This window comes from Brevundimonas sp. (assembly GCF_035935935.1).
In the GTDB taxonomy this organism is placed as follows: Bacteria; Pseudomonadota; Alphaproteobacteria; order Caulobacterales; family Caulobacteraceae; genus Brevundimonas.
On sequence record NZ_DASYWO010000006.1, the window covers coordinates 1 to 107509 of the forward strand.

Annotated in this window: 119 protein-coding genes and 3 tRNA genes (1 of these 122 cut by a window edge); 46 read left to right on the forward strand and 76 right to left on the reverse strand. The window is 70.9% G+C overall.

Going from position 1 to position 107509, the window contains the following annotated elements:
• Positions 1–231 precede the first annotated feature (231 nt).
• From gshB to rdgB, 5 genes are read right to left on the reverse strand one after another with little or no spacing between them, the layout of a single operon-like run.
• Entirely contained in the window at positions 232–1164 is a 933-nt protein-coding gene (gene gshB, locus VGR32_RS06945) for a glutathione synthase (protein ID WP_327449451.1), read from the reverse strand.
• 60 nt (positions 1165–1224) lie between these two features.
• On the reverse strand, positions 1225–1608 hold the full coding sequence (locus VGR32_RS06950; RefSeq protein WP_327449453.1) for a YraN family protein: 384 nt from the start codon (positions 1606–1608) through the stop codon (positions 1225–1227).
• Positions 1605–2480: a 16S rRNA (cytidine(1402)-2'-O)-methyltransferase gene (gene rsmI / locus VGR32_RS06955; RefSeq protein ID WP_327449454.1), complete on the reverse strand. Its 876-nt coding sequence runs from the start codon at positions 2478–2480 to the stop codon at positions 1605–1607. The genes VGR32_RS06950 and rsmI overlap by 4 nt, the downstream gene beginning before the upstream one ends.
• A 32-nt stretch (positions 2481–2512) precedes the next feature.
• Positions 2513–3670, reverse strand: coding sequence for a radical SAM family heme chaperone HemW (gene hemW, locus VGR32_RS06960; RefSeq protein WP_327449455.1), 1158 nt, complete (start codon positions 3668–3670; stop codon positions 2513–2515).
• The gene (rdgB, locus tag VGR32_RS06965) at positions 3660–4265 is read right to left on the reverse strand and encodes an RdgB/HAM1 family non-canonical purine NTP pyrophosphatase (protein ID WP_327449456.1); all 606 of its coding nucleotides are present in this window, start codon (positions 4263–4265) and stop codon (positions 3660–3662) included. The genes hemW and rdgB overlap by 11 nt, the downstream gene beginning before the upstream one ends.
• Before the next feature lie 432 nt (positions 4266–4697).
• Between rdgB and VGR32_RS06970 the strand changes: the two genes are divergently transcribed.
• The 3 genes from VGR32_RS06970 to VGR32_RS06980 are packed head-to-tail and all read left to right on the forward strand — an operon-like array spanning position 4698 to position 6079.
• The gene (locus VGR32_RS06970) at positions 4698–5273 is read left to right on the forward strand and encodes a DUF2975 domain-containing protein (protein WP_327449457.1); all 576 of its coding nucleotides are present in this window, start codon (positions 4698–4700) and stop codon (positions 5271–5273) included.
• Positions 5274–5297: 24 nt separating this feature from the next.
• Positions 5298–5537, forward strand: a complete 240-nt coding sequence (locus VGR32_RS06975; RefSeq protein ID WP_327449458.1) for a helix-turn-helix transcriptional regulator — start codon at positions 5298–5300, stop codon at positions 5535–5537.
• Entirely contained in the window at positions 5534–6079 is a 546-nt protein-coding gene (locus tag VGR32_RS06980; protein ID WP_327449460.1) for a Smr/MutS family protein, read from the forward strand. Before VGR32_RS06975 ends, VGR32_RS06980 begins: the two co-directional genes overlap by 4 nt.
• Here the strand turns inward: VGR32_RS06980 and VGR32_RS06985 are convergent.
• Positions 6066–7091: an adenosine kinase gene (locus VGR32_RS06985; protein WP_327449462.1), complete on the reverse strand. Its 1026-nt coding sequence runs from the start codon at positions 7089–7091 to the stop codon at positions 6066–6068. The genes VGR32_RS06980 and VGR32_RS06985 overlap by 14 nt on opposite strands.
• 101 nt (positions 7092–7192) lie before the next feature.
• Here VGR32_RS06985 and def point away from each other — a divergent pair, with 101 nt between their 5' ends.
• The 4 genes from def to truA all read left to right on the forward strand — a co-directional run bounded on the left by def (position 7193) and on the right by truA (position 9743).
• Positions 7193–7759, forward strand: a complete 567-nt coding sequence (gene def / locus VGR32_RS06990) for a peptide deformylase (protein ID WP_327449464.1) — start codon at positions 7193–7195, stop codon at positions 7757–7759.
• On the forward strand, positions 7759–7986 hold the full coding sequence (locus VGR32_RS06995) for a hypothetical protein (RefSeq protein WP_327449466.1): 228 nt from the start codon (positions 7759–7761) through the stop codon (positions 7984–7986). The genes def and VGR32_RS06995 overlap by 1 nt, the downstream gene beginning before the upstream one ends.
• A gap of 75 nt (positions 7987–8061) precedes the next feature.
• Complete coding sequence (gene fmt, locus VGR32_RS07000; RefSeq protein WP_327449468.1) at positions 8062–9003, forward strand: methionyl-tRNA formyltransferase; 942 nt, start codon at positions 8062–8064, stop codon at positions 9001–9003.
• Entirely contained in the window at positions 9003–9743 is a 741-nt protein-coding gene (truA, locus tag VGR32_RS07005; RefSeq protein ID WP_327449470.1) for a tRNA pseudouridine(38-40) synthase TruA, read from the forward strand. The genes fmt and truA overlap by 1 nt, the downstream gene beginning before the upstream one ends.
• A 46-nt stretch (positions 9744–9789) precedes the next feature.
• Here the strand turns inward: truA and VGR32_RS07010 are convergent, their stop codons facing one another.
• The gene (locus VGR32_RS07010; protein ID WP_327449472.1) at positions 9790–9927 is read right to left on the reverse strand and encodes an entericidin A/B family lipoprotein; all 138 of its coding nucleotides are present in this window, start codon (positions 9925–9927) and stop codon (positions 9790–9792) included.
• Between the two features lie 102 nt (positions 9928–10029).
• Here VGR32_RS07010 and VGR32_RS07015 point away from each other — a divergent pair, with 102 nt between their 5' ends.
• From VGR32_RS07015 to VGR32_RS07035, 5 genes are all read left to right on the forward strand, one after another.
• Positions 10030–11703, forward strand: a complete 1674-nt coding sequence (locus VGR32_RS07015; RefSeq protein ID WP_327449475.1) for a thiamine pyrophosphate-binding protein — start codon at positions 10030–10032, stop codon at positions 11701–11703.
• Between the two features lie 9 nt (positions 11704–11712).
• Positions 11713–12165, forward strand: coding sequence for a hypothetical protein (locus tag VGR32_RS07020; RefSeq protein WP_327449477.1), 453 nt, complete (start codon positions 11713–11715; stop codon positions 12163–12165).
• Positions 12166–12168: 3 nt separating this feature from the next.
• Complete coding sequence (gene trmD, locus VGR32_RS07025; protein WP_327449479.1) at positions 12169–12894, forward strand: tRNA (guanosine(37)-N1)-methyltransferase TrmD; 726 nt, start codon at positions 12169–12171, stop codon at positions 12892–12894.
• 1 nt (position 12895) lies between these two features.
• Complete coding sequence (gene rplS / locus VGR32_RS07030; RefSeq protein WP_327449481.1) at positions 12896–13321, forward strand: 50S ribosomal protein L19; 426 nt, start codon at positions 12896–12898, stop codon at positions 13319–13321.
• Positions 13322–13481: 160 nt separating this feature from the next.
• Positions 13482–13964 carry a hypothetical protein gene (locus tag VGR32_RS07035; protein ID WP_327449483.1) on the forward strand — a complete coding sequence of 161 codons (483 nt, stop codon included), beginning with the start codon at positions 13482–13484 and terminating at the stop codon, positions 13962–13964.
• A 71-nt stretch (positions 13965–14035) separates the two neighbouring features.
• On the opposite strand, the gene VGR32_RS07040 is transcribed toward VGR32_RS07035, so the two are convergent.
• The 6 genes from VGR32_RS07040 to VGR32_RS07065 all read right to left on the reverse strand — a co-directional run bounded on the left by VGR32_RS07040 (position 14036) and on the right by VGR32_RS07065 (position 18672).
• Entirely contained in the window at positions 14036–14542 is a 507-nt protein-coding gene (locus VGR32_RS07040) for a PA2169 family four-helix-bundle protein (protein WP_327449485.1), read from the reverse strand.
• Positions 14543–14629: 87 nt separating this feature from the next.
• Positions 14630–15427 carry a tryptophan 2,3-dioxygenase gene (locus VGR32_RS07045; RefSeq protein WP_327449487.1) on the reverse strand — a complete coding sequence of 266 codons (798 nt, stop codon included), beginning with the start codon at positions 15425–15427 and terminating at the stop codon, positions 14630–14632.
• A gap of 37 nt (positions 15428–15464) precedes the next feature.
• Positions 15465–16430 (reverse strand): magnesium transporter CorA family protein, encoded by a 966-nt coding sequence (locus VGR32_RS07050; protein WP_327449489.1) that lies wholly within the window; start codon positions 16428–16430, stop codon positions 15465–15467.
• 10 nt (positions 16431–16440) lie between these two features.
• Positions 16441–16950 carry a CHAP domain-containing protein gene (locus VGR32_RS07055; RefSeq protein WP_327449491.1) on the reverse strand — a complete coding sequence of 170 codons (510 nt, stop codon included), beginning with the start codon at positions 16948–16950 and terminating at the stop codon, positions 16441–16443.
• A gap of 46 nt (positions 16951–16996) precedes the next feature.
• Positions 16997–18151 carry an acyltransferase gene (locus tag VGR32_RS07060; protein ID WP_327449493.1) on the reverse strand — a complete coding sequence of 385 codons (1155 nt, stop codon included), beginning with the start codon at positions 18149–18151 and terminating at the stop codon, positions 16997–16999.
• A gap of 35 nt (positions 18152–18186) precedes the next feature.
• Positions 18187–18672 carry a hypothetical protein gene (locus VGR32_RS07065; protein WP_327449495.1) on the reverse strand — a complete coding sequence of 162 codons (486 nt, stop codon included), beginning with the start codon at positions 18670–18672 and terminating at the stop codon, positions 18187–18189.
• 81 nt (positions 18673–18753) lie between these two features.
• Here VGR32_RS07065 and VGR32_RS07070 point away from each other — a divergent pair, with 81 nt between their 5' ends.
• On the forward strand, positions 18754–19887 hold the full coding sequence (locus tag VGR32_RS07070; protein ID WP_327449497.1) for a DNA cytosine methyltransferase: 1134 nt from the start codon (positions 18754–18756) through the stop codon (positions 19885–19887).
• On the opposite strand, the gene VGR32_RS07075 is transcribed toward VGR32_RS07070, so the two are convergent.
• The 4 genes from VGR32_RS07075 to VGR32_RS07090 all read right to left on the reverse strand — a co-directional run bounded on the left by VGR32_RS07075 (position 19884) and on the right by VGR32_RS07090 (position 24020).
• Positions 19884–20153, reverse strand: coding sequence for a hypothetical protein (locus tag VGR32_RS07075; RefSeq protein WP_327449499.1), 270 nt, complete (start codon positions 20151–20153; stop codon positions 19884–19886). The two genes, VGR32_RS07070 and VGR32_RS07075, sit on opposite strands and share 4 nt — an antisense overlap.
• A gap of 32 nt (positions 20154–20185) precedes the next feature.
• Positions 20186–20551 carry a DUF1318 domain-containing protein gene (locus tag VGR32_RS07080; protein WP_327449501.1) on the reverse strand — a complete coding sequence of 122 codons (366 nt, stop codon included), beginning with the start codon at positions 20549–20551 and terminating at the stop codon, positions 20186–20188.
• Between the two features lie 22 nt (positions 20552–20573).
• Positions 20574–20768, reverse strand: coding sequence for a YnbE family lipoprotein (locus tag VGR32_RS07085; protein WP_327449503.1), 195 nt, complete (start codon positions 20766–20768; stop codon positions 20574–20576).
• An 81-nt stretch (positions 20769–20849) separates the two neighbouring features.
• Positions 20850–24020 (reverse strand): intermembrane phospholipid transport protein YdbH family protein, encoded by a 3171-nt coding sequence (locus VGR32_RS07090; RefSeq protein ID WP_327449505.1) that lies wholly within the window; start codon positions 24018–24020, stop codon positions 20850–20852.
• 351 nt (positions 24021–24371) lie between these two features.
• Between VGR32_RS07090 and VGR32_RS07095 the strand changes: the two genes are divergently transcribed.
• On the forward strand, positions 24372–25715 hold the full coding sequence (locus tag VGR32_RS07095) for a M23 family metallopeptidase (RefSeq protein ID WP_327449506.1): 1344 nt from the start codon (positions 24372–24374) through the stop codon (positions 25713–25715).
• Here VGR32_RS07095 and VGR32_RS07100 read toward each other — a convergent pair.
• A complete protein-coding gene (locus VGR32_RS07100; RefSeq protein WP_327449508.1) occupies positions 25712–26458 on the reverse strand; it encodes an alpha/beta hydrolase in 747 nt (248 codons plus the stop codon). The two genes, VGR32_RS07095 and VGR32_RS07100, sit on opposite strands and share 4 nt — an antisense overlap.
• Positions 26459–26511: 53 nt before the next feature.
• Between VGR32_RS07100 and VGR32_RS07105 the strand changes: the two genes are divergently transcribed.
• From VGR32_RS07105 to VGR32_RS07145, 9 genes are all read left to right on the forward strand, one after another.
• Positions 26512–27459, forward strand: a complete 948-nt coding sequence (locus VGR32_RS07105) for a glycosyltransferase family 9 protein (RefSeq protein WP_327449510.1) — start codon at positions 26512–26514, stop codon at positions 27457–27459.
• A gap of 129 nt (positions 27460–27588) precedes the next feature.
• Positions 27589–28110, forward strand: coding sequence for a translation initiation factor IF-3 (infC, locus tag VGR32_RS07110; protein WP_327449512.1), 522 nt, complete (start codon positions 27589–27591; stop codon positions 28108–28110).
• A 215-nt stretch (positions 28111–28325) separates the two neighbouring features.
• Entirely contained in the window at positions 28326–28523 is a 198-nt protein-coding gene (gene rpmI / locus VGR32_RS07115; RefSeq protein ID WP_327449514.1) for a 50S ribosomal protein L35, read from the forward strand.
• A gap of 108 nt (positions 28524–28631) precedes the next feature.
• Positions 28632–29000 (forward strand): 50S ribosomal protein L20, encoded by a 369-nt coding sequence (rplT, locus tag VGR32_RS07120; protein WP_327449516.1) that lies wholly within the window; start codon positions 28632–28634, stop codon positions 28998–29000.
• Between the two features lie 89 nt (positions 29001–29089).
• Positions 29090–30166 carry a phenylalanine--tRNA ligase subunit alpha gene (pheS, locus tag VGR32_RS07125; protein ID WP_327449518.1) on the forward strand — a complete coding sequence of 359 codons (1077 nt, stop codon included), beginning with the start codon at positions 29090–29092 and terminating at the stop codon, positions 30164–30166.
• Positions 30163–30561 carry a hypothetical protein gene (locus VGR32_RS07130; RefSeq protein ID WP_327449520.1) on the forward strand — a complete coding sequence of 133 codons (399 nt, stop codon included), beginning with the start codon at positions 30163–30165 and terminating at the stop codon, positions 30559–30561. The genes pheS and VGR32_RS07130 overlap by 4 nt, the downstream gene beginning before the upstream one ends.
• Before the next feature lie 22 nt (positions 30562–30583).
• Entirely contained in the window at positions 30584–31000 is a 417-nt protein-coding gene (locus tag VGR32_RS07135; RefSeq protein ID WP_327449522.1) for a hypothetical protein, read from the forward strand.
• Positions 30997–33405: a phenylalanine--tRNA ligase subunit beta gene (gene pheT, locus VGR32_RS07140; protein WP_327449524.1), complete on the forward strand. Its 2409-nt coding sequence runs from the start codon at positions 30997–30999 to the stop codon at positions 33403–33405. Before VGR32_RS07135 ends, pheT begins: the two co-directional genes overlap by 4 nt.
• Before the next feature lie 108 nt (positions 33406–33513).
• On the forward strand, positions 33514–34125 hold the full coding sequence (locus tag VGR32_RS07145) for a DUF1134 domain-containing protein (RefSeq protein ID WP_327449525.1): 612 nt from the start codon (positions 33514–33516) through the stop codon (positions 34123–34125).
• 49 nt (positions 34126–34174) lie between these two features.
• Here the strand turns inward: VGR32_RS07145 and VGR32_RS07150 are convergent, their stop codons facing one another.
• Positions 34175–35059 (reverse strand): SDR family NAD(P)-dependent oxidoreductase, encoded by an 885-nt coding sequence (locus VGR32_RS07150; RefSeq protein WP_327449526.1) that lies wholly within the window; start codon positions 35057–35059, stop codon positions 34175–34177.
• Positions 35056–36285, reverse strand: a complete 1230-nt coding sequence (locus tag VGR32_RS07155; RefSeq protein WP_327449527.1) for an NAD-dependent epimerase/dehydratase family protein — start codon at positions 36283–36285, stop codon at positions 35056–35058. Before VGR32_RS07155 ends, VGR32_RS07150 begins: the two co-directional genes overlap by 4 nt.
• Positions 36286–36436: 151 nt before the next feature.
• On the opposite strand from VGR32_RS07155, the gene VGR32_RS07160 reads away from it, so the two are divergent.
• Positions 36437–36667: a hypothetical protein gene (locus tag VGR32_RS07160; RefSeq protein ID WP_327449528.1), complete on the forward strand. Its 231-nt coding sequence runs from the start codon at positions 36437–36439 to the stop codon at positions 36665–36667.
• A 20-nt stretch (positions 36668–36687) separates the two neighbouring features.
• On the opposite strand, the gene VGR32_RS07165 is transcribed toward VGR32_RS07160, so the two are convergent.
• Positions 36688–36764: transfer RNA gene (locus VGR32_RS07165), tRNA-Arg, on the reverse strand.
• 108 nt (positions 36765–36872) lie between these two features.
• On the opposite strand from VGR32_RS07165, the gene VGR32_RS07170 reads away from it, so the two are divergent.
• A complete protein-coding gene (locus tag VGR32_RS07170; protein ID WP_327449529.1) occupies positions 36873–38162 on the forward strand; it encodes a hypothetical protein in 1290 nt (429 codons plus the stop codon).
• 120 nt (positions 38163–38282) lie between these two features.
• Here the strand turns inward: VGR32_RS07170 and pnp are convergent, their stop codons facing one another.
• From pnp to rimP, 11 genes are all read right to left on the reverse strand, one after another.
• Positions 38283–40523, reverse strand: coding sequence for a polyribonucleotide nucleotidyltransferase (pnp, locus tag VGR32_RS07175; RefSeq protein ID WP_327449530.1), 2241 nt, complete (start codon positions 40521–40523; stop codon positions 38283–38285).
• Positions 40524–40777: 254 nt separating this feature from the next.
• Complete coding sequence (gene rpsO, locus VGR32_RS07180; RefSeq protein ID WP_327449531.1) at positions 40778–41047, reverse strand: 30S ribosomal protein S15; 270 nt, start codon at positions 41045–41047, stop codon at positions 40778–40780.
• 82 nt (positions 41048–41129) lie between these two features.
• On the reverse strand, positions 41130–42062 hold the full coding sequence (gene truB, locus VGR32_RS07185) for a tRNA pseudouridine(55) synthase TruB (RefSeq protein WP_327449532.1): 933 nt from the start codon (positions 42060–42062) through the stop codon (positions 41130–41132).
• A complete protein-coding gene (gene rbfA, locus VGR32_RS07190; RefSeq protein WP_327449533.1) occupies positions 42059–42514 on the reverse strand; it encodes a 30S ribosome-binding factor RbfA in 456 nt (151 codons plus the stop codon). Before rbfA ends, truB begins: the two co-directional genes overlap by 4 nt.
• A 63-nt stretch (positions 42515–42577) precedes the next feature.
• On the reverse strand, positions 42578–43267 hold the full coding sequence (locus tag VGR32_RS07195) for a DUF2459 domain-containing protein (protein WP_327449534.1): 690 nt from the start codon (positions 43265–43267) through the stop codon (positions 42578–42580).
• Positions 43264–43830 (reverse strand): hypothetical protein, encoded by a 567-nt coding sequence (locus VGR32_RS07200; RefSeq protein ID WP_327449535.1) that lies wholly within the window; start codon positions 43828–43830, stop codon positions 43264–43266. The genes VGR32_RS07195 and VGR32_RS07200 overlap by 4 nt, the downstream gene beginning before the upstream one ends.
• An 81-nt stretch (positions 43831–43911) precedes the next feature.
• Entirely contained in the window at positions 43912–44406 is a 495-nt protein-coding gene (locus tag VGR32_RS07205; RefSeq protein ID WP_327449536.1) for a hypothetical protein, read from the reverse strand.
• A 122-nt stretch (positions 44407–44528) separates the two neighbouring features.
• Positions 44529–47513, reverse strand: a complete 2985-nt coding sequence (gene infB, locus VGR32_RS07210) for a translation initiation factor IF-2 (RefSeq protein WP_327449537.1) — start codon at positions 47511–47513, stop codon at positions 44529–44531.
• Between the two features lie 72 nt (positions 47514–47585).
• The gene (locus tag VGR32_RS07215) at positions 47586–48254 is read right to left on the reverse strand and encodes an RNA-binding protein (RefSeq protein WP_327449538.1); all 669 of its coding nucleotides are present in this window, start codon (positions 48252–48254) and stop codon (positions 47586–47588) included.
• Between the two features lie 18 nt (positions 48255–48272).
• Positions 48273–49997, reverse strand: coding sequence for a transcription termination factor NusA (gene nusA / locus VGR32_RS07220; protein ID WP_327449539.1), 1725 nt, complete (start codon positions 49995–49997; stop codon positions 48273–48275).
• Between the two features lie 11 nt (positions 49998–50008).
• Positions 50009–50542 carry a ribosome maturation factor RimP gene (gene rimP, locus VGR32_RS07225; RefSeq protein ID WP_327449690.1) on the reverse strand — a complete coding sequence of 178 codons (534 nt, stop codon included), beginning with the start codon at positions 50540–50542 and terminating at the stop codon, positions 50009–50011.
• Positions 50543–50716: 174 nt separating this feature from the next.
• Here rimP and VGR32_RS07230 point away from each other — a divergent pair, with 174 nt between their 5' ends.
• A complete protein-coding gene (locus VGR32_RS07230; RefSeq protein ID WP_327449540.1) occupies positions 50717–51244 on the forward strand; it encodes a biotin transporter BioY in 528 nt (175 codons plus the stop codon).
• Here VGR32_RS07230 and trmB read toward each other — a convergent pair.
• The 3 genes from trmB to VGR32_RS07245 all read right to left on the reverse strand — a co-directional run bounded on the left by trmB (position 51229) and on the right by VGR32_RS07245 (position 53886).
• Positions 51229–51930: a tRNA (guanosine(46)-N7)-methyltransferase TrmB gene (gene trmB, locus VGR32_RS07235; RefSeq protein ID WP_327449541.1), complete on the reverse strand. Its 702-nt coding sequence runs from the start codon at positions 51928–51930 to the stop codon at positions 51229–51231. The two genes, VGR32_RS07230 and trmB, sit on opposite strands and share 16 nt — an antisense overlap.
• 47 nt (positions 51931–51977) lie before the next feature.
• A complete protein-coding gene (gene metK / locus VGR32_RS07240; protein ID WP_327449542.1) occupies positions 51978–53168 on the reverse strand; it encodes a methionine adenosyltransferase in 1191 nt (396 codons plus the stop codon).
• Between the two features lie 73 nt (positions 53169–53241).
• Positions 53242–53886: an SCO family protein gene (locus tag VGR32_RS07245; protein WP_327449543.1), complete on the reverse strand. Its 645-nt coding sequence runs from the start codon at positions 53884–53886 to the stop codon at positions 53242–53244.
• A 50-nt stretch (positions 53887–53936) separates the two neighbouring features.
• Here VGR32_RS07245 and VGR32_RS07250 point away from each other — a divergent pair, with 50 nt between their 5' ends.
• Together VGR32_RS07250 and VGR32_RS07255 are read left to right on the forward strand one after the other, a co-directional pair.
• Positions 53937–55400, forward strand: coding sequence for an ActS/PrrB/RegB family redox-sensitive histidine kinase (locus tag VGR32_RS07250; protein ID WP_327449544.1), 1464 nt, complete (start codon positions 53937–53939; stop codon positions 55398–55400).
• A 52-nt stretch (positions 55401–55452) separates the two neighbouring features.
• The gene (locus VGR32_RS07255; RefSeq protein ID WP_327449545.1) at positions 55453–56031 is read left to right on the forward strand and encodes an ActR/PrrA/RegA family redox response regulator transcription factor; all 579 of its coding nucleotides are present in this window, start codon (positions 55453–55455) and stop codon (positions 56029–56031) included.
• Here the strand turns inward: VGR32_RS07255 and mmcB are convergent.
• Genes mmcB through thpR form a run of 4 tightly spaced genes read right to left on the reverse strand, consistent with a single transcriptional unit; the run spans position 56028 to position 58176 of the window.
• A complete protein-coding gene (mmcB, locus tag VGR32_RS07260; protein ID WP_327449546.1) occupies positions 56028–56474 on the reverse strand; it encodes a DNA repair putative endonuclease MmcB in 447 nt (148 codons plus the stop codon). The two genes, VGR32_RS07255 and mmcB, sit on opposite strands and share 4 nt — an antisense overlap.
• A gap of 46 nt (positions 56475–56520) precedes the next feature.
• Positions 56521–57039: a lipocalin family protein gene (locus tag VGR32_RS07265; RefSeq protein ID WP_327449547.1), complete on the reverse strand. Its 519-nt coding sequence runs from the start codon at positions 57037–57039 to the stop codon at positions 56521–56523.
• 46 nt (positions 57040–57085) lie between these two features.
• Positions 57086–57640, reverse strand: coding sequence for a GNAT family N-acetyltransferase (locus tag VGR32_RS07270; RefSeq protein ID WP_327449548.1), 555 nt, complete (start codon positions 57638–57640; stop codon positions 57086–57088).
• The gene (thpR, locus tag VGR32_RS07275) at positions 57637–58176 is read right to left on the reverse strand and encodes an RNA 2',3'-cyclic phosphodiesterase (protein ID WP_327449549.1); all 540 of its coding nucleotides are present in this window, start codon (positions 58174–58176) and stop codon (positions 57637–57639) included. Before thpR ends, VGR32_RS07270 begins: the two co-directional genes overlap by 4 nt.
• A gap of 127 nt (positions 58177–58303) precedes the next feature.
• On the opposite strand from thpR, the gene VGR32_RS07280 reads away from it, so the two are divergent.
• The 3 genes from VGR32_RS07280 to VGR32_RS07290 all read left to right on the forward strand — a co-directional run bounded on the left by VGR32_RS07280 (position 58304) and on the right by VGR32_RS07290 (position 59953).
• Complete coding sequence (locus VGR32_RS07280) at positions 58304–59050, forward strand: Bax inhibitor-1/YccA family protein (protein WP_327449550.1); 747 nt, start codon at positions 58304–58306, stop codon at positions 59048–59050.
• Positions 59051–59114: 64 nt separating this feature from the next.
• A tRNA-Gly gene (locus VGR32_RS07285) sits at positions 59115–59189 on the forward strand.
• A gap of 92 nt (positions 59190–59281) precedes the next feature.
• Positions 59282–59953, forward strand: coding sequence for a TMEM175 family protein (locus VGR32_RS07290; protein ID WP_327449551.1), 672 nt, complete (start codon positions 59282–59284; stop codon positions 59951–59953).
• Here the strand turns inward: VGR32_RS07290 and VGR32_RS07295 are convergent.
• Positions 59950–61005, reverse strand: coding sequence for a phytase (locus VGR32_RS07295; protein ID WP_327449552.1), 1056 nt, complete (start codon positions 61003–61005; stop codon positions 59950–59952). The two genes, VGR32_RS07290 and VGR32_RS07295, sit on opposite strands and share 4 nt — an antisense overlap.
• A 212-nt stretch (positions 61006–61217) precedes the next feature.
• Between VGR32_RS07295 and VGR32_RS07300 the strand changes: the two genes are divergently transcribed.
• From VGR32_RS07300 to lpdA, 4 genes are all read left to right on the forward strand, one after another.
• Complete coding sequence (locus VGR32_RS07300; RefSeq protein ID WP_327449553.1) at positions 61218–63485, forward strand: TonB-dependent receptor; 2268 nt, start codon at positions 61218–61220, stop codon at positions 63483–63485.
• A 197-nt stretch (positions 63486–63682) separates the two neighbouring features.
• Positions 63683–65422, forward strand: a complete 1740-nt coding sequence (locus VGR32_RS07305; protein WP_327449554.1) for a PAS domain-containing sensor histidine kinase — start codon at positions 63683–63685, stop codon at positions 65420–65422.
• Positions 65423–65482: 60 nt separating this feature from the next.
• Complete coding sequence (locus tag VGR32_RS07310) at positions 65483–65983, forward strand: LPXTG cell wall anchor domain-containing protein (RefSeq protein ID WP_327449555.1); 501 nt, start codon at positions 65483–65485, stop codon at positions 65981–65983.
• A gap of 76 nt (positions 65984–66059) precedes the next feature.
• A complete protein-coding gene (lpdA, locus tag VGR32_RS07315; RefSeq protein WP_327449556.1) occupies positions 66060–67463 on the forward strand; it encodes a dihydrolipoyl dehydrogenase in 1404 nt (467 codons plus the stop codon).
• A gap of 19 nt (positions 67464–67482) precedes the next feature.
• On the opposite strand, the gene VGR32_RS07320 is transcribed toward lpdA, so the two are convergent.
• The 3 genes from VGR32_RS07320 to VGR32_RS07330 all read right to left on the reverse strand — a co-directional run bounded on the left by VGR32_RS07320 (position 67483) and on the right by VGR32_RS07330 (position 69323).
• The gene (locus VGR32_RS07320) at positions 67483–68043 is read right to left on the reverse strand and encodes a phthalate transporter (RefSeq protein ID WP_327449557.1); all 561 of its coding nucleotides are present in this window, start codon (positions 68041–68043) and stop codon (positions 67483–67485) included.
• Complete coding sequence (locus VGR32_RS07325; protein WP_327449558.1) at positions 68040–68918, reverse strand: 3-hydroxybutyryl-CoA dehydrogenase; 879 nt, start codon at positions 68916–68918, stop codon at positions 68040–68042. Before VGR32_RS07325 ends, VGR32_RS07320 begins: the two co-directional genes overlap by 4 nt.
• Before the next feature lie 81 nt (positions 68919–68999).
• Positions 69000–69323, reverse strand: a complete 324-nt coding sequence (locus VGR32_RS07330; protein ID WP_327449559.1) for a YggT family protein — start codon at positions 69321–69323, stop codon at positions 69000–69002.
• Between the two features lie 138 nt (positions 69324–69461).
• Between VGR32_RS07330 and VGR32_RS07335 the strand changes: the two genes are divergently transcribed.
• Together VGR32_RS07335 and VGR32_RS07340 are read left to right on the forward strand one after the other, a co-directional pair.
• Positions 69462–69537, forward strand: a tRNA-Ala gene (locus VGR32_RS07335).
• Between the two features lie 81 nt (positions 69538–69618).
• Complete coding sequence (locus VGR32_RS07340; protein WP_327449560.1) at positions 69619–70032, forward strand: BLUF domain-containing protein; 414 nt, start codon at positions 69619–69621, stop codon at positions 70030–70032.
• A gap of 6 nt (positions 70033–70038) precedes the next feature.
• Here VGR32_RS07340 and VGR32_RS07345 read toward each other — a convergent pair whose 3' ends face one another.
• The 5 genes from VGR32_RS07345 to VGR32_RS07365 form a co-directional block, all read right to left on the reverse strand.
• On the reverse strand, positions 70039–70323 hold the full coding sequence (locus VGR32_RS07345; RefSeq protein ID WP_327449561.1) for an HPr family phosphocarrier protein: 285 nt from the start codon (positions 70321–70323) through the stop codon (positions 70039–70041).
• Positions 70320–70724 carry a PTS sugar transporter subunit IIA gene (locus tag VGR32_RS07350; RefSeq protein WP_327449562.1) on the reverse strand — a complete coding sequence of 135 codons (405 nt, stop codon included), beginning with the start codon at positions 70722–70724 and terminating at the stop codon, positions 70320–70322. Before VGR32_RS07350 ends, VGR32_RS07345 begins: the two co-directional genes overlap by 4 nt.
• A gap of 73 nt (positions 70725–70797) precedes the next feature.
• On the reverse strand, positions 70798–71223 hold the full coding sequence (locus VGR32_RS07355) for an HPr kinase/phosphatase C-terminal domain-containing protein (RefSeq protein ID WP_327449563.1): 426 nt from the start codon (positions 71221–71223) through the stop codon (positions 70798–70800).
• Positions 71220–72827 carry an ATP-binding protein gene (locus VGR32_RS07360; protein WP_327449564.1) on the reverse strand — a complete coding sequence of 536 codons (1608 nt, stop codon included), beginning with the start codon at positions 72825–72827 and terminating at the stop codon, positions 71220–71222. Before VGR32_RS07360 ends, VGR32_RS07355 begins: the two co-directional genes overlap by 4 nt.
• Positions 72796–73500, reverse strand: a complete 705-nt coding sequence (locus VGR32_RS07365; RefSeq protein ID WP_327449565.1) for a response regulator transcription factor — start codon at positions 73498–73500, stop codon at positions 72796–72798. Before VGR32_RS07365 ends, VGR32_RS07360 begins: the two co-directional genes overlap by 32 nt.
• Positions 73501–73674: 174 nt before the next feature.
• Here VGR32_RS07365 and VGR32_RS07370 point away from each other — a divergent pair, with 174 nt between their 5' ends.
• Positions 73675–75387, forward strand: a complete 1713-nt coding sequence (locus VGR32_RS07370) for a hypothetical protein (protein ID WP_327449566.1) — start codon at positions 73675–73677, stop codon at positions 75385–75387.
• Positions 75388–75397: 10 nt separating this feature from the next.
• Here the strand turns inward: VGR32_RS07370 and VGR32_RS07375 are convergent, their stop codons facing one another.
• The 7 genes from VGR32_RS07375 to VGR32_RS07405 form a co-directional block, all read right to left on the reverse strand.
• Positions 75398–75739, reverse strand: coding sequence for a zf-TFIIB domain-containing protein (locus tag VGR32_RS07375; protein ID WP_327449567.1), 342 nt, complete (start codon positions 75737–75739; stop codon positions 75398–75400).
• A 196-nt stretch (positions 75740–75935) separates the two neighbouring features.
• Complete coding sequence (locus VGR32_RS07380; RefSeq protein ID WP_327449568.1) at positions 75936–77126, reverse strand: NAD(P)/FAD-dependent oxidoreductase; 1191 nt, start codon at positions 77124–77126, stop codon at positions 75936–75938.
• Positions 77116–77427 carry a GNAT family N-acetyltransferase gene (locus VGR32_RS07385; RefSeq protein ID WP_327449569.1) on the reverse strand — a complete coding sequence of 104 codons (312 nt, stop codon included), beginning with the start codon at positions 77425–77427 and terminating at the stop codon, positions 77116–77118. Before VGR32_RS07385 ends, VGR32_RS07380 begins: the two co-directional genes overlap by 11 nt.
• The gene (polA, locus tag VGR32_RS07390; RefSeq protein ID WP_327449570.1) at positions 77427–80342 is read right to left on the reverse strand and encodes a DNA polymerase I; all 2916 of its coding nucleotides are present in this window, start codon (positions 80340–80342) and stop codon (positions 77427–77429) included. The genes VGR32_RS07385 and polA overlap by 1 nt, the downstream gene beginning before the upstream one ends.
• 45 nt (positions 80343–80387) lie before the next feature.
• Positions 80388–80996: a DUF6655 family protein gene (locus VGR32_RS07395; RefSeq protein WP_327449571.1), complete on the reverse strand. Its 609-nt coding sequence runs from the start codon at positions 80994–80996 to the stop codon at positions 80388–80390.
• Positions 80993–81433, reverse strand: coding sequence for a VOC family protein (locus tag VGR32_RS07400; RefSeq protein ID WP_327449572.1), 441 nt, complete (start codon positions 81431–81433; stop codon positions 80993–80995). The genes VGR32_RS07395 and VGR32_RS07400 overlap by 4 nt, the downstream gene beginning before the upstream one ends.
• A gap of 72 nt (positions 81434–81505) precedes the next feature.
• A complete protein-coding gene (locus VGR32_RS07405; protein WP_327449573.1) occupies positions 81506–81769 on the reverse strand; it encodes a zinc-finger domain-containing protein in 264 nt (87 codons plus the stop codon).
• A 94-nt stretch (positions 81770–81863) separates the two neighbouring features.
• Between VGR32_RS07405 and VGR32_RS07410 the strand changes: the two genes are divergently transcribed.
• On the forward strand, positions 81864–82838 hold the full coding sequence (locus tag VGR32_RS07410) for an ABC transporter ATP-binding protein (RefSeq protein ID WP_327449574.1): 975 nt from the start codon (positions 81864–81866) through the stop codon (positions 82836–82838).
• Between the two features lie 46 nt (positions 82839–82884).
• On the opposite strand, the gene VGR32_RS07415 is transcribed toward VGR32_RS07410, so the two are convergent.
• Together VGR32_RS07415 and VGR32_RS07420 are read right to left on the reverse strand one after the other, a co-directional pair.
• Entirely contained in the window at positions 82885–83247 is a 363-nt protein-coding gene (locus VGR32_RS07415) for a Tat pathway signal protein (RefSeq protein ID WP_327449575.1), read from the reverse strand.
• 44 nt (positions 83248–83291) lie between these two features.
• Entirely contained in the window at positions 83292–84182 is an 891-nt protein-coding gene (locus VGR32_RS07420; protein WP_327449576.1) for a pepsin/retropepsin-like aspartic protease family protein, read from the reverse strand.
• Between the two features lie 166 nt (positions 84183–84348).
• On the opposite strand from VGR32_RS07420, the gene ahcY reads away from it, so the two are divergent.
• Positions 84349–85740, forward strand: a complete 1392-nt coding sequence (gene ahcY / locus VGR32_RS07425; protein WP_327449577.1) for an adenosylhomocysteinase — start codon at positions 84349–84351, stop codon at positions 85738–85740.
• Between the two features lie 22 nt (positions 85741–85762).
• On the opposite strand, the gene VGR32_RS07430 is transcribed toward ahcY, so the two are convergent.
• The 4 genes from VGR32_RS07430 to prmC all read right to left on the reverse strand — a co-directional run bounded on the left by VGR32_RS07430 (position 85763) and on the right by prmC (position 88969).
• Complete coding sequence (locus VGR32_RS07430) at positions 85763–86185, reverse strand: hypothetical protein (RefSeq protein ID WP_327449578.1); 423 nt, start codon at positions 86183–86185, stop codon at positions 85763–85765.
• A gap of 53 nt (positions 86186–86238) precedes the next feature.
• Positions 86239–86895 carry a DUF4893 domain-containing protein gene (locus VGR32_RS07435; protein ID WP_327449579.1) on the reverse strand — a complete coding sequence of 219 codons (657 nt, stop codon included), beginning with the start codon at positions 86893–86895 and terminating at the stop codon, positions 86239–86241.
• Positions 86896–86983: 88 nt separating this feature from the next.
• Positions 86984–87850: a DUF4167 domain-containing protein gene (locus VGR32_RS07440; RefSeq protein WP_327449580.1), complete on the reverse strand. Its 867-nt coding sequence runs from the start codon at positions 87848–87850 to the stop codon at positions 86984–86986.
• A 237-nt stretch (positions 87851–88087) separates the two neighbouring features.
• Positions 88088–88969: a peptide chain release factor N(5)-glutamine methyltransferase gene (prmC, locus tag VGR32_RS07445; RefSeq protein WP_327449581.1), complete on the reverse strand. Its 882-nt coding sequence runs from the start codon at positions 88967–88969 to the stop codon at positions 88088–88090.
• Between the two features lie 76 nt (positions 88970–89045).
• Here prmC and VGR32_RS07450 point away from each other — a divergent pair, with 76 nt between their 5' ends.
• Complete coding sequence (locus VGR32_RS07450) at positions 89046–90278, forward strand: YihY/virulence factor BrkB family protein (protein ID WP_327449582.1); 1233 nt, start codon at positions 89046–89048, stop codon at positions 90276–90278.
• A 36-nt stretch (positions 90279–90314) separates the two neighbouring features.
• Positions 90315–91595 carry an MFS transporter gene (locus VGR32_RS07455; protein ID WP_327449583.1) on the forward strand — a complete coding sequence of 427 codons (1281 nt, stop codon included), beginning with the start codon at positions 90315–90317 and terminating at the stop codon, positions 91593–91595.
• Here the strand turns inward: VGR32_RS07455 and prfA are convergent.
• Positions 91592–92659 carry a peptide chain release factor 1 gene (gene prfA, locus VGR32_RS07460; protein WP_327449584.1) on the reverse strand — a complete coding sequence of 356 codons (1068 nt, stop codon included), beginning with the start codon at positions 92657–92659 and terminating at the stop codon, positions 91592–91594. The two genes, VGR32_RS07455 and prfA, sit on opposite strands and share 4 nt — an antisense overlap.
• A gap of 161 nt (positions 92660–92820) precedes the next feature.
• Between prfA and VGR32_RS07465 the strand changes: the two genes are divergently transcribed.
• The gene (locus VGR32_RS07465; protein ID WP_327449585.1) at positions 92821–93603 is read left to right on the forward strand and encodes a sulfite exporter TauE/SafE family protein; all 783 of its coding nucleotides are present in this window, start codon (positions 92821–92823) and stop codon (positions 93601–93603) included.
• Here VGR32_RS07465 and VGR32_RS07470 read toward each other — a convergent pair.
• From VGR32_RS07470 to VGR32_RS07490, 5 genes are all read right to left on the reverse strand, one after another.
• The gene (locus VGR32_RS07470) at positions 93600–94205 is read right to left on the reverse strand and encodes a glutathione S-transferase N-terminal domain-containing protein (RefSeq protein WP_327449586.1); all 606 of its coding nucleotides are present in this window, start codon (positions 94203–94205) and stop codon (positions 93600–93602) included. The two genes, VGR32_RS07465 and VGR32_RS07470, sit on opposite strands and share 4 nt — an antisense overlap.
• Positions 94202–95341, reverse strand: a complete 1140-nt coding sequence (gene ispG / locus VGR32_RS07475; protein WP_327449587.1) for a flavodoxin-dependent (E)-4-hydroxy-3-methylbut-2-enyl-diphosphate synthase — start codon at positions 95339–95341, stop codon at positions 94202–94204. Before ispG ends, VGR32_RS07470 begins: the two co-directional genes overlap by 4 nt.
• 51 nt (positions 95342–95392) lie before the next feature.
• The gene (locus VGR32_RS07480) at positions 95393–96523 is read right to left on the reverse strand and encodes a helix-turn-helix transcriptional regulator (RefSeq protein WP_327449588.1); all 1131 of its coding nucleotides are present in this window, start codon (positions 96521–96523) and stop codon (positions 95393–95395) included.
• A 194-nt stretch (positions 96524–96717) separates the two neighbouring features.
• Positions 96718–98988: a phosphoenolpyruvate--protein phosphotransferase gene (ptsP, locus tag VGR32_RS07485; protein ID WP_414642898.1), complete on the reverse strand. Its 2271-nt coding sequence runs from the start codon at positions 98986–98988 to the stop codon at positions 96718–96720.
• A 40-nt stretch (positions 98989–99028) separates the two neighbouring features.
• Positions 99029–100288 carry an aspartate kinase gene (locus VGR32_RS07490; protein WP_327449589.1) on the reverse strand — a complete coding sequence of 420 codons (1260 nt, stop codon included), beginning with the start codon at positions 100286–100288 and terminating at the stop codon, positions 99029–99031.
• Positions 100289–100345: 57 nt separating this feature from the next.
• Here VGR32_RS07490 and ubiG point away from each other — a divergent pair, with 57 nt between their 5' ends.
• Both ubiG and VGR32_RS07500 read left to right on the forward strand, forming a co-directional pair.
• Complete coding sequence (gene ubiG, locus VGR32_RS07495) at positions 100346–101134, forward strand: bifunctional 2-polyprenyl-6-hydroxyphenol methylase/3-demethylubiquinol 3-O-methyltransferase UbiG (RefSeq protein WP_327449590.1); 789 nt, start codon at positions 100346–100348, stop codon at positions 101132–101134.
• A gap of 98 nt (positions 101135–101232) precedes the next feature.
• Positions 101233–101463: a hypothetical protein gene (locus VGR32_RS07500; protein ID WP_327449591.1), complete on the forward strand. Its 231-nt coding sequence runs from the start codon at positions 101233–101235 to the stop codon at positions 101461–101463.
• Positions 101464–101467: 4 nt separating this feature from the next.
• On the opposite strand, the gene VGR32_RS07505 is transcribed toward VGR32_RS07500, so the two are convergent.
• The 6 genes from VGR32_RS07505 to VGR32_RS07530 are packed head-to-tail and all read right to left on the reverse strand — an operon-like array spanning position 101468 to position 105150.
• A complete protein-coding gene (locus VGR32_RS07505) occupies positions 101468–101929 on the reverse strand; it encodes a DUF6265 family protein (RefSeq protein ID WP_327449592.1) in 462 nt (153 codons plus the stop codon).
• A 30-nt stretch (positions 101930–101959) separates the two neighbouring features.
• The gene (locus tag VGR32_RS07510) at positions 101960–102781 is read right to left on the reverse strand and encodes a helix-turn-helix domain-containing protein (RefSeq protein ID WP_327449593.1); all 822 of its coding nucleotides are present in this window, start codon (positions 102779–102781) and stop codon (positions 101960–101962) included.
• A 2-nt stretch (positions 102782–102783) separates the two neighbouring features.
• Entirely contained in the window at positions 102784–103203 is a 420-nt protein-coding gene (locus VGR32_RS07515) for a DUF1178 family protein (RefSeq protein ID WP_327449595.1), read from the reverse strand.
• A complete protein-coding gene (locus VGR32_RS07520; RefSeq protein ID WP_327449596.1) occupies positions 103200–104051 on the reverse strand; it encodes a carbon-nitrogen hydrolase family protein in 852 nt (283 codons plus the stop codon). The genes VGR32_RS07515 and VGR32_RS07520 overlap by 4 nt, the downstream gene beginning before the upstream one ends.
• Positions 104048–104305, reverse strand: a complete 258-nt coding sequence (grxC, locus tag VGR32_RS07525) for a glutaredoxin 3 (RefSeq protein ID WP_327449597.1) — start codon at positions 104303–104305, stop codon at positions 104048–104050. The genes VGR32_RS07520 and grxC overlap by 4 nt, the downstream gene beginning before the upstream one ends.
• Before the next feature lie 50 nt (positions 104306–104355).
• Positions 104356–105150 (reverse strand): ComF family protein, encoded by a 795-nt coding sequence (locus VGR32_RS07530; RefSeq protein ID WP_327449598.1) that lies wholly within the window; start codon positions 105148–105150, stop codon positions 104356–104358.
• Here VGR32_RS07530 and VGR32_RS07535 point away from each other — a divergent pair.
• Positions 105149–106018: a methyltransferase domain-containing protein gene (locus VGR32_RS07535; RefSeq protein ID WP_327449599.1), complete on the forward strand. Its 870-nt coding sequence runs from the start codon at positions 105149–105151 to the stop codon at positions 106016–106018. The genes VGR32_RS07530 and VGR32_RS07535 overlap by 2 nt on opposite strands.
• Here the strand turns inward: VGR32_RS07535 and VGR32_RS07540 are convergent.
• The 3 genes in view from VGR32_RS07540 to argJ are tightly spaced (at most 17 nt apart) and all read right to left on the reverse strand, a layout consistent with a single transcriptional unit that may run on beyond the window.
• Positions 106015–106191, reverse strand: a complete 177-nt coding sequence (locus VGR32_RS07540; protein WP_327449600.1) for a Flp family type IVb pilin — start codon at positions 106189–106191, stop codon at positions 106015–106017. The genes VGR32_RS07535 and VGR32_RS07540 overlap by 4 nt on opposite strands.
• Before the next feature lie 17 nt (positions 106192–106208).
• On the reverse strand, positions 106209–106613 hold the full coding sequence (locus VGR32_RS07545) for a (deoxy)nucleoside triphosphate pyrophosphohydrolase (RefSeq protein WP_327449601.1): 405 nt from the start codon (positions 106611–106613) through the stop codon (positions 106209–106211).
• Positions 106610–107509, reverse strand: the 3' portion of a protein-coding gene (gene argJ, locus VGR32_RS07550) for a bifunctional glutamate N-acetyltransferase/amino-acid acetyltransferase ArgJ (protein ID WP_327449602.1). The gene runs 480 nt beyond the window's last position; 900 of the gene's 1380 nt are visible here — the last part of the coding sequence; its start codon lies beyond the right edge, outside the window; its stop codon occupies positions 106610–106612. The genes VGR32_RS07545 and argJ overlap by 4 nt, the downstream gene beginning before the upstream one ends.

A 107509-nucleotide genomic window follows, 5' to 3' on the forward strand; every position in this document is an offset into this window, starting at 1 on the left:
GGTGAGACCCGTCGGCCCCGCCGCCCGAAGGCGGCGAGCCCCGCTCCACACGCTCCCGCCGCCGCAAGGTCGCAGGCCTCACGAGCCCTCCGGTGCGACGGGACGAAGGAAGGGTGGGTCAGGTCCGGAGCGACGTCGACGTGGAGGTCGAAACTTTCCTGCTCTCGTTGATCGCACGGAGAAATCCGGGAGCGATCATCGCAATCGCCGGCGCCCCGCCGACGCATCCGGTCATCCCAGACGCTTTTCGATCGCGTCCCACATCAGGGCGGTGGCGTCGACGCCGGTGAAGCGCTTCAGCTGCTGGGCGCCGGTGGGGGAGGTGACGTTGATCTCGGTCAGGAAGTCGCCGATCACGTCGATGCCGACGAAGACCAGGCCCCGCGCCTTCAATTCCGGCCCGATCAGGGCGCAGATCTCGCGGTCGCGGGCGGTCAGCTCGACGGCCTCGGCCGTGCCGCCGACGCGCAGGTTGGAGCGGACCTGACCCTTCAGCGGGACGCGGTTGATGGCCCCGACAGGCTCGCCCTCGATCAGGATGACGCGCTTGTCGCCGGCCGAGACCTGGGGAACGAATTTCTGGATCACCAGCGGGTCGCGGCTGCCGGTCGCGTGGATTTCGACCAGAGCCGCCAGATTGGGATCGCCCGCCTTCAGCCGCACCACGCCCGAGCCGGCGGCGCCGTGCAGGGGCTTCAACACCACGTCGCCCTCTCGCGCGTGGAAATCCTCCAGTGCCTCGACGTCCGAGCTGATCAGGGTCGGAGGCTGCAGCCGGGGCCAACGGGTGACCATCAGCTTCTCGGGCGCCGACCGCACCTCGGCCGGATCGTTCAGGACCAGGGTGTCGCCGCGCAGCGCCTCCAGCAGGTAGGTGGCGGTGACGTAGGCCATGTCGAAGGGCGGGTCCTGTCGCATCAGCACGACATCGACGTCGTCATGCAGATCCAGCTTCTGCATCTCGCCCAATTCGACGACGTCGCCCCTGAGGACGGTGCGGCGCGCGCGGCAGGACAGGCGGCCGTTCTCGAGCGCGAGGGTGCGGAAGTCATAGGTCCAGACGTCGAAGCCGCGATCCTGCGCCGACTGGATCATCAGCCAGGTGGTGTCCGACTGCGGGTTCACCTGTTCGATGGGGTCCATCTGGACGGCGACCCGGGTCATGCGCGGCTCCTGAAGCTGGGGTTCGAAGGGAATGGGCGCGCGGGCGCTGAACCGCAAGGCTCAGCCGTCGAAAGCCAGCCGCCGGAGGTGGCGCGGCAGGCGGCCCGGCGCCAGTGCGATCAGGTCGATGCGCAGGGCCTGGCCGCGCAACGCGGGGCGCGAGCGCCGCACCGCCTCGCCCGCGGCCAACAGGCGCTTCGCCTGTTGGGGCGTCAGGGCCAGTTCGGCGGCGTCGCGCAGCCGGCGGCGTTTCACCTCCACCACGATCAGCTCCCGGCCCTTGTGCGCCAACAGGTCGATCTCGCCTTGGGGCGTCTTCAGGCGGAAGGCGAGGATGCGGTGGCCGGTCAGCATCAGCCAGATGGCGGCCAGCCATTCCGCCGCATGGCCCTCGCGCCACGCCGCCCCGCCCCGCGCGCGGCGGTCGAGGCGGGGACCGGTCATCCGCCGGCCTTCAACTGGAGCGCGCGAGCGTACAGTGCCTTGCGGTTCGCGCCTGTTCGTTTCGCCACCTCGGCCGCGGCCGGGCCGGGCGCGAGGCGGGTCAGGGCCTCGGACAGGGCGGCGTCGACGTCTTCCGCGCTGGCGGCGACCGCTTCGCCGGGGCCGATCACGACGACGATCTCGCCCTTCGGCGCCTGCGTTCCGGGATGGGCCGCGAGTTCCGACAGGGATCCGCGCAGGCATTCCTCGTGCAGCTTGGTCAGCTCGCGGGTCACGGCCGCCGGGCGGTCGCCCAGCACCTCGGCCATGTCGGTCAGGCTGGCGGCGAGGCGGGGGCCGCTCTCGAAGACGACCAGCGTGCGGCCCGGCTCGGCCAGTTCAGCGAGAGCCGTCTTCCGCGCGGCGGACTTCGGCGGCAGGAAGCCGGCGAACAGCACGCGGTCGGCGGGCAGGCCGGCGAGGCACAGGGCGGCCAGCAGGCTGGACGCGCCCGGGATCGGATGCACCGGCAGCCCCGCGGCGACGACCTCGCGCGCGACGACGAAGCCGGGGTCCGAGATCATGGGCGTGCCGGCGTCGGAGACGAGGGCCACCACCTGCCCCCCGGCGATCCGCTCGACCGCGATCAGGGCAGCCCGTTCCGAGGCGTGGTCGTCGCAGCGTTCCAGCTTCGCCCTCAGGCCATAGGCGGCCAGCAGTTTGGCGGAGACCCGCGTGTCCTCGGCCAGCACCAGATCGGCCGCGGCCAGAACGTCCAGCGCCCGCAGCGTCACGTCGCGCAGGTTCCCGATGGGCGTGGCGACCAGATACAGCCCGGGCGTCACCGGCCGGGGCGGCGGCGCGGCGGGCGGGAAGGGGCTGGGATCCGGCATGGGCGCGACCGTGCCAGCGGCGGGCGCCGCGCTCAAGCGGTCAGCAGGCGCGCGGTCACGGCGTCCAGCAGCGGGCGGCCCGCGGGAGTGGCGATCAGGCGACCGTCGGCGACGGTCAGGAACCCCTCCTCGACCATTTCGGCCACGGGACGGGACGTCGCGGGCAGGGCGTCGAGGACGCACAGGGGCACGCCCTCGACGGTGCGCAGCCCCAGCAGGACGCGCTCCTCGGCGGCGTCCTGCGGCGACAGGTCGGCGCGCTCCTCCCACGGGGACCCGGCCGCGACGCCGGCGACGTAGGCGTCGACGCCGCGACGGGCCACGGTGGCCGTGCGGACGCCTGCGAGAGTCAGACGGCCGTGGGCGCCGGGACCGACGCCCAGGTAGTCGCCGCCGCGCCAGACATGGAGGTTGTGCGCCGAGCGCGCCGCGACGCCGCGGGCGTGGTTGGACACCTCATAGGCGTCGAAGCCCGCGGCCCCCAGCGTCTCCTGCGTGGTCTCATAGAGGGCGGCGGCGAGGTCTTCGTCGGGCGGGGACCAGTCGCCGCGGCCGACGGCGCGGGCGAAGGCGGTGCCCTGGGCGATGGTCAGCTGGTACGGCGAGACGTGCTCGAAGCCGAGGTCCAGCGCCTGGGTCAGGGCGGCGCGCCAGTCGGCGACGGACTGGCCGGGCAGGGCGTGGATCAGGTCGATCGACAGACGCGGGAAGACTCGCGCGGCGACGCCGACGGCGCGGCGCGCCTCCTCCGCCGAGTGGTTGCGGCCGAGGAAGGCCAGCCGGGCGTCGTCCAGCGCCTGCACGCCCATGGACAGGCGGTTCACCCCGGCGTCGGCGAAGGCGGCGAACCGGTCGGCCTCGGCGTCGGTCGGATTGGCCTCCAGCGTCACCTCCCCGGCGCCGCCGGGGAACAGGGCGCGGGCCGCCTCGACGATCGCGCCGACGTCGCAGGAGGACATCAGGGACGGCGTGCCGCCGCCGAAGAAGATCGACGCCAGCCGCCGCGGACCCACCCGCGCCGCCTGCGCCCGCAGGTCGTCGAGGATCGCCGCGGTCAGCCGCTCCGCCCGCGCCTCGTTCCCCCGCGCCCGCACGACGTTGAAGTCGCAGTAGGGGCAGATGCGCGCGCAGAAGGGCCAGTGGACGTAGAGGGCGACGTCCGTGCCGGGGTCGGGCGGCTCAGTCGTCAATCAGGGCCGCCCTGAGCCTGGCGAAGGCGACGGCCCGATGGCTCATGGCGTCCTTGGCCCCGGGGTCCATCTCGCCGAAGGTCTCGCTGAAGCCGTCCGGGCGGAAAATGGGATCGTATCCGAAGCCGCGGTCGCCGCGCGGGGGAAAGGTCACCGTGCCGTCGACGCGCCCCTCGACCGCCACCACCGGGCCGTCCGGCCACGCCACCGCCAGCGCCGAGGTGAACCAGGCGCTGCGGTCGTCGCCGCCGACCTCCTCCAGCCGGCGCTCGACCTGGGCCATGGCGTGGGCGAAGTCCTTGTCGGGTCCCGCCCACCGCGCGGAGTAGATGCCGGGCGCGCCGCCCAGGGCGGTGACCGACAGACCGGAGTCGTCGGCCAGCGCCGGCAGGCCCGACCGGTCGGCGGCGTGGCGCGCCTTCAGCACCGCGTTGCCGACGAACGTGCTCTCGGTCTCGTCGGGTTCGGGCAGATTCAGCTCACCGGCGGTGACGATCGTGTAATTTCCGTCCAGCAGCGCCGCGATCTCTCGCGCCTTGCCGGGATTATGCGTGGCGGCGACCAGCCGCATGCCCTTGATAAGTCTGGGTTTCATCGCGACTGATGCTCCGAGCCGGCAACCTTGCCTAAGTTTAATATCGTTAAACGATATGTAACGTGCATTCCCACGGCGCACGTCCTATCTATGATCTCAAGAACGACGGGCCGCATCGTTCCCCCGAAAAGACCCCAAGGGCATCGGAGTGCAGCGGCAGACAAAAAGAAGCAATGAACAACCTCACTCAGGATAAACGGAGAAAGACGATGCAAGCCCTGAACGCCACCATGTTCATCGAGAAAGTCGGCCACGCCGTGGTCAACGGCGCCCTGCTGGCCGCCCTGCCGACCGCCATGGTCGCCATCCTGCTGCAAGCCTTCTGAGCGGCGGGATTTTGACCCGGATGACAGTCGAAGCGATGCTGGAGCCGCGCGCGGTTCTTACGAACCCCGCGCGGTGATCCGGCCCCGACCGTCATAAGGACTTCGAATGCCCCTGTCGCCCCGACGCCTCGCCATGCCGCCCCTGAAGGGCCTGCGCGCGCTGGGGCCGGGGTCGGTGTCCAGCCTGCTGAAGACCGCGCTGGACGTCGCCTACGCCGTGCTGATCCTGCTGACCGTGCTGGGCGCGGTCCTGTTCGTCACGGTCGCCTTCATTCCCATGGATCAGCTGGCGCTGAACGTCACCGACGACGCCGGCGGCGCCCAGATCCCCCTGCCGCGACCCCATGCCCTGTTCGGGGTCGGCGCCTTCATCGGCTATTTCGCCGGCTTCGCCCTGATCCTGCGCAACCTGCGCCGGGTGTTCCGCACCCTGACGCTGGGCGACCCCTTTCAGCCCGAGAACGTGGCGCGGCTGCGCCAGATCGGGTGGATCCTGACCACCGTCACCGGCGGCGTCTGGGTCGGCCAGATGGCCGTGTCGCATCTGGCGCGCGGCATCATGGATCCGCCGAGCCTGTTCAACCTGGTCACGCCCGCCTTCTCCGTGCTGGTCGTCTTCGTGCTGGCGGAGGTGTTCCGCGAGGGCGCCCGGCTGCGCCGCGAATCCGAACTGACGATCTGAACGAGCCGGTGTAAGAGCGCGCCCATGGCCATCCGCGTCCAACTCGACAGACTGCTGGCGGAACGCCGCATGTCGCTGACGGAGCTCAGCGACCGCGTCGGCGTGACCGTCGCCAACCTGTCGATCCTGAAGACCGGCAAGGCGCGGGCCATGCGCTTCTCGACGCTGGACGCCCTCTGCCGCGAGCTGAACTGCACGCCGGGCGACCTGCTGGGCCACGAGCCCGGGCCGCAGCCGGGCGGCGAGGACGACCGCGAGGCATGAGCCGGCGCGACGACCTGTCGCCCGACGATCGCCGCATCTGGGCGCGGGTGGCGGGCTCCGCGACGCCGCATCGGCGCAGGAAGGCCCTGCTGGCCTCCACGGTCGACGAGCCGGCGCCGGCCCCCAAGGCTCCCTCGCCCGGCAGGGCAGCCGCCCGGCCCGTGCAGATCGCGCCCCCGGCCCCGCCGAAAGCCGCTCCGGCACGTGCGCGCGGCACGCCGGAGGAACTGGAACCCCGCCGCCAGCGCCGCCTGTCGCGCGAGCGCGATCCCATCGACGCGCGCATCGACCTGCACGGCTATGGGCGGTTTCAGGCCCAGGACGCCCTGACGGCATTTCTGGTGAGCGCACAGGCGCGCGGGCATGGGGCCGTGCTGGTCATCACCGGTCAGGGCCGGCGGGGCGGCACGGGCGTCATCAAGTCCAGCGTGCACGAATGGCTGACGGCGCCCGCCCTGCGCGGCGTCGTCTCCGGCTTCGCCCCGGCCGCCCGCAAGCACGGCGGCGACGGGGCCCTGTACGTGACGATCAGGCGAGCCTGAGCCCCGCGTCCCGGGCCAGGGCCTCCAGTGAAACCATCGGGCGCGGTCCCCAGTGGGCGATGACCTCGGCGGCGGCGAGGGAGCCAAGCTTGCCGGCGTCTTCCAGCGGCAGGCCGCGGGCGAGGCCGAGGAGGAAGCCGGCGGCGTACTGGTCGCCCGCGCCGGTGGTGTCGACGACCTTGTCGACGGGCACGGCGGCGACCTGAACCCGTCGGTCGCCCGCGATGATCACCGAGCCGTCCGGTCCGCGCGTGACCGCCGCCACCTCGACCATGGCCGCCAGACGGTCGGCGGCGGCGTTGAAGTCGTCAGTCTCGAACAGGGCCGTCAGTTCGGCCTCGTTGGCGAGGACGACGTCGGCGGAGGTCCGGAGGAAGTCCAGCAGGTCCGCGCGCCAGCGGTGGACCACGAAGCTGTCCGACAGGGTGATGGCGACCTTGCGTCCGGCCTTGTGGGCGGCCTCGGCCGCAGCCTCGAAGGCCGCGCGGCCGGGGGCCGGGTCGAACAGGTAGCCTTCCAGATAGACCACGGCGCTGTCGGCGATCAGGGCGGCGTCGACGTCGGCCGCCGTCAGCTGATTGGCGGCGCCCAGGAAGGTGCACATGGTGCGCTGGCCGTCCGCCGTCACGTTGATCAGGCAGCGACCGGTGCCGAGGCCCGCGGCCGCGCCGTCGACCAGCGGCGCGACGTCGAAATGCACGCCGGCGGCGCGGATGTCGTGGGCGAAGACCTGGCCCAGCTGGTCGTCGGCGATCTTGCCCAGATAGGCGGCGCGGCCGCCGAAGGAGCCGACGCCGGCCACCGTGTTGCCGGCCGAGCCGCCCGACGCCTCGACCCCCGCGGCCATGGCCTCGTACAGGGCCGCGCTCTGGTCCGCGTCGACCAGCTGCATGGAGCCGGCCGTCAGGCCCTGCGCCTCCAGAAAGGCCGGATCGCAGGGGGCCAGCACGTCGACGATGGCGTTGCCGACGGCGCAGACGTCGAAGCGGGCGGGAGCGGAGGCCTGGGTCATGGCGCGCCCTTAGCCGTCCGGGCGCGCTTTCGCCAGCGCCGCGGCCACCTGCGACGGCGGGAATTCTTGACCCGAAGGGCCGCGAAGCCTACCTCGACCGCATGACCGTGCGCCGCATCCTGACCGTCGACAACGCCGCCGACCTGGCCGTGCTGAAGCAGGTCTCGACCCCCGTCGGGACGGTGGACGACGGCGTGCGCGCCCTGATGGACGACATGCTGGAGACGATGTACGCGGCCCCCGGCATCGGCCTGGCCGCCGTGCAGATCGGGGAGCTGACGCGCGTCGTGGTCATGGACCTGGGCGACGGCGCGCCGGATCCGGACGCGGAGACGGCGGAGGGCGAGGAGCCCGCCCGCGTCCCCAACCCGCGCTTCTTCGTCAATCCCGAGGTCCTGTGGGCGTCGGACGAGACCCTGCCTTATGAGGAAGGCTGCCTGTCGATCCCGGAATATTTCGACAGCGTCGAGCGCCCCGCCCGTTGTCGCGTCCGCTATCTGGACCGTGAGGGCCGGACGGTGGAGGAAGAGATCGGGGGGCTGTACGCCGTCTGTTTCCAGCACGAGCTGGATCACCTGAACGGCGTGCTGTTCATCGACCACCTGTCCCGCCTGCGGCGCGACCGGGCCATGGCCAAGGTCAAGAAGGCCGCGAGGATGGCCGCCTGATGCCCCGTCTGAAGCGCAGCCCCGACCGCATCATCGACCCGCACGGCCGCCGCCGCCTGACGCGCAACGAGAAGGTCGGCGTGGCCGGGGTGGTGACCCTGGTCGGCGTGGCGCTGGCCGGCGTGGTGGCGGGCATGATCATCGACCGCCTGCTGAGCTTCGACGACGCCCTGGACGCGGGCGGCGAATGGGACGAGGGCGGCGGGGTCTTCACCCGCTGGGACTAGCTTTCCTTGCCCTGACGCGCGCGACGCGGTCGCTCGCGGCTTGAGGGCGGCTCCGCTCTCTGACAAGACCGCGCCATGCGCCTCGCCTTCATGGGAACTCCCGAATTCGCCGTGCCGTCGCTGGCCGAGCTGGTGGCGGCCGGGCATGAGGTCGTGGCCGTCTACAGCCAGCCGCCCCGGCCGCGCGGGCGGGGGCAGAAGTTGACCCCGTCGCCGGTGCAGGCCTTCGCCGAGACCATGGGCCTGCCGGTCTTCACCCCGGAGTCGATGAAGGCGCCGGAGGCGATCGAGACCTTCCACAGCCTGGACCTCGACGCCGCCTGCGTGGTCGCCTACGGCCAGATCCTGAAGCCGGAAGTGCTGGAGGCGCCGCGGCTGGGGTGTCTGAACCTGCATGGCTCACTGCTGCCGCGCTGGCGAGGCGCCGCGCCGATCCAGCGGGCGATCATGGCCGGCGACCGGCAGACGGGCGTGCAGATCATGCAGATGAGCGCGGGACTGGACGAAGGGCCGATCCTGCTGAGCGAGGTCATGGACATAGCCCAGGACGACACGGCCGGGTCGCTCGGGCAGCGCATGGCGCACGTCGGCGCCGCCCTTTGGCCCCGGGCGCTGGCGGCGCTGGAGCGCGGCGGGCTGGAGGCGGTGGAGCAGGTCGGCGAGGCCACCTATGCCCGCAAGATCACGCCGAGCGAGGCGCGCATCGACTGGACCCGCCCCGCGGCCGAGGTCGACGCCCATGTCCGCGGCCTGTCGCCCGCGCCCGGCGCCTGGTTCGAGGCGCCCGGCCCCGACGGACCGGTGCGGATCAAGGCGCTGATGTCGGTGGTGACCGCCAAGGGCTCAGGCGCCGGCGTCGTCGGCAGGCCTGGCGATGTCGTCAACGACCACCTGCTGATCGCCTGCGGGGAGGGTGTGGTGCGGCTGTCGCAGGTGCAACGCGCCGGCAAAGCGGCGCAATCCGCCGAGGATTTCCTCAAAGGATTCCGTATTCCTGACGGATCGCGAGTGTTCTGATGCCCCGCTATCGCCTGACGGTCGAGTACGACGGCTCGGCCTACAACGGCTTTCAGGTGCAGGCCGGACAGCCGACGGTGCAGGGGGCGATCGAGGCGGCGCTGACGGCCTTCTGCGGCGAACAGGTGCGGCTGTTCGCGGCGGGGCGGACCGACACGGGCGTGCACGCCACGGGGCAGGTGATCGGCTTCGACCTGGAGAAGGCCTGGCCGGCGCGGACGGTGATGAATGCGCTGAACGCCCACCTGGTCGAGGAGGCCGTGTCGGTGCTGGACTGCGTCGAGGCCGATCCGGAGTGGCACGCGCGCTTCTCCGCGATCGGAAGGCGCTACCTGTACCGCATCCTGAACCGCCCCGGCCGCCCCGCGCTGGATCTCGGGCGCGTGTGGCACATGAAGAAGCCGCTGGACGCCGGCGCCATGCACGCGGCGGCGCAGGCGCTGGTGGGCCTGCACGACTTCACCACATTCCGGGACGTGAACTGTCAGTCGGCGTCGCCGGTGAAGTCCCTGGACGCGGCGTCGGTGGTGCGGGTCGGAGAGGAGGTGCGGCTGACCTTCGCCGCCCGCAGCTTCCTGCATCGGCAGGTGCGGTCGATGACCGGCAGTCTGGTCGAGGTGGGCCTCGGCCGCTGGAGCGCCGCGGACCTGAAGGCCGCGCTCGACGCCCGCGACCGCGCCGCCTGCGGGCCCGTGGCCCCCAGCGACGGACTGTATCTGACGGGCGTCGAGTACGGGTGACGCCTTGGCCCGCCGCGGGCGGTCAGGCCCGCGGCGGAGGGGCGGCTCAGTTCTTCGCCGTCTCGGCGCCCGAGGTGACGGCGTCGCCGGCGGCGGAGACGTCGCGGCCGACGCCCGAGATGGTGTTGCAGGCCGACACGGCCATGGCGGCGGCGATCAGGGTCAGGGTGACGATCTTCTTCATGGTGAACTCTCCAAGTTGAACCCGGCCGCACAACGCCAAGCGTGACCATTGGGTTGCGCCGCCGCCTCGCCAAGCCGCGCCCCGATCTGCTAACGCGACGCCATGACGCAAGCCCCGAACACCGCCGCCCGCCGACTGGTCGAGACCCTGGTCGTCAACGGCATCGACAAGGTCTTCTGCGTTCCGGGCGAAAGCTATCTGGCCGTGCTGGACGCCCTGGCCGACGTGCGCGACCGGATCGAGGTGATCACGTGCCGGCACGAGGCGGGCGCCGCCAACATGGCCGAGGCCTACGGCAAGCTGACCGGCAGGCCGGGCGTCTGCATGGTCACCCGGGGGCCGGGGGCGACGCACGCCGCCATCGGCGTGCATACGGCGCATCAGGACTCCACGCCGATGATCCTGTTCGTCGGCCAGATCGCCCTGACCGACCGGGGACGCGGGGCGTTTCAGGAAGTGGACTATCGCGAGGTGTTCGGCGGTCTGGCCAAATGGGCGACCGAGATCGAGAGCCCGGAGCGGACGGTCGAGATCGTCGAGCGCGCCTTCGCCACGGCGCTGCAGGGGCGGATGGGCCCGGTGGTCGTGGCCCTGCCCGAGGACCTGCTCCACGCCGATGGCGGCCCTGCCCCGAAACGCGCGGTGGTCCCGGCCAAGGCGGCGCTGGACCCTGCCGTTTTGGCGCAGATCGGCGACCGGCTGAAAAAGGCGGAACGGCCGCTGATCGTCGTCGGCGGGTCCGGCTGGACGACCGAGGCCAGCCACGCCCTGGCCGACTGGGCCGAGCGGCACATGATCCCGATCACGGGCTCGTTCCGGAGGAAGGACGTCATCTCCAACGACCGGCCGAACTATGCCGGCGACCTGGGGCTGGGGTGCAATCCGAAGCTGACGGCGCGGGCGAAGGCGGCCGATCTGATCATCGCCGTCGGCGCGCGGCTGGGGGAGAATCCGACGCAGGGCTACACCCTGTTCGACCGCGCCCACACGGCGGGCGTGCTGGTGCATCTACATCCGGGGCCGGAGGAGCTGGGCCGCGTCTGGCCGACGGCCATCGCGGCCACGGCGGACAACAGCCTGGCCGCGCTGGCGCTGACGACGCTGGAGCCGGGGCGCGACTGGCGGGCGGAGGGAGAACAGGCCCACGCCGACTTCCTCGCCTTCTCGACCCCCGTGCCGGTGACGGGCGCGGTCAACATGAGCGAATGCATGGCGCACCTGATGAACGCCCTGCCCGAGGATGCGGTGGTGACCAACGGCGCCGGCAACTTCGCCGCCTGGCTGCATCGCTTCTATCGCCACCGCGCCTGCCGCACCCAGCTGGCGCCGACCTCGGGCGCCATGGGCTACGGCTGGCCCGCGGCCCTCGCCGCGAAGGCGGTCGATCGCGAGCGCGAGGTGGTCTGCGTGGCCGGCGACGGCGACTTCCTGATGACCGGCCAGGAGATGGCCACCGCGGTCCAGCACGAGCTGAACCCGGTGGTGATCGTGGTCGACAACGGAACCTACGGCACCATCCGGATGCATCAGGAGGGGCACTATCCGGGGGCGGCACGGGTCATCGCCACCGACCTGAAGAACCCGGACTTCGTCATGTGGGCGCAGGCGTTCGGGGCCTTCGGCGTGCGCTGCCAGACCACGGAGGACTTCCCGGCCGCGCTCGAGGACGCGCGCGACGCCGCGATCGCGCGCCGGGTTCCGGCGCTGGTGCACCTGATCACCTCGGCCGAGGACATCGCCCCGGGCCGCACGATTAGCGGGCTGCGGAACACGTAGGAGCGGATCATGAAGGTCGCCTGCATCGTTTCGGCCGCAGCCTTGGCGTTGGGAAGCTGCGCCACGCCGCCCACCTCCGAAGTTCCCGTGACGGACGGGAACGACTGCGCCGTGATCGCGGCGGTCGCCAGGGAGCACTACGGCTTCAACGCCACCGATCGCCTGCCGCCGCCCTTGTGGCTGGGCGACGGCCGCGGATGGTCGCCCGTCTGCGACTGGAGCCGCCACGGCCTCGTGTTCCCGGACACCTACGACCCGCACCGACCATACCCGGAAGAGGGCGGCGCCCTGCCCCGCGACCGCTGGGTGAGTTTCCGGCGTCCAAAGTACGACGGACAGGGCGCGACCATCGAGAGCAGCGTCGTCTGGGGGCCGCTGATGGGCGAGGGCGTCCGCTGCCGCGTGCGCTCGGGCTTCGCCGGCTGGACGGTCGAGCGATGCGAGCAGGACTGGATCAGCTGAGGCATGCCCTTCACCGCCACCGTCCTGACCATGTTTCCGGAGGCCTTTCCCGGCCCGCTGGGCGTGTCGCTGATCGGCACGGCGCAGCAGGAACGGGGTCTGTGGAAGCTCGAAACGGTTGACATCCGGGGCTTCAGCGACGATAGGCGCGGCTTCCTGGACGACACCCCTGCGGGCGGCGGACCGGGAGCGGTTCTGAAGGCGGACGTGGTGGCCAGGGCTCTTGACGGGCTGGACGGGCCGCGGCGGCCGCTTTTGTACATGAGCGCCCGGGGTCGGCCCCTGACCCAGGCGCGCGTCAGGGACTGGGCCACGGGCGACGGGATCGTCGTGCTGTGCGGCCGGTTCGAGGGGGTGGACCAACGGGTGCTGGACGCCCGGGGGTTCGAGGAGGTCTCCGTCGGAGACGCGGTGCTCGCCGGCGGCGAGGCGGCGGCGATGGTGGTGATCGAGGCGTGCGTAAGACTGATCCCCGGGGTGCTCGGCTCAGGCGAAAGCCTGTCGTCCGAGAGCTTCGAGGACGGGCTTCTGGAGCATCCGCAGTACACGCGACCGCGGACGTTCGAGGGGCTCGACATCCCCGAGGTCCTGCTGTCGGGCGACCACAAGAAGGTCGCGAAATGGCGCCAGGAGCAGAGGGAGACGACCACGCGGGAGCGGCGACCGGATCTCTGGGAGCGGCATCTCGCCAACTCACAGCTAAAGAGCGCAAAAGCTCGAGGAGAATGACATGAACATCCTGCAGACGATCGCTGCCGAAGAGAAAGCCCGCGTCCTGGGCGACCGCAAGATCCCGGACTTCCAGCCCGGCGACACCCTGCGCGTCATGGTCAAGATCAAGGAAGGCGAGCGCGAGCGCATCCAGGCGTTCGAAGGCGTCTGCATCGCCCGTGACGGCGGCGGCGTGAACGAGACCTTCACGGTCCGCAAGATTTCGTTCGGCGAGGGCGTGGAGCGGAAATTCCCCATCCTGTCGCCGAACCTCGACGCCATCGAGGTCAAGCGCCGCGGCGTCGTGCGTCGCGCCAAGCTGTATTACCTGCGCGATCGTCGCGGCAAGTCGGCCCGCATCGCCGAGCGCCAGACGCAGAAGCGCGGCGTCGAAGTGCCGTCGGAAGGCGCCGCCGACGCGGCCCCGGAGGCGACCGAGGCCTGATTTCGGCCGCGGCCCACGACTTCGAAAGGCCCGGACCCGACGGTCCGGGCCTTTTGCGTTCCTGACGGGACGTGACGCGACGGGCGAGCGGGATTGCGGCGGGAAATGGGCGCGCTAGGGTGCGGGCAAGCCTTGTGGCCCCTGAACCCCGGAGACTGATATGCGCCTGTTCCCCACCCTTTTCGCCGGCGCCGCCCTGGCCGCCGTCGCCCTGCCCGTCATGGCGCAGGATCCGCTGCCCAACTCGGGTCCGTACTACATCATGGACGTGACCGAGGAGAACATCATCCTGGCCGCCGGCGGGACGCGGGCGCGTCAGGGCGGCGAGGCCGCTGTGACCATCTCGGTCGTGAGCGCGGCGGACTCCGTGCAGGACGGCATCGCCCGGCTGGACATGGACTACCGTTTCCAGTGCTCGCAGAAGACGTTCAAGACCCCGGGCGCCTCGGCCTATGGCCTGGACGGCGGGTTCATGGGCGGCATCGAGGACGAGCAGCAGTGGGAGGCGGTCAACATGACCGCCACCAGCGCGGTCATCATGGCCTATGCCTGCGACGGCACGCTGCCGGAGGGCATCGAGCCGATCGACGGCGACATCAACGTCATCGCCGAGCGCTATCGCGAGATTTCCGCCGGCGAATGATCGCCGCCTCGCCGCAATGAAAAAGGCCCCCGGCGCGAGCCGGGGGCCTTCGTCGTTTCAGATCGGTCGCGTCACATCGACAGCGGACGGCCGTCGGGCGTGGTCGTGGTGACGGGGCGGCCGTCGGCGCCTTCCAGCGCATGCTTCAGGTCGCGCATCTCGTCGTGGCCGTCCTTGATCGTCAGATAGGCGCGGCGGATGACTTCGCGGGTCGTGGCCGAGACCTTGTCGTCTTCCAGCGCCCGCTCGAACTTGCCCTTGATGAAATCCTCGCCGTTCTCGACCGAGTTCACCACGGCCTGTTCGTCGCGCAGCAGTGCGTGCTTCACGTCGAGGAAGGCGCGATGGGCCTTGGCGAGGATCGAGCCGTCGTCCTCCGGCGTGGCGCCGAGACCGCGCACGGCGGTCTGCAGGTCGGCGGCGACGCGGCGGCGCTCGCCCGCGCGCTTCACGAAGCGGTCGCGGTAGGCGGCGACGTCGGTCTCCTTGGCGGCCTCTTCATAGCCGTCGGCGCTGTCGAGCGTGGTCTCGATCAGGCTGTTCAGGGCGTCGATGTCGTGTCGGTTGGCGTCGCTCATGGCGGGTCCTTTCGCTGTTGCACAGTTATGGACAAAGCGCCGGACTTCGTTTGGAGTTTCAGCTTGGCCGTATGGACGGGGTGCGGCTCACAGCCGCGTCCGAAGCGACCACAGCTCCGGGAAGCAGCGGCGGGAGAGGGTCTCGGCCAGATAGGCGACGCCCGCGGTCCCGCCCGTGCCCATGCGGCGGCCGATGATGCGTTCCACGGTCACGACGTGCTTGTGCCGCCAGGTCAGGAGGGCGTCGTCCAGATCGACCAGTTTTTCGGCCAGCTGATACAGGTCCCAGAATTCCCGCGGGCGGCGATAGACCTCCAGCCAGGCGTCCTCCACGCCGGAGTTGGGCTCATAGGGCCGGGACACGTCGCGGCTCAGGACGTCGGCGGGCACGGGCAGCCCGGAGGCGGCGAGGCGCGCCAGGACGTCGTCGTAGAGGCTGGGCGCCTCCATCGCGGCCTTCAGGGCCGCATGGGCGTGCGGCCGGCCGACGTGGAACCTCAGGAATTTCTCGTCCTTGAGGCCCAGCAGGGCCTCGAAGCGGCGGAACTGGTCGCTCTGGAATCCGGAGGATGAGCCCAGCACCTCGCGGAAGTTCAGGTAGTCGGCCGGCGTCATGGTGGCCAGGACGTCCCAGCTTTGGGTCATCACGGCCTGGATGCGGCTGATGCGCGCCAGGCTCTTGTAGGCCGGAACCAGATCGCCGGCGCGGACCAGCGACTGGGCCAGGGCCACCTCGTGCAGCATTTGCTTGAGCCACAGCTCCTTGGTCTGGTGAATGACCACGAACAGCATCTCGTCGTGCTGGTCGGATAGGGGCTTCTGCGCCGACAGCAGGACGTCGAGGTCCAGATAGCCGGCGTAGGTCATGTCGCGCGCGTCGGTCATGCGGCCTTGTCGCGTCCGCGCCGCATCGGCGCAAGGTTCACAGCCAGCCGCGCTTCCGGAACCAGGCCAGCGGCAGGACGGCCGACACGACCATGGCGACCAGCGCCGCCGGATAGGCCCACGGCCAGGCCAGTTCCGGCATGTGGTCGAAATTCATGCCGTAGATCGAGGCGATCAGGGTGGGCGGCAGGAAGGCGACGGCGGCCACCGAGAAGATCTTGATGATCGAGGACTGCTGGATGTTGATCAGGCCGAGGGTGGCGTTGAGCTGAAAGTCGATCGAGGCGGCCACCGAGCGGTTGTGGTCGTTGAGGCTGCGGGCGTCGCGGGTCAGGGAGGCGAGGTGGTCGCGCGCCTCGGCGTCCTTCTCGACCCGGTCGTCCAGCCCCAGGAAGACGAAGGCGCGCATCAGGCCGGCGAGGCTCTTCTCCAGCCGCGCATTGGCCAGCCGGGCCCGGCCCAGCCGGTTGATGTAGGGCTCGAAGCTCCTGGCGCGGTTGGTCTCGGCGAAGATGTGCTCGCCGAACTCCTCCACCCGGTCGACGGTGGCGGACAGAACGTCGGATGTGCGGTCCACCACCATCTCGAACAGGTGCAGGGCCAGTCCCGGCGCGGTGGCGCAGATCGCCTCCTCGCGCGCCAGCGCCGCCTCCAGCATGGCGAACGGTTTGGGGTCGAAATAACGGATGGTCACCAGCGGCCCGGCGGTGACCACGAAGGTGACGGGATCGAGCAGGGGCACCTCCTCGTCGCCGCGATGCAGGAGATCGACGGTGACGTAGGTCGCGCCGTGTTCGCGATAGAAGCGGCTGGACGCCTCCAGCTCCGACATCTCCTCGCGCGTCGGCAGGGGGATGCCGCCCAGCGCGCGTTCGATCGACAGCTCCTCCTCGCGCGTGGGCGCGACGAGGTCGATCCACAGGACGTCGGCGTCGATCGTGCCCGTCGGCGGCGCTTCCAGGGCGCGGCATCCGTTCTCGCCGCGCCGGTGGATCCGGATCATGTGCGGGGGATCAGGCGTCCGACGACGGCAGGGAGGCGATCAGGGTCGAGCCGCCCAGGCGTTCGTTGTGAACGAAGCCGTAGACCGGATAGACCGAGGTCCCCAGGTCGTTGATCGGCGCGTACCAGACCTTGACCGCGCTCCAGTCGCCGGCCTCGGAGACGTCGGCCACGGTGACGTTCTCCTCGATCTTGCCGCGGCTGCCGCCCCAGTTGGCGTGAGTGATGCGGATGACGCGGTCGGTCAGGATTTCCGAGACGACGGCGACGTGGCCGCGGGTCATGCGACCCGTCTGGCGGAAGACCAGGACGGAGCCGACTTCCGGCTCGCTGCCCGTGCGGTACTGGCCTTGGGCCGAGTTCCACCAGGTCCATGCGTCGCCGCGGATCTCGATGCCGGAAGTCAGGCGGGCGAAGGTCACGCACTGCCAATACGGCGCGTCAGCCTGGGCGATTTGGGGGGTCAGCGGCGAAAAACCGACGACCATTGCAACCAGGGCGACCGCGAGCCGTTTCAGCATGAGGCGTGCTCCGTTCCGTTGGACCGAGGGCCCTGCGTAGCCGAATTCATCCTGCGGGGGAAACCCGTGCGGGAGATTTTTCCTGCGTCGTTTTCGCGCGGCGGGCGTCACGGCTCCGCTTCGGCAGGTTCCGAAGCCACGTGCGGGCGGGCCTTTCCACCAGATGATGGGCGATCGCCGCGGCGACCACCGCCCCCAGAACGATCCCCAGCCAGAGCGGCAGGGCGAAGGTTTTCGTCTCCGAGCCCGTGACCCGGGCGAGGCCGTTCACGGCCACCAGGGTCCACGGGATCAGCACCATGTAGAGGGCGTAGGAAATCTCGCCCAGCCAGACCGCGAAGCGGCTGGACAAGGGCCCGGCGCGTACGTTGTCCAGCGAGGCCAGGGCGAGGATCAGCAGGCCGCCCATGAGGACGATGGCGCCGTCCCAGGCCTGAAGCGAGGCCGCGCCCACGATCAGCACCAGCGCGAGCGCGGAAAGCAGGCCCGGGCGCGGCACGCCGCCGTGACGGTGGACGAGGTACAGGGCGCAGCCGAGGGCGAAGCAGGGGACGATGCGCAGCGCGCCCCAGCGGATGGTCGCCTGCGTCAGCGGAAAGCCCGCCAGGCTCTGGAAGACGACGTAGAGCGCCAGCAGGGCGGCGGCGGCGACGGCGACCGCCAGCCACGGCCGCGCCCGCAGGGCCCAGGCGCCCGCGGCGAAGACCGGGAAGGTCAGATAGGCGAACCACTCGGCCGAGATCGACCAGGACGGATGGTTGAAGGCCGCCTCGGGCGCCAGACCCCAGGCGTGTAGCATCAGGACGTTCGCCGGCAGCGACGGCCAGTCGATGACCCGAGCCTGCATGGCGACGCCGGCCGCGGCCGCGGCCAGCGCCAGCGCCATGACGCCCAGCAGGGTGACGAGGTGCAGCGGATAGACCCGGGCGATCCGGGCCCAGAGGAAGCCCCTGTAGCCGAACCGTTTCGCGCCGAACGCCTCCAGATAGACGTGGCTGAGGATGAAGCCCGACAGGACGAAGAACAGTTCGACGCCCAGGTAGCCCTTGGCCGCCAGATGCGGGGTGAAGCCGACGTCGAGGAAGGGCCAGCAGGTGTAGAGCACCACCCAGGCCGCCGCCAGGAACCGCAGCGCCGTCAGCGGGCGCAGGTCGGCCGGGGCGATCGGACCTTCGTCGTCGGGAGAGGGCACGGCGGTCATGCCGCCACCCTGCCCTCAAACGGCTTGGGGAAACCTTAAGGCCGGGTCGCGGCCGCAGCCTCGGGCTCGACCGCCGCGACCGGGCCGGATTCGGGCGCCGTCATGATGGCGTCGCGCGCGGCGGCGCAGCCCTGAAGCGTCTCCTCGCCGATCTCCACCCGGGCCGTCAGGGGATAGAGGCGGTCGCTCATGCCGTCCGAACAGTCGGTGTCGATCAGGGTGACGGTGATGGCGCGTCCCTTGTCCGTCTGGCCGGTGAAGACGGCCATGGTGCCCATCAGCTCGACCTCGCCGCGCGGTGCGACCTCGCGCGGGCGATCGACGCCCTCATAGGCGATGCCGTCGGGCCCGATGTCGACGCCCCAGAACGGCTCGGTGCCGAGCGCGCGCACCGGCTGGCCCAGATCGACGCCGCCCAGCACGGGCGCCGGCTGCGGGGCGGGATCGGGCTCGGACGGCGGCGCGGGCTCGCCGCAGGCGGCGAGGGTCAGGACGGCGGACGACAGAAGGATCAGACGCATGACGGGGCTCCGGAAACCGGCGGCATCGGACGCGGACGCAAGGCGCAGGTCAAGGGCGGCGGTTCGTGTCAGGCTGGCGGGATGACGAATCAGGTCTCCAGCAACGCTCCGACGGCGTGGGAGTTCTTCGCCGGCGGCGGTCTGGCGGGCCTCGGGCTGGACGGCTGGCGCGTGGGCTTCGCCAACGATCTGGACGCCGCCAAGGCGCGCGCCTTTCGCGCCAATCACCCGGACGTACCGTTCCATGAGGGCGACGTGGGCGCGCTGACGCCGGCCGACCTGCCGGGCTCCGCCGATCTGGCCTGGGCGTCGTCGCCCTGTCAGGACCTGAGCCTGGCCGGCGCGCGCGGCGGGCTGGCAGGACGCAGGTCCGGCGCCTTCTGGGGCTTCATGGAGCTGATGCGGGGGCTGGAGGCCGAAGGTCGGGCGCCGGACCGGATCGTGGTCGAGAACGTGTGCGGCCTGTTGACGTCCGGCGGCGGGGCGGACTTCGCGGCGGTGTGCGCGGCGCTGGGCGAGGGCGGGCGGCGCGTCGGAGCGCTGGAGATCGACGCCGCACACTGGCTGCCGCAGTCGCGCCCGCGGCTGTTCGTCGTGGCGGTGCGCGGTGACGCCCCGCCGGAGATCGCGGGGCCCGTCGCGCCTTTCCACTCCGCCCGGCTGGTCGCCGCCCATGATCGCCTGCCCGACGCGGTGAAAGCGAGCTGGGCGTGGTGGTCGCTGGCCGCGCCGCCGCGACGCAATCTGGATCTCGCCGGGATGCTGGAGCCGGACGACCGCGTGGCGTGGTTTTCCGACGAACGGACGAAGGCGGCGCTGGCGCTGCTGTCGCCGCTGCATCGCCGGCGGCTGGAGGCGGAGCGGGCGTCGGGGGGCCGTCGCACGGCCGCCGGCTATCGGCGGGTGCGGATCGAGGACGGCGTCCGGACCCAGAGGCTGGAACTGCGCTTCGACGGCATGGCCGGCTGCCTGCGCACGCCGGCGGGCGGATCGTCGCGCCAGATCGTGGTGGTGGTCGACGGCGGGCGCACGCGCCTCCGCTGGCTGACGCCGGTGGAGGCGGCGCGGCTGATGGGGGTTCCGGACGCCTATCGCCTGCCCGCGTCCGCCTCGGCGGGCCTGAAGCTGATGGGCGACGCCGTGGCCGTGCCGGTGGTGCGCGCCCTGGCGGACGGGCTGTTGGCGCCCGGCGCCGGCAGGCGGGCCGCCGCCTAGTCCTCCTCCCGCTCCCTGCCCGGATCGAGGGTGTTGTCGACGCGGTCGTCCCAGCCTTCGCGCGAGGATTTGAAGGCCAGGGCCATCAGGGCCCAGGCCAGCGCCACGCTGCCGAACATGCCGAGCCCCAGCGCCACCCAGCCGTGGACCGACATGGGCGCCCCGCCGATCAGCTCCCACAGGCGGGCCGCGCCGAAGGTGGCGGCGGCCGCGACCAGCAGGGCCAGCAGCGAGGCCAAAAGAAAACGGGCCAGACGCGAGGTCATGGCCCGTTCCTTAGTTCAGAATGCCGACGCGGTCAGCGGCGGACCCACTGGCCCGAAGCGTTTCGCCACCACTGGCCGGACGAGATGCGCGGCTGGACGATGGTCTCGAAGGCGCGGGCGGCGGCCACGTCGACGCTGACGCCGGTTTCGGCGGCGGCGCGGGCATAGGCGGCGCGACGGCCGTCGTTGGTGACGCGGACCGCGGCCTGCAGGCCGCCGTCGGTCGAGGCGACGCGGAAGCCGAGGTAACCGTCGGCCTGCTCGCCGACCGTGCCCTCGGCCTTGGCGCGGTCGACCAGCGCCTTCTGCTCCGCGGACTGGGCGAAGGCGGCGCCTGCGGCGGCGAAGGCCAGGGCGGCCACGGCCGCGACGGCGACGAAGGTCTTGCGGAAGGTCATGATCTGTCTCCCCCGGTCACGTTCAGAACAGGTTGGGGTTTTCCTGGAGCAGCTGCTCCAGCTCGCGGTCCAGGCGGACGCGCACGTCGGCGTCCAGCTTGGCGTAGATCTGGATCGGATCGACCTGGAGCCGGACGGTCGGCGTGCAGGCGGCGATCGTCACGGCGGTCAGTCCGACGGCCAGGTGGGCGGCGGCGCGCTTCATGCTGAGTCTCATGGGCGGTCATCCTGCGAATGCGTTCGCACCCATAAGGCCGGGGCAGGGATGAACGCGGTCTGAATGCCCGAACGCGGGCCCCTAGTCCGCGTTCCCGTTCCCCTCGCGCGCCCGCTGGACGGCCAGAAGGTCGCTGATCAGCTGGTTGACGTTCAGGTCCACGTCCAGCGTCAGGTCGATGCCCGTGTCGGAGGGCAGCGGCAGGTCGGTCCGGTTCAGGAAGTCGCGACGGATCAGCTCCAGCCAGCCGAGGCGCAGCTCCTGCCGGACGGGCGGGTCATGCCGGCCCAGGATGTGGAAGCGCAGCGCCAGACGGCCGCCGTCGGTGCTGTCCATGGCGGCGGTCAGTTCGCTGAAGGCGAGGTTCTCCATGGCCTGATAGGCCAGCTGTTCCACCGTGCCCGGGGGCACGGCCTCCCCGCCGCCGCCGGCGTCGAGGCCGGACAGGGCCTCGCGCTGGATCGACAGGCGTCCGGGCTGGACCGAGTAGAGGCTGCCGCCCTGCACGGTCGCGCCGGCGCCGGGGGTCCAGGTGAAGGGAACGCGGCCGGAGACGACGGCGTCGATCGCCACCTTGTCCGCCAATCCCGTGGGCGAGATCAGGTCGCCGATCTGGATGCGGTCCAGCACCAGAACCCCGGACCACGGCTGGTCGGGCGCCAGCGGCAGGGCCGTCGGCTCCAGAGTGACCGTGCCGCCGGCGGCGGCCACGGAGGCGGCGTCGAGGTTCAGCGTGGCCTTGTTCAGGTCGAAGGTCAGGGTCAGGTCCGTGGCGTCGGTCAGGGCCGCGACCCGCCGGATGGTCACCGTCTGGTCCGGCGCGGTCTCCAGCGGGGCGAGACTGGTCAGGCGGAGGGCGCCGGACAGCCCTTCGACCGGGCCGGCGGGGCTGTCGAAGCCGAGGTCGTCGAGGACCAGCAGGCCGCCGCTGCTCCCGCCGTCGGGGTCGGCCGTCCAGTCGACGCGACCGTCGAAGCGGACGCGGCCGGCGACCGGCGACCGGATCAGGTCGGCGCCGAGGGGGGTCAGGTCCGACGGCTGCAGACCGCCTTCGGCGAAGATCAGGTCTTCGGAGACGATCCCCACCTCGCCGACGCCCGACGGCCCGTCGTGGGCGAGCGACAGGCGACCCACCGGGAAGCCCTGACGCGACAGGGAGAAGTCGCCGGTCCAGCGATCGCCGGCCAGCGCGGCGCGGCCGGTCGCGTCCAGCGGGTGGAAGCGCAGGGGATCGGTGGCGTCGATCACGCGGGCGCGGTCGACGCCGACGGTCAGGCCGAGGCCGGCGGCCGAGCCGCGCACGGCCAGCGGACCGCCGGCGTCGGCGAAGCGCAGCGCGAGGAAGGGAGCGGCGGCGGACACGTCGGCCAGCCGGCCGTCGACGCGCCAGCCGCCGTCGGCGACGGAGACCAGCGGCCGACCTGCGGGGCAGAGGCCGCCGGTCAGGTCGGTCACGTCGTTCTCGCCCAGTTCCAGCCGCTCGATCGACAGCGGGGCGCAGCGGGAGGCGGTGAAGGTCAGGCCCGCCGAACTCGTGGCCAGCCGGCCGGCGGCGTTCAGCACGACGCCCCGGCCGAGGCCGAAGTCCAGCGCCGCCCGGCCCGACAGATCGGCCTGGAAGCCCGCGCCGGTCAGGCGCCATCCGGACACGCGGACGCGCGCTTCGGGCAGGCCGCCGCCCTGGAGCGCGAGGTCGAAGGCCCCGCGCGGGGCGGCGCCGGCCGCGGCGACCAGCACCGGACCGCCCGCCTGCGTCACCACCGCCGTGCCGCCCGAGCGGGGGCGGACGGTCAGGCCGCGTCGCAGGTCCAGCGTCGTGCCGTTCGGTCCGACCGCCAGCGACAGCGTCGGCGCCTCGAGGGAGAAGTCCGACAGGGCGCGCTTCAGCGTGCCCAGTTCCGGCACGTCGTCGCCGGCGGGGGCGCCCAGAATGGGCCAGCGACCGCTCGACGCGGCCAGCGACCCGGAGAACCCCAGCCGCATCGGACCGTCCATCACCACGTCCAGTGCGCCGCGCGAGGCGACGCCCGTCAACGACAGGTCGCCGGTCGCCAAGGCGGCGGCCCGGAGCAGGACGGGTCCGGAGGCCTCCACCGCGCCCCCGCGGCCGCCGAGGGTGAGGTTTGTGGAGGCCAGCGACAGGCCGCGCGTCCGGAAGCCGTCGGCCTGCAGCGTGGACGCAGCGAGGCTGACCGGTCCGTCCAGCCGCCACAGCGGCGCGCCGTCGTCGAAGGCCAGACGGGTGCGGGCGCCGGTCGCCTGAATCCGCGCGCCGGTCGCCTCGACGGGTCCGTCCAGCCCGGCCGACCGCAGGTCGAGCGTCGTCAGTCCGGTCAGGGTCAGCCCCTGGCCCGCCCCCGCCGCCTCGCCGACGAAGGACAGGTCGGCGTTCAGGGAGCGACCCGCCCAGCCGCCGGCGGCGACGCGGTCGAGGGAGACGGCCCCGTCCAGCCGCACCGGGCCGTCTGCCGAGCGGCGGCCGATGTCCGGGTACGCCGCCACGCCCTGAAGATTCAGCTTCAGCCCCGCCCCCGAGACGCCGGGCAGGTTGGCCTCGGTCGAGGCCAGCGTCACGTCGAACCGCGTCCGGCCCTGCACCGTGGCGAGTTCCACGCGCCCGCCGACCCCGCGCGCGAACCGGTCGCCGTTCCTGTAGTCGGCGGCGGGCAGCACGGCGTCGAGAGACGCCAGCTTGCCGTCGGTCACCCGGGCGTCGCCGAGCATGGTCGTGCGGCCCCACCCGGAATCGAGACGCACCGTCGCCCGTTCCAGAAGAATGACGGGGCCGACCTGATCGGTGCGCGCGGGGCGACGGGCGAACTCGTCGATAAGGGGATCGAGCTGCCCGAAGCTGAGACGCCTCCCCGTCCAACGGGCGCGCACCGTCGGGCCGACCAGCCGGATGCGGGTCGGGGTGGGCCCCAGACCGCCGGCCCGCCAGGGCGTCCCGATCGTCCAGTCCACCTCCACGCGGGGCGCCGTCACCTGGGGGTTGCGGGGGTCGCCGAGGGTGACGGCTCCGACCATGCCGTTCAGTTCCAGCCTGTCGACCCGAACCTGGGCTTCCACGCCGCGGCGCTCCAGCCAGAAGACCACGGCCTCGCGCGCCAGCGTCCGCCGTCCCAGCCAGCCGGCGACGGCGACGATCAGCAGCAGGGCCAGCAGGGCGGCCGCCACGCCCCCCGCCGCCGCGCGCCGTCGGCGGCGTCGCGGCGTTTGCGGACGCGTCTGTTCCGTTTCGGTCACGCTCACGATCGCCGCTCAGTCAGGCGGTCGCGCCACAGCGTTGCGCTGCCATCACACCCAAGTGGCGCGGAGGTCACTTTCAATCGAGGCGTCCGCGCGCGCAGAGTGAAACGGCCAAGGTCGCCCGCGTTCACGTGCCGTTCCTTCTTTGTCACTGGTGGCACGCCTCGAAGTTCTCTTTCCGAACCTTGGAAATACACAAGCCCCGCTTCCGGTTTAACGAATGGTAATGGAGATGCTTCACACAGGGTCCCGGAGAGGGTATAGGCGGGGCGCGCTTCCGGGGGGACCGGGCCGGCGCGAACCTTGCTTCTCAGTGGTTTGGCGCCGCCGGGCGTCGTCGTTTGCCGGGTACCGATGGCTCAGTTCGATCCACGTCGCCAGCCCCTGCGGCTCGCGCCTCACGTGTTCACCGTTCTGGCCGCCGTGGCCGTGACGCTGCTGGCCGGCAAGGTCTATCAGCCCGTCCGCGCCGAAACCCTGCCCCCCATGACCGCCGAGCAGCTGGAAGCGCTCGAGGCCCGCGCCATGGCCAACGCCGGCGCCCAGGCCGGCCTGACGGCGCCGGAAGCCGTTCCCGTCCAGATCCGCAGCGGCGAGACCTTCGAGCAGGCCCTGCGCCGCACCGGCGTCGGCGGGGCCGACGTGCAGGCCGTGGTCGCCACCATCGCCTCCGCTTTCGACGTCAGCCAGCTGCGCGCCGGCCTGAAGTTCGAGACCGCCATCGCCCGCCCGCGCGCGGGTCGCGGCGACACCCGCCTGATCGGCCTGACGATGCGCACCGGCCCGGCCAGCCAGCTGACCGTGTCGCGCACCTTCGACGGCGCGCTGCGCCTGCGCGCGCTGGAGGAGAAGGTCACGCACGAGACCGTCGTCCTGAAGGGCGAGGTCAAGGGATCCCTGTACGCCACGGCCCAGCGCATGGGCGCCTCGGGCGCCGTGACCCGCAAGGCCGTGCAGCTGTTCTCGCACAAGTTCGACATGGACCGGGACGTGAAGGGCTCGGACCAGTTCACCCTGGTGTTCGCCCGCACGGTCACCGAGACCGGCCGGGTCGTGGAAACCGGCGAGCTGCTGTACGCCGAGCTGAAGGGTCAGGTCTTCTATCGCTACAAGCCCGTGGGCGGCGGCGAGACCCAGTATTTCGACGCCTCGGGCAAGAACACGCGCTCGGCCTTCATGCGCACGCCGCTGGCCGGCGGGTTCCGCATGAGCTCGTCCTTCGGCTATCGCCGCCACCCGATCTCCGGCTATCGCCGCATGCACCAGGGCATCGACTTCGCCGCCGGCACGGGCACGCCGATCGTGGCGCCGGCCGACGGCGTGGTGGTCGAGGCCCGTCGCTGGGGCGGTTACGGCAACTGGCTGCGCATCCGCCACTCGAACGGCCTGGAGAGCGGCTACGGCCACCTGTCGCGCTATGCGCCGGGCGTCCGCGCCGGCCAGCGGGTGCGTCAGGGTCAGGTCGTCGCCTACGTCGGCTCGACCGGCGCCTCCACCGGGCCGCACCTGCACTACGAAATCTGGCGCAACGGCCAGCGGATCAATCCGGCCGGCGTGAAGACGCAGGAAGGCACCGTTCTGTCGGGCGCCGAACTGACCGCCTTCCGCGCCGAGAAGTCCCGCATCGACCGCATCGTGCTGGCCGGCGGCGAACGCCGCGCGGGTCAGGCCTCGCAGCTGGTCGCGCCCAAGGCCTAGGCGGCCCTCCGCATCTCCGAGATCACCTCGATCAGCCGGGCCAGATCGTCCGGCGTCGACAGCCGGTGATCGCCGTCGGGGATCAGTTCCAGACGCACGGACGCCGATTTCAGCCGTTCCAGCAGCGCCATCTGATGCGTCCACGGCACGACGTCGTCGCGGCGACCCTGCAGCACGTGGACCGGGCAGGCGATCGCCAGATCCGCGTCCAGCACCTTCCAGTCGCGCGCCTCGTCGAACATGCGGCGCGTGAGGGCATAGCGGCCCAGACCCGGCTCCTCGATCTCGGCCCGGCCGTCGCGCAGGACGGCCTGACGCACATGGTCGTCAAGCGACGGCCACATCAGGCGATCGGTGAAGTCCGGCGCGGGATTGACGAGAACCAGCCCCGCCATGCGGCCCGGCCGGGCCTGGGCCAGCAGCAGCGCGACCCAGCCGCCCATGGACGAGCCGACCGGCAGGACGGGTCCGTCCAGTCCGTCGACAAGGGCGATCGCGTCCTCGCGCCAGCGGCCGATCGTGGCCTGCTCCCAGTCTCCGGACGAGACGCCGTGCGCGAAGTGGTCGTAGCGGACGAAGTTCCAGCCCCGCTCGCGCGCCGCGCGGTCCAGCGTCAGTGCCTTGGTCCCCTCCATGTCCGACCGGAAGCCGCCGATCCACAGGACGGTCGGGCCGGCGCCGGGCACGCGCTGAAGGGCAAGGGTCTCGCCATCGGGGCGGGTCAGGCGTTCGATCTCGCTCATGGCCGCCTTGTGCCCCGACTTCCCGGCGCCGTCACCCTCGGTTAGGACGGGGCATGCCCGCGCCCAAGGTCCTGTTCGTCACATCCAACCGCATCGGGGACTGCGTCATCTCCTCGGGCGTGATCCGCGAGATCGGGCGGCAGCTGCCCGGCGCGGAGATCACCGTGGCCTGCGGCCGCCCGCCCGCGCCGCTGTTCCGGGCAGCCCCGGGCGTGGTCGAGGTCGTGCCGCTGGACAAGAAACCCCTGTCCGGACACTGGGTCGAACTGTGGAAGCGGGCGCGGGGCACGCGCTGGGACCTGGTCATCGACGTGCGCGGCTCGGGCCTGGCCTGGGCGCTGAACGCCAGGCGCCGGGTCGTCTATTCCCGCAGGCTGGAGACCGGGCGGCGCAAGGTCGAGACGGCGACGGCCATGATGGGGGCCACGGAGCCGCTGCATCCCGAAATCTTTCTGGACGATCGCGCGCGGGCCGAGGCGGCGGCGGTGATCGACCCGCAGCTTGCCGGCGGGGCGGGGCCGGGACCGATCCTGGCGCTGGCGCCGATCGCGCACCAGCCGGGCAAGAGCTGGCCGGCCGACCGCTGGGGCGCCCTGGTGGAGAAGCTGAAGGCCGAGCCGCGCTTCGACGGCTGGCGCTTCATGCCCGTGGGCGGACCGGGCGACCGCCCGCCGGCGACCCCGGCGCTGGAGGCGGCGGGTCCGCGCGGCGTCGACTTCGTCGGCAAGGGCGACATCCTGGCCTCGGCCGCGGCCATCGACCGGGCGGCGCTGTTCGTGGGCAACGACTCCGGCCTGATGCACGTCGCGGCCGCGGCCGGCCGGCCGACGCTGGGCCTGTTCGGACCGACGGAGTGGTGGCTGTACGGACCGTGGGGCCCCCGCACGCGGACCGTGGCGTCCAACGAGACGCGCGGCCAGTTCGCGCCGATCGAGGACCTGACGGTGGACCGTGTCTTTTCCGCCGTGATCGACCTCCACGACGCCTTCCCGCGCGCCTGAACCCGGCCCGCCTTGAAGAAAGCCCGCCGGGACGGCATATTGGGGCGGCGGAGAGGGACCGCAGGCGCACGCGCGCCCGCCGCTCACCGCGATTGAACTGACAAGGAACCGACGCCCATTCGTAGACCGATGCAAGCGCCGCCCGTGAAGGACGGCCCCCCGATGAACCAGGACATCCGCGCGCCGCGGGTGCTTCTGATCGACCAGAACGGCGAGAAGCAGGGCGTCATGCCCCTGTCGGCCGCGCTGGAGGCCGCCGAGGAGGCGGGCCTGGACCTGGTTCAGATCGTGTCGACGTCCGAGCCGCCGGTCTGCAAGATCCTCGACTACGGCAAATTCCGCTTCGAGGAGCAGAAGAAGAAGGCCGCCGCCCGCAAGAAGCAGAAGGTCGTCGAGCTGAAGGAGATCAAGCTCCGTCCGAACATCGACACCCACGACTACGACGTGAAGGCCAAGGCCATGACGCGCTTCTTCGAGGAGGGCGACAAGGTCAAGGTGACCCTGCGCTTCCGCGGCCGCGAGATGGCCCACCCCGAACTGGGCATGAAGCTGCTGAACAAGGTGCAGGCCGACTTCGAGGAAGTCGCCAAGGTCGAGTACGCCCCCCGCATGGAGGGCCGCCAGATGATCATGATCCTGGCGCCGAGATAGGCTCCGCGCCCTGAACGCCCCGACGACGCCCCGCCCGACCGGCGGGGCGTTTTCGCGAGTCCCATTGCCATTCCGGCGCGGTTCCCCTAAAAGCCGCGCCTTCGCGTACCGGACCGCCGGGCGAACAGGCATGCCTGGGCGGTCCTAAATCAGGGAAATCCCTATGGGCTCAAGCAGCCGATAGGCGATGGCCCACTCAAAACGAGAGAGTGAAAATGCCGAAGCTGAAGACGAAGTCGGGCGCCAAGAAGCGCTTCAAATTCACCGCGTCGGGCAAGGTCAAGGCAGGGGTCGCCGGCAAGCGCCACCGCCTGATCAGCCACAACTCGAAGTACATCCGTCAGAACCGCGGCACCGCGGTGATGTCGGACGCCGACGCCAAGAAGATCAAGACCTACATGCCGTACGCCTGACCGGCGCGCGCATCGGATCGATCCTCAACCCTGAATTTGAACTCAAGCCCCTCAAGCAGTGAGCGCCCGCGGCGCGAACGTTAGGGGCCCTTCCCGAAGAGAAACATCATGGCTCGCGTCACCCGGGGCGTCACGTCCCACGCCAAGCACAAGAAGGTCCTGAAGCAGGCCAAGGGCTTCTACGGCCGCCGCAAGAACACCATCCGCACGGCCAAGGCCGCCGTGGACCGCGCCGGGCAGTACGCCTATCGCGACCGCCGCAACAAGAAGCGCAGCTTCCGCGCCCTGTGGATCCAGCGCATCAACGCCGCCGCCCGCCTGCACGACATGACCTATTCGCAGTTCATGCACGGCCTGTCGCTGGCCGGCATCGAGATGGACCGCAAGGTCATGGCCGCCATCGCCGCCGACGACGCCGGCTTCGCCGCCATCGCCGGCAAGGTGCGCGACGCCCTGGACAAGAAGGCCAAGGCCTAAGGCTTTCCGGACACGGAACCCGCAAAAGCCCCCCGGCCCGCGCCGGGGGGCTTTTTGCTTTCGGCCGCAGACGCTAGACGAACCGCGACATGACCGACCTGAACCAGCTGGAACTCGATCTGATCAACGCCATCGGGGCGGCCGAAACCGCCGCCGCGGTCGAGGATCTGCGGGTGGCGGCGCTGGGCAAGTCCGGCACGATCTCCGGCCTGCTGAAGGGCATGGGCGCGATGAGCCCCGACGAGCGGCGCGAGAAGGGCCCGGTCATCAACGGCCTGCGCGACCGGGTGCAGTCGGCGCTGGCGGCCCGCAAGGCCGAGCTGGAGGCCGCGGAGCTGGACGCCCGGCTGCAGTCCGAACGGGTCGATCTGTCTCTGCCGGCCCGCCCTCGTCGCAAGGGCGGGGTGCATCCGACCATGCAGGTGATGGAGGAGATGATCTCCCTCTTCGCCGACATGGGCTTCGCCGTGGCGGAGGGCCCGGACGTCGAGGACGACTTCCACAACTTCACCGCCCTGAACTTCCCGCCCAAGCATCCGGCGCGGGAGATGCACGACACCTTCTTCCTGAAGCCCGATCCGGAGACGGGCGAGCGCAAGGTGCTGCGCACCCACACCAGCCCGGTGCAGGTGCGCACCATGATGAGCCAGACGCCGCCGATCCGGATCGTCGCGCCCGGCCGCACCTTCCGCAAGGATTCCGACGCCACCCACACGCCGATGTTCCATCAGGTGGAAGGGCTGGTCATCGATCGCGCCGTTCACATGGGCCACCTGAAGTGGACGCTGGAAACCTTCGTGGCGCGCTTCTTCGAGCTGGACGGCATCGACGCCCGCTTTCGCCCGCACCACTTCCCCTTCACCGAGCCCTCGGCCGAGATGGACATCCGCTGCGACCGCTCCGGCGGGACGCTGAAGCTGAACGAGGGCGACGACTGGATGGAGATTCTGGGCTGCGGGATGGTGCATCCCAACGTCCTGAAGGCCTGCGGTCTGGACCCCGACGAGTGGCAGGGCTTCGCCTTCGGCATGGGCGTGGATCGCCTGGCCATGCTGAAATACGGCATCTCCGACCTTCGCCCCATGTTCGAGGCCGACGTGCGCTGGCTGGCGCACTACGGCTTCTCTCCCTTCGCCGCGCCGAGTTCGGCCGGAGGCCTGTCATGACCGATCGCACGCCCGTCGCCACCCCGATCAGCCGGGAGATCGATCCGCGCGCCAGGGAGCTGCGCGGCGGCCATTTCTCGCTGTTCGACCTGTATCGCGCCAACATCCAAGCGGGCGGGGGTGCAGTCCTCGAAGGCCGGACGTTCGTGGACTGTCTCATCGAAGGTCCCGGCCTGATGCTCGTGCAGGACGGAACCCATTTCGAGGGCGTCGACTTCGGCCCGTGCGGCGGCGACCTTCGCGGAATGCTGTTCCGGTCGCTGAACGGAACGGCGGCCATCGGCTCCATTCCGGTGAGGAACTGCACCTTCCGCAACTGCCGCTTTCACACGCTCGGCTTCACTGGAAGCGAGTCCCTGCTGCAGACCCTGATCGAACAGGTCCGCGTCGACTGACGACCCGAAAGAGACGATGATCATGACCGTGAAGATCCCCGCCAGCTTCCACGCCGACGAGGCCTATGGCCGCGAACTGGTGGCGCGCCCCGGCTTCGAAAAGGAGGCGGTGTGGCTGCCCCTGCTGGCGGTGCACCACTGGAATGCGGGCGAGACGGCGATCCGGGGCAAGACCTTCACGGACTGTGTGATCGAGGGCCCCGCCGTGATGGCCGTGATGTCGGGAACCACGTTCGAGTCGTGCGCCATGGGCACGACCCGAGACATGAACAACCTTCTGTACAGGCCGCAGGGCGAGAAGCTGGCCGGGGTGGTCGGGATGGCCGATTGCCGGTTCGTCCGCTGCCGCTTCGTCCAGGTGGGCTTCACCGGCTCGGACGCGCTGCTGGACGACCTGCGGAGCGTGCAGACCCTGTCGCCGTCGGAGCCGCAGGCGTGAAATTCACCCTGTCCTGGCTGAAGGACCATCTTGAGACCGACGCGGACGCCGGCGCCGTGGCCGACGCCATGACGCGCGCCGGTCTGGAGGTCGAGGAGGTCCACGACCCGATCGCGGCGCTGGCCCCGTTCACGGCGGCCCGCATCGTCTCGGCCGACCGCCATCCCCAGGCGGACCGCCTTCAGGTCTGTCAGGTCGAGACGGTCGACGGCATGAAGGAGATCGTCTGCGGCGCACCGAACGCGCGCGCCGGGCTGATGACCATCTACGCGCCGATCGGCGCGTACGTGCCCGGCCTGGGCGTGACCCTGGTCGAGAAGCCGGTGCGCGGCGTGGTGTCGAACGGCATGCTGTGCTCGGCCTCCGAGCTCGAACTGGCCGACGAGAGCGACGGCATCCAGGAGCTGCCGGACGACGTCCAGGTCGGCGCCCCGGCGGCCGGCGTCTTCGGCGCGGAGCCGGTGATCGACTTCGAGGTGACGCCCAACCGCCCCGACTGGCTGGGCGTGGCGGGCATCGCCCGCGATCTGGCGGCCGCCGGTCTGGGCCGGCTGACGACGCCGGCGATCGAGCCCGTTCCCGGCCGCTTCGCCAATCCCGTCGGCGTGCGGCTGGAGGCGCCGGAGCTGTGCCCCGCCTTCGCCGGGCGGGTGATCCGCGGCGTGAGCAACGGGCCGTCTCCCGAATGGCTGAAGCGGCGTTTGACGGCCATCGGCCTGCGCTCCATCAACCGGCTGGTCGACGTCACCAACCTGATTTCCTACGACCGGGCGCGGCCGCTGCACGTCTACGATCTGGCCAAGCTGGTCGGGTCGGAGATCGTCGTCCGCGGCGGTCAGGTCGCCCGCGACACCGGCGAGCCCGAGCACCTGATCGCGCTGGACGGCAAGACCTACGCCGTCGCCCCGACCCACTGCGTCATCGCCGACGCGGCGGGCGAACGTCCGATCGGTCTGGGCGGCGTCATGGGCGGTGAGAGCACCGGCTGCGACGAGGCGACGACCGACGTCTTCCTCGAGAGCGCGTGGTTCGATCCTCTGGTCATCGCCCAGACCGGACGCGATCTCGGAATCGCCTCCGACGCCCAGTACCGCTTCGCCCGCGGCGTCGATCCGCAGTCGCTGGTTCCGGGAATGGAGCAGGCGACGCGCCTGATCCTGGACCTTTGCGGGGGCGAGGCCTCAGAGACGGTGCTGACGGGTGAGGCGCCGGCCGCGCCGGCCGCCTTCGCCTTCGATCCCGGTCGGGTCGCGTCCCTGACCGGGCTGGAGGTCGGCGACGACCGCATCTCGACGATCCTGACCGACCTCGGTTTCGCGGTGGATCGGGGTGCGACGTGGTCGGTCACGCCGCCGAGCTGGCGGCGCGACGTCGAGGGGCCGGCGGATCTGGTCGAGGAAGTCGCCCGCATCGTCGGATACGACGCCCTGCCCTCCACCCCCCTTCCCGATCTCGGCGCCCCGCCGCGCGGCGTGCTGAGCCCGCGGCAGGCCCGCGTGCGCACGGCGCGTCGCGCCATGGCGGCGCTGGGCTGGTCCGAGGCGGTGACCTGGTCGTTCCTGAAGCAGGATGCGGCCCGCCTGTTCGGCGGCGGCGACGCGCGTCTGGTGCTCGAGAACCCGATCGCGGCCGATCTGGACTGCATGCGGCCGTCGGTGTTGCCGAACCTGATCCAGGCCGCGGCGCGCAACGCCGCGCGCGGCCATGGCGACGTCGCCCTGTTCGAGATCGGCCCGATCTACCTCGGAGACGGACCGAAGGACCAGCGCACCGTGCTGGCCGGCGTCATGTCGGACCGCGCCGCCCGGCACTGGTCGGGCAAGGGCGAGGACGCCCTGTTCACCCTCAAGGGCGACCTGATGACCGTGCTGGACCGACTGGGCGCGCCGGTGGCGTCGCTGCAGCTGGCGCAGGGTCAGAACCGCGACTGGTGGCACCCGGGCCGTTCAGCCCGCCTGCAGCTGGGGCCGAAGATGGTCGTGGCCGAGTTCGGTCAGCTGCATCCGCGCGTGCTCAAGGCGCTGGACGCCGACGGCCCGCTGTACGGGTTCGAGGTCGTTCTGGACGCCCTGCCGGAGCCGCGGGGACAGAAGTCGAAGTCGCGCGGCGCCGCAGACCTGCCGGTGCTGATGCCGCTGACCCGCGACTTCGCCTTCGTCGTCGACGACGGCGTCGCGGCGGGCGATCTGGTGCGGGCGGTGGCGGGGGCCGACAAGGCCCTGATCTGGGACGTGCGCGTGTTCGACGTCTATCGCGGCGCGGGCGTGCCGGACGGCAAGGCCTCGGTCGCGCTGGAGGTCGTCCTGCAACCGCGCGAGGCGACCCTGTCGGACGCGGAGATCGAGGCGCTGACCTCCCGGGTGACCGCCGCGGCGGGCAAGCTGGGCGCGACCCTGAGGACCTGACGCCACGCACGGCGGCAAGGTCCCGTTAACTTTGCCGCCGCAAGGCTGACGCATTGGACGGCGAGGCTGCGCGTCGTCGCACTTCTCGCCGAACGGGGCCGTTTCGCCATGCATCGTCGCCATCTGATCCAGTCCGGCCTCGCCCTGGGCGCCACGTCGGGACTGGCCGCCTGCGCCACCCCGAATGCGGCGCCGACGACCAACTATCCGATCGAGCGCGACCGTCAGGCGCCCGCCTACACGTCCGAGGAGCTGATCGCCGCGGGCTCGCGAGAGCTGGGCATCGCGGCGGAGGCCATCGGCGGCGCCATCGAGCGCATCTTCGCCGATCAGGGCGACAGCCCGACCGCCTACATCGCGGGCGAGGAAGGCTCCGGCGCCGTGGGCGTCGGCGCGCGCTACGGCCGCGGCGCCCTGCACATGAAGGACCTGTCGGCCAGTCAGGAGGTGTTCTGGCAGGGCATCTCGATCGGCTGGGACGTGGGCGGGAACGCCAGCCGGGTCTTCACCCTGGTCTACGGCCTCTACTATCCCGACATGATCTATCGCCGGTACCCGGGGGTCGAGGGGTCGGCCTATCTGATCGGCGGTCTGGGCGTGAACTACCAGCAGGCGGACGGCATCATCCTGGCCCCGATCCGCACCGGGGTGGGCCTGCGTCTGGGCGCCAACGTCGGCACCATGGCCTACAGCCGCCAGCGGAACCTGCTGCCTTTCTGAGTGGCCCTGTCGCTCAGCCCGCGGGGCCTCGCTGCTTGAGGGCGCCGCGTCATGTGCGGGTTTCGGCGCTCAGGATCGCTTCCAGCCCCTCCCGGTAGCCCGGATACAGCGGCCGCCAGCCCAGTTCGGCCTTGGCGCGGGCGTTCGAGAGGCGTTTGGAATCGCGATAGAAGCGGCGCATCTCGTCCGACACCTGCGGGTCGGTCCAGTCGACCTCGGGCGGCGGCGGCAGGCCCAGGCGGGCGGCGGCCCAGTCGATGACCTCGTCCGCGGGCGAGGGTTCGTCGTCGCACAGGGTGTACACGCCGCCCGGCCGGGGCCGCGCCATGGACGCCAGAAAGCCGCGGGCGGCGTCGTCCTCATGGATGCGGTTGAAGACCTGGCCCGGCTTCTTCACGCGCCGCGCCGTGCCGGCGCGCAGACGGTCGAACGGAGAGCGACCGGGGCCGTACAACGCCGGCAGGCGGAAGACCTGAACCGTCAGGCCCAGCCCCTGCGCGATCTCCAGCCAAGCCCGCTCGGCGCGGACGCGACGCGCGCCCTCCAGCGTGGCGGCGTGCAGGGGATCGTCCTCGAACGCCCAGCCGCCGTCGCGGTCGCCGTAGACCGCGGTGGACGAGACGTAGCCGATCCAGTCAGGCCAGACGTCGCCGCCCAGACAGGGCTCCAGGGCGCGCAGGCCGGGGCAGCCGTCGGCGTCCGGGGGCGCGGTGACGAGAAGCGCGGAACAGTCGGCCACGGCGCGGGACAGCGCTTCGGAATCCCCCGGGTCGACGGCGGCGACGCCCCCGGTCTCCAGCGCCGCCCGTCGGTCCGGATCGCGCGAGGTCGCCGCGCAGCTGCCCCCGCGCTCCAGCACGAGGCGGGCCGTGGCCCGGCCCAGCCGCCCGCCGCCGAAGACCAGCAGCCGCACCGGACCGTCGGCTGGATTCATCCGGCGATGCGGGCGGGCGCCGGCGTGACCACAGACGCCTGCCCCGAGGCCAGCGCCTGCCCGCGCTTCGCGTTCCAGGCCGAGACGCAGGGGATCTTCGCCATGTCGACGCGGTCGGCGTATCGGCGCGCCACCTCGGTGACCTCGTCCATAAGACCTTGGGCCAGGGTGATCGGCTTCAGGCCCAGATCGCGGAACTGGTCGTTGGCGACCACCAGCTCGTTCTCGTCGGCCTCCTGACGCGGATTGGCGACGTTGTGCACCTCGGCGCCCGTCATGCCGGCGATCATGGCGGCGAGGTCGCGGACGCGCCGGCTCTCGGTCATCTGGTTGAGGATCTTCACGCGGTCCCCGGACTTCGGCGGATTGTTCAGGGCCAGCTCGACGCAGCGCACCGTGTCCTGGATGTGGATGAAGGCCCGCGTCTGGCCGCCCGAGCCGTGCACCGTCAGCGGATGGCCCACCGCCGCCTGCATCAGGAAGCGGTTCAGAACCGTGCCGTAGTCGCCGTCATAGTCGAAGCGGTTGATCAGACGCTCGTCGCGGCGCGTCTCCTCGGTCTGGGTGCCCCAGACGATGCCCTGATGCAGGTCGGTGATCCGCAGCCCGTCGTTCTTGGCGTAGAACTGGAACAGCAGGGCGTCCTGCGTCTTGGTCATGTGATAGATGCTGCCCGGGTTGGGCGGGAACAGGATCTCCTGCTTCGTCGGGCCGAAGTCGGTGTCGACCGTGACGGTCAGATACCCCTCGGGGATGCGGAGGCCGGCGGTGGTGTAGCCGTAGACGCCCATGGTCCCGAGGTGGGCCAGATGCACGTCCTGCCCGCTCTCGACGATGGCGGCCAGCAGGTGGTTGGTGGCGTTCAGGTTGTTGTCGACGGTGTACAGCTTGTGCCGCGCCGACTTCATCGAATAGGGCGCGGCCCGCTGCTCGGCGAAATGCACGACGCTGTCGGGCTTCCAGTCGCGGATCAGGCCGACCAGGCCGTCGAAGTCCTTGCCGACGGTCAGGTCGACGAAGCCGATCTCGCGGCCCGAGATCTCCTTCCACGCGGCTATGCGCTCGTGGATCGGGCGGATCGGGGTGAGCGACTGGACTTCCAGCTCCTGATCGATGGCGCGCCGGCTGAGGTTGTCGACGATCAGGACATCCCACCCCCGTGCCGACAGGTGCAGGGCCGTGGGCCAGCCGCAGAAGCCGTCGCCGCCCAGAACCAGAACCTTCATGGTCGCTCCTCGATCACAGTCGGACCTGCCTAGACGATGATGCGAGGCGGTCAAGCGGACTTGCCGGGGCCGCGAAGGGGGCGCAGGCTCGTCGCGGAAGGAACGGCCGGAAGCCCGCGCCGTTTCCTCGTCGAACGATGGAAAGACCCCGATGACCGCACTCGCCCTCCGCGCCCTCGCCTCAGCCGCCCTGATCGCCACCTCCGCCTGCGCCGGCGGAATGGCGTCGGACGACCGCTATTCCAGCGAACTGCAGCGCCTCACTGAAGACTGTCGCGCGCGAGGCGGCATCCTCACGCCGAACAGCGCCCAGTCCTCGGGTGCACCCGAGCGTGATTTCGCCTGCAAGATCAATGGAGAGCCTTCCAGCCGGACGCGCTGAACCCGCGACCTGGACAGGCATGGCGCACCCGACACGATTCGAACGTGTGACCTTTGCCTTCGGAGGGCAACGCTCTATCCAGCTGAGCTACGGGTGCGTGGGCCGGCGGCCTTCCTAGGGGAAACCGCAGCGGAAGGGAAGCGCGCTTCCCCCCGGCGCGATAGGGCTCTAGCGTGAGGACGACAACGTCCCCGCGGAGCCGTCCATGCGCGTCCTGATCCTGTCCACCCTCGCCCTGATCGCGGCGTCGTGCGCGCCCGCACCCGGCGCCGTCAGCCCGGTCGGCGACGACCTGAACGCCATCGCCGAGGACTACGTCCGGCTGATCCTGGACGTGGGCGAGATCGAGGAGGGCTACGTCGACGCCTATTACGGGCCGGCCGAGTGGCAGGCCGAGGCGAAGGCGGTGAAGGAGACGCCGGCCGAGCTGAAGATCCGCGCCGAGGACCTGACCCGGCGTCTGGAGGCCGTCGCCGTGCCGTCGTCCGCGCCGGAAGAGGTCGGACGACGCAAGGCCTATCTGCTGGCCCACGTCTCGGCCGCCCACGCCCGCCTGCGCATGATCGAGGGCGAGAAGTTCAGCTTCGCCGACGAGGCCGAGGCCCTGTTCGGCGTGAGGCCGGAGACGCGGCCGCTGTCCAGCTTCGACCCCGTGCTGGCGCGGCTGGACGCCCTGCTGCCGGGCGAGGGCACGATCAACGAGCGGCTGGCCGCCTTCCGCGTCGGCGCCGCGGTGCCGCGCGAACGGCAGGAGGCGGTGATGCGCGCCGCCATCGACGAGTGCAAGGCGCGCACCGAGCAGCACATCGACCTGCCGGCGGGCGAGACCTTCACCCTGGAGTTCGTCACCGACAAGCCGTGGAGCGGCTACAACTGGTACCAGGGCAATTCGAAGAGCCTGATCCAGATCAACGTCGACCAGCCGATCTCCATCGAGCGCGCGATCGATCTGGGCTGCCACGAGGGCTATCCGGGCCACCACGTCTACAACATGCTGCTGGAGAAGACCTTCGTCCGCGAAAAGGGCTGGGTCGAGATGAGCGTCTATCCGCTCTACAGCCCCATGAGCCTGATCGCCGAGGGCAGCGCCAACTACGGCGTCGACCTGGCCTTCCCGGGCGCGACGCGCGGCGAGTGGGAGCGGCGGGTGCTGTATCCGCTGGCCGGGCTGGATCCCCGCGGCGTGGACGTTCAGGAGGGCATCCTTTCGATCATGCGCGAGCTGGCGCGGGCGGAATACACGATCGCCGACGACTGGCTGTCGGGCCGGGCGGACCGCGAGACGACGATCCAGAACCTGATGAAGTACGGCCTGCACAGCCGCGCGTCGGCCGAGCGCCGCATCCGCTTCATCGACGCCTATCGCAGCTACATCATCAACTACAGCCTGGGCCGCGACATGGTGCAGGACTGGGTCGAGGCGCAGGGGCCGGATCATTGGGCGACGACCGAGCGCCTTCTGGCCAGCCAGATTCTGCCAGTGGATCTGCTGTAGATCTCACGGCGCGCGCTCCCGGAGGGCGCGACCGCCCCGCCAGCGATGGACCCCGAAATCGAAAAACCCCCGCCGGAGCGATCCGGCGGGGGTTCTTCGTTTCAGCGATCGACCCGGGGATCAGTCCCGGCGACGACGGCCGCGGTCGCCGCCGCGGTCGCGGTCGCCGCCCTCGCGCTTGGGACGACCGCCGGTGTCTTCCGACATCGGGGGCTCGCCACGCTCGGCGCGCTCGGCGTTGATCTTGTCGGTCAGGTCTTCGCCCGTGGCCTGATCGACGACCTTCATCGACAGCTTGGTCTTGCCGCGGTCGTCCATTCCCAGGAACTTGACCTTGACCTCCTGGCCTTCCGAGACGACGTCGGCCGGGTTGGCGACGCGTTCCAGGGCCATCTGCGACACGTGGACCAGACCGTCCTTGGCGCCGAAGAAGTTCACGAAGGCGCCGAAGTCGACGACCTTCACGACCTTGCCGGTGTAGATCGTGCCGACCTCGGGCTCCGAGGTGATCGACTTGATCCAGTCGCGGGCGGCGTCGATCTTTTCCTGGTCCGAAGCGGCGATCTTGATGGTGCCGTCGTCCTCGACGTTGACCTTGGCGCCGGTCTTTTCGACGATCTCGCGGATCACCTTGCCGCCGGTGCCGATCACGTCGCGGATCTTGTCGACCGGGATCTTGATCGACTCGATCTTGGGCGCGAACTCGCCCAGCTCGGTGCGGGCGCCGTCGATGGCCTTGTCCATCTCGTCGAGGATGTGCAGGCGGCCGGCCGAAGCCTGGGCGATCGCCTTCTTCATGATCTCCTCGGTGATGCCGGCGACCTTGATGTCCATCTGCAGCGAGGTGATGCCGTCACGCGTGCCGGCGACCTTGAAGTCCATGTCGCCGAGGTGATCCTCGTCGCCCAGGATGTCCGACAGGATTGCGAACTCGCCCGACGGCTCCAGGATCAGGCCCATGGCGATGCCCGAGACGGGCTTCTTCAGCGGCACGCCCGCGTCCATCAGCGCCAGCGACGAGCCGCAGACCGTGGCCATCGAGGACGAGCCGTTGGACTCGGTGATCTCCGACACCAGACGGATGGTGTAGGGGAACTCCTCCGACGACGGCAGCATCGGACGGATCGCCCGCCAGGCCAGCTTGCCGTGACCGATTTCCCGACGGCCCGCGCCGCCCATCCGCCCGGTCTCGCCGACCGAGTAGGGAGGGAAGTTGTAGTGCAGGAGGAACTTCTCCTTGTACGTCCCCGACAGGGCGTCGACGTACTGCTCGTCCTCGCCGGTGCCCAGCGTGGCCACGACGATGGCCTGGGTCTCGCCGCGGGTGAACAGGGCCGAGCCGTGGGTGCGCGGGAAGACGCCGACTTCCGAGACGATCGGGCGGACCTTGTCGAGGGCGCGGCCGTCGACGCGGTGACCGTTCTCGATGATGTCGCGACGCAGGACCTCGGCCTCGCACTCCTTGAACGCCGTGGCGAACTTCGCGGCCTCGACGCCGTCCGGGTTCTCGTCGGTCTTCACCAGCCGGGCGGCGGCGGTCTTCTTCGCGGCGTCGACGCCCGAGCGGCGGTCGTACTTGCCGGCGTGCGTGTAGGCCGTCTTGATGTCCTCGCCGACCAGCTGCTTGATCGAGGCGACGACGTCCGAGTGGTCCTCGGCCTGGAAGTCGAACGGCTCCTTGGCGGCGTGCTCGGCCAGTTCGATGATGGCCTCGATGACCGGCTGCATGCCGCGGTGGGCGAACATCAGGGCGTCGAGGAAGGTCTCTTCCGACAGTTCCTTCGCTTCCGACTCGACCATCATCAGGGCGTCGGACGTTCCGGCGACGACCAGGTCCAGATCCGAGTCCGGCATCTGGTCCAGCGTCGGGTTCAGCACCAGCTCGCCGTCGATGTAGCCGACGCGCGCGCCGCCGATGGGGCCCATGAAGGGCACGCCCGAGATGGTCAGCGCGGCCGAGGTGGCGACCATAGCGACCACGTCCGGGTCGTTTTCCATGTCGTGCTGCAGCACGGTGACGACGACCTGGGTCTCGTTCTTGAAGCCCTTCACGAACAGCGGGCGGATGGGGCGGTCGATCAGACGGGAGACCAGCGTCTCCTTCTCGGTCGGACGGCCTTCACGCTTGAAATAGCCGCCCGGAATCTTGCCGGCGGCGAAGGTCTTTTCCTGGTAGTTCACGGTCAGGGGGAAGAAATCCAGACCCGGCTTCGGCGCGCGGCCGTAGACGACGGTGGCCAGAACCACGGTCTCGCCATAGGTCGCCAGCACGGCGCCGTCGGCCTGGCGGGCGATGCGGCCCGTCTCCAGCGTCAGCGGGCGGCCGGCCCAGTCGATCGTCTTGCGTTTGATGTCGAACATTTTTCTTTTCTCTCGTCCCGCGGCCGTATTGCCGTCGGGGGCGGGCGGTCAGGGGTTCAGTCCGTCGGTCCCAGTTGACCCGTCGTCCGGATGACGGCGGGCGGGTGAGCGAGGACCGGAACGGCCCTCCGTCTTGGTCGAACCCGGTCGGGTTCCTGCGCCGTACGTCCGGCGGCGCGCCGGTCCTTGAATGCGGAACGAGGCGCGGACGTGACCGTCGCGCGCCTCGAAATCTCTTTCCGCGATCCCGTGCCTCAGCGGCGCAGGTTCAGCTTGCCGATCAGCGCCGTGTAGCGCTCGCGATCGACCTTGTTCAGGTGGTCCAGAAGGCGACGACGCTGCGAGACCATCTTGAGCAGGCCGCGACGCGAGTGGTTGTCCTTCTTGTGGGTCTTGAAGTGCTCGGTCAGGTTGGCGATGCGTTCCGAAAGGATCGCGACCTGGACCTCGGCCGAGCCGGTGTCGCCCGCGCCGCGGGCGTTGTCGTTGATGACCTGAGCCTTGCGCTCGGGAGTGATCGACATCGAGATGCTCCATTTCTTTTGCCCTACCGCTCGCGACGCGGTCGCTCGCTGCTTGAGGGCGGCTGGAGTCCCCTGACCGGAGTCAGGAGAGATTGAAAACGCGGTCGGGTTCGATCCGACCGGCCCGCAACTGACCGAGAGCGACGAGGGTCTGGCCCGAGAAAACCGAAACGGTCCGGGCGTCGCCTTGCAGCTGACCCGTGAGCGTTTCGACCTGTCCGGGGAGCAGAGCGATCGGCCGTCCCTGCCGAAGCGAGAAGGCGTCCTGATCCGTCACGGCCAGCTCCGGGATGTCGTCCAGGGCGGTCGCGACGGGAAGCAAGCCTTCCGAGGCGGCGCCCCTATGCACCATTTGCTCCAGAGAATCCAGCGTCACGGCGTTTTCGAGCGAGAACGGACCCACGCGCTCGCGCCGCAGCAGCGAGACGTGACCTTCCGCGCCCAGCGCCGCGGCCAGGTCGCGCGCCAGCGAACGGACGTAGACGCCTTTCCCGGTCTCGATGCGGATCTCGACGTGGTCGGCGTCGCGGGCCGAGACGACCGTGGCCGAATGGATGACGACCGGGCGGGCCTTCAGCTCCACCTCGACGCCTTCGCGGGCCAGATCGTAGGCGCGCTGACCGTCGACCTTGATGGCCGAGAAGGCCGGGGGGACCTGCTCGATCCGGCCGACGAAGGCGGGCAGCGCCGCGGCCACATGCGCCACGGTCGGCCGGGCGTCGGACCGCGCGATCACGGCGCCCTCGCGGTCGACGCTGTCGGTGGAGACGCCCCATTCGATCTCGAAGCGATAGACCTTCCGCGCCTCCATCATGAACGGCACGGTCTTGGTCGCCTCGCCCAGCGCGATCGGCAGGATGCCCGAGGCCAGCGGATCCAGCGTGCCCGCGTGGCCCGCCTTGTTCGCGTCGAACAGGCGGCGGACGGCGGAGACGGCCTGGGTCGACCCCATGCCCAGCGGCTTGTCCAGACAGACCCAGCCGTGAACCGGCTGACCACGCTTTCGGCGGCTCACGCCTGATCTTCCCCGTCGTCGTGGCGCTGCAGATCGGCGCGGACGCGGGGATCGTCGAACAGTCGGTCGATGCGGCCGGCGGCGTCGAAGCTCTCGTCGTGCCGGAAGCGCAGGTCCGGCGTGAACTTCATGTCGATGTGTTTGCCCAACACGCCGCGCAGGAATTTCGCATGGGCGTTGAGCGCCTTGACGATCTCCTCGACGTGCCCGGCCGTCGGCGCCGAGGCCACCCCGGCGCCCAGCGGCTCGACGAAGCAGGTCGCGTGCTTCAGGTCCGGGCTCATGCGGACCTCGGTCACGGTGACGGAGACGCCGTCCATGGCCTCGTCGTGGATCTCCTCCTCGCGCAGGACCTCGACCAGGGCGTGACGGATCAGTTCGCCGGCGCGCAGCTGGCGCTGGCTGGGACCCTGCGGGCCGGTGGCGTTTCGGGTGTGCTGCTTGCGGCCCATGGCGCGCTCCTTCCGTCTCGCCCGCCGGGGATCGGACCCGGCTCGAAAGCGAAGGGGCGCGGTCTAGTCCCGCCGGGCAGCCCTGTCCAGTTGGGCGTCGGCGCGCCGGAAGCGGTCGACGGACGCCAGCACCTCGGGCGAAACCACGGACCGCAGGGGGCGGACCTGCAGACCGGCGGCATTCAGCGTGCGCGCCGCCCAGGTGTTGCAGAGGTTGAGGATCCAGAAATGGCCCTGGGCCGCGTAGAAGCGGGCGTCGTCCCCGCCGCGCGCGGCGCGCACCCGGGCGCGACCGTCCGTCAGTTCCAGGGTCGCCTCGACGTGGGCGGCGAGCCGTTCGAAGGCGGCGGGCGGCAGGCGAAGGGCGCGCCTGCGGGCGGGCGGGATGCGGAACGACGGGTCCCCCGCGAACGGATCGAGCATCAGGACCGAGGGATTGCCGGGGCGGAAGAAGGCGCGGGCGCCGTCGGGCAGCCGGCGCTCGATCGGGCTCTGGTCGACGTAGAAGACGGCGTCGCCCCAGCCGGTCAGGATCCAGTCCCCCGGGCCCAGCGCGCGCACCGCGTCGGCGAGGGGGCCGGGCCGCGCCTCGAGCGCCCCGCGCGGAAGGGCCAGATCGGTGTGGAAGCCGTTGTCGAGGACGAGGACGGGCACGCCGGCCATGTCTTCCCGCAGGCCCGGGTCGCCCGGCAGGGTCCAGGTCCAGAGCGCCGCGATCAGGCCCAGCAGGCCCGCGGCGAACACCGCTCTCACCGGCGGGCGCCCTCATAGACATGGCGACCGCAGAGGACGGCGCCCGGGGCGTCCGGCGCCGGGCCGGCGGCCCAGACCTGCAGATGAAGCGTCCCGCCGTCGCGCACGATCGCCAGCCAGCCGGGCTTGCCGCCGCCGCACAGGGGCGACCCCGCGACCGGGGTGCCGGCGTCCAGCGGCACGATCTCGCGCAGCTCGATCTGGCGGTCGGCGGGCAGGGCCATGCCGCGCACGGCCGCGTCACGTCCCAAGGCGATGCGGTGGGGGCGGGTGCGCAGCGCCGGCGCGCCTTCGAAGACCAGCACCGCGCCGTCCACGCTCACGTCGCCGCCGGGCGTGCCGTCCCGGGCGGCGAAGGCGCCGACGACGGCGCGGCTTCCGGGCGTCGTCGCGGCCGGCGCCGACGGCCGCAGCACCGGCGCCCGCTCGCGCAGGCGTTCGACGGCGGGCTCGATCTTGGTGCGGACCACGTCGACGCCCCGCTTCACCTGGCCCTCGTCGAACGCCATGACGAGCAGCACGAGGCACAGGAAGCCGAGGAAGGCCGCCAGCTTCTTCAACATGTCGACAGGCCGTGTCCGCGCATGGATCCACGGTAGCGGCGGGACATGTCCGACGATAGGGCCGTCGCGCTCCGCGCGAACCTAGTCGATGACCGGCCCGCTCGCGTCCGGCGCCGTCCAGTCCCCGCGGAAGGCGTAGTTCAGCTGGACGCAGTGGCGGTAACGCCCGTCCGCCCAGCGGCCGACGGCGTGCATGGTCAGCGGTCGCCCGGCGCGGACGTGCCCCATGACGAGCCATGCCTGTTCGGCGGAGGGACAGAGCGCGCGGACCAGGCCGCGCCCCTCGCCCTCGGGCACGATCTGATAGACGTCGCGCTCGCGGGCGCCGGCGGGCAGGACCGACACGGCTTCGGGCGGTCCGCCCCAGCGGACCTCGGCCGACCCGCGGCTGGTGGTGGCGTGGATCTTCAGCACGGACACCGCGCCGAACAGCCCGCGCCGCACCTCGAACGTCAGGCCCTGCGTCAGGGCGCGGGTGACGCGGTCGGCCGCGTCGTAGGACCACAGGCGCACGTCGGCGAGCGCCGGTCCGGCGGCCAGGATCACGGCCAGAAATGCGACGATCGCCCGCTTCATGCGCCCTTCCTCCGAAACGACTGCGGCGGAACCGGGGCTGACCCGATCCCGCCGCAAACCAACCACCCGCTCAGAACGCCCTCAGGCAGCGAGGCGCCGCGCGCCGAGCGGCAGGGCCCACATCAGAGGCTCCGCTTGATCTCTTCGACCGTGAAGCACTCGATGTAGTCGCCTTCCTTGATGTCGGTGAAGCCCTGGAAGTGCATGCCGCACTCCTGGCCCGACGGCACCTCGTTGACCTCGTCCTTGAAGCGCTTGAGCGTCTGCAGCGTGCCGAGCTCCAGCACCACGACGTCGTCGCGGACGATGCGGACCTTGGCGCCCTTGCGGACCACGCCCTCGGTGACGCGGCAACCGGCGATCTTGCCGATCTTGGAGATGTCGAAGACCTGAAGCACCTGGGCGTTGCCCAGGAAGGTCTCGCGCTGGATCGGCGCCAGCATGCCCGACAGCACGCCCTTCATGTCGTCCAGCAGGTCGTAGATGATCGCGTAGTAGCGGATCTCCACGCCCTCGCGCTCGGCCAGGTCGCGGGCCTGTTTCGAGGCGCGGACGTTGAAGCCGAGGATGGGCGCGCCGGCCGACTTGGCCAGGTTGACGTCGCTCTCGGTGATGCCGCCCGCGCCGGACATGACGATGCGTGCGCGGACCTCGTCGTTGCCCATCTTCTCCAGCGAGGCGGCGATCGCCTCACCCGAGCCCTGCACGTCCGACTTGATGAGAACCGGCAGCTCCGAGATCTTCTTGGAGCCGAGGCGGGCCATCATGTCCGCCAGCGAGGCGCCCGAGGCGCCCGAACCGGCGGCCTTCTCGCGCTTCTGACGGGCGCGGAACTCGGTCAGCTCGCGGGCGCGGGCCTCGTTCTCCACGGTGGCGAAGACGTCGCCCGGAGACGGGGCCTCGTCCAGACCCAGGATCTCGACCGGAACCGACGGACCGGCGCTGGTCAGCTGGGCGTTGCGTTCGTCCAGCAGGGCGCGGACCTTGCCCCACGCCGAGCCGGCCACGACGATGTCGCCGCGCTTCAGCGTGCCGCGCTTGACCAGGACGGTGGCGACCGGGCCGCGGCCCTTGTCCAGCTTGGCCTCGATGACCACGCCCTCGGCAGAGCGGTCCGGATTGGCGCGCAGGTCCATGACCTCGGCCTGCAGCAGGATGGCGTCGGTCAGACCGCCGAGGTTGGTCTTCTCCTTGGCGGAGACCTCGATGATCTGCGTCTCGCCGCCCAGCGATTCCGCGATGACCTCGTACTGCAGCAGCTCGTTCACGACGCGCTGCGGGTCGGCGCCGGGCTTGTCGACCTTGTTGACCGCCACGATCAGCGGCGCGCCGGCCGCCCGGGCGTGCTGGATGGCCTCGACCGTCTGGGGCATGACGCCGTCGTCCGCGGCGACCACCAGAACCACGATGTCGGTCACGTTGGCGCCGCGGGCGCGCATGGCGCTGAACGCCGCGTGGCCCGGGGTGTCGAGGAAGGTGATCCGCTGGCCGTCGCCCAGACGCACCTGATAGGCGCCGATGTGCTGGGTGATGCCGCCGGCCTCGCCGCCCGCCACGTCGGTGGTGCGCAGCGCGTCCAGAAGCGAGGTCTTGCCGTGGTCGACGTGGCCCATGATGGCCACGACCGGGGCGCGGGTCTCGGTGGCGTCGGCGTCGTCGGCCTCGGCCAGGAAGCCGGTCTCGACGTCGGATTCCGAGACGCGCTTGACCGCCATGCCGTATTCCTCGGCCACCAGTTCGGCGGTGTCGGAATCGATCACGTCGTTGATCTTCATCATCATGCCCTGACGCATCAGGAACTTGACGACGTCGGCGCCGCGGATGGCCATGCGGTTGGCCAGCTCGCCGACCGTGATGGTGTCCGGGATGACCACTTCGCGCGGACGGTTCGGCGCGTCGGTCGAGCCGCCCTTGCGCTTTTCCTTCTCCCGTTCGCGGGCGCGGCGGACCGAGGCCAGCGAGCGCATGCGCTCGGCGGCGTCCTCGTCTCCCCCGGCCACGGCCTGGATGGTCAGGCGGCCTTCGCGGCGCTTGGGCTCGCCCCGCGTGCGCGAGACGGCCTTGCCGGGGCCGGCTTCCGAGAAGCGGCGATCACGGTCGTCGTCACGGCCTCCGCCGGCCGGACGCGGGGCGCCGAAGCCGGCGCGGACGGGACGGGCGACCTCGGGCTGGGCCGGAGGCGCGGCGCCGCGGGGACCGCCCGGTCCCGTGCGGGGGCCGCCGGGGCCGCGGGCGCCCGGCGCCGGCTTGGGCGCCACGGCGGAATAGCGGACCGGCTCGCCCGGCGTGCGGGCGCGGCCGGCGGGACCGGCGCCGGTCGTGCCGCCGGGGCGCGGCGCATAGCTGCGCTCGCCGCCGCCCATGGCCTGCTCGCGGGCCGAACGGCCGCCGAAGGCCGGACGTTCGACGGGGGCGCGGCCGGGGTTGCCGGGCTTGGGCGCGCGTTGACCGAAGTTGACAGTCGGTCGGGCCGGGGCGGCCGGACGCGGCGCGGGGGCGGGAGCCGGGGCCTCCACCGGAGCCTCGGCGACCGGGGCCGGGGCGGGCTTGGCCTTCGGAGCTTCCGGAGCCGGCGCGGCGGCGCCCAGCTTGGCGGCTTCCTGACGCGCGGCCTCGGCGGCGGCGCGGGCGGCGGCGGCTTCGGCCTGGGCGGCCTGGGCGGCCTCGGCGGCACGGGCGGCCTCGGCGCGCTGGGCGGCGTCCTTGCGGGCGCGGTCCTCGGCGGCCTGACGCTCGCGCTCGGCCTGCTGGCGCGTGGCCAGTTCGATGGCGCGGCGACGCGCCTCCTGCTCGGACTGCGACAGGCCCCCGGCGTCGGCCGGCGCGGCGGAGCGCGGCGCCTGCGGGGCGGCCGGCGCCTCGGTGCGCGGACGAGCGACGTCGAAGCCCTGCGGACGCTGGTGACCGCCGCCGGGAGGCGCGCCGACGCGGCGCTTGGTCTCGACCACGACGGTCTTGGAGCGGCCGTGGCTGAAGCTCTGCTTCACCGTGCCGGCCGAGACCGCGCCGGCCTGGCGCGGCTTCAGGCTCAGCGGCGCGCGCGGCCCCGTCGCGGAGGGGGTCGGGGTCGTCTTGCCGTCGTTGGTCTTGTCGTTCTCGTCGGTCATCCGGTCGCTTCATCATGACGGCGCAAAAGTCGCCGTCCTCAAACACAAAAAGCCGTGCGGCGCCCCGCCCCGCTAGGGAGCGAAACCCCGCCCGTCTGAAAATCCATCCGGGTCCTCAGCCGCGTCGCCCCGCCAGGAAGGCGGCGTCAACGGTCGAAATCCCGCCAGTCGTTCGACCTCGGTGGTCCAGCGATCGGCCCGCCCGCCCTCAAGCAGGACGGCGTGTATCGCATTTTCCAGCCCCAGGGCCAAACTCAAATCGTCCGCAGTGAAAAGCCCGCAGACCTTCGGCGGCGGCGTCTGGTGGCGCGCCAGCGCGAGAAGTTTGCCGCGGCCGTCCGCGGACCCGTCCGCCGCCTCGACCAGCCATGCGGCCCGGCCCGACCGGATCGCGGCCGCCGCCTTTTCGAACCCGGAGATAAGCACGCCCTCGCGCCGGGCAAGCCCCAGCTGGTCCAGACAGCGCCGGAAAAGCAGGGTTTCGACCGTTTCCGCCAGATCGGCTGAGGGCTTCAGCGGCGCCTTTGCGGCGCGCGCGAACAGGTTCTTCGACGCGGCGTGGGCGACGGCGTCGCGGGTGGCCTCCACCCACATGCCGCGCCCCGGGAGCTTGCGCGCCAGGTCAGGGGCGACCGAGCCGTCGGGGGCCGCGACGAAACGGATCAGACGAGATTCGTCCATGACCTGGCGGGTGACCAGGTCGCGGCGTTCCCTATCTGCCGTGGCGTCGCGCAGCCCCATGAACGGTCCGGGCCTCCATCACGCGTCTTGCGGCTGATCGTCGGCTTCGTCCGAAGCCTCCGGTTCGCCCGCATCGGCGTCGCCGCCGCCGAAGACCACGTCCGGGTCGTATTCGCCCTCGGCGTACTCTTCCTCATACTCCGGCTCGGGCTGCGGCAGTTCCGAGGCGTCGATCCAGCCGGCGGCCACGCGGGCCTGCAGGATCAGCAGCTCGGCGTCCTCCTGCGCCAGGTTGAAGGCTTCCAGAACGCCGGGGACCTTCACACGCTCGCCGTTCCGCATCTCGTAGCCGCCGCGGATCTCGTCGGTGGCCAGGTCGGCCAGATCCTCGACCGTCTTCACGCCGCCCTCGCCGAGGGCGACGGCGATCGGCAGGGTCACGCCCGGCACGTCCAGCACGCCGTCCTCGACGCCCAGCTCGCGACGCTTCGCGTCCTGCTCGGCGGCCAGCTTGTCCAGCCAGTCGCGGGCGCGGGCCTGAAGCTCCTCGGCGGTGTCCTCGTCGAAGCCTTCGATGTCGGAGATCTCGTAGGACTCGACGTAGGCCAGGTCCTCGACCGTGGCGAAGCCCTCGGTGACCAGCAGCTGGGCGATGACCTCGTCGACGTCCAGCGCCTCCTGGAACAGGGCGGTGCGCTCGGCGAACTCACGCTGGCGGCGCTCGGAGTCCTGGCTCTCGGTGATGATGTCGATCTGCCAGCCGGTCAGCTGGGAGGCGAGGCGGACGTTCTGGCCGCGACGGCCGATGGCCAGCGACAGCTGCTCGTCCGGCACGACGACCTCGACGCGGTCGGCTTCCTCGTCCAGCACCACCTTCGACACCTCGGCCGGGGCGAGCGCGTTGACGATGAAGGTCGGCTCGTCGTTGTTCCACTGGATGATGTCGATCTTCTCGCCCTGCAGCTCGGCGACGACCGCCTGCACGCGCGAGCCGCGCATGCCGACGCAGGCCCCGACCGGGTCGATCGAGCTGTCGTTGGACAGCACCGCCATCTTGGCGCGCGAGCCGGCGTCGCGGGCGGCGGCGCGGATCTCGATCACGCCGTCGTAGACCTCGGGCACCTCCTGGGCGAACAGCTTGGCCATGAAGCCGGGATGGGCGCGCGACAGCATGACCTGCGGGCCCTTGGCCTCGGGGCGCACGTCGTAGATGTAGGTGCGGATCCGGTCGCCGATGTTGAACACCTCGCGCGGGATCGAGTCGTTGCGGCGCATGATGCCCTCGCCGCGGCCCAGGTCGACGATGGTGTTGCCGTATTCGACCCGCTTGACCGTGCCGTTGACGATCTCGCCCACGCGGTCCTTGAACTCTTCGTACTGGTTGGCCCGCTCGGCGTCGCGGACCTTCCCCATCACGACCTGACGGGCCATCTGGGTCTGCACGCGGCCGAACTCGAACGGCGGCAGATCCTCTACGTACTCCTTGCCGACGACGGCTTCGGGATCGCGCTTCGAGGCGTCGCGCAGACGCACCATGGCGCTGTCGTTGAACTCTTCCAGCTCGTCTTCCGGCTGCCAGTCGTCCTCGACGATGGTGACGTGACGGGTCAGCGCCATCTCGCCGGTCTTCGGATCCATCTTCGCGCGAATGTCGTGGTGCGCGCCGTAGCGGGACTTGGCGCCCTTCTGCACGGCCTCCTCGATCGCCTCGATCACGATCTCGCGGTCGATGTTCTTCTCGCGCGCGACGGCGTCGGCGATCTGGAGAAGTTCGAGACGGTTCGCGGAAACGCCGACGGCCATGGTTCAGGTCCTCAGTCTTCTTCGGTTTCGGTGCGGGCGGCGCGCTTTTCGGCCCCCGCCTTCATCAGGTTGTCGGTCAGCACCAGCTTGGCGTCGGCCAGCCAGGCGAAGGGCAGAAGGGCGGTGTCCTCCTCGCCCTCCAGGTCGATGAGGACGTCGTCCCCCTCCACGCCGGCCAGCACGCCCTTGAAGCGCTTGCGGCCCTCGACCATGCGGTCGGTCTCGAGACGGGCCTCATGGCCCTCGAATGTGTCGAAGTCCTCGAGCCGGGTCAGCGGGCGGTCGACGCCGGGGGACGAGACCTCCAGCAGATACTCGCCCGCGATCGGATCGGCGGCGTCGAAAACCTCGGACACGGCGCGGCTGAGACGGGCGCACTCCTCGACGGAGATGTCGTGGTCGGACGGGCGCTCGGCCATGATCTGCAGGCGGCGCCGCTGGGTCCCGCCCATCAGCCGCACGCGCACGACCGCCAGGCCCAGCGTCTCGGCGACGGGCTCGATCAGCTCCAGCAGCTGGCGATCTTCGGCGGTCTTGGCTTTCAGGGCCGTGCGTCCAAAACAAAAGCGGCGCCCGGTCCGGACGCCGCTTGATCGGCGCCGTCAGGCCGCCGGTCCAACGATGTGAGCGGTCCTATAGACCCGCCGAAGCGCCTTGTCAGCCCCCGATCGTCCGCGACGCGGATTGTCGGAACCGCCGGGGCATGGTCAGCAGGCGAGATGTCCGCCCTGACCCGCCCCCTGCTCGCCCTCGCCTTCGCCGCCCTGATGGCGCTCGGGGCGCAGATCGACGTGCCGATGCATCCGGTGCCGATGACGATGCAGAGCTTCGCCGTGCTCTTGGCGGGCGCGGCGCTGGGACCGACATGGGGCGTCGTTGCGGTGGTGATCTATCTCGCCGCGGCGGCGTCGGGGCTGCCGGTCCTGTCGGAGGGAGCGCACGGGTTCGCCCCGTTCACCGGCGCGACCGCGGGCTACATCTTCGCCTTTCCGATCGCGGCGGCGCTCGCCGGACTGGCGGCGCGGCGCGGTCTGCTGGACGGCTGGCTCCGCGGCGCCGCGACGCTGCTCGCCCTCCACCTGCTTCTGCTGGGCATGGGCGGCGGATGGCTGGCGACGAAGATCGGCGCGGCCGACGCCTGGTCGGGCGGCGTTCAGCCGTTCCTGATCGGAGCGGCGGTGAAGTCGCTGCTGGTGCTGGCCGCGCTCGAGGGGTGGCGTCGCCTGACGCCTCAGTCGCGCGCGTAGTCCAGGAAGACCGGCGCGCAGTCGCCCAGCTTCTTCTCTTCGTAGCGCGTGATCACGTGGTCGCCGGGGGCGGTGCGGTCCTCAGGATCGCCGCCCGTGTCCGGGACGCGCGTCAGCCCCTCGGTGGCGTCCAGCAGGTCGCGCGACTGGTCGGCATAGTCCTGCCAGTCAGTGACGAAGCGCAGGCGGCCGCCCGGCTTCAGCACGCGCATCAGCTCGGCGAGAAAGGCCGGCTGCAGCAGTCGGCGCTTGTTGTGTCGCGCCTTCTGCCAGGGGTCGGGGAACAGGATGAAGACGCGGTCGACCGACGCGTCGGGCAGGACGGCGACCACGTCGCGGCCGTCGTCGGGGTGGATCCGGACGTTCCTCAGCCCGCCCTCGTCCACGTGCCGCAGGGCCGAGGCCACGCCGTTGACGAAGGGCTCGCAGCCGATGACCAGAACCTCGGGCCGGCGCGCGGCCTGAACCGCCATGTGCTCGCCGCCGCCGAAACCGATCTCCAGCCAGACCTCGGCCGCGCCGGGCATGAGCGCCGTCGGGTCGATCGGTCCCGCCTTGGGATCGGGCACGCGGATCGACGGCAGCAGGGCGTCGAACAGCGCCGCTTGCCGAGGCTTCACGGCACGCGACTTGATGCGGCCGAAGGAGCGCAGGGGGGGATGGGCGGAAGAGGCCGGGTCGGACATGGGCGCGCTGTCTAGACCCTCCGCCGGGAAGGGAGAAGGCAGATGCTTCAGGCCAGCGCCTTCAGCTTCTCGACCAGATCCGTCTTCTCCCAAGAGAAGCCGCCGTCGGCGTCCGGCTTCTGGCCGAAGTGACCATAGGCGGCGGTGCGGGCGTAGATCGGCTTGTTCAGGCCCAGATGGGTGCGGATCGAGCGCGGGGTGGCGCCGCCGATCAGCTTCGGCAGCTCGCGCTCCAGCACCTCGGCGTCGATCCTGCCCGTGCCGTGCAGGTCGACGTGGACCGACTGGGGCTGGGCCACGCCGATGGCGTAGGACAGCTGGATGGTGCAGCGATCGGCCAGACCGGCGGCGACCACGTTCTTGGCCAGATAGCGCGCGGCGTAGGCGGCCGAGCGGTCGACCTTGGTCGGGTCCTTGCCGGAGAAGGCGCCGCCGCCGTGCGGGGCTGCCCCACCGTAGGTGTCGACGATGATCTTGCGCCCCGTCAGGCCGGTGTCGCCGTCCGGTCCCCCGATCTCGAAGATGCCGGTCGGATTGATGTGCCACACCGTTTCGTCGGTGATGAAGTCGGCGGGCAGCACCTCGCGCACCACCGGCTCGACGACCTTGCGCACGTCGGCCTGGGTCAGGCCCTTCGCATGCTGGGTCGATACCACGATGGACGAGGCGCGCACGGGCTTGCCGTTCTCGTAGAACAGGGTGACCTGGCTCTTGGCGTCCGGCTCCAGCGCCTTTTCGCCGGCATGACGCAGGGCGGCCAGACGGCGCAGAATTTCGTGGCTGTAGGCCAGGGTGGCCGGCATCAGCTCCGGCGTCTCGTTCGAGGCGTAGCCGAACATGATGCCCTGATCGCCCGCGCCCTCGTCCTTGTCGCCGGCGGCGTCGACCCCCACCGCGATGTCGACCGACTGGCCATGCAGGTGGTTGGCGAACTCGAACGTCTCCCAGTGGAAGCCGTCCTGCTCGTAGCCGATGTCCTTGACCGCCGCCCGGACCGCATTCTCGATCTCGGCCTCGATGCCGCCGACCCAGGCGTCGTTTTCCCAGATGCCCTTGCCGCGGATCTCGCCGGCCAGCACCACGCGATTGGTGGTGGTCAGCGTCTCGCAGGCGACCCGCGCCTCGGGATCGCGGGCCAGAAACAGATCCACGATGGTGTCGGAGATGCGGTCGGCGACCTTGTCGGGGTGCCCCTCGGAGACGCTCTCGGAGGTGAAGTAGAACGACGAACGGCTCACGGGGCGCTCCTGGGGACGGCGAGGCGGCCACATATAAGGATATCCTTATATGACGCAAGCGACCCCGGCGCGCCTACCCCCGCGCCCGTGCGCTGCGGATCAGCTGCGCCGTCCGTTCGGGGCCAAGCTGGTGATTGAGGCTGAGGCGCGACCTGCCGTCCGGTCCCATCAGCCAGATCGCGAGGGAATGGTTCATGGAATAGCCCTCGCCCTCGCCCACCTTCTCGAAATAGGCGCCGTAGGCTTTCGCCACACCGGCGATCTGGTCGGGCGCGCCGGTCAGCCCGATCACGCCCTGCGGGAAGCCGGGGCTGGACAGATAGTCCCTGAGGACCTGCGGCGTGTCCCGCTCGGGATCGACGGAGACGAAGACGACCTGCAGGTCCTCGCCCTCGCGGCCCAGCTCGCGCTTCGTCGCGTCGATCATGGCCAGCGTCGTCGGGCAGTAGTCGGGGCAGTAGGTGAAGCCGAAGAAGACGAGGCTCCATCGGTCCTTCAGAAGATCCTCCGTCACCGTGCGGCCGTCCTGATCCACCAGGGTGAAGGGCCCGCCGACCTGCGGCTGACCCGTGCCGCCGGCCTGGACGGAACTGCCCGCCATGCCCTGCGCCGGCGCGGCGCGGTCGCGGGCGCCGACGACCAGCACGGTCACCAGGGCCAGCGCCAGGGCGATGCCGGACACGGCGGCGGCGAAAAGGACGACGGTGCGGCGCGGCATCGCGGCTCCAGTGGCTCGTTCGGAATGACGCGGCGGTCTATAGGTCGCGCATGAGCCCCGTGGAAGCCGACGCCGCGCCGCAGGACCGGACCGCCCCCGAAGGCTGGCGCGACCTGCAGCGGCGCGGCCGCGGCCTGTCGCTGCGCACCCTGATCATCCTGCGCTGGATGGCGCTGCTGGGGCAGAGCGCGACGATCTTCACCGCCACGGTGATCCTGCACTTCGACCTGCCGCTTCTGGCCTGTTCGGCGGCCATCGCGGCCGGCGTGCTGTTCAACCTGTACGCCGCGTCGGAACTGAAGACGCTGGATCCCAATCCGACCGACGGACGGCGGACGGCGCTGCACCTCGGCTTCGACATGCTGCAGCTGACCGTGCTGCTGGCGCTGACGGGCGGGCTGCGCAATCCGTTCTGCCTGCTGCTGGTCGCGCCGGTGACGGTGGCGGCCGCCTCCCTGCCCGCGCGTCAGGCGCTGGCGCTGGGGTTCCTGGCCCTGCTGGCGTCGGTGGCGCTGTTCCACTGGTCCATGCCGCTGCCGTGGGCCAAGGGGACCGAGCTGGACCTGCCGCCCCTCTATCGCTTCGGCATCGGGCTGGCGCTGGTCACGGGGGTGGTCTTCACCGCCACCTATGCGTGGCGGGTCGCGGCCGACGCCGAGAAGCTGGAACTGGCGCTGGCCACGACGCAGGACGTCCTTCAGCGCGAGCAGCGTCTGGCCGCCATGGGCGGGCTGGCGGCGGCGGCGGCCCATGAGCTGGGCACGCCGCTGGCCACCATCCAGGTCGTGGCCAAGGAGCTGAGCCGGGCCGCTCGCGACAATCCAGCCCTGGCGGAGGACGCGCAACTGATCCTGCAGCAGGCCGAGCGCTGTCGGGACATCCTGAAGCGCCTGAGCCAGGCCCCGGAGGACGACGGCGCCCTTACCGCCTCGGTCAGCCTCAGGGCGCTGCTGGAAGAAGTGATCCAGCCGCACCGCGGCTTCGACCTGGACTTCGCCGCCGTGGTCCGCACGCGCTCGGGCGAGGCCCCGCCTCAGGTCCGCAGGCTGCCCGAGGTGGTGCACGGCCTGTCGACGCTGGTGGAGAACGCGGCCGACTTCGCCGCCGCGGCCGTGCGGATCGAGGCGGTGGTCGACGCCGGCTGGATCGAGATCTCCGTGCTGGACGACGGGCCAGGGTTCGCCGCGGACGTCCTGCCCCGGCTGGGCGAGCCCTATGTGACCAGCCGGCCGCACGGCAAGGCCCGACGGGCCCTGACCGCCCAGATCGCCGCCGCCGCGCAGGCCGCCGCGGGCGCACGCCGCGGGCGCAAGGCCCCGCCGCCGCAGGCCGAGCCGGTCGCGCCCAGTCAGGGCGGCATGGGTCTGGGCTTCTTCATTTCGCGCACCCTGCTGGAACGCAGCGGCGGCGTGGTGTCCGTGGGGTCGGCCGAACAGGCCGATCCGCCGTTGAAGGGCGCGCGCGTGTCCGTGCGCTGGCCCCGGCCGGCGCTCGAATCGTCGCAGGGGGCCTGAAAGCCTTGCGCCCGGAACCGGACGGTCCGACATCGGCGTTACAGGAGCAGCCATGACCGACGCCCAGACCGCCGATCCCTCCGCCCTCGAAGCGCGCCTCGCCGGCCTGACCGACCGGTCGCTGCTGCTGCTGGACGACGATCAGGCGCTGCGGACGCGCATGGGCCGTGCGCTGGAAAGCCGCGGTTTCGAAGTGGTGACCGTCGCCTCCGTCGCCGAGGCCGGCGTGGCGGTCGCCGGCCGCCCGCCCGCCTTCGCCGTGCTGGACATGCGGCTGGAAGACGGCAACGGCCTGAAGGTCGTCGAGATGATCCGCGAGCGGCGCGAGGACAGTCGCATCGTCATGCTGACCGGCTACGGCGCGATCGCCACCGCCGTCGCGGCGGTCAAGGCCGGCGCGGTCGACTATCTGCAGAAGCCGGCCGACGCCGACGACGTGGTCAAGGCCCTTCTGATGACCGGCGAGGCGCCGGAACCGCCGGACAATCCCATGAGCGCCGACCGCGTGCGCTGGGAGCACATCCAGCGGGTCTACGAGCTGTGCGACCACAACGTCTCGGAGACCGCGCGCCGCCTGGGAATGCATCGCCGGACGCTGCAGCGCATCCTGGCGAAGCGGGCGCCGCGCTAGGTCCGCAGCGCCCGCATGGCGCCGAGGCGCGCGAAGGCCAGCGTCAGCGCCTTGCGTCGCGCGGGGGCCAGCGGCGTCGGCGTCGCCTGCCGCAGCACCGTGCCGCCGAACCCGTCGGCGACGATCAGGCCGCAGTCGCTTTCGATCAGGTCCTGCGGAAAGCCGGGATCCACCGCGAAGAAGAAGGCGTCGCAGAAGGGGCCGTACTCGCGCCACTTCTGGTCGCAACGGAAATCCTCGAGGCCGGACTTCACCTCGACGATGACGATCTCGCCGCGCGGGCTCAGGGCCATGACGTCGGCGCGCCGACCGTTGGGCAGGCCGACCTCGAGCAGGGGCGCATACCCCATGTCCACCAGCAGGCGCGCGGCGCCTCGCGTCACGGCCAGGGTGGTCTCCGGGCGCGAGAAGACGAGGTCGATCTGAAGCGCCGCCGCGGCCATGGCCGCATATGTTCCGGTTGTGTTCCGGCCGTCAAGCGGCGGCGGCTCACCCGCCCGTCGTCACCACCTGCGACGTGTTCAGACCCAGCTGGCGGGCGCGGGCCAGGGTCTGGCTGCGGACGGCCGCCGACGGGCTCTGGCTGCGGCTCCAGATCCACCAGTCGGACTTGTTCGGCAGAGACAGGATGGCCCAGCTGTAGTCGGGCGCGTGAGCCTGAACCCAGTAATTCTGGCCGGCCAGACCGCCGAAACTCAGCACGCCGCGCAGAGTGAAGCGGAACTTGGCGTTGTTCGACGGGTCGATGCGCGCATCGGCACGCAGCGTCTCGACCCGGCCATCGGCGCGCCGGGTGCAGGCTACGGTAATGCCGTATCGGTCGGCCCGGTTCGTCGCGGTGAAGTCGATCTGGGCGCGGCTGCAGTCCTTCTGCACGTCGTTGGGGCTGCGCGCGATCTCGAACCAGCGGCCGTCGAAGCGGTCGAGGTCGAGGCCCGACACCTGCGCCTGCGCGGCGACGGGAACCAGCAGGGCGAAGGCGAGGGCGGCGCTCGCGAGGTGGCGCATTAGGATCTCCATCTCTGCCCGACCCGTCAGATACGGACGGCCGACGTCAGCGGTTGCGCCGCGCTTTCCATCGCTCCCGCGTCTGACCCCAGCGGTCGACGGGGGCGTCCTGAAACGGCGGCGGCAGCCTGGTCGGGCCGAGATTGGACGAGCCGAGGCGTTCGGCCAGTCTTTGCGACGGGACGTTGTCCGGATCGATGCAGTGGATGACGTCCGTCCAGCCGAGCACGTCGAAGGCGTAGTCCAGCGCCGCCGTCGCGCCTTCGACGCCGTAGCCCTTGCCCTGGGCGTCGGGGTGCAGGCCCCAGCCCACCTCAGTCCCGGGCCACCCTTCGGGAGTCCACGGCCCCAGCCGGCCGACCCACAGGCCGGTCGACTTCTCGATCAGGCTGAACATGGCCACCCCCGTCAGCGTCCAGGCGCCCGCCATGGTCATGAAGCCGCGCCAGGCCGTCGCCGCCGGCTGGGGCCCGCCGATGAAGCGGGCGGCTTCCGGGTCGGCCATCATCCCGGCCCAGCGCGGAAAATCGGCCATGGCCGTCGGGCGCAGGATCAGGCGCTCCGTCTCCAGCGTCGGCCCGGGCGCGATCCCGTCGGTCACAGCAGATACTCCCGCTCCAGCTCATAATGGCTGCCGTCATGGGTCAGGACGCTGGACCAGAGACCGAACCGGTCCACCCGGGTGGGCGGCGAGGACAGAAGGTTGTGGCCGGTGATCCAGGCGCCGATGCGGGCCGGATCGGCCTGCGGCTTCAGATAGGCCAGCGTCACGTGCGGCCGGTAGGTCCGGGTCTCCAGCTTCAGGCCCGCACGTTCGCCCGCCGCGCGGCAACGCCCGGCGAGGACGTGCAGGCGCTCGTTGGCGGCGACGCCGGCCCAGATCGCGTGGGTGCGGTGGCCTTCGCCGAAGGCGCCGACGCCCGACAGCGAAAGATCGAGCGGACCGCCCGTCGCGGCGCGCTGCAGTTCCGCGGCCAGATCGTCCGCCGCGCGCTCGCCCACCTCGCCGTAGAAGGCCAGCGTCACGTGCAGCGCCTCGAGCGGCCGCCAGCGCGCGCCGGGCAGGCCGGTCTGGCGGCGCGCCAGAGGTTCCGACAGGTCGGGCGGCAGGGAAATCGCGGTGAACAGCCGGATCATGCGGCCATTGGTAGCGGCCGGAACGCGTGGTCCCAAGTCCGGTTTTTCTTGCGGAGCGGGAACCCGGCCCCGATATTCCGAAGCTGAACCCGGACCGATCCGGGAGATTTGGGAGATCGAACTCGCGATGAGCGACTTCAACAACGGTTATGCGCGTCCGCTGCCGCAATCGGCCGACATGTCGGTCGACGCCGGCCTGCGCGCCTTCATGCTGGGCGTCTACAACAAGCTGGCGCTGGGCCTCGTGGTGGCCGGCGTGCTGGCGTACGTCACCGGCAATGTGCCGGAGGTGACGCAGCTGTTCTTCGCCCAGACGCCGGACGGCCGGATCGGCCTGACCATGCTGGGCATGGTGGTGCAGTTCGCGCCGCTGGTGCTGCTGTTCGGATCGATGTTCTTCATGAAGAACCCGACGGCCGGCGGGGTGAACCTGCTCTACTGGGCCGTCGTGGCGTCGATCGGCGCCAGCCTGGGCTTGGTGTTCCTGATCTACACCTCGTCGTCGGTGGCCTCGACCTTCTTCGTCACCGCGGCCGCCTTCGGCGCGCTGAGCCTGTACGGCTACACGACCAAGCGGGACCTCGGCCCGCTGGGCACCTTCCTGATCATGGGCGTGATCGGTCTGATCATCGCCTCGATCGTGAACATGTTCGTGGGTTCGGGCACGCTGGGCCTGATCATCTCGGCCGCCGGCGTGCTGATCTTCTCGGCGCTAATCGCTTATGACACCCAGCGCCTGAAGATGACCTACTATGCGCTGGGCGGGGACCAGGCGGCGCTGGGCGTGGCCACCGGCTTCGGCGCGCTGAGCCTGTTCATCAACTTCGTGAACCTGTTCCAGTTTCTGCTGTCGTTCATGGGCAGCCGCGAGTAGGGCGAAAAAGCCTCTTGCGGGTCCGGCGGGGCGTCCGCTATACGCCCCGCTCTCGACTGAGAGCGCGGGCGTAGCTCAGGGGTAGAGCATCACCTTGCCAAGGTGAGGGTCGGGCGTTCGAATCGCCTCGCCCGCTCCAGTCAGAGACCGAAGAAGGCTCCGCTCCGGCGGGGCCTTTCTTGTTTTCGGGCCCGTGTTGCGCCAGCCTTCGTCCGGGGACGGGGGGCGGACATGACCATCGCGGACATCGAGCGGGAAGCGGGCAAGCGGCTGGACGCCTTCGTGGACGCGGCCTTCGCCTTCGCCGTGACCCTGCTGATCATCGCCGGCGCCGAGCCGCTGACCTCCTTCGCCGATCTGGGACGGGCGCTCGCCCATGTGCCGGCGTTCGCCTCCGGCTTTGCGCTGGTGACCATGTTCTGGGCCGCGCATCGCGGGTTCGGCCGCCTCACGTCGGAACGCGGCGGCGCGATCGGCCTGATCAGCCTGGCGATCGTGTTCACCGTGCTGGTCTACGTCTTCCCCCTGCGCCTGCTGACCGAGACGGGCATGGGCTGGATGTCGGGCGGCCGCCTGCCGGGGGCGGAGCTGATCGGATCGCTGGACGACCTGCGGGGCATCTTCGTCGCCTACGGCATCGGCTTCGGCTTCCTGAGCCTGCTGTTCGTGCTGCTGAACCACTGCGGCCGGCGGCACGCGCACGACGAGGCTGCGCGCGTGGCCCTGACGGCGGCGCGCGACGTGTGGATCCTGTGCGTGGGCGCGGGGCTGGTCTCGGCGGGGCTGGCGGCCTCGCCCCTGCTGGCCGGCATGCCGTGGGCGCCGGGCTTCGCCTACTGGCTGATCCCGGCGGGCATCGGCGTCTACTACGGCGTCAAGCGGCGGCCGAAGGCGGCCGTCTAGAGGCCCAAGGCCGCCTTCACGTCGCGCCAGTCGATGTATTTGAAGTTCTGTGCGCCGCCCGGATTGACGTCGTCCTGGACGACGATCAGCCCTTGGGGGAAGGCGTCGCCGACGGGGCCGCCCAGCGCGTCCAGACCGTCCGTGCCCGTGACGCCGTCGACGACGCCGTCGTGCACCGCGAAGCGTCCGATCCAGGTCGGACCGCCCTCGTCCAGGCGCCAGACCGCGAAGCCGGAGTCGCCCTGACTGGACGCGATCATGTAGCGGACGGTGCCGTCGATCAGGATGGTCGCCCCTTCGACGTCGGCCGTCAGCCGAACGCCGTCGACGGCCTGGACCTGGGTGCGGGCGTCGCCGGACGCCGGATCGAAGCCGTAGCTCCAGACGCCCACCATCTCCTCGTTGACGAACAGCGTGTCGGACGCCTCGTCGACGGCGCAGCCTTCCGAGATCGAGCCGACCTGGAAGCGGCGGACGATGCGGGCGGCGGGCTTGCCGTCGGCGTCCTCCGTGATCACCGACTGCACCACCTCCCCGGCCTTGGAGACCAGGATGGCGTGGACCTGGCCGTCGCGGCGGCCGAAGCAGAAGCCGTAAGGTTCGGAGACGTCGAACGGCACGACGCCCCAGGGCCGGACCGTGGCCGACACGCCCGGCTCATAGAGGAAGAAGGACACGCCCATGCGGTCAGCCCCGCGGTCGCTGGCGCCCAGCAGAACCTGGGACCGACCGCCGGCGCGGAAGCCGTCGACGACGTCGACGTTGTTGAGCAGGCCCTCGGGCAGGAACTGCATGACCTGCCCATCCAGCGCGTAGATGTAGAGACCGGCCTTCTTGTCCGTGCCGGCGACGAAGCCGCGCGAGGTCACCTCCCCGATGGTGATCGGCCGGGATGAGGCCCAGATCGCCGGATCGTCGGCGGCGTCGGCGTTGGCCGTGCCCACCGCGGGGGTTTCGAGGCGGGCCGTGACGGGAGCGCCGGGGCCAGGAACCTCCACGGTCGAACAGGCGGCCAGCAGGGCGGCGGCGGCGGTCAGGACGAGCAGGCGCATGGTGTGGATCCCCCGAATGACGTCGCGGCGGTCGCATCCGGAGACCCCCCGGGTCAACCCCCGGAGCGAGGCGCGGCGGCAACGTCACAAAACGGAGATCGTCGTGCGACGGGGGCGTCACTCAAGCTTCGCCGTAACGTCGTGATGCCAGCCTAACCACCGCCCGTCAGGCCGAGGCGAAACATCGTCCGGTCGTTGGGGAAGCACATCCAATGCGCATCAAACTGTTCATGGGCGCCGCGCTCGCGCCGCTCGCCCTGGTCACGGCCGCCCAGGCCCAAGAGGCTCAGGGCCCCGTCACGTCGGTCGAGGACGTCATCGTCACCGGCCGCCCCGTGCTCCGCAACCGCACCGACGACACCGCGCCGACGCTGTCGTACGACCGCGAATACTTCCAGCGGTTCGAGCCGCTGACGGTCGGGGACGCCCTGAAGCGCGTGCCCTCGGTCACCTTCCTGTCCGACGTGCTGGAATCCGACGGCGCCCGCCTGCGCGGACTGGACCCGGGCTACACCAAGATCCTGATCGACGGCGAGGAAGTTCCCGGCGCCGGGGTCGACCGTTCCTTCTTCGTCGACCGCATCCCCGCCGAACTGATCGAGCGTGTGGAGGTGGTGCGCTCCTCCTCGGCCAACCGCTCGGGCGACGCAGTCGCCGGCACGATCAACATCGTGCTGCGCGACGCCCTGTCGCTGGACGGCGGATACGTCCGTCTGGGCGCGATCATGTTCCCGGACAGCGAATATGGCGAATGGGGCGGCACCTATGGCGCGGTCTGGGGCGGCGAGGCCCTGGGCGGGCGCCTGCTGCTGGGCGCCAACGTGCAGGACCGCCGCAATCCCAAGAACAAGTACAGCCAGCGTTTCGACGAGCCCGGCGGCACGCTGGACAACACCGAGGTGCAGACGGACGTCCGCGACGGCACCGACTATGCCTTCAACGCGGCCTATGAGACCGAGATCGGCGGCGGGACGTTCGACGTCGCCGGCGCGTTCGTGCGCACCGATCGCGTGCAGGACGAGGACTCCATCGAGTACCTGGGCGGCATCGAGAACGCGGCCAACCTGTCGACCATCAACGACAACGACCTGGACATCCAGACCGACAACCTGACCGTCCGCACGGGCTATGAGCGCGAGATGTTCGGCGGCGACACCGAGTTCAAGCTGGCCTACGCCTCGATCAGCGACGAACAGTACGAGTTCGAAGGCGAGTCCGAGTATCGCCGCGACGCCATCATCTTCCCGGACGAGGACCGCTACACCCTCGATTCCACCACGACCGACATCCAGGACGAGGAGTGGAAGGCCGCGATCGAGCACGAGATCGAGCTGTCGAACGGCATGGAGCTGGAGTTCGGCCTGCAGGGCAACTGGAAGACCCGCGACAGCCTGGTCACCGAGACCCCGCGCATCCGCTTCACCGTGCCGAACGCCCCGGCGCCGCGCCCGGCCGTCCCGGCTTTCGGTCCGTCGACGCCGGTTCCGGGCGGCGACGTGACGATCGAGGAGAACCGCCTCGATCCCTACGTCATGCTGTCGGGCGAGACCGGCGCCCTGACCTGGGAAGCCGGCCTGCGCTACGAGACGACCGACACCACGATCACCGACCGCACCGTCGCGCCGGCCGATCAGGTCAGCGAGAGCGACGAGGCCGAGCTGCTGCCGTCGTTCAGCCTGCGCTACGCCCTGAGCGAGGACGACCGGATCATCTTCTCGGCCGCGCGCACTGTGCGCCGTCCCAGCTTCAACCGCCTGTCCCCGGCCCTGCTTGTGGAAGAGTTCGGCGACAGCGACTTCGTGGGCAACCCCGACCTGAAGCCGGAGATCGCCACCGGGTTCGACCTGGGCTTCGAGCGTCGTCTGGGCCGTCGCGGCGTGGCGGGCATGAACGTCTTCTATCGTGACGTCCAGGATCTGGTGGAGGAGACCAACACCGGCCAGGAAGGCGACGGCGGTCCGGGCACCTTCATCTACACCGTGGACAATGTCGGCGACGGCAAGGTCTACGGCGTCGAGTTCGACCTCTCGACCCCGCTGGACTTCATCGGCATGGAGTCGACCGGCGTGTTCCTGAACTACTCCTGGCTGGACTCCGAGATCACCGACTTCATCGGCGAGCGCCGGTTCAACAGCCAGTCGGACTACGTCTACAGCGTCGGCTTCACCCAGGATCTGCCCACCTGGGGCGCGGCTTTCGGGGCCAGCTACCGCAAGCAGGGCGACGCCTTCAGCCGCGTGCTGGCCGAGGAAGTCACCACCTCCTACGGCGCCGACCTGGAGGTCTTCGTCGAGAAGCAGTTCGGCTCCAACGTCGTGGTCCGCCTGACCGGCTCCAACCTGCTCGACTCGTCCAAGGACGAGGTCTTCGACAAGTTCGCGAACGAGGCCGACCAGCGGAACCGCGTCTACGACGAGTATGAAGTCGAGACCGAGGAAGCGGGGCCGGTGTACCAGCTGGTCATGCGCGTCGCCTTCTGACCCGATCCGCACACCGGCGAGGACCAAGGGGGGCCGGGCGGCGACGTCCGGCCCCGTCTTCGTGCCGAAAGGGGACGGCGAAGCTGGACCGGCGCCGGGAGGCGTTCTAGTCGCCTTGGGGGCGAGCGGTTCGCCTCTTGCAAGAACCCCGGACGGGCGCATCCGGCGCCCCATTTCGGGATGGAGCGCGCGTCATCATGGTCATGGAAGGGCAGATCGACTGGACGCTGGTGTTCGCCGGCCTGGCCGTTCTCGGCTTCCTGCTGGCGATCGCGGCCTGGCTGTGGGGTCTGACCCGCCGGGGCCGGACCGACGCCACCGGCGCCGCCCTGGACGACGCCGTCCGCCGCGCCGAGACGGCGGAGGCGCGCACGCTGGAGATCCTGAACGCCATTCCCGTCGCGCTGGTGGAGACCGACAAGCAGGGCAAGTTCGTCTTCGCCAACCGGGCGGCGCATCAGCTGCTGGGGCGCCGCGACGCCGAGCTTCTGGGCCTGCGCTTCCACTCGGCGACCTGGGGCATCACCTACCCGGACGGCCGCGCCATTCCCCCCGACCTGCTGCCCAGCGCGCGCGCCCTGCGCGGCCAGACGGTCAAGGGCTTCCAGCACCTGCTGGCCAACCCGGCGACGCGCCGCAAGATGCTGGTGTCCGTCACCGCCATGCCGATCGAGACGGCCAACGGCGAGATCGTCGGATCCACCGCCGCCATCGTCGAGACCGACGGTCTGACCCAGCCCGTCATGGAGCCGGACGTCGCGGCCCCGCCTGAACCGGCGACGTCGGACGGCCTGGTCCGGCGGGTCTTCGAATCCGCGTCCAGCGCTCTGGTGATCCTCGACGCCGAGGGTCGCGTGCGGGAGGCCAACCCGGTGGCGCGCACGTTGAGCGGCCGCGACGACCTGATCGTCGGCGGCGATTTCGCCGACCTGTTCGCCGGCGAGGAGGAACGGGCGGAGGCCCGCCAAAGCCTGCGCGCGGCGCTGGCCGCGCCGGTCGGCGAGGCCGGGCCCCTGGACGTGCACGGGGGGCGCGCGGCCGGCACGCGGTGGCGCCTGTTGCCCCTCCTGGCCGAGGACGGATCGGTCGAGGCCCTGCTGGCGGCCGGGGAGCGGGCCGGCGGCGACCTGGCGACCGGGGCGGAGACCGCCGGCGAGACGGCTCCCGTCGAGGACCTGAGGCCGGAGCTGGACGCCCTGCGTGCCCGGCTCGAAGCCGCCGAAGCGGAGGCGGAGCGCGCCCGCGCCGAAGCGCGCGCCGAGGTGGAGGCCGCGCGACGGCTGGAAGGCGTCGGACGCCTGACGGGAGGGGTCAGTCAGGATTTCCACGCCCTGCTGGGCGTGATGACCAGCGCGCTGGACATGATGGTGAGCCAGGCCGAGGAGCCCGAGCGCGTGCGTCGCCTCGGCCGCGCGGCCCTGGCCGCGGGACAAAGAGGCGAGGCTCTGACCCGTCGTCTGGCGGCCTTCGCGGAGGGCGAGGACGCCGCGCCGGTGCAGACGATCGATCTTGGCGCCGTGGTGCGCGGGATGGAGGGCAAGTTGCGGCTGGTCGCCGGGCCGGCGGTGGACCTGATGGTCGAGGTTTCCCCGACGCCGATGGTCGCGCGCGTCGATCCGGTGGCGCTGGAGGGCGCGCTCGCCGCCCTGGTCTCCAACGCCGCGCAGGCGACCGGCGGCCGGGGATCGATCGCGGTGCGCCTGTCCGGGGTCGACGACGCCCTGCTGCGTCTGTCCGTGCGGGACGACGGCCCCGGCATGGACGCGGACGTCGTAAGGCGTGCGGTCGAGCCCTTCTTCACGACGCGGGAGGGGGCGGCGGGTCTGGGGCTGTCGCAGGCGCACGCCTTCGCGCGTCAGTCGGGCGGCGCGTTGTCGATCGAGTCGACGCCCGGAGCCGGCGCCACGGTGTCGCTGGACCTGCCGGCCGCCGGCTGACGGACTCGCGGTCCGCCACGTTTTGGAGTTTGATCGTCCCATAACGGGAAAGGCGATCCGATGAAGCTCCTCCGCGTCGTGCTGCTGCTGGCCGTTCTGGCCTATGCGGGCTGGCTGGCCTGGCCGGTGATCTCGCCCCTGATCGAGGGCGCCGACCCCGGCGCCGCGATCACGCGCGTGGGCGCGGAGATGGGCGCGGGCGGGACCCTGACCGCCGTGCTGTGGATCGGGGCCATCCTGCTCTATCTGATCGCGGCCGGCATGCTGGGTTCGGGAAACCCGCGGGCCGCAGCCGCCTATTTCCTGGGCTTTCTGGCGGACGCGGCGCTGCGACTGGCCATCGATCGCGGTCGCGGCGGCGCCGGCGAAATGACGACGCGGTCGGCGGAGGCGTCCATCGCCGAGGGCGGGCCGGCCGCGGCGCCGGGCGACCTGGGCGCCTCGCTGGGCGTGGATCCGATGTGGCTGGTGCTGGGCGGACTGGTTCTGCTGGGCCTGCTGATCGTCGTGGCGACGCGACGGCGGCGGCGGGCGCGCACCCCCGGCCAGCTGGCGATCTGAGCGGCGCCGCGCGGTTGATTCCGCGCGCGTGATCGCTAGGTTCCCGGCGCGCGCTCTCCCGACGCCCGAGGACCCCATGGCCGACCAGACCCCCGCCTACGACGTCATCATCATCGGCGGCGGCCCCGGCGGCTACAACGCCGCGATCCGCGCGGGCCAGCTGGGTCTGAAGGTCGCCTGCGTGGAGATGCGGCCGACGCTGGGCGGGACCTGCCTCAACGTGGGCTGCATGCCGTCGAAGGCCCTGCTGCACGCGTCCGAGCTGTTCGAGGCGGCGTCGAAGGACTTCGCCGGCCTGGGCATCGAGGTCGCGCCGAAGCTCAACCTCGGCCAGATGATGGCCCAGAAGCAGGACAGCGTGACGGCCCTGACCAAGGGCATCGAATTCCTGTTCAAGAAGAACAAGGTCGACTGGCTGAAGGGCCGCGGCCGTCTGGACGGACCTGGCCGGGTGGTGGTGGAGGGGCCCGACGGCGCCGCGACCTATGAGACGAAGAACGTGATCATCGCCACGGGGTCCGAGCCGACCCCCCTGCCGGGCGTGGAGTTCGTCGAGGGCAAGGTGGTGGACTCCACCGGGGCCCTGTCGCTGCCGGCCGTGCCGAAGTCGATGGTGGTGATCGGCGCGGGCGTGATCGGACTGGAGCTGGGCTCGGTCTGGCGTCGCCTCGGCGCGCAGGTGACGGTGATCGAATATCTGGACGCCATCGGCGCGGGCATGGACTCCGAGGTGGCGACCGCCTTCCAGCGTGGCCTGACCAAACAGGGAATGACCTTCCGCATGGGGCAGAAGGTGACCTCGGCCTCCGCCGGAGCCGACGGCGTCGCCCTGACGGTAGAGCCTGCCAGGGGGGGCCAGGCCGAGACCCTGACGGCGGACGTCGTTCTGGTCGCCATCGGTCGCCGCCCGTACACGCAGGGACTGGGGCTCGAGACGGTCGGCGCGGCGCCCGACGCCCGCGGCTTCGTCGCCCACGACCATTTCAAGGTGGCTGACGGCGTCTGGGTGATCGGCGACGTGACGCACGGACCCATGCTGGCGCACAAGGCGGAGGAGGACGGCGTCGCCGCCGTCGAGCTGATCGCCGGCAAGGCGGGACACGTCGACTACGACCTGGTGCCCAGCGTCATCTACACCACGCCGGAAGTGGCCTGGGTCGGCAAGACTGAAGAACAGCTGAAGGCCGCGGGCGTCGCCTATTCGAAGGGCAAGTTCCCGTTCACCGCCAACAGCCGGTCAAAGATCAACCACGAGGGCGAGGGCTTCGTGAAGGTGCTGGCCGACAAGGCCACCGACCGGGTTCTGGGCGTGCACATCTACGGGCCGCAGGCGGGCGAGCTGATCGGCGAGGCCTGCGTGCTGATGGCCTTCGGCGGCGCGTCCGAGGATCTGGCCCGCATCTGCCACCCGCACCCGACCCGGTCGGAAGCGGTGCGTCAGGCGGCCATGGGCGTCGAAGGCTGGACGATGCAGGCCTGACCGGCCCGCGTCGCCTTTCTCAGTAGCGCTGCAGCACGCCCAGCCGGTCCTTGACCTCCGGCCGGGGCTCCACGGCGATGAAGGCGGCGCACAGGCCGGCCCACAGGGCATAGGACACGCCCACCACCGCCGCCAGCGGCAGACCGCCGACGCCGAACAGCAGCAGCGCCGTCTCGGTGAAACCGAGCGCCTGTCCGACGTCGGCCGAGGTCACCCAGCCGAGGATCGAGACGATCAGGGCCAGCAGGCCCTGCAGCGCCACCGCCAGCAGGCCGCCGTAGAACATGAAACGCCAGACGACGCCCATCCGGGTGCCGGGACGGCCGGTCCGCACATGCTCACGACGCAGCCACCACAGCAGGGTCGGCACGGCGATCACGCCGACCGCCAGCACGATCAGCCGCCAGTCGGTGTCGACGCCGCGAAACCACGTCGCGGGACGCCAGATCAGCAAGGTCAGCCACAGCGGCGGCCACAGCACGCCGGCGACGGCGGCCAGCACCAGCGCGGCCGTCGAGCGCTTCCAGGCCACGGGATCGCGGCCCGGCAGGCTCTTCGGATCCTCGAAATCGACCTTCATCGCGTGGGGACCGGGGTTGCGCCGGAATAGTCGTAGAAGCCGCGCCCGGCCTTGCGGCCCAGCCATCCGGCCTCGACGTACTTCACCAGCAGGGGACAGGGCCGGTACTTGCTGTCGGCCAGCCCGTCGTAGAGCACGTTCATGATGGCGAGGACGACGTCCAGGCCCATGAAGTCCGCCAGCTCCAGCGGCCCCATCGGGTGGTTGGCGCCCAGCTTCAGCGCCGCGTCGATCGAGGCCACGTCGCCCACGCCCTCATACAGGGTGAAGACCGCCTCGTTGATCATCGGCGCGAGGATGCGGTTGACGATGAAGGCGGGGAAGTCCTCGGCGTTCGTCGTCGTTTTGCCGAGGCTTTCGGCGAAGGCCACGGCGGCGTCGTAGGTCGCGGCCGAGGTGGCGATCCCGCGCACGATCTCGACCAGCTTCATCGTCGGGGCCGGCTTCATGAAGTGCAGGCCGATGAAGCGGTCCGGCCGGTCCGTCGACGAGGCCAGCCGGGTGATCGAGATGGACGAGGTGTTGGACGCCAGCAGGGTGTCGGCGGCCAGATGCGGAGTCAGTTCGGTGAAGACGGCCTTCTTGACGGCTTCGTCCTCGACCGCCGCCTCGATGACCAGATCGGCCGTGCCGACCTCGCCCAGAGAGCCGGCGGCGGCGATGCGGGCCCCGGCGGCGGCGCCCTGCTCCGCGGTCAGGACCCCGCGTTCCACCTGTCGCGCGAGGCTGGCGCCGATCTCGGCGCGCGCCGTCGCCACGCGGGCGGGATCGACGTCGTAAAGGCGGACCTGATAGCCGCCGGCCGCCACGGCCTGGGCGATGCCGGCGCCCATCTGGCCGGCGCCGAGGATGGAGACTGTGCGGATGGAACTCATGACTTCCGGATGATGTCGGACGGCCCCGCCCGTCGCCGCCACCTTAGAAGGCGCGGCCATGGGCGCAAGGGCGGCAAGGCCTCAGAATCCGCCGAACAGCTCGTACAGCGCCTGACACGACATCGGCAGGATGTAGCGCTGAATGCCGGAGATCAGGACCAGCGCCACCAGGGGCGACAGGTCGAAGCCGCCGATCGGCGGGATGATCGACCGGAGCGGAGCCAGAACCGGCGCGGTCACGGCGTCCAGGAACCGGGCGATCTGCGACACGAAGCGGTTGCGGTAGTTGATGACGTCGAAGGCGAACAGCCAGCTGAGGATCACCGTGCCGATGATCGCCCACCACAGGAAGCTGAAGGCCGTTCCGACCAGAAAGCAGATGAAGCCCGCGATGCCGCCGCCCATGGAAGAAATCCGTCCGACTGATGCCCTTGCCCGCTTCTAGCCGCCCCGGCCGCCGCGTCCAAAGGATTCCGCGGCGCGTCCCGTTGACACGTCCCCTCGGGGCCGCCTATGTCGCGCCCTCGCCTGGACCGGGAAACCGGGGCCGTAGCTCAGTTGGTAGAGCGCGTCGTTCGCAATGACGAGGTCAGGGGTTCGACTCCCCTCGGCTCCACCAGGCCCCCTTAAAAATAAATCCCCGTCCGCCGGAGCCGCCAAGCTTGGCCGTGCGTTGGCCGTGCGGAGAGGGAGCTTCCGCATGTCCGAAATCTGCCAGATCGCCTACCTCAGCCGGGCGACCACGCCGATGGACCACCTGCTGAACATCGCCGAGATCCTCGCCGTGTCCCAGCGCAACAACTGGCGGGACGGGATCACGGGCGCGCTGGTCTACGCTGACGGCCGGTTCTTTCAGGCGGTGGAGGGCCGGCCGGAATCCGTGGATCGGCTGATGGCCCGGGTCGGCGGCGATCCCCGCCACGCCGACGTCGAGGTGGTGCTGCGTCGCCCGGTCGCCGAGCGCGGATTCCCCGACTGGTCGATGGCGGCGCCGCGCATCACCCCGGAGGCGGAACCGCTGATGCGCGAGGCGGTCGAGACCGCGACCAAGGACCCGGAGAAAGCCGTGGGTCTGCTGCGGCGCCTCACCGAGGTGGACGCCATCCACACCTGACGGGCCTCATTCGCCCTCGTCGAACTTCCGGTCGACCAGATCGGCCAGGGCCGCCACGGCGTCGTCGGCATCCGGCCCCCGGGCCGCGATCTCCAGACCGCAGCCGTTGCCGGCGCCCAGCATCAGCAGGCCCATGATGGACAGGGCGTTGACCGTCGCGCCGTCGCGGGTGACGCGGATTTCGCTCTCGTAGGCGGCCGCCAGCTTGACGAACTTGGCGCTGGCGCGCGCGTGCAGGCCGCGCTGGTTGCAGATGCCGACCGTGCGGCGAACCCACGTCTCTTCGCTCATTTGTCCCCCGACAGCACCCAGGACGCGACCGAGATGTACTTCCGTCCGGCGTCCTGCGCATGCGCCACGCAGGCCTCGATGGGTTCGCGGCCCCGCACGCCGGCCAGTTTGATCAGCATCGGAAGGTTCAGCCCGGCGATGACCTCGGCCCGGGTTTCCTCCATCACGGAGATGGCCAGATTCGACGGGGTGCCGCCGAACATGTCGGTCAGGAGGATGACGCCCTGACCGTCGTCCACGGCATGCGCGGCGTCGACGATGTCGCGCCGTCGACGCTCCATGTCGTCGTCCGGCCCGATGCAGATGGCGGCCACGCCGCGTTGGGGCCCGACCACGTGCTCCATGGCGGCGAGGAACTCCGACGCCAGTCCCCCGTGGGTGACGATCACCAGACCGATCATGAAGGGAGCGATCCCCGCGACCGGGCCCAATCCGGCCCGCAAGCGGCGCTTGATAGGCCAAAGCGCGTCGAGATCAAAGCCGTCGGACGGCGTGTCGCACCACGGCGGCGGCGGAGGGCGCGCGGGCGTCCACGTCCAGGGCGGCGAGGTCGACGCCGTCCCGGCTCCAGACCTGCGGCTCCGGCAGACGTTCGGGCGGATGACCGACGCAGGCGACGACCAGTCCCAGCCGGACCACGGTCCGCGACGGCGCCGCGACGATGCCGAGGCCGCGCACCTCCATCCTGCCGGCGATCGTATCCGGACAGGCGGCGTGAAGCGCCTCGCCGTCACGCCAGACCAGCGTGGCGTCGTCGGCCACCAGCCGGGCGCCGCCGTGGATCAGGCGCAGGGCCAGATCGCTTTTCCCCGAACCCGAAGCCCCCGTCAGAAGCACGCCGGTCCAGCCGGCCGGGCCGAACAGCGCCACGCAGGTCGCGTGCAGGGGCTGGAGGGTCACGTGGCCGTGCCGTCCGTGGGCAGCACGACGGTGAAGCGGGCGCCCTCGACCTCGCCCGCATCCGACCCCCGGTTCTCCGCCCAGACCCGCCCGCCGTGGGCCAGCACGATCTGTCGGACGATCGACAGGCCGAGGCCGGAGTTGCCGCCGAACGCCGTGCCCTTGGGCCGCGACGTGTAGAAGCGCTCGAACACCGTCTCCAGATTCTCGTGCGGAATGCCGGGGCCGTCGTCGTCGACCGTGATCCGCCAGCCGTCCACGTCGCGGGCCAGGGCCACCCGTACCGTGCCGGACCCCGGGCTGAAGGACAGGGCGTTGTCGATCAGGTTGCGGAACACCTGACCCAACGGGCCGTCCCTACCGGTCAGCCGCGCCGCGCCGCCGACCGAGGAACGGAAGGTGACGGGCACGGTCCCCGGGCGCGGAGAATCGCGATAGACGCCCACGACTTCGCCCAGCAGCGCGCCGAGATCCACCACCCGCAGGCGGTCCCGGGCCAGTTCGGCGTCCAGACGCGAGGCGTTGGAGATGTCGGTGATCAGACGGTCGAGGCGGCGCACGTCCTGCTGGAGCAGGGCCGTCAGACGCTCGCGCTGCTCCGGCGTCCTGACCAGTTCGAGCGTCTCCAGCGCCGAGCGGATCGAGGTCAGCGGGTTCTTGATTTCGTGCGAGACGTCGGCGGCGAACCGCTCGATGGCGTCCATCCGCTCCGACAGGGTGGTGGTCATGGTCTCGAGCGAACGGGCCAGGTCGCCGATCTCGTCGCGACGCCCCTCAAGATCCGGAAAGGAGATCGCGCGGGCTCTCTGCATCCGCACCTGATCCGCCGCGGCGGACAGGCGCATGATCGGCCGCACCACGAAGATGTGCAGCAACAGCGACGACAGCAGGGACACGGCCAGCGCCACCAGGGCGAACGGCATCAAGGCCGCACGCTGCGCGGCCAGGATGGCGTCGACGTCCGCCGCCTCCAGCGTGAGCACGCCGAGCACCTGACGGACGTGGCGGATGGGGATGGAGACGGAGATGACCCGCTCGCCGGTTTCGGATCGGCGGACGACGACCTGCGGCTCTCCGTCGAGCGCGGCCTCGACCTCCTGCGCCAGCGCGGCGCGGGCGCGCTCGACCTGCGGATCCTCGCCGGGCGCGCGGGCGGCTTCCAGCCGCCGCATCGCGCCCGACCCGACGGGCGGAAGGGGGCGTCCCGGGATCTGGTCGGACACCTGGAAGCTGTCGGCCACGAACAGACCGTCGGCGTCGTGGACGCTGGCGCGCTGGCCGGCCGGGATGAAGGTGTCGCGAAGCCAGTCGGCCACCTCCAGCACGTCCAGCGCGGGGCGCGGCTCCCCCTCGGTGATGCCCAGTTCGCCCAGCACGTTGGCCAGGAGCTCGGCCTGCGACAGCAGGGATTCCTGTCGCGCCTCGACGAGGCCGCGCCGCCACTCGTTCAGCGCCAAAGCCCCGCCGAACAGGATCAGCAGGCTGAGCAGATTGAGGATCAGGATCAGGGCGCCGAGACGCGAACCGAGAAGCCGAAGCCTCGGTCTCAGCCCTTCGTCCGTCTCCTGACGATCAGCTCTCGCGATATCGGTAGCCGACGCCATACAGGGTCTCGATGGCGTCGAACTCCGGGTCGACCATCCGGAACTTCTTGCGCATGCGTTTCACATGGCTGTCGATGGTCCGGTCGTCGACGTAGACCTGATCGTCGTAGGCGGCGTCCATCAGGTTGTCGCGGCTCTTCACGAAGCCGGGGCGCTGGGCGAGGGCCTGCAGCAGCAGAAACTCCGTGACCGTCAGCTTCACCGCCTTGCCGTCCCACGTGCTCTCGTGGCGGGCCGGGTCCATCGTCAGCTTGCCGCGCTTGATGGCGCGCGAGGCGGCGTCGCCGGCGCTTTCCGGCTCGACCCCCTCGGCGCCCGTGCGGCGCAGCAGGGCCTTCACCCGCTCGATCAGCAGGCGCTGGCTGAAGGGTTTGTGGATGTAGTCGTCGGCGCCCAGGTTGAAGCCGAGGATCTCGTCGATCTCCTCGTCCTTGGAGGTCAGGATGATCACCGGCAGGGTCGAGGTCTGACGCAGGCGGCGCAGCACCTCCATGCCGTCCATGCGGGGCATCTTCACGTCGAGGATGGCCAGGTCCGGCGGGCTGGCCTCCAGCGCCTCCAGGCCCGTGGCGCCGTCATGATAGGCGGTCACCTTGTGGCCGTGGCTTTCCAGCGCCAGCGACACCGAAGCCACGATGTTCTCGTCGTCGTCCACGAGGGTGATGTTGGCCAAGTCCGTCTCCTTGGGGCCCGCGCCCCCTTCCGTGGCGTTGCAACGCGCGGGAAGCGTAACCGTTCTGCCGTTCCGCGGCGAGAGCAAGGCGCAAGGTAGGCGCGCCGGGGGCGGATCGAAACCCCGCCTTAAGCCGCGTCGCCTAGATTCGGCCCCTCAGTAGGAAGAGCGTTCATGTCCGGGGCCGTCCACTACGAGGTCTTCATCCGCAAGACGGCGCCCGCGCCGTGGTCCCTGCTGATGGCCACGGAGGACCGCAAGATCGCGGTGGAGACCGCCGAGGACCTGCTGCGCGACGACCGCGCCGCCGCCGTCCGCGTCACCAAGGAGACGCTGGACCCGGAGACGCTGGAGTTCTCCAGCATCACCGTGCTGAACCGCGGCGCGCCCGAGGTCGCCCGCAAGCGCGTGGTGCCCGAGGAAGAGGCCGGACCGCGCTGCGGCGGGCCGCAGGACCTCTATACGCCGCAGGCGCGGGAACTGCTTGGACGCGTGCTGGAGGACTGGCTGCAGCGTCAGGGCGTGACGGTGTTCGAACTGCTGCACCGGCCGGATCTGGCGGAACGCCTGGAGGCGGCGGGCGTGGAGCTGCAGCACGCGGTGCAGAAGGTGGCGGTGCCGGAAAGTCAGGCCGTCGGGCAGCCGGTCCACGAACTGATGCGGCACTATCAGAAGCTGGCGGATCAGGGCATCGAGCGGCTCGTCTCGGCGGGGCGGCGCAAGCTGTTCCTGGGGCTGGAGGACCGCAGCCTGGCCGATCTGGCGCACCGTCTCGCCGGCGCGCCCGATCGCGCCTTCGTCATGGGCGGGGTGGTGGCGGGCGCCTTGCAGGGGGTGAAGGGCCCGCGCGCCCGGCTTGAGCGGCTGATGTCGCTGGCCGACGCGGCGCCGCTGGAAGGACCTCCGCGCGCACTGGTCATGGTCGTGATCGAGCAGATCCTGTGCGAGCTGCTGTCGTCCCGCACAGGTCTGGCCGACGTGCTGGGACCGTCGCTGGATCAGGGCGCGAGTCTGGCGGCCGTGGTGCGCATGGTCGCGCCCAGGGAGATCGACGCCCTGATCGCGCAGGATCCCCGGCTCGACCTGCTGATTCCGACCGTGGACGGTCCGGCGGCGCGGCTGGGCGCGCGGCTGCAAGCCGGCGAGTTCCCACTGCTGGGCGCCGCTCTGGCGCGCATGGTGCTGCGGGAGCTCATGAGCCCGCGCCGGCTGCGCCCACGGGACGCGGCGGGCGAGATCGACATCCTGCGCGGGCTCGCCCTGACCCTGACCGCCACGGCGGGGCGGCTGCTGACGCTGGACGAGATCCAGAACGCCTTCACCGAACGGTCGAAGAGTCTGGTGACCGCGGACTTCGTGGCCGCCTACGTCAAGGATTGCGATACCGTGCTGTGCGAGGCCGAACAGCTGACGCGCCTGTGCGAGAACGTCACCGGCCTCGCCAACAAGCGATCGGCGGCGCGCTGGCTGGCCGCCTGCGTCGGCTCCCTGCGGTTCGAGAGCGAGATGCGCCGCCACGCCGACGGCCACTCCCACGCCCTGGCCGCCCTGGCCGCGCTGCAGAAGTCGGTGCGCGCCTCGGCGCTGTCGCCGACGGACGAGGAGGCCATCCTGACCGCCATCGGCGCGGTCGGCGGGACGGTCGAGGCCGAGGCGCGCATCGTCGCCCAGCTGGCCCGTTCGCCCGCGCCCGTTCCCGCCCGCCTGCGCGTGCTGCTGAAGCTGGCGGCGGGCGAGACGGGGCCGGCCGGGCCTTGTGCCGACAGGGCGAAGGCCGAGGCCGTGAAGATGCTGCGCATGCCGGAGGTGCGGGGCGCGCTCGGGGCTGCCCCCGACGAGGTCGCCCCCATCAAGGCGCTGATGCGTCAGGCGGGTCTCGCCGCCTGACGGTCAGGCGTCAGTCGAAGATGTCGAAGATCGACGGCCGCTTCTTGCGGTAGCCGTGACCGTACTCGCCGCGCTCGCCATATTCCCCGCGCTCTCCATACTCGCCGCGTTCGCCGTGGCCCCAGTGCTGCGGTTGGGACGGCGGGGCCTGATGGCGCGGCGGAGGCGGCGCGGCCGCGGGCTGGGGCGCAGCGGTGCGGGGCGCGTCGTCCACGGCGGCCTGCATAAGGTTTTCCAGCTCGCCCCGGTCCAGCCAGACGCCCCGGCATTTCGGACACATGTCGAACTGTACGCCGGACCGCTCCACGGTCTGCATGGGGGCGTCGTCGTTGGGGCACATCAGAAGGGGCATTCGGGCTCCACGGCTTGAGAAAAGAGGCTCGGACGGCCGGCGCGGCGGTTGGGGGCCGAACGAACGCCGGCGCGTCCGAAGCGGTCCGACATCACGCGTCCGGTTTCGGCGGAGGGGCGCCGGTCCGGACGCGCCAGAGGGGCCCGTCCCGCGTGACCAGTCCAGCGGGCGCGCGGCGCGCGGTCAAGGCGGCGGATCAGCACACCTGACCGGCGGCCCAGCCGGACGACCACGCCCACTGGAAATTGTAGCCACCCAGCCAGCCGGTGACGTCGACGGCCTCCCCGACCACGAAGAGGCCGGGCACGGACCTGGCCATCATCGTCTGCTGGTCCAGCTGGTCCGTGGCGACGCCGCCCAGCGTCACCTCGGCCGTGCGATAGCCTTCCGAGCCCGTCGGTTTCACCACCCAGCCGTTCACGGCCTGATCCAGCCGGGCCAGGACCTTGTCGCCGACCTCGGCCAGCTTGCCGCGCACGCCCTCGTGGTCGGCCACCGCCTCGGCCAGCCGGCGGGGCACGATCTCCGCCAGCGCCGTGTGGACCATCTGACGGCCGTTCGCCGTCTTCGCCGCCTTGAGCTCGGCGCCGATCTCACGATCCGGGGCCAGACGCAGGGTGAGGGGCTCGCCTTCCCGCCAGTAGGAGCTGATCTGCAGGATCGACGGCCCGCTGAGGCCGCGGTGGGTGAACAGCAACCCTTCCCGGAAGCGCGTGCCGCCGGCCTGCACGACGGCGTCGACCGACAGTCCGCTCAGCGCCGCCCAGCGGGCCAGCCAGTCGGGGTCGAAGGTCAGGGGCACGAGCGCCGGGCGGGTTTCCGTGACCCTCAGACCGAAGCGCCGCGCAACATCCCAGGCCCAGCCGGTCGCGCCCATCTTCGGGATCGACTTGCCGCCCGTGGCCAGGACGACCGAGGCCGGACGGACGGAGGACCCGTCGGACAGCGCGACCTCGAACCGGTCGCCGCCGCGCTCCAGCCGATCGACCGAGACGCCCGTCGATAGACGCGCGCCCGCCTCAGCCATGTGGTCCGTCAGCATACGGACTATCTGCCTGGCGGACTCGTCGCAGAACAGCTGGCCCAACGTCTTCTCGTGCCATGCGATCCCGGCCCGATCGACCCGGGCGATGAAGTCGCGCGGCGCGAACCGCTTCAGCGCCGAGGTGGCGAAGCGGGGGTTCTCGCCCAGATACCGGTCGATCCGGTCGCCTTCCAGATTGGTGAAGTTGCAGCGCCCGCCGCCGGAGATGCGGATCTTCTCGCCCGGCGCCCGCGCATGGTCGACGACGCGGACGGTCCGGCCGCGACGCCCGGCCTCGACCGCGCACATCATGCCCGCCGCGCCGGCGCCGACGATCAGGACGTCCAGCGGTTCAGAGCCCAAGGGCCAGCCGGTAGCTGGGATGGACGACGTCGCGCCATTCCGGATGCTTCTTCAGATAGCCGGAGAAGAAGGGACAGGTCGGGAGAACCACGAGACCCCTTCGCCGGATGTCCTCCAGCACATGCCGGGCCATGCGGCTGGCGACGCCGCGCCCCTCCAGCGGCGGCGGGACCAGGGTCTCGGTGATCATCAGGCCGCCGCCGGCCTCGTTGTACATGACCACCGACGTCAGACCGTCGAGGGTGAGCTCATAGCGGCGGGAGTCGCGGTCGTCGCGGATGTCGGGATCGAGGTCGGTCATCAGTGGGCGTCGTCCCAGTTGGCCGCGGCGCGGGCGTCGACGACCAGAGGCACCGTCAGGGCCACGGCCGGTTCGGCGGCGCCTTCCATGACGCGACGGATGACGGCGATGGCCCGCTCGGCCTCCGCCTCCGGCGCCTCGAACACCAGTTCGTCGTGCACCTGCAGCAGCATTCGGGTCGTCAGGCCGGCGTCGCGAAGGGCGTCGGGCATGCGGATCATGGCGCGGCGGATGACGTCGGCGGCCGCGCCCTGGATGGGCGCGTTGATGGCCGCGCGCTCGCCGAAGCTGCGCTCCGCCGCCGACTTCGAGGCGATGGCCGGAATGTGGATTCGCCGCCCGAAGATGGTCGAGACGAAGCCCGCCTCCCTGACCTTCGCCTTCGTCGCGTCCATGTAGGCGCGGATGCCGGGGAAGCGCTCGAAATAGGTCTTGATGTAGGCGCCCGCCTCGCCCTGCTCGATGCCCAGCTGGGCCGCCAGACCGAAGGCCGAGATGCCGTAGACGATGCCGAAGTTGATCGCCTTGGCCCGGCGGCGGGTCTCCGGATCCATCTGCTCCACAGGGACGCCGAACATCTCGGAGGCGGTCGCAGTGTGGATGTCGATCCCGGCCGAGAAGGCGCGCTTCAGCTCGGGGATGTCGCCGATGTGGGCCAGCAGCCGCAGCTCGATCTGGCTGTAATCCGCGCTGATCAGCACATGGCCGAGCGCGGCGATGAAGGCCTTGCGGATCTGGCGGCCCGTTTCCGTCCGTATGGGGATGTTCTGCAGATTGGGATCGCTGGATGCCAGCCGGCCCGTCGAGGCCGCCGCCAGCTGGTAGCTGGTGTGCACGCGATCGGTCGCCGGATCCGCCGCCTCAATCAGGGCGTCGGTGTAGGTGCCCTTCAGCTTCGACAGCTGGCGCCATTCCAGAAGCACGCGCGGCAGTTCGTGCGTCTCCGCCAGGGCCTCCAGCGTCGCGGCGCCCGTCTCCCACTGGCCGCTGGCCGTCTTCTTGCCGCCGTCCATGCTCAACTCGCCGAACAGGATGTCGCCGATCTGGCGCGGGCTGCCGACGTTGAACGGCCGGCCGGCCAGCGCGTGCGCCTTCGCCTCCAGCTCCGCCATCTTCATTCCGAACTCGGACGACAGGCTCTTCAGACGCGCCGGATCGACGCGGACGCCGGCCCGCTCCATGTCGGCGAGCACGGCGGGCATGCCGCGCTCCAGCGTCTCATAGACCGTCACCAGCCCCTCGTCGGCCAGCCGCGGCTTGAGGATGCGCCACAGCCGCAGCGTCACGTCGGCATCCTCGGCCGCGTAGCAGGTCGCGGGCTTCAGCTCGACGTGTTTGAAGCTCTTCTGCGCCTTGCCCGTCCCGGCCACCTTCTTGAACGGCACGGGATCGTGGCCCAGCCACCGCCGCGCCAGGTCGTCCATGCCGTGGGCGTGCCGGCCGCCGTCCAGGACGTAGGAGATGAGCATGGTGTCGTCGATCGGCGCCACGCGGATGCCGCGGCGGGCCATGACGGCGAGGTCGTACTTGCCGTTCTGCACGACCTTGAGGACGGCGGGGTTCTCAAGCAGGGGCTTCAGGCGGGCCAGCGCCGTCGGCTTGTCGATCTGGGCCAGCGGCTCGCGTTGATCGGCCTGGGCGCCGTCGAAATCCAGCCCGCCGGAACTGGCCAGCGGCTCATGCTCATGCGTCAGAGGCACGTAACAGGCGTCGTTCGGCCCGATCGCCAGAGACACGCCGCACAGACCCGCGTGGGTGGCCGACAGCGCGTCGGTCTCGGTGTCGAACCCGACCACGCCGGCCTCGGTCGCCCGGGCGATGAAGGCGTCGAGCTCTTCCAGCGTCTGGACGCAGCGATAGGCGTCGAGGTCGAAGCTCTGGGCCTCGACCGGCGCGGCCTCCGTCGGGGCGAAGCGCGGCGTGGCGATCGGCGCCGTCAGCGGGCGCGGCCGCGCCGCGAAGGCCGAGCCGTCCCTGGCCGGCGCCTTGCCGTCGCCGACCCGCATGCGGAGGGAGCGGAACTCCATTTCGTCCAGGAAGGCCGACAGCGTCTCCGGATCGGGGTCGCGCACGGCGAAGTCCTCGATCGGCTCGGGCGCGGGCGCGTCGCAGGTCAGCTTCACCAGTTCCCGGCTGAGCAGGATCTGGTCCCGGAAATTGATCAGGGTCTCGCGCCGCTTGGGCTGCTTGATCTCCCCGGCCCGCTCCAGCAGCGCGTCGAGGTCGCCGTACTCCTCCAGCAGCTGGGCGGCCGTCTTGGGGCCGATGCCGGGAGCGCCGGGCACGTTGTCCACGCTGTCGCCGATCAGCGCCTGGAGATCGATCATCCTGTCCGGCGTCACGCCGAACTTCTCCATCACCGCGTCCTCGGCCAGACGGCGGTCCTTCATCGGATCCCACATGACGACCGAGGGACCGATCAACTGCATAAGGTCCTTGTCGGACGAGACGATGACCGCCTCACCGCCCGCGTCGCGCGCCTTGCAGGCATAGGTCGCGATCAGGTCGTCGGCCTCATAGCCGGGCAGCTCGACGCAATGTACGCCGAAGGCCGCGGTGGCGCGCCGGACCAGCGGAAACTGGGGGATCAGATCCTCCGGCGGGGCCGAGCGGTTGGCCTTGTACTGGTCGTAAAGCTCGTTGCGGAACGTCTTCTCCGAATGATCGAAGATGGCGACCAGGTGCGTCGGGCCGTCCGCGCCCTTCATGTCGCGCAGCAGCTTCCACAGCATGTTGCAGTAGCCCTGCACGGCGCCGACCGGCAGGCCGTCCGACTTGCGGGTGAGGGGCGGCAGGGCGTGATAGGCGCGGAAGATGTAAGCCGAGGCGTCGATCATCCAGAGCCGCAGCGCCGGGCCGTCCTGGGTCATCTCCCGTTCGGCGGGCGGGTCGCGGTCGGTCACGGCGTCGGTCATGGCCGGAACATAGGCGTGCAGAGACGCCGCGTCAGCCGGTCTCGATCAGAACTCGCGCCAGCTGTCGCCCGGATCGCGCTCGCCGGGGTCCAGCCTCTGCTGGCCCCAGGAGAAGATCATGAACAGCTTGTGGCTGCGGATCCGGAACTGCCCCGTCATGGGATCGACCACGCCCATCGGGGCGCCGGTGCGCGCGTCGTAGAGGAAGCCCGAAAACTCTGCGACGCCGACCCGGTCGCGGCGGCTGTAGACCGACAGTTCCGGCAGGGAGACGACGTTGAAGCTGTCGTTGATCGGGATGCGCATCTCCGGCACGCCGAACACGCGCCGCATCTGTTCCAGCGACAGGGCGCCGGCGCGTATTTCGAAGATGACGTCGGCTTCCTCGCGCGAGCGGGCCAGGGCGTGGCCGCCCCTAGACAGGGATTCGCGGATGGCGCTGACGGCGTACGGCGCGCTCTCGGCCCGGAAATAGCTGTCGTCCACGAACACGCGGGACGCCTTGGGCACCGGCAGCACGAGTCCGTCGACCGCGTCGTCGGCGGCGCGCGCGACCAGCAGCTGTTCGGTCGCGGTCCGGCCGGGATAGGTCTCGCTGGTGGAGGCGCAGGCGGCCAGCAGAAGCGGCAGAGCCAGGCCGAGGGCCCGACTCACCACGTGCCCACGTTCGGCATGGAGAGCCACGGCTCGGCCGGCGGCAGGCGCTCGCCCTCCTGCAGCAACTCGATGGAGATGCCGTCCGGCGACCGGACGAAGGCCATGTGTCCGTCGCGCGGGGGACGGTTGATCGTCACCCCGCCCGCCATCAGGCGTTCGCAGGCGGCGTACACGTCCGCGACCTTGTAGGCCAGGTGACCGAAGTTGCGTCCGCCGGAATAGGTCTCCGGATCCCAGTTGAAGGTCAGCTCGACCTCGGGCGACCGCTCGGCCGCGGACCGTTCGAGGTCCCGGGGCGCGGCGAGGAAGACCAGGGTGAAACGGCCTGCCTCGTTGTCCATGCGCCGCACCTCCTGCAGACCCAGCAGGTCGCACCAGAAGCGCAGCGAGGCGTCGAGATCCGTCACGCGGACCATGGTGTGAAGATAGCGCATGAGCTCGTCCGGGGAGAGGAGGGCCGGGCCTTCTAGCCCGCCCGGCGGGCGCGCCGGGTCAATTCGTGTGACTCAATGCTCGCCGACGTGGCGCGGCGAGGGGTCGTCGTAGTGGGTCTTCAGGCCCTTCGGCGCCTTCTTGCCCTCCTGCCGCACGAAGCGGCGGTCGCAGTAGCCGCAGTCGACGAACGGCTTCTCGCCCATCTCCAGCCAGACCAGCGGATGACCCAGGGCGCCGCCGCCGCCGTCGCAGGCCACGCGGTGGCCGGACACGGCGAACTGCTCGGGCGGGGGCAGGGCCTCGGGAGAGACGATGGCGGGCACGCGCGCGGTCATTCGGGGCTCACGACTTGGCGGGACGGGGTCGGCGGCATACCTATGCGGCCCCCCGCGCGGCGTCAAACCGGCCCGCCGGCAGCCCAAGGCCCCCATGTCCGACGCCCCCGCCCTGCCCGCCGACGCCGTCCGCATCCGCGGCCTGACGAAGACCTATGCGGGTTCGAAGTCCTCGCCGCCCAAGGAGGCGCTAAAGGGCATCGACCTGACCATTCCGCGCGGGTCGATGTTCGGCCTGCTGGGGCCCAACGGGGCGGGCAAGTCGACGCTGATCAACATCCTGGCCGGGGTGGTCAACAAGTCGGGCGGCGAGGTCGTCGTCTGGGGCCGTGACCTCGACCGCGATCCGCGAGGCGTCCGCGCCGCCCTGGGCGTGGTCCCGCAGGAGATCTCCGCCGACGTCTTCTTCACCCCGCGCGAGGCGCTGGAGGTGCAGGCCGGCTTCTATGGCGTGCCGGCGGGTCGTCGGCGGTCGGACGAACTGCTGGCGGCGCTCGGACTGGCGGACAAGGCGGGCGCCTACGTCCGCGCGCTGTCGGGCGGCATGAAGCGCCGGCTGATGGTGGCCAAGGCGCTGGTGCACAACCCCCCGATCCTGATCCTCGACGAGCCGACCGCCGGCGTGGACGTGGAGCTGCGGCGCCAGCTGTGGGCCTATGTGCGGGATCTCAACGCCGCCGGCGTCACGGTCATCCTGACCACGCACTATCTGGAAGAGGCGCAGGAGCTCTGCGACACCATCGCCATCGTCAACCGCGGCGAAGTGGTGGCGTGCGAGCCGACGCCGGTGCTGCTGCGCCGCCTCGACACGCGCAACGTCGTGGTCGTTCCGGAGGGTGAGCTGGACGCCCTGCCCGCCCTGGCCGGCTTCGACGTGGCGCCGCGCCCGGGCGGGGCCTTCGCCGTCACCTATCGCAAGGGCCACGGCTCCGTCGAACAGGTGCTGGCCGCCGTCCGCGGCGCGGGCGTGACCATTCAGGATGTGTCGACCGAGGACCCCGATCTGGAGGACGTCTTCGTGGCGCTGACCTATGGAGACGCGTCGCGCCCCGACCCGACCCGGGACTAGGCGCCCCGAAGCCGCGCGACCGCGTCCTCGCCGACGGCGCTCGTGATCAGGCGATCATCACCGTGCCCAGGAGCACGCGGGCGCCGGTCCGCCCGAGGATGCGGTCGGTCTCGGCCTGCAGCTCCCGGGCCAGCCGGTCCACGTCGGGCGGGGCGCCGGGCAGCAGAGCGGAGGCGGCCCGCTGGACGACGGCGTTGTAGGCGGCACGCAGGCGCGGGGCCGACTGGGTGGTGCGGGTGCGAAGGCCGGCGTCCGGCACGTCCAGGCCCGTCTCCACGGTCATGACGCCGCTTCCGCCGCCGCCGCGCCGGGCGTTGGCCGTGACCGTCGACAGACGGACGTAGGTCGCGCCGCCGCCTCCCCCGCCGCCGGCGTCACGTGTAAGTCCGAGAAGGGCGCGTCTGTCCATGCCGGCAGCCTGCACGGCCGCGCTTAATGTCGGGTTAGGCGACGTCAGATCTCCAGGATCAGCTCGCCGCGATCCAGATCGATGATGACGCCTTCGAAGACGCCGAGGACGTCGACGCCGATCAGCATCGTCGGCTCGTCCGCCAGACCAAGGTGCCCGAAGATGTGAAAGTCGCCCATGAGCACGCCGAGGCGATCCATAAGCATGCCGCCCATCCGCACGGAGCTGACCGACATCGGCAAGGCGGTGATTGCAGCGCCGGTGGGTGACTGCACCGCATGGCCGTCTTCCGCGCCCGGCAGCGACAGGGGACGCGCGCCTGCCGCGTCGGCCAGCGCCGGATTGATCAGGCTGACGGCAGCCCCGGTGTCGACGACGCCCTTGGCCGGTCGCCCGCGCACCAGCATCTGCAGGGTGATCAACCCGCGCGCCGGGGCGTCGGCGGGCGCCGGCGGCGGGGAGAAGGTCACGCGGGGACGTTCGGCCTGGAGGAAGCTGTCGCTGTCGAGGCGCGACCGACCGATGGTCGTGCCGCGTCGACCGCGGAGGCGCAGGTCGACCCTTTGTCCGGCCAGCAGATCGAGGCCGATCAGCCCGTCCAGTCCGATCAATCCGCGACGATCGCCGACGGCCAGCCGCGCCCCGACCCTCTGAAGAGCGCCGCTGGAAATGGCGTCGGCCATGACGAGATCGACGGGCTCCGCGCCGACCACGGTGTGCATGGTGGTCCGTCCCGCCGGGCGCAGGCCCAACTGGTCGACCAGGTCCGACGCCACGACCGACGCGGTGGCGGCAGTGTCGAGGGCAAAGATCAGATCCCGGCCGTTCAGACGCACCGGCACCGTGGATCGGCCGACGCGATCGAGGGGGTCCTGCGCCCGCGCCGGCGGGACGCCCGCGGTCAGCGCGGCAAGGCCGGCGAGACCCGCCAGCACGGCACGACGATCAGACGCCACCATCCGTTTCCCCTTCCCGCCGGCACGATGACATGCTCGCGCGGCGACGGCGAGAGCATCATATAAGGATATCCTTATGCGATGTTGCCGGTGGCGCGGGGAGAGGCTATAGGCGCGCGACCTCACTCCTCGCGAAAGCAGCGCCATGACCGACTACATCGTCCGCGACATTTCCCTGGCCCCCTACGGCAACAAGGAAATCGCCATCGCCGAGACCGAGATGCCGGGCCTGATGGCGCTGCGCGCCGAATACGGCGCGGCCCAGCCGCTGAAGGGCGCCCGCATCGCCGGCAGCCTTCACATGACGATCCAGACCGCCGTCCTGATCCAGACGCTGGAAGCGCTGGGCGCCGAGGTGCGCTGGGCCTCGTGCAACATCTTCTCGACCCAGGATCACGCCGCCGCCGCCATCGCGGCCAACGGCACGCCGGTGTTCGCCACAAAGGGCGAGACGCTGGAGGAATACTGGGACTACGCCCACAGGATCTTCGAATGGGCCGACGGCGGCTACCCGAACCTGATCCTGGACGACGGCGGCGACGCCACCCTGCTGTGCGTTCTGGGCCCCAAGGCCGAGAAGGACATCTCGGTGCTGGCCAACCCGCAGAACGAGGAAGAGGAAGCCCTGTTCGCAGTGATGAAGCGCTACATCGCCGAGAAGCCCGGCTTCTATTCGGCGATCCGTGACGCCATCGGCGGCGTCTCGGAAGAAACCACGACCGGCGTGCACCGCCTGTATCAGATGGCCGAGCGCGGCGAGCTGCCGTTCCCTGCCATCAACGTCAACGACAGCGTCACCAAGTCGAAGTTCGACAACCTGTACGGCTGCCGGGAATCGCTGGTCGACGCCATCCGCCGCGGCACCGACGTGATGCTGTCGGGCAAGGTCGCGGTCGTCTGCGGCTACGGCGACGTGGGCAAGGGCTCGGCGGCCTCGCTGCGTCAGGGCGGCGCCCGCGTGATCGTCACGGAGATCGACCCGATCTGCGCCCTGCAGGCGGCCATGGAAGGCTATGACGTCCAGACCCTGGACGACGTGGCGGACAAGGCCGACATCTTCGTCACCGCGACGGGCAACAAGGACGTCATCACCGTCGACCACATGCGGCGGATGAAGAACAACGCCATCGTCTGCAACATCGGCCACTTCGATTCCGAGATCCAGGTCGCGGGCCTGCGGAACTTCAAGTGGGACGAGATCAAGCCGCAGGTCGACCACATCGAGTTCCCGGGCGGCAACAAGATCATCCTGCTGTCTCAGGGCCGGCTGGTGAACCTGGGCAATGCGACCGGGCACCCGTCGTTCGTGATGAGCGCCAGCTTCACCAACCAGACGCTGGCCCAGATCGAACTGTGGACGAACAAGTCCAGGTACCAGAACCAGGTCTACGTCCTGCCCAAGCACCTGGACGAGAAGGTCGCCATGCTCCACCTCGAGAAGCTGGGAGCCAAGCTGACCAAACTGTCCAAGGAACAGGCGGACTACATTTCGGTCCCGACCGAAGGCCCGTTCAAGCCGGACCACTACCGCTATTGATCAGCCCGAAGGCCGGCGGGGATCAGTTCCCGCCGGTCGCCGGACGCGCGCCGCGCTGGCCGGCCTCGAGGATCGGCATGCCCGCCTCGGTCGGGATGTAGATGATCTGGCGGTCCTGCTGGTCCGCCGTCTCCTTGAGCATGTCGATGTAGGCCCAGCGGAGATAGTTCTCCGGCCCGCCGAGGCTCTGGGCCATGATGCGATTGGCCTCGTTCGTGCCCCGGGCCCGCTCGACCTCGGCCTGGGCCGTCAGGCGCGCAGAGTCGAGCGCGGCCTGCGCCTCCAGCACCCGGATGCGCCGGTCCTGGACCGCCTGTTCATAGGCCGCCTTGCCGGCCATCTGCTTGCGATAGACGTTGTAGGTCGGCAGCCCCAGCAGCACGCCGACGATCACCGCAACCGCCACCCCGGCCAGCACCAGGATCGATCCCGCTCCGCGCATCATGTCCTCCATCGCCACAGGGCGTCAGGGGACCGGTCGTCGGGCGTCGCGTCAAGTCAGCGCGGGACCACTTCCAGGAGATCCAGAGTCGATTCGTAGACCGGCCATGGCATCACCAGCCGCCAGCGACGGTCGCCGAAACGCTCCCACACGCCGACGACGTCCCGCTCCGGGTTCTGCCCGTAGGAACTGGCGTTCGGCTCGTCGCTGAGCGCCAGCCCGCCGAGGAAGACCATCCTCTCGGTCGACTCCGGAAACAGCAGGCCCGTCTGCCGCTGCGATCCGGTCAGCTTGGCGAAGCGCAGCCCGTTCCGCGTGCGTTCGATGCGGCAGTCGAACCATCCGTAGACGACGTAGCCCAGACCCCCGCGCCCGCCCTGGTTGCCCAGCTTGATCGTGCGGCAGCGGTAGTCGCCCACCGGCGGTTCGGCGCCCGGCCGGGCGGCGTCGGGATCGATCAGGTTTCCGACCGAGGCGAGGTCGCCGGACCCTTCGTCGCGACGCGCCTCGGTCAGGGCCTGCGACCACGCGCGGTCCAGCCGGTTCAGCCGGTCGCGATCGTTGGGCGTTATGGCGGCGCGCCAGTCGGTCAGCACTCCGCCGGAGCCGGGCGGAGGCGGCGGCGGCGGAACGCCCGGTCCGGCCGGCCCGCCGGAAGAGGCGCAGGCCGACGTCAGCAGGGCGAGCGACAGAAGGGGGGCGGCGGCGCGCATGGGACTCTCCTCGACGACGGTGCGACGAGAAGGCGTGCGCCCGGCCCCGTCAAGGACCGAACGCTGAAGCTTGCCGGCGGTTCGCCGATTATTCCGATGTGGTCTCGGCGGCCTTGCGGCGCGGAGCGCGCTTCTTCGGCGCGGGCGCTTCCGGTTCGCCGTCGGCCTCCGGGACCGCGTCGGCGGCGGCGCGCGACGGCGTGCGGCGGGTCAGGAAGCCCGGCAGGGCGCCGGCGTCGCCGTCGTCCTGCGGCGCGGTCTCCACCGCAGGCGCAGGCTCGGGCGCGCGGTCGTCGGCCGTTTCCGGCGACGCGTCCGCAGCGGCCGTCTCGCCCCGCTCCTCGGCGAAGCGGCGCTGGCGCTCCTGCTGGCGGCGTTCCCAGCGTTCGCGACGGGTTTCGCGGCGACCGCCGCCCTCGACCTCGGCGCGGGCCTCGCCGTCGTCGCCGTCGCGCTCGGGGCGATCGGCCCGGTCACGATCGCGCTCACGCTCCTGACGCTCGGGACGATCGCGGTCCTGACGCTGTTCGGTGCGCTGCTGCTCGCGGCGACGCTCCTCCTCGGCGGCGCGGTCGGCGGCCTGCTGCGCGGCGAGGAAGGCGGCGGCCTGGGCCCCGCTCTCGTCCTCGAAGTCGATGTCGAAGCCCTGACCGGCCATTTCGCGCTGGGCGATCTCGCTGGCCGGACGCTGCGGCTGCAGGGCACGCAGGACGCGGAAATAGTGCTCGGCGTGCTGCAGGTAGTTTTCGGCCAGAACGCGATCGCCGGCCGACGATGCGTCGCGCGCCAGCTGCATGTAGCGCTCATAGACCGTCTGGGCGTTGCCGCGGACCTTGATGTTCTCGGGACCCTGCGAGTCCCATGAACGGTTCGGATTGGCGCTGTTCGCGCCGCCGCCCCCGCCCGTCTTGCGGTTGCGTCCGCGCTGACGCTTCATGCCCTTGAAATCTCTCATGCAGGCTTACCGTCCTGGGGCGCCGCGAGCCTTGCGCTCGTCCGGTCGCCGTGTGGTCTTTCCGTTCGCTTCGGGCGGTACCCGTCGTCGATGTTGCGGAAAAAAGGCGCGTCGTCCCGGCGCGTCGGCGCTTCTGACCGCTCGCGCGTCGCCGGGCGACCGGCCCGGGAAGGTGCGAATGGGTGGGAGACGGGCAAGACTTAGCGCGCCGAGCCCGGCTTGGGAAGGGGCGCCGGCCTACAGGCTGACCGGCGCGGCGCGGGGGTCGGGCCCGTTGGTGACCACGCGGGCGCGGTTGGCCAGGTCGAGGGTGATCTTCACGTCCACGAAGCCCTCGGCCTCGAACAGGGCCTTGACCGCCTCGCCCTGCGTCCAGCCGATCTCGACGGCGAAGACGCCGCCCGGCCTCAGGATGCGGCGGATTTCGGGAGCCAGCACGCGATAGGCGTCCAGCCCGTCCTCGCCTCCGTCCAGCGCGAGGCGCGGATCGTGATCGCGGACCTCGGGATCCAGGGTCTCGATCTCGGCCGAGGCGATGTAGGGCGGGTTGGAGACGACGAGGTCGAAGGCCGCGTCGTCCAGACCGGCGGCCCAGTTGGTGCGCAAAAAGGCCGCGCGCCCATCCAGCCCCAGGTTGGCGGCGTTCTCGCGCGCCACGGCCAAGGCCTCGCTGGAGACGTCGGTGCCCAACCCGGTCGCGGCCGCCCGTTCGGCCAGCACGGCCAGCAGGATGGCGCCTGAGCCCGTGCCCAGGTCGATCATGCGGAACGCCTTGCCTTCCGGAAAGGCCGGCAGGACGACGTCGAGGATCGCCTCCGTGTCGGGCCGGGGGCTCAGCACGTCGGGCGTGACGTTCAGCAGGATCTTCCAGAACCCTTTGCGGCCCAGGATGCGCGAGGTCGGTTCGCGACGCAGGCGCCGCTCCACGAAGCCGTTCAGCGCGGCCTGCTGTTCGGTCGTCACGGCGCGATAGGGGTCGGTCAGGATGTCGGTGCGCGTCGCCCCCGTCGCCGCCTCCAGCAAAAGACGGGCGTCGATCGACGGGCTGTCGATGCGGCCCTCCTTCAGTCGGGCCTGTGCGGCTTTCCACGCGGTCAGCAGGGTGGGGGCGTCGGACATGGGCGCCGAGATAGGCCCTCCGTCCGCACAAGAAAAGTGAGGGAACGGGGTCGCCAGCTTCACCGTTGGCGTCTTCATGTCCCGACCGAAGGCCCCGTCGAAGTCCGCAGGCGCCCGTCGCGCCTCGCCGCTGCTGTGGCTGGGCGCCGCCTTCGGGGGACTGGCCGCCGGCGCGGGGGCGGCGCACCTGCTCTACACGCGGGGACACAAGATCGGCATGGACCTGCGGGTGTTCCGGCCCGATCCGCCGGACCTCGGGCCGCCGCAGCCGCAGGATTTCGAGGACAGGGAGCCGGGGCGGGGCCGCATGGCCGAGCGGCCCGAGCACATCCCGCGCAAGGGCTGGACCGACATCTTCTGGCGTTGGGGCGCGTCCTATTTCGGCGACCGCGTCGGCTTCGTCGCGGGCGGGGTGACGTTTTTCGTCATGCTGTCGCTGTTCCCGACGCTGGCGGCGATCGTGACGATCTACGGCCTGTTCGCCGATCCCACCGACGCCGTGGCCCGGCTCTATTTCCTCTATTCGGTGCTCCCCGCCGGCGTGGCGGAGTTCATCGCGGGCGAGATGCAGCGGCTGGCCGAGAACTCGAACACCCAGCTGACCTTCACCCTCGTCTGGACCCTTGCCCTGTCGCTCTGGACGGCCAACGGGGCTGTGAAGGTGCTCTTCTACGGGCTGAACGTGGCCTATCACGAGGTCGAGAAGCGCAACCTGATCAACTACAACCTGCAGTGCATGACCTTCACCCTCGTCGGGCTGACGGCCGTGCTGGTGTCGGCCGCCCTGGTCGTGGCCACTCCCCTTGTGCTCGGGCCCCTGGGCCTGCTGGACGAGTGGGCCTATCTGGCGCCGCTGCGGTGGCCTTTGCTGCTGGTCATCTACGTCGGCGTGCTGACCATGGTGTACCGGATGGGGCCATGCCGGGCGCGGGCCCGCTGGCGCTGGCTGACGCCGGGAGCGATCGCGGCCGCCCTGCTCAGCCTGACGCTGTCCCTCGGGTTCAGCTGGTATCTGACGACGTTCGTGCGCACGGCCTCCTACGGGCCGCTGGCGGCCATGATGGGCTTCCTCCTTTGGACCTGGCTGACGGTCCAGATCATCCTCATGGGGGCCGAGCTGAACGCCGAGATCGAGCATCAGACGGCGATGGACACCACCACCGGCTCGCCGCGCGCCATCGGCGAGCGGGGCGCGGTCGTGGCGGACACGGTGGGGCCGCGGCGCGGCAATCCGGCGGCGCTGGCCTTCACCCTGAAGCACGCCGAAGCCCTGTCTGACCGCCTGCTGAAGCGCCGCATCGGCAGATAGCTGCACCGCGGCGCGGTTTGCTCTAAGCGTGGCGGCATGACCCCCGACGACGCGCCGAAGCCCGCCGTGAAGACGCCCGCGCTGGCGGTGCTGTTCGCCACCGTGTTCATCAATCTGGTCGGCTTCGGTCTCGTGGTGCCGCTGCTGCCCTTCTTCGCGCGCAGCCTCGACGCCACGGCGTGGCAGATCACCCTGATGTTCTCGGCCTATTCGCTGGGCCAGTTCTTCGCGGAGCCGTTCTGGGGCCGGCTGTCGGACCGCATCGGGCGCAAACCCGTCCTGCTGATCACCCTGGCCGCCAACGCCGTCGGCTATCTGGCCCTGGCCTTCGCGCCGAACGTCTGGATCGCCATCGCTGTCCGGCTGTTCACAGGCTTCGGCGCGGGCAACATCTCCACGGTTCAGGGCTACGTCGCCGACGTCACGCCGCCGGCGCAGCGGGCGGGCCGCATGGGCCTGATCGGCGCGGCCTTCGGGCTTGGCTTCATCGTCGGGCCGGGGCTGGGCGGCCTGCTGACCCAGCCGCAGCTCGGCCACGTCGGCTTCCAGCTGCCGATCTTCGTGGCCTCCGGCATGGCGGCGCTGGCGGCGGTCGGGGTGGTGCTGTTCCTGCGGGAGAGCCGGGCCAAGGCCGACCCCGCCGCACCTCGCCCGGCCTTCCTGTCCGGCCTGCGGGACGCCCGGGACAATCCCGTGATCTCGCGGGTGCTGACGGTCACCCTCGTCTACATGGCCGGCTTCTCGGCCATGGAGAGCGTGTTCGGCATCTGGGCCGAGGACCGCTACGGCTGGGGCGCGCGCGAGGTGGGGCTCAGCTTCATGGTCGTCGGCATCGTCTCGGCCCTGAACCAGGGCGTGTTCACCGGCCGTCTGGCGCGGCGCTTCGGAGAGACGCGGGTGCTGGCCGTCGGCATGCTGATGTTCGGCCTGTCGCTGGTGCTGCAGGTCGTTGCCCCGCCGGCGTGGTTCCCGGCCTTGAACCTGAACCTGGGTCTGTTCACGCTTCCGGTGGTGCAGGGCTGGGTGGTGCCGCTATGCATGGTGGTCGGGGCCTGCGGCATGTCGCTGGCCATGCCCAACATCTCCGCCGTCATCAGCCGGTCCACCGCGCCCGACCGGCAAGGGGCCATGCTGGGTCTGAACATGGCCGCCGGGTCGATCGCGCGCATCGTCGGCCCGATCGTGGCCGGCGCCCTGTTCTCGAGCCTCGGCCATGACTGGCCGTTCCTTGTGGGGGCCATGCTGACGATCCCGGCGGCGATCATGGCGATCAACGCCGGACGGGCGATGCGGCGTCAGGCGGGGACCCCGGCCTAGGCGAACTCCGCCTCGAGATCGGCCAGACGCGCGGCCTGATCCTCGGCGATCAGGGCGTCCAGCATGGGGTCGAGGTCGCCCTCGAGGATCTGCGGCAGGCTGTGCAGCGTCAGGCCGATGCGGTGGTCGGTCACCCGCCCCTGCGGAAAATTGTAGGTGCGGATGCGCTCCGAGCGGTCGCCCGACCCGACCTGGGACTTGCGCGCGTCCGAACGGGCCGAGTCCCTGGCCTGACGCTGCATGTCGTACAGGCGCACGCGCAGGTTCTTCATCGCCTTGTCGCGGTTCACGTGCTGCGACTTCTCCGAGGACGTCACCACGATGCCGGTCGGCAGGTGGGTGATGCGGACGGCCGAATCGGTCTTGTTGACGTGCTGGCCTCCGGCGCCGGACGACCGATAGGTGTCGATGCGCAGGTCCTGATCGCGGATCTCGATCTCCACGTCCTCGACCTCGGGCAGGACCGCCACGGTGGCGGCCGAGGTGTGGATGCGCCCGCCCGCCTCTGTCGCCGGCACGCGCTGCACGCGGTGCACGCCGCTTTCGAACTTCAGCCGGCCGAACACGCCTTCGCCCGTGACGGTGGCGACGATCTCCTTGTAGCCGCCGACCTCGCCCTCGGAGATGGAGTCGATCTCCACCCGCCAGCCCCGCGCCTGGGCGTACCGCGAATACATGCGGAACAGGTCGCCGGCGAACAGGGCGGCCTCGTCCCCGCCGGTGCCGGCGCGCACTTCCAGCACGGCCGAGGCGTTCTCGTCGGCGTCGCGGGGCGCCAGCAGCAGGGCCACCTCCCGCTCAAGGTCGGGGAGCCGCGTCTCCAGCGCCTCCAGCTCGTCGGCGGCCATCGCGGCCAGCTCGGGATCGTCCTGCATGGCCTCCAGATCAGCCATCTCGGCGCGGGCGCGCGCCAGCCCCTGAACCGCGTCGGCGACGGGCTTCAGCTCGGCGTGCTCCTTCGACAGGCGCACGATCTCGGCCCCGTCGGACGCAGCCCCCATGCGCGCCTCCACCTCGTGGAAGCGGTCCAGCACCTGGTCGAGACGGGCCTGGGGCAGGCGCAAGGCGGACTCCTGATGTCGGGCGCGGAGCGATAGCGGACGGCGGACCCGGCGTCCAACATGGTCACGTTCGCGTCAGCCCGCGAGCGAACCGGAACCTCGATCGCCAGCTTCACCTTTACCGCATCTGCGAACGCGATCCGTCGCGGTGACGATTGGGGCCGATGGACACCTTCTTCCTGTTCCTGCTGGTGGGTCTGCTGGCCCAGGCCGTCGACGGCGCCCTGGGCATGGCCTACGGCGTGATCTCGTCGTCCGTGCTGCTGGCCTTCGGCGTGCCCCCGTCGGTCGCTTCGGCCAGCGTGCACGGCGCGGAGGTCTTCACCACCGGCGCCTCGGCCACCAGCCACGTCCTTCACAAGAACGTGGAGTGGCGGCTTTTCGTCCCGCTGGCGGTCGCGGGAGTGCTGGGCGGCGTCCTCGGAGCCTATGTGCTGTCCGGGATCGACGGCGACGCCATCAAGCCCTTCATCGTGGCCTATCTGGCGCTGATGGGTCTCTACATCCTGTGGCGGGCGACGCGGGACGTGAAGCCGAAGACGATCCGCCCCCGCTGGGTGGTGGCTCCGCTGGGGCTGGTCGGCGGCTTCATGGACGCGATCGGCGGGGGCGGTTGGGGGCCGACGGTGTCGTCCGCCATGGTCGGCGCCGGCGAGGAGCCGCGGCGCGCCATCGGCACGGTGAACACGGCCGAATTCTTCCTGACCACGGCCATTTCAGCGACCTTCGTCTGGGCGCTGCTGACCGGTCACTGGCAGGATGCGGAGGGAATCCAGAACCACGCCTGGGCCGTCGCCGGTCTGGTCGTGGGCGGCCTGATCGCGGCGCCCTTCGCCGGGCTGGTCACCCGAAAGGCGCCGCAAAGGGCGATGACCTATGCGGTCGGAGGTCTGCTGATCTGTCTGTCGGTCTTTCAGGGCCTGCAGCTGGCCGGACTGGTCGCCTAGGGCGCGTCCGGCCGGGTGTCGGCGAAGCTCGGCCGGGCCTCCAGCGCGGCCTGCAGGGCGACGAGCCGGGGCCGGCCGGCGGCCCAGTCCAGATCCGGGTGACGGAATCCCGCCCAGGTGACCAGAACCCCCGCGGTGATGCGGCCCATGTCCAGCGGCAGATCCGGCGCGATGCCCGGATCGCCCTCCAGCCGGTCCAGCACGCGATTAAGATTCTCGGTCCAGCGCGTGATCCACGACGCCGACCTCTCCTGCTCCGGCCGGCGCAGCTCCAGCACGCGCTTCACGCCCATCTCCAGTCCGGCGTTGGCGAGCGTCTCCAGCCGCTTCACGCGCCAGCGCTCCGCGCCGTCCGCGGGCAGCAAGAGGGGACCCGCGCCCGTGACGTCCAGCCATTCGCAGATCACCGGGCTGTCCGTCAGAACGCCGTCGGCGGTCTCCAGCGCCGGCACCTGAACGACCGGATTGGCCGCCACCAGCCGGGGATCGGAGGCGTAGGGGTCCACGGCCACCTCCTCGATCGCGACGCCCTTCTCGCGGGCGACGATCCGGCACTTGCGCGCATAGGGCGACGGGACGGTGATGTGCAGGCGAGGCGTCATTCCGCCGCCACCTTCGCGGCCGCGCGGGCGGCTTCCAGCTCGGCCGCCTTGCGCTCGACCATGTCGACGATCTCCTCGACCATGTCGGCGTTGGCCAGCTTCCGGGCGATCGACCCGTTCAGATACATCATGCCCGACCCCGCGCCGCCGCCGGTGAAGCCGACGTCGGTGTACAGGGCCTCGCCCGGGCCGTTGACGACGCAGCCGATGATCGACAGGGACATGGGCGTGGTCACGTGGGCCAGCCGCTCCTCGAGAATGCCGACCGTCTCGATCACGTTGAAGCCCTGACGCGCGCACGACGGGCAGGCGATGATGTTCACCCCCCGGTGCCGCAGGCCCAGCGACTTCAGGATGTCGAAGCCGACCTTGATCTCCTCCACCGGATCGGCGGCCAGGGAGACGCGGATGGTGTCGCCGATGCCCGCCCACAGCAGGTTTCCCATGGCGATGGACGACTTGATCGTGCCGGTGCGCAGCGGCCCCGCCTCGGTCACCCCGACGTGCAGCGGGCAGTCGATGGCGTCGGCCAGCTGGTGATACGCGGCCACCGTCAGGAAGGGATCCGACGCCTTCACCGAGATCTTGAACTCGTGGAAGTCATGGTCCTGCAGGATGCGGGCGTGGTTCAGCGCGCTCTCGACCATGGCCTCGGGACAGGGCTCGCCGTACTTCTCCAGCAGCTCCTTCTCCAGCGAGCCGGCGTTGACGCCGATCCGCATGGAGCAGCCGTGATCCTTGGCCGCCTGCACCACCTCGCGCACGCGCTCGGGACTGCCGATGTTGCCCGGATTGATGCGCAGGCAGGCGGCGCCCGCCTCGGCGGCCTCGATGCCGCGCCTGTAGTGAAAATGGATGTCGGCCACGAGCGGAACGCGCGCCTCCCGCGCGATCGTCCGGAAGGCCGTCGTCGACTCCACGTCCGGACAGGACACGCGCACGATGTCGGCGCCCGCCTCCTCCAGCTTGCGGATCTGGTCGATCGTCGCCGCCGCGTCGGAGGTCGGCGTGTTGGTCATGGACTGGACCGTGATCGGCGCGTCGCCGCCGACCAGAACGTCGCCGACGCGGATCTGGCGGCTCTTGCGGCGTTCGATGTGCCGCCAGGGGCGGACGTGCGTATGGTCGGCGCTCATGGACGGCGAAGATAGGCGCAACGCCTCGTCAAAACCATGACGGCGGCCGGATCAGCGGGTCAGGGAGTCGTAGGCCACGCCCGGACCTTCCGTCGCGGCTACCGGGGCGCGGGGCGCGGCGGCCGACGGCGCGGGCGTCGGGGCGGTCGGCGGCGCGGCGGCGGCCTTACGCGCGGCGCGGTCGCGGGCGGCGGCCTCGGCTGCGGCGGCGGTCTGGCGGGCCCTGGTCTGGGCCTGACCGTTCAGCGTGCCGACCTGGGTCTGGGCGTTGGGCAGGGTCCCGGCGTGCTCCCCGAACATGTAGACGTCGAAGGCGGCCGGGTCGGCGACGTCGATCACGGCGGTGACGCCGCGCGGCGCGCGCCAGGCCTCGCCGGCGGCCATCTGGCGGGCGAACAGCACGCGCTGGTCGGGCATGCGCACGACGACGTAGGCCGGCCGGCGCGCCTGGATGATCACGTCCGAGGAACCAGCCGCGGCACCGTGGACGGCGCCCCGCGGGTTGAAGGCGCGGGCCACCGGGCCGGTCGACGCGTCCGGCGCGCCCTCGACCGGGGCGGCCCCGGTCAGCTGCTCTTCCAGACCGGGCGTGACGTACAGCACCGGCACCGTCTGATCGGCCGGCGCAGGCCGCGGGGCCTCCAGCGCGGCCGGCGTGTTCTGACCCAGCACGCCGCCGAGGCTCCAGGTCTCCGGCACGGCGACGAGGTCGGAGCGCGACGGGGCGTCCAGCAGGTTCAGGCGCTGGAAGACGTTCCAGCCCAGCACGGCAACCACCACGACGGCGACCGCGGCGATGACGCGCGGCGAGTGGCGGCGCACCTCCTCGAAGGCCACGCCGACCGGCGGCTGCAGCGGGACCGAGCCGTCCGGCACGTCGCGCTTGAACCGTTCGACGGCCAGTTGCTCGTCCAGACCGAGGGCGTGGGCGTAGGCGCGGACGTAGCCGATGGAGAAGACGCGCGTAGGCAGAACCGACCAGTCGTTCTCTTCAAGCGCGGTCAGATAGCGGGTGTGGACGCGGGTGGCCGTCGACAGCTCGGCCAGCGATCGGCCGGAGGCCAGCCGGGCGGCGCGCAGGCCGGCGCCGAGAGTCGGCGCGTCGGTGATCGGAGGGACGGGATCCTTCCAATCCGGATGCGCCTTGAACTCTTCGGGGGCGTTCCCCGTATCCAGCGCCATGACGCCTGACCCCACACTCGCCCCGACCGGTCCGGCCGAGGCGTCACGCACACACGGGTCGCCGAATACAAGGTAACCATGACGGAAATCGCGTCCCCCACGACCGGCGCCCGTCTCGTCCTGTGGATAACCCATGAAGCCCGCCCGTTCAACGACTTCGTTAACGACGTCGTGCCGTCCCATGCCGGGACGATTCAGAGGGCGATGTTCAACTTCCGGGCCAGGGATTCGATCTCGTTGCGCACCGATCCGGCCGACGAGCCCAGAAGGCCCGGCATGGCGCGGCGCGCGGCGTTCAGGTCGGTCGACAGGACCATGCGCTTGACCGGGCCCACGCCGCCCGCCGGCGCGGACAGGCGGTGGAAGCCCAGCGTCAACAGGGCGAAGGCCTCCAGCGGCCGGCCGGCCAGCTCTCCGCACACCGACACCGGGGTGCCCGTGTCGACGCATTTGCGCTGGATCTCGGCCAGCGCCCGCAGGGCCGGCGGCGACAGCGGGTCGTAGCGGTCCGAGACCATCGGGTTCGTCCGGTCCGCGGCGAACATGTACTGTAGCAGGTCGTTCGTCCCGACCGAGATGAAGTCGGTCAGCGGCAGCAGGGCGTCGAGGTGCCACAGCAGCGACGGGCACTCGACCATGGCCCCCACCCGCAGCACGGCCGGAAGGGCGCGTCCGCGCCGCCGCGCCCAGGCGCATTCCTCGTCGACCATCTCCCGCGCGGCCCGGAACTCGTCGACCGTGGCGATCATGGGGAACATGACGCGCAGCTCGCGGCCGGAGCCCGCCGCCAGCAGCGCCCGCAGCTGCATGCGCAGCAAGGCCGGCCGGTCGAGCCCCAGGCGGATGGCGCGACGGCCCAGCGCCGGGTTCTCCTCCCGCTCCTGGTCCAGATAGGGCAGGACCTTGTCGCCGCCGACGTCCAGCGTCCGGAACGTCACCGGCCGGTCGCCCGCGGCGTCCAGCACGAGGCGGTACAGGGCGGTCTGGACGTCCAGGCGCGGCAGCTCGTCCGACACCATGAACTGGAACTCGGTGCGGAACAGGCCGATGCCCTCGGCGCCGGTCTCGTTCAGGTTCTCCAGATCGACCGCCAGCCCCGCGTTGGTCAGGAGCGTGACCCGGGTCCCGTCCAGGGTGACCGCCGGCACGTCGCGCAGCCGGGTGAACTCCGCCCTCCGCTGGTCGCGGACCTCCATGCGTGACTGCACCGCCTGCAGCATGTCGGGGCGGGGCCGCAGGTGCGCCTCGCCCGTCTCGCCGTCTGCGATGACCAGATCGCCCTCGGACAAACGGTCCCGCAGCCCCTGCAGGCGGCCGACGCACGGGATCTGCAGAGCGCGCGCGACGATGGCGGCGTGGCTGGCGGCCGACCCTTCCTCCAGCAGCAGGCCTTTCAGCTTGTGGCGCGGATATTCCAGCAGGTCGGCCGGTCCCAGGTTGCGCGCGACCAGGATGGCGTCGTCCGGCAGGTCGCGCTCGCCCGGCTTGTCCCCGGCCAGGATGCGCAGCAGCCGGTTCGCCAGATCCTCGAAGTCGTGCAGCCGTTCCTTGATGTAGGGGTCCCGGGCCTGGGCGAAGCGGGCGCGGTGCTCGTTGCGCACGCGGTCGACCGCCGCCTCGGCCGTCAGGCCGTTGCGCACCGCCTCCTCCAGCGACCGGTTCCAGCCGCGGTCGTCGGCAAACATGCGATAGGTCTCGAGGACTTCGAACGACGGCCCGGCCAGATTGCCCAGACCCCCTTCCAGCATGTGATCGACGTCGGCCTTGAGGCGGTTCAGCGCCTCGCGAAGACGGATTTCCTCGACCTGCTGGTTCTTGGCCAGAAGACGTTCGGGCGGCAGCGGGGCCTCGTGCAGGACGACGTGGCCGTAGGCCAGGCCGTCGCCGAACTTCTGGCCCTTGATCCGCTCCGGCCGGTGCGGCGCCACCTCGATGTCGCGCAGTTCCTCCTGCGCCAACAGCTCGCCGGAGGCGACGGTCTCGGCCAGCACCATGGCGATGGTCTGGATGTCCTCGACCTCGTCCTCGTCATAGCGGCGCTCGGCCCGGTTCTGGACGACCAGAACGCCGATGGCCCGGCCGCCGCGCAGCAGGGGCGCGCCGAGGAAGGCGTGATACGGGTCCTCGCCCGTCTCCGGACGGTAGGAGAAGCTGGGGTGGGTCGGGGCGTCCGACAGACTGATCGGCTGGGCCAGCCGTGCCACCTCGCCCACCAGACCTTCGCCCGGCCGCAGGCGGGTGTTGTGCACCGCCTCGCGGTTCAGGCCCTCGGTGGCGAACAGCTCGAGTTCGCCCGACGCGCGGCGCAGATAGATTGAGCAGACCTCGGCCACCATCGACCGGGCGATGATGCGCACGACGCCGTCCAGCCGCTCCTGGGCCGGGGCCGCGCCGGCCATGGCCTCGCGGATCTGACGCAGGAGGTTTCGCGGCCCCCTCGTCGTCATGGCCGGTCCTGTCGGCATGACCTCTCCGGTTCGCGCCCGGTCCGGACGCCGTCGATCTCTATACCGCCTCCAGCCCGTAGGCCGAATGCAGGGCCCGCACCGCCAGCTCGGCGTAGGCGGCGTCGATCAGCACGCTGATCTTGATCTCGGACGTCGAGATGGCCTGGAACTTGATGCCCTTGTCGGCCAGCGCCCGGAACATGGTCTGGGCCACGCCCGCGTGGCTGCGCATGCCCACGCCGACCACCGAGACCTTGGCCACGTCCTCGTCCACGCGGATGTCGCTGAAGCCCAGCGTCTCCTGCGCCTCGCGCATCAGCCCGGCGGCGCGCGGCGCGTCGCGACGGCCGGTCGTGAAGGTCATGTTGACCGTGCCTTCGGTGCGCGACTGGCTCTGGACGATCATGTCCACGTTGACCCCGGCCTCGGCCAGCCGGGTGAAGACCTCGGCCGGGGTCTCGGTGCGGTCGGAGAGGCCAAGCAGGGTGATGCGGGCCTCGTCCCGGCTCATGGTCACGCCGGACACGATGCGTTTTTCCACGATCTCCTCCTCGTCGCAGATCAGGGTGCCGCCCTTGTCGGGCAGGCGGCCGGTTTCGTCGGGTTCGATGAAGCTGGACAGGACGCGCACGGGCACGCGCTTCGCCATGGCCAGTTCGACGGAGCGGGTCTGCAGCACCTTGGCGCCCAGAGACGCCATCTCCAGCATCTCCTCATAGGAGATCTTCTCGATGCGCCGCGCCCGGCTCTCGATGCGCGGGTCGGTGGTGTAGACGCCGTCCACGTCGGTGTAGATGTCGCACGGACATTCCAGCGCGGCCGCCACGGCCACGGCCGAGGTGTCCGAGCCGCCGCGGCCCAGAGTGGTGATCCGCCCGTCGCGGGTGACGCCCTGGAAGCCCGGCACCACCGCCACCTGGCCGCCGTCCAGCGCCCTGCCCAGCACCTCTCCGGGCACGTCCTCGATCCGCGCGCGACCGTGGGCGTCGTCCGTGAGTATGGGAATCTGCCAGCCCATCCAGCTGCGGGCGTCGACGCCCATGTTGCGCAGGGTCAGGGCCAGAAGGCCGCTGGTCACCTGCTCGCCGGAGGCCACGACGACGTCGTACTCGTCGTCGGAAAGTTCGATGCCCTGCGCCGGGCGTCCGGCGCCGTCCGTCCATGCGACCAGTTCGTTGGTCTTGCCGGCCATGGCGGAGACGACGACGGCGACCTTGTGCCCCTGCGCCACCTCGGCGGCGACGATGCGGGCGGCGCGACGGATGCGTTCCAGATCGCCCATCGACGTGCCGCCGAACTTCATCACCAGGCGCGTCATCGTGAAACGGGGGGCTCCGTCTTGCGGGGGAGGGCCCGGCGGTCCATGCCTCGGGTCATGATCGGTTCTAGCGATGGGTCCGGGGCGCGCAATCCCCAAAGCGAAGCCGGCACGGGGGCGGCCGGTCCCTCGATCGACCCGGCCGACGTGGCCCGCTTCTCGGCCCAGGCGGCCGAGTGGTGGGATCCGAAGGGGCCGTTCGCGCCGCTGCACCGGTTCAATCCGTCGCGGCTGGCCTTTCTGCGCGACCAGTTCCAGGCGCGCTTCGACCGACGCGGGCGCGGCGCCTTCACGGGTCTGACCCTGATCGACGTCGGCTGCGGCGGAGGCCTGATCGCCGAGCCGATGCGGCGTCTGGGGTTTGAGGTGACGGGCGTGGACGCCTCGGCGGAGAACGTCGGCACGGCACGCGCCCATGCCGACCAGATGGGCCTCGACATCGCCTATCGCGCCGCCACGGCCGAGCAGATCGCGGCCGAGGGCCGGACCTTCGACGTCGTCCTGGCGCTCGAGATCGTCGAGCACGTGGTCGATCCGGCGGCCTTTCTGAAGACCTGCGCGGGCATGGTCGCGCCCGGCGGGCTGCTGGTGGTGGCCACGCTGAACCGCACGCTGAAGTCACTGGCGCTGGGCAAGGTCATGGCCGAATACGTGTTGCGCTGGGTGCCCGCCGGCACGCACGACTGGCGTCAGTTCCTCAAGCCGGAGGAAATCCGGGGGATGCTGGACGGGACGGGTCTGGACGTGACCGGTCCGTTTGGCGTGGCCTACGATCCGCTGGCCGACCGTTGGGACCAGGGAGACGACGCCGGCGTGAACTATTTCATGGTCGGCACGCGCGGCTGATTACGCCGATTTCACCTAGCTTGCGGGCTTGTAACGGGATTTGGAAGCGTCGCCGTGGGAGGGAGGCTCATCTCTCCTCCCCGGAACGGAGCCTTCCGATGCACAAGAAACTGACCGTCCTCGCCCTCGCCGCGGCGGCCTTGGCCACCTCGGCCTGCGTCACCGTGATCGACGCCGGCGACGGCGGCGACTACGCCTGGACCGGACAAGGCGCCCAGCCGTTCGACGCCGCCCGCGACCAGTGCCGCGAGCGCGCCGGCGACCGTGAGGGCACCACCGCCTTCATCACCTGCATGTCCGAGAAGGGCTGGACCCGCACGAACGATTGAGACGTCAGCTCGAGGCCGCGCAGCGCGTGTTCAGCGGCGCGGCCCTGAAGCTCCAGCTCATCGATGCGGGCTGACCGTTCATCGTCCCCTCGATGCGGGCGCTCAGCGCGTCGCCCTCGCGCGAGTAGATGATGCGCGTAGGGAAGTCGTTCTGTTCATTGACGAACACCGCCCGCATGGGCCCGCTCTCGGTCAGAACGAAGGCCGTCGGCGGCATGCCGTTGGGCTGGGCCAGATAGGTCACGCCCTGCGGCAGCTTGCTGATCTGCGCCACTTCGAACGAGACGCCTCCCGACGCCGAGACGCTGACGGCGTGGCCGACCATGAGGCCGGCGCGTGGATCGCTCCACGTCTCCGAGGCCTCGCGCCCGTCCGAGCAGTCCAGCCAGTAGCCGGCCATCCACGACAGGTCGGGGTCGGCGGGCGCGGCGGAGAGCAGGGCGGCGGTTGCTGCGGCGATGAACATCGGAGGCTCCCTCGTTTCGAGAGCTCCCGTCTAGGTCACCGATGCCAGGCCGGTCTTGTAGGATTGCGACGCGATGGCCCTGGCCAGCTCCATCTGCTCGCGCGCCCAGACCGTGGCGGGACAACCCAGGAAGCGGCGGAAGTCGCGCGCCATCTGCGGCTGGTCGAAATAGCCGGCAGTCAGCCCCGCTTCCAGCCAGTCCACGGCCGCGCCCGGGTCCTGCGCGTGATCGAACACCCGCCGAAAGCGAAAAATGGAGCGCAGCAGACGCGGCGAGACGCCCACGCGATCGAGGAAACGCCGTTGCAGGGCGCGACGGGCGGCCAGGTCCATCAGGTCACCCTCCCCGCTTGATTCAAGCCGCGCCACCTCGGCCCGCACCTGATCGTCCAGCGTCCAGCCGCCGGCGCTGCGCCGCGCCCCGTCCAGCCAGTCGCCCATGATCCGCGCCTGCGCGTCCGGATCGCCTTCCGGCAGGCGCAGGCCCGCCAGTCGCTCCACCACGTCCAGCCGCCGGTCGGTCGCCGCCGACAGCGGTCCGCCCAGCCAGTCGCGGGCGCCGTCGGGGTGGAAGCGGATCGCGCACAGTTCGATCGGCCCGGCCGGCCGCATGGCCAGCGGCCGCGTCATCTGGCCTGCGAAGATGGCCGGCGGCTGCAGCCGGAACACCCCGTCGTCGCCCAGCTCCTCGTACGGAGCGCCCAGATCCACGACCAGTTCGGGGCAGCCGTCGGGCGCGATGCGCTGGACCGTCGGGCTCGGCGTCGGAGCGGCGTAGGTCCAGACCTTGCGGACCCACGGCCGCAGCGCGGGGGGCGGATCGAACTCCTGATAACGCTCCCCCTCCCCCATGGTCAGTGCGCCTTGGCGGGGTCCGGTGGCAGCGGCGCGACGGGCACGCCGTCGTCCTTCAGCTTTCTGACCTCCGCCGGCGTGGCCTCGCCGTAGATCTCGCGCTTCTCGGACCGGCCCTCGTGGATGTCGCGCGCCTCGCGGGCGAAGGCGTCGCCGACGTAGTCGAAGTTCGCCTCGACGTGACTGCGGACCTCCTTCGCAGCGCGCATCATCATGCTTCGAAGCGCCGTCGGGTCGGGCGCGGCGGCCTTCTTCGTGCCCGCGACGGCCGGGGCCATGATCTGCTTCGACACCTGCTTCGAGGCGCAGAACGGACATTCCACCAGCCCCCGCGCCGACTGATCGTCCCAGTCCGAGGACGAGCCGAACCAGGCCTCGAAGGCGTGGCCGTCGTCGCAATGCAGGGCGTAGCGGATCATGTGGTCAACGGGTCGGGGGCGGCGAAGTCGCGGTCGTGGGTCAATTGCGGGACCGCTTGCCTCGCGCGGGAGACGGCGGACAGGTCGAGATCGGCGAAAAGCACGTCCGGGCGGTCGTGGTCCAGCCTCGCGACGACCTCGCCCCACGGCCCTACGACGGTGGACCGTCCCCAGGTGCGACGGCCGTCGGCGTGCGTGCCGCCCTGTGCCGGCGCCAGAACGAAGCATCCCGTCTCGATGGCCCGTGCCCGCAACAGGACCTCCCAGTGCGCCTCTCCCGTCGGCACGGTGAAGGCGGCGGGAACGGCGATCATGTCGGCCCCGGCCCGGGCGAGGGCGCGAAACAGGTGCGGAAAGCGGACGTCGTAGCAGACCGTCAGCCCCAGCCCTCCCCATGGCGTCCGCGCGACCGCCGCGCGATCTCCCGGCCTGACCGCCGCGCTTTCGCGCCACCGCTCGCCGGTCGGCAGGTCGACGTCGTAGACGTGCAGCTTGTCGTAGCGCGCGACCGTGCCGCCATGATCGTCGATCAGCAGCGAACGGTTCGCCGCGCGGCCGTCGTCGGGGTGGCCCGACCTGACTATGGCGGAGCCCATCAGCAGCCAGACGCCGAGTTCGGCCGCCAGCGATTTCAGGCCGGCCACCGCCAGGTCATCGCCCTCGTCGACCAGCAGGGCCTCGCGCCGCGTGCGGTCCTGCACCAGCAGGTTCGTGCCCTCCGGCGTCACGATCAGCCGGGCGCCGCCCTCGGCCGCCCGCCGGATCAGGGGCGCGACGTGCGCCAGACCCTGTGCCGGGTCGTCCGGCGTCGTGGTCTGGACCAAGGCGACGCGCAGCGGCCCCGTCATGCGGCCAGCAGCGCGTCCAGCTCGCCCTTGCGCTCGAGCTCGTGCAGATCGTCCGAGCCGCCGACGTGGCGGTCGTTGATGAAGATCTGCGGGAAGGTCATGCGGCCGTTGGACCGCTGGATCATCTCCTGCTTCTTCTTCGGATCGTTGGAGGCGACGATCTCCGTGAACTCGACGCCCTTGCGGGCCAGCAGGCCTTCGGCCATCGCGCAGTAGGGGCAGCCCGGCTTGGTGTAGATGACGACGTCGGCCATTCGGTTCTCCTTTTTCGTTCCCGTTCAACGCGCGAGGGACCGGGACGATCTCATGTAGTCAGGCTTCGGGCCGTCCGCACCCGGGCGACGACGGCCAGATCGACGGCGCGTGCGCCGGCGTCCAGCAAAGCCCGCGCGCAGGCCTCGGCCGTGGCGCCGGTCGTCAGGACGTCGTCGACCAGAAGGATGCGACGGCCGTGGACCGCGCGGCGGCCGGCGGCGGTCAGCCGGAAGGCCGACCGGACGTTCAGCCGCCGCCCGCGCGCGGACTTGCCACCCTGGCTGCCGGTGCGGACGGAGCGCACGAGGGCGTCGGGGAGGAACTGCCGGTTCGCCGCCCGGGCCAGCGGACGGGCGATCTCCGCCGCCTGGTTGAAGCGCCGCGACAACAGCCGCAGCCGGTGCAGCGGCACGGGCAGGACCGCGTCGCAGTCGGCCAGCAGAGGCGCCGCCGCCCGCTCCAGCCAGCGGGCGAACAGGGGCGCGAACTGCTGCTGGTCGCCGTGCTTGAGGCGCAGGATCACGGTGCGCGAGGCGTCGTCGTAGACGCAGGCGGCGCGGGCGCGGGCGAAGGCGTAGGGACGCGCCACGCAGGCGGCGCATCGTGGATCGGCGAAGACGCCGCCGTCATGCTCGAAGGCCGCGCCGCAGCCGTCACACACGGGATCCTCCAGAAAAGTGACCCGGCTGAAGGCGTCGGCGCTCAGGCCCGCGGCGCCCATGGCCTCCGGCGCGTCGTGCGCCAGCGGCGGCAGGATCAGGTCCGTCAGGCCACGGCCCAGATGCGCCAGCCGGGGCCGGGCGGCTTCCCAGGCGCGGGTCCAGACCCCATCCTGTGACGACATGACCCCTCCCTCGCCGACCCAGGCCCGCCTGTTCGATCCCGCCCGTCGCGCCGCGCGCCTTCGCCGCAGCCGGCCACTGTTCGCCGGCGCCGACTTCCTGCATCGCCGCGCCGCGACGGGCCTCGTCGAAAGCCTTGAGGCGATCCTGCGCGACTTTCCGACCGTCGTCGACCTGTCGCCCCATCCGGCGGCCTTCGCCGACGCCCTGGCCGCTTCGGACGCGGCGGAGAGGATCGGCGCGCCGAGAGCCCTTCCCGCGCCGATGGCGCCGGCGGATCTGGAGCTCGAGCCCGGCTCCGTCGATCTGATCGTGTCCGTGCTGGGTCTGCATTGGGTCGAGGACCTGCCCGGCCTGATGGCGCAGGCACGACGGGCGCTGAAGCCCGACGGGCTTTTCCTGGCCGCCCTGTTCGGCGGGTCCACCCTGACCGAGCTGCGACAGGCGTTGACCTCGGCGGAGCTGGAGATCACCGGCGGGGCGTCGGCGCGCGTGTCGCCCTTCGCTGACGGCTTCGACGGCGCCGCCCTGCTGCAGCGGGCCGGTCTGGCCCTGCCCGTCTGCGACGTCGACAGGGTCACCGTGCGCTACGGCGATCCGGTCTCGCTGATGAAGGATCTGCGCGCCATGGGGGAGACGGCGGTCCCGGGCGGCCCGATCCGTCCCCTGCGCCGGGACGTGCTGATCCGCGCCGCCGAGATCTACGCCGGACGGTTTTCCGGCGCGGACGGCCGGCTGACCGCCACCTTCGAGCTGGTGTTCCTGTCGGGCTGGGCGCCGCACGAGGGGCAGCAGAAGCCCCTGCCCCGCGGCTCGGCGAAAGTGCGTCTGGCCGATGCGTTCGGCGTCGTGGAACACAAGGGCGACTAGCCCCCCATCGCGCTCCGGATGGCGTTCATGGCGCCGTTGAAGATGCCCGTCGAAGTGTCGCCGAACGCCACCAGGGCCGTCAGGATCACCAGAAACATCAGCGAGATGATCAGACCATACTCCAGCGACGTCGCCCCGGAGCGGTTTTTCAGAAGCCGGCGCAGCAGTCGCATCGCGCCCCCTCCGGCGGCTAGAGCAGGTCGCGCAGCCAGGCGACCAGAGGCGCGTCGGCCGGAGGCATCGGATACTGGGCCAGGGCGTTGGGCCTGACCCACTTCAACGCGGCGTGCTCGCGCGCCACGACCGTGCCCGACCAGCGTCGGCACAGGTAAAGTGGCATCAACAGGTGAAAGCTTTCGTAAGCGTGGCTGGCGAAGACGAAGGGGGCCAGACAGGCCTCGTTCACGTCGATGCCGAGCTCTTCCCTGAGCTCGCGGATCAGCGCCTCTTCCGGACGCTCGCCGGGATCGACCTTGCCGCCGGGAAACTCCCACAGCCCCGCCAGCTGCTTGCCCTCGGGCCGTTGGGCGATCAGCACGCGGCCGTCGGCGTCGATCAGGGCCACGGCGACGACGAGGACGGTCGGCAGGCTCACGAGCGATAGTCGCCGTTGATCTCGACGTAGCGCTTCGTCAGGTCGCACGTCCAGACGGTGGCCGAGGCCCGCCCCATGCCGACGTCGACGGTGACCTCCAGCTCGGGCTTCTTCATGTAGGCGCTCATCTTCGCCTCGTCGTAGGTGGGCGACGGCGCCCCCTCGACGGCCGCGACGTGGGGCCCGAAGCGGATGGCCAGACGCTCGCGCGAAACCGGCTCGTCGGTCTTGCCCACGGCCATGACCACGCGGCCCCAGTTGGCGTCCTCGCCGGCGAAGGCGGTCTTCACCAGCGGGCTGTCGGCGATCGACTTGGCCAGCTTGCGGGCCGACGCCGGACTGGACGCCCCCTCGACCGTGACCCGGACGAACTTGGTCGCGCCCTCGCCGTCGCGGACCAGCTGATGGGCGAGGTCCAGCATGACCTTGTCCAGCGCGGCCGAGAATTCCTTCAGGCGGCGGTCGCCGACCCGGCCGATGAGCGGCGCGCCCGACGCCCCGGTGGCGAACAGCAGGCAGGTGTCGTTCGTCGAGGTGTCGCCGTCGACCGTGACGCTGTTGAAGGTGGTGCGCACGTGCAGCCCCAGGAGGGCTTTCAGCACCGGCGGGGCGATGGCGGCGTCGGTGACGATGAAGCCCAGCATGGTCGCCATGTCCGGCGCGATCATGCCCGAGCCCTTGGCGATGCCCGCGATGCGGACCTTGACCCCGTCGATGCGCGCCTCGGCGTACGAACCCTTGGGGAAGGTGTCGGTGGTCATGATGCCCAGACCGGCGCGGGCCCATTGCTCGCCGGCCGGGACGTCTCCGTCGAGGCCGGCCTCGACCTCGGGCAGGCGCGCGGCGATCTTCCGGTCGTCCAGCACCACGCCGATCACCCCGGTCGAGGCCAGCAT

What these genes read in the sequence shown, in the direction of transcription:
- gshB (WP_327449451.1), bottom strand. Translation starts at nt 1,164, where the DNA reads ATGACCCGGGTCGCCGTCCAGATGGACCCCATCGAACAGGTGAACCCG.
- VGR32_RS06950 (WP_327449453.1), bottom strand. Translation starts at nt 1,608, where the DNA reads ATGACCGGTCCCCGCCTCGACCGCCGCGCGCGGGGCGGGGCGGCGTGG.
- rsmI (WP_327449454.1), bottom strand. Translation starts at nt 2,480, where the DNA reads ATGCCGGATCCCAGCCCCTTCCCGCCCGCCGCGCCGCCGCCCCGGCCG.
- rdgB (WP_327449456.1), bottom strand. Translation starts at nt 4,265, where the DNA reads ATGAAACCCAGACTTATCAAGGGCATGCGGCTGGTCGCCGCCACGCAT.
- VGR32_RS06970 (WP_327449457.1), top strand. Translation starts at nt 4,698, where the DNA reads ATGCCCCTGTCGCCCCGACGCCTCGCCATGCCGCCCCTGAAGGGCCTG.
- VGR32_RS06975 (WP_327449458.1), top strand. Translation starts at nt 5,298, where the DNA reads ATGGCCATCCGCGTCCAACTCGACAGACTGCTGGCGGAACGCCGCATG.
- VGR32_RS06980 (WP_327449460.1), top strand. Translation starts at nt 5,534, where the DNA reads ATGAGCCGGCGCGACGACCTGTCGCCCGACGATCGCCGCATCTGGGCG.
- VGR32_RS06985 (WP_327449462.1), bottom strand. Translation starts at nt 7,091, where the DNA reads ATGACCCAGGCCTCCGCTCCCGCCCGCTTCGACGTCTGCGCCGTCGGC.
- def (WP_327449464.1), top strand. Translation starts at nt 7,193, where the DNA reads ATGACCGTGCGCCGCATCCTGACCGTCGACAACGCCGCCGACCTGGCC.
- VGR32_RS06995 (WP_327449466.1), top strand. Translation starts at nt 7,759, where the DNA reads ATGCCCCGTCTGAAGCGCAGCCCCGACCGCATCATCGACCCGCACGGC.
- fmt (WP_327449468.1), top strand. Translation starts at nt 8,062, where the DNA reads ATGCGCCTCGCCTTCATGGGAACTCCCGAATTCGCCGTGCCGTCGCTG.
- truA (WP_327449470.1), top strand. Translation starts at nt 9,003, where the DNA reads ATGCCCCGCTATCGCCTGACGGTCGAGTACGACGGCTCGGCCTACAAC.
- VGR32_RS07010 (WP_327449472.1), bottom strand. Translation starts at nt 9,927, where the DNA reads ATGAAGAAGATCGTCACCCTGACCCTGATCGCCGCCGCCATGGCCGTG.
- VGR32_RS07015 (WP_327449475.1), top strand. Translation starts at nt 10,030, where the DNA reads ATGACGCAAGCCCCGAACACCGCCGCCCGCCGACTGGTCGAGACCCTG.
- VGR32_RS07020 (WP_327449477.1), top strand. Translation starts at nt 11,713, where the DNA reads ATGAAGGTCGCCTGCATCGTTTCGGCCGCAGCCTTGGCGTTGGGAAGC.
- trmD (WP_327449479.1), top strand. Translation starts at nt 12,169, where the DNA reads ATGCCCTTCACCGCCACCGTCCTGACCATGTTTCCGGAGGCCTTTCCC.
- rplS (WP_327449481.1), top strand. Translation starts at nt 12,896, where the DNA reads ATGAACATCCTGCAGACGATCGCTGCCGAAGAGAAAGCCCGCGTCCTG.
- VGR32_RS07035 (WP_327449483.1), top strand. Translation starts at nt 13,482, where the DNA reads ATGCGCCTGTTCCCCACCCTTTTCGCCGGCGCCGCCCTGGCCGCCGTC.
- VGR32_RS07040 (WP_327449485.1), bottom strand. Translation starts at nt 14,542, where the DNA reads ATGAGCGACGCCAACCGACACGACATCGACGCCCTGAACAGCCTGATC.
- VGR32_RS07045 (WP_327449487.1), bottom strand. Translation starts at nt 15,427, where the DNA reads ATGACCGACGCGCGCGACATGACCTACGCCGGCTATCTGGACCTCGAC.
- VGR32_RS07050 (WP_327449489.1), bottom strand. Translation starts at nt 16,430, where the DNA reads ATGATCCGGATCCACCGGCGCGGCGAGAACGGATGCCGCGCCCTGGAA.
- VGR32_RS07055 (WP_327449491.1), bottom strand. Translation starts at nt 16,950, where the DNA reads ATGCTGAAACGGCTCGCGGTCGCCCTGGTTGCAATGGTCGTCGGTTTT.
- VGR32_RS07060 (WP_327449493.1), bottom strand. Translation starts at nt 18,151, where the DNA reads ATGACCGCCGTGCCCTCTCCCGACGACGAAGGTCCGATCGCCCCGGCC.
- VGR32_RS07065 (WP_327449495.1), bottom strand. Translation starts at nt 18,672, where the DNA reads ATGCGTCTGATCCTTCTGTCGTCCGCCGTCCTGACCCTCGCCGCCTGC.
- VGR32_RS07070 (WP_327449497.1), top strand. Translation starts at nt 18,754, where the DNA reads ATGACGAATCAGGTCTCCAGCAACGCTCCGACGGCGTGGGAGTTCTTC.
- VGR32_RS07075 (WP_327449499.1), bottom strand. Translation starts at nt 20,153, where the DNA reads ATGACCTCGCGTCTGGCCCGTTTTCTTTTGGCCTCGCTGCTGGCCCTG.
- VGR32_RS07080 (WP_327449501.1), bottom strand. Translation starts at nt 20,551, where the DNA reads ATGACCTTCCGCAAGACCTTCGTCGCCGTCGCGGCCGTGGCCGCCCTG.
- VGR32_RS07085 (WP_327449503.1), bottom strand. Translation starts at nt 20,768, where the DNA reads ATGAGACTCAGCATGAAGCGCGCCGCCGCCCACCTGGCCGTCGGACTG.
- VGR32_RS07095 (WP_327449506.1), top strand. Translation starts at nt 24,372, where the DNA reads ATGGCTCAGTTCGATCCACGTCGCCAGCCCCTGCGGCTCGCGCCTCAC.
- VGR32_RS07100 (WP_327449508.1), bottom strand. Translation starts at nt 26,458, where the DNA reads ATGAGCGAGATCGAACGCCTGACCCGCCCCGATGGCGAGACCCTTGCC.
- VGR32_RS07105 (WP_327449510.1), top strand. Translation starts at nt 26,512, where the DNA reads ATGCCCGCGCCCAAGGTCCTGTTCGTCACATCCAACCGCATCGGGGAC.
- infC (WP_327449512.1), top strand. Translation starts at nt 27,589, where the DNA reads ATGCAAGCGCCGCCCGTGAAGGACGGCCCCCCGATGAACCAGGACATC.
- rpmI (WP_327449514.1), top strand. Translation starts at nt 28,326, where the DNA reads ATGCCGAAGCTGAAGACGAAGTCGGGCGCCAAGAAGCGCTTCAAATTC.
- rplT (WP_327449516.1), top strand. Translation starts at nt 28,632, where the DNA reads ATGGCTCGCGTCACCCGGGGCGTCACGTCCCACGCCAAGCACAAGAAG.
- pheS (WP_327449518.1), top strand. Translation starts at nt 29,090, where the DNA reads ATGACCGACCTGAACCAGCTGGAACTCGATCTGATCAACGCCATCGGG.
- VGR32_RS07130 (WP_327449520.1), top strand. Translation starts at nt 30,163, where the DNA reads ATGACCGATCGCACGCCCGTCGCCACCCCGATCAGCCGGGAGATCGAT.
- VGR32_RS07135 (WP_327449522.1), top strand. Translation starts at nt 30,584, where the DNA reads ATGACCGTGAAGATCCCCGCCAGCTTCCACGCCGACGAGGCCTATGGC.
- VGR32_RS07145 (WP_327449525.1), top strand. Translation starts at nt 33,514, where the DNA reads ATGCATCGTCGCCATCTGATCCAGTCCGGCCTCGCCCTGGGCGCCACG.
- VGR32_RS07150 (WP_327449526.1), bottom strand. Translation starts at nt 35,059, where the DNA reads ATGAATCCAGCCGACGGTCCGGTGCGGCTGCTGGTCTTCGGCGGCGGG.
- VGR32_RS07155 (WP_327449527.1), bottom strand. Translation starts at nt 36,285, where the DNA reads ATGAAGGTTCTGGTTCTGGGCGGCGACGGCTTCTGCGGCTGGCCCACG.
- VGR32_RS07160 (WP_327449528.1), top strand. Translation starts at nt 36,437, where the DNA reads ATGACCGCACTCGCCCTCCGCGCCCTCGCCTCAGCCGCCCTGATCGCC.
- VGR32_RS07170 (WP_327449529.1), top strand. Translation starts at nt 36,873, where the DNA reads ATGCGCGTCCTGATCCTGTCCACCCTCGCCCTGATCGCGGCGTCGTGC.
- pnp (WP_327449530.1), bottom strand. Translation starts at nt 40,523, where the DNA reads ATGTTCGACATCAAACGCAAGACGATCGACTGGGCCGGCCGCCCGCTG.
- rpsO (WP_327449531.1), bottom strand. Translation starts at nt 41,047, where the DNA reads ATGTCGATCACTCCCGAGCGCAAGGCTCAGGTCATCAACGACAACGCC.
- rbfA (WP_327449533.1), bottom strand. Translation starts at nt 42,514, where the DNA reads ATGGGCCGCAAGCAGCACACCCGAAACGCCACCGGCCCGCAGGGTCCC.
- VGR32_RS07200 (WP_327449535.1), bottom strand. Translation starts at nt 43,830, where the DNA reads ATGTTGAAGAAGCTGGCGGCCTTCCTCGGCTTCCTGTGCCTCGTGCTG.
- VGR32_RS07205 (WP_327449536.1), bottom strand. Translation starts at nt 44,406, where the DNA reads ATGAAGCGGGCGATCGTCGCATTTCTGGCCGTGATCCTGGCCGCCGGA.
- infB (WP_327449537.1), bottom strand. Translation starts at nt 47,513, where the DNA reads ATGACCGACGAGAACGACAAGACCAACGACGGCAAGACGACCCCGACC.
- VGR32_RS07215 (WP_327449538.1), bottom strand. Translation starts at nt 48,254, where the DNA reads ATGGGGCTGCGCGACGCCACGGCAGATAGGGAACGCCGCGACCTGGTC.
- nusA (WP_327449539.1), bottom strand. Translation starts at nt 49,997, where the DNA reads ATGGCCGTCGGCGTTTCCGCGAACCGTCTCGAACTTCTCCAGATCGCC.
- VGR32_RS07230 (WP_327449540.1), top strand. Translation starts at nt 50,717, where the DNA reads ATGTCCGCCCTGACCCGCCCCCTGCTCGCCCTCGCCTTCGCCGCCCTG.
- trmB (WP_327449541.1), bottom strand. Translation starts at nt 51,930, where the DNA reads ATGTCCGACCCGGCCTCTTCCGCCCATCCCCCCCTGCGCTCCTTCGGC.
- VGR32_RS07245 (WP_327449543.1), bottom strand. Translation starts at nt 53,886, where the DNA reads ATGCCGCGCCGCACCGTCGTCCTTTTCGCCGCCGCCGTGTCCGGCATC.
- VGR32_RS07250 (WP_327449544.1), top strand. Translation starts at nt 53,937, where the DNA reads ATGAGCCCCGTGGAAGCCGACGCCGCGCCGCAGGACCGGACCGCCCCC.
- VGR32_RS07255 (WP_327449545.1), top strand. Translation starts at nt 55,453, where the DNA reads ATGACCGACGCCCAGACCGCCGATCCCTCCGCCCTCGAAGCGCGCCTC.
- mmcB (WP_327449546.1), bottom strand. Translation starts at nt 56,474, where the DNA reads ATGGCCGCGGCGGCGCTTCAGATCGACCTCGTCTTCTCGCGCCCGGAG.
- VGR32_RS07265 (WP_327449547.1), bottom strand. Translation starts at nt 57,039, where the DNA reads ATGCGCCACCTCGCGAGCGCCGCCCTCGCCTTCGCCCTGCTGGTTCCC.
- thpR (WP_327449549.1), bottom strand. Translation starts at nt 58,176, where the DNA reads ATGATCCGGCTGTTCACCGCGATTTCCCTGCCGCCCGACCTGTCGGAA.
- VGR32_RS07280 (WP_327449550.1), top strand. Translation starts at nt 58,304, where the DNA reads ATGAGCGACTTCAACAACGGTTATGCGCGTCCGCTGCCGCAATCGGCC.
- VGR32_RS07290 (WP_327449551.1), top strand. Translation starts at nt 59,282, where the DNA reads ATGACCATCGCGGACATCGAGCGGGAAGCGGGCAAGCGGCTGGACGCC.
- VGR32_RS07295 (WP_327449552.1), bottom strand. Translation starts at nt 61,005, where the DNA reads ATGCGCCTGCTCGTCCTGACCGCCGCCGCCGCCCTGCTGGCCGCCTGT.
- VGR32_RS07300 (WP_327449553.1), top strand. Translation starts at nt 61,218, where the DNA reads ATGCGCATCAAACTGTTCATGGGCGCCGCGCTCGCGCCGCTCGCCCTG.
- VGR32_RS07305 (WP_327449554.1), top strand. Translation starts at nt 63,683, where the DNA reads ATGGTCATGGAAGGGCAGATCGACTGGACGCTGGTGTTCGCCGGCCTG.
- VGR32_RS07310 (WP_327449555.1), top strand. Translation starts at nt 65,483, where the DNA reads ATGAAGCTCCTCCGCGTCGTGCTGCTGCTGGCCGTTCTGGCCTATGCG.
- lpdA (WP_327449556.1), top strand. Translation starts at nt 66,060, where the DNA reads ATGGCCGACCAGACCCCCGCCTACGACGTCATCATCATCGGCGGCGGC.
- VGR32_RS07320 (WP_327449557.1), bottom strand. Translation starts at nt 68,043, where the DNA reads ATGAAGGTCGATTTCGAGGATCCGAAGAGCCTGCCGGGCCGCGATCCC.
- VGR32_RS07325 (WP_327449558.1), bottom strand. Translation starts at nt 68,918, where the DNA reads ATGAGTTCCATCCGCACAGTCTCCATCCTCGGCGCCGGCCAGATGGGC.
- VGR32_RS07330 (WP_327449559.1), bottom strand. Translation starts at nt 69,323, where the DNA reads ATGGGCGGCGGCATCGCGGGCTTCATCTGCTTTCTGGTCGGAACGGCC.
- VGR32_RS07340 (WP_327449560.1), top strand. Translation starts at nt 69,619, where the DNA reads ATGTCCGAAATCTGCCAGATCGCCTACCTCAGCCGGGCGACCACGCCG.
- VGR32_RS07345 (WP_327449561.1), bottom strand. Translation starts at nt 70,323, where the DNA reads ATGAGCGAAGAGACGTGGGTTCGCCGCACGGTCGGCATCTGCAACCAG.
- VGR32_RS07350 (WP_327449562.1), bottom strand. Translation starts at nt 70,724, where the DNA reads ATGATCGGTCTGGTGATCGTCACCCACGGGGGACTGGCGTCGGAGTTC.
- VGR32_RS07360 (WP_327449564.1), bottom strand. Translation starts at nt 72,827, where the DNA reads ATGGCGTCGGCTACCGATATCGCGAGAGCTGATCGTCAGGAGACGGAC.
- VGR32_RS07370 (WP_327449566.1), top strand. Translation starts at nt 73,675, where the DNA reads ATGTCCGGGGCCGTCCACTACGAGGTCTTCATCCGCAAGACGGCGCCC.
- VGR32_RS07375 (WP_327449567.1), bottom strand. Translation starts at nt 75,739, where the DNA reads ATGCCCCTTCTGATGTGCCCCAACGACGACGCCCCCATGCAGACCGTG.
- VGR32_RS07385 (WP_327449569.1), bottom strand. Translation starts at nt 77,427, where the DNA reads ATGACCGACCTCGATCCCGACATCCGCGACGACCGCGACTCCCGCCGC.
- polA (WP_327449570.1), bottom strand. Translation starts at nt 80,342, where the DNA reads ATGACCGACGCCGTGACCGACCGCGACCCGCCCGCCGAACGGGAGATG.
- VGR32_RS07400 (WP_327449572.1), bottom strand. Translation starts at nt 81,433, where the DNA reads ATGCGCTATCTTCACACCATGGTCCGCGTGACGGATCTCGACGCCTCG.
- VGR32_RS07405 (WP_327449573.1), bottom strand. Translation starts at nt 81,769, where the DNA reads ATGACCGCGCGCGTGCCCGCCATCGTCTCTCCCGAGGCCCTGCCCCCG.
- VGR32_RS07410 (WP_327449574.1), top strand. Translation starts at nt 81,864, where the DNA reads ATGTCCGACGCCCCCGCCCTGCCCGCCGACGCCGTCCGCATCCGCGGC.
- VGR32_RS07415 (WP_327449575.1), bottom strand. Translation starts at nt 83,247, where the DNA reads ATGGACAGACGCGCCCTTCTCGGACTTACACGTGACGCCGGCGGCGGG.
- ahcY (WP_327449577.1), top strand. Translation starts at nt 84,349, where the DNA reads ATGACCGACTACATCGTCCGCGACATTTCCCTGGCCCCCTACGGCAAC.
- VGR32_RS07430 (WP_327449578.1), bottom strand. Translation starts at nt 86,185, where the DNA reads ATGATGCGCGGAGCGGGATCGATCCTGGTGCTGGCCGGGGTGGCGGTT.
- VGR32_RS07435 (WP_327449579.1), bottom strand. Translation starts at nt 86,895, where the DNA reads ATGCGCGCCGCCGCCCCCCTTCTGTCGCTCGCCCTGCTGACGTCGGCC.
- VGR32_RS07440 (WP_327449580.1), bottom strand. Translation starts at nt 87,850, where the DNA reads ATGAGAGATTTCAAGGGCATGAAGCGTCAGCGCGGACGCAACCGCAAG.
- prmC (WP_327449581.1), bottom strand. Translation starts at nt 88,969, where the DNA reads ATGTCCGACGCCCCCACCCTGCTGACCGCGTGGAAAGCCGCACAGGCC.
- VGR32_RS07450 (WP_327449582.1), top strand. Translation starts at nt 89,046, where the DNA reads ATGTCCCGACCGAAGGCCCCGTCGAAGTCCGCAGGCGCCCGTCGCGCC.
- VGR32_RS07455 (WP_327449583.1), top strand. Translation starts at nt 90,315, where the DNA reads ATGACCCCCGACGACGCGCCGAAGCCCGCCGTGAAGACGCCCGCGCTG.
- VGR32_RS07465 (WP_327449585.1), top strand. Translation starts at nt 92,821, where the DNA reads ATGGACACCTTCTTCCTGTTCCTGCTGGTGGGTCTGCTGGCCCAGGCC.
- VGR32_RS07470 (WP_327449586.1), bottom strand. Translation starts at nt 94,205, where the DNA reads ATGACGCCTCGCCTGCACATCACCGTCCCGTCGCCCTATGCGCGCAAG.
- ispG (WP_327449587.1), bottom strand. Translation starts at nt 95,341, where the DNA reads ATGAGCGCCGACCATACGCACGTCCGCCCCTGGCGGCACATCGAACGC.
- VGR32_RS07480 (WP_327449588.1), bottom strand. Translation starts at nt 96,523, where the DNA reads ATGGCGCTGGATACGGGGAACGCCCCCGAAGAGTTCAAGGCGCATCCG.
- ptsP (WP_414642898.1), bottom strand. Translation starts at nt 98,988, where the DNA reads ATGCCGACAGGACCGGCCATGACGACGAGGGGGCCGCGAAACCTCCTG.
- VGR32_RS07490 (WP_327449589.1), bottom strand. Translation starts at nt 100,288, where the DNA reads ATGACGCGCCTGGTGATGAAGTTCGGCGGCACGTCGATGGGCGATCTG.
- ubiG (WP_327449590.1), top strand. Translation starts at nt 100,346, where the DNA reads ATGATCGGTTCTAGCGATGGGTCCGGGGCGCGCAATCCCCAAAGCGAA.
- VGR32_RS07500 (WP_327449591.1), top strand. Translation starts at nt 101,233, where the DNA reads ATGCACAAGAAACTGACCGTCCTCGCCCTCGCCGCGGCGGCCTTGGCC.
- VGR32_RS07505 (WP_327449592.1), bottom strand. Translation starts at nt 101,929, where the DNA reads ATGTTCATCGCCGCAGCAACCGCCGCCCTGCTCTCCGCCGCGCCCGCC.
- VGR32_RS07510 (WP_327449593.1), bottom strand. Translation starts at nt 102,781, where the DNA reads ATGGGGGAGGGGGAGCGTTATCAGGAGTTCGATCCGCCCCCCGCGCTG.
- VGR32_RS07515 (WP_327449595.1), bottom strand. Translation starts at nt 103,203, where the DNA reads ATGATCCGCTACGCCCTGCATTGCGACGACGGCCACGCCTTCGAGGCC.
- VGR32_RS07520 (WP_327449596.1), bottom strand. Translation starts at nt 104,051, where the DNA reads ATGACGGGGCCGCTGCGCGTCGCCTTGGTCCAGACCACGACGCCGGAC.
- grxC (WP_327449597.1), bottom strand. Translation starts at nt 104,305, where the DNA reads ATGGCCGACGTCGTCATCTACACCAAGCCGGGCTGCCCCTACTGCGCG.
- VGR32_RS07535 (WP_327449599.1), top strand. Translation starts at nt 105,149, where the DNA reads ATGACCCCTCCCTCGCCGACCCAGGCCCGCCTGTTCGATCCCGCCCGT.
- VGR32_RS07530 (WP_327449598.1), bottom strand. Translation starts at nt 105,150, where the DNA reads ATGTCGTCACAGGATGGGGTCTGGACCCGCGCCTGGGAAGCCGCCCGG.
- VGR32_RS07540 (WP_327449600.1), bottom strand. Translation starts at nt 106,191, where the DNA reads ATGCGACTGCTGCGCCGGCTTCTGAAAAACCGCTCCGGGGCGACGTCG.